The organism is Rhodoplanes sp. SY1, assembly GCF_046000175.1.
In the GTDB taxonomy this organism is placed as follows: Bacteria; Pseudomonadota; Alphaproteobacteria; order Rhizobiales; family Xanthobacteraceae; genus Rhodoplanes.
The window spans coordinates 1-85,370 of sequence record NZ_JBEOMB010000016.1 but is presented as its reverse complement, the minus strand read 5'-3'; the positions used below and the strand labels follow the sequence as shown (position 1 = coordinate 85,370).

The 85,370-nt window shown below is 71.2% G+C and carries 81 protein-coding genes, 1 tRNA gene and 1 pseudogene; 51 read left to right on the top strand and 32 right to left on the bottom strand.

Annotation, left to right across the window (positions count from 1 at the left end):
• Nucleotides 1–225: 225 nt before the first annotated feature.
• The 10 genes from urtB (at nt 226) to ureC (ending at nt 8,985) form a co-directional block, all read left to right on the top strand.
• On the top strand, nt 226–1,845 hold the full coding sequence (gene urtB / locus ABTU92_RS06285; RefSeq protein ID WP_408088731.1) for an urea ABC transporter permease subunit UrtB: 1,620 nt from the start codon (nt 226–228) through the stop codon (nt 1,843–1,845).
• A gap of 151 nt (nt 1,846–1,996) precedes the next feature.
• Nucleotides 1,997–3,157, top strand: a complete 1,161-nt coding sequence (gene urtC, locus ABTU92_RS06280; protein WP_408088729.1) for an urea ABC transporter permease subunit UrtC — start codon at nt 1,997–1,999, stop codon at nt 3,155–3,157.
• A 4-nt stretch (nt 3,158–3,161) separates the two neighbouring features.
• On the top strand, nt 3,162–3,914 hold the full coding sequence (gene urtD, locus ABTU92_RS06275; RefSeq protein ID WP_408088727.1) for an urea ABC transporter ATP-binding protein UrtD: 753 nt from the start codon (nt 3,162–3,164) through the stop codon (nt 3,912–3,914).
• 154 nt (nt 3,915–4,068) lie between these two features.
• A complete protein-coding gene (urtE, locus tag ABTU92_RS06270; RefSeq protein WP_408088725.1) occupies nt 4,069–4,764 on the top strand; it encodes an urea ABC transporter ATP-binding subunit UrtE in 696 nt (231 codons plus the stop codon).
• A 30-nt stretch (nt 4,765–4,794) separates the two neighbouring features.
• Nucleotides 4,795–5,676 (top strand): urease accessory protein UreD, encoded by an 882-nt coding sequence (locus ABTU92_RS06265; RefSeq protein WP_408088723.1) that lies wholly within the window; start codon nt 4,795–4,797, stop codon nt 5,674–5,676.
• A 19-nt stretch (nt 5,677–5,695) separates the two neighbouring features.
• Nucleotides 5,696–5,998, top strand: a complete 303-nt coding sequence (locus ABTU92_RS06260) for an urease subunit gamma (RefSeq protein ID WP_408088721.1) — start codon at nt 5,696–5,698, stop codon at nt 5,996–5,998.
• 8 nt (nt 5,999–6,006) lie between these two features.
• Nucleotides 6,007–6,594, top strand: coding sequence for a formylmethanofuran dehydrogenase subunit E family protein (locus tag ABTU92_RS06255; protein WP_408088719.1), 588 nt, complete (start codon nt 6,007–6,009; stop codon nt 6,592–6,594).
• 12 nt (nt 6,595–6,606) lie between these two features.
• Nucleotides 6,607–6,912 carry an urease subunit beta gene (locus ABTU92_RS06250; RefSeq protein ID WP_408088717.1) on the top strand — a complete coding sequence of 102 codons (306 nt, stop codon included), beginning with the start codon at nt 6,607–6,609 and terminating at the stop codon, nt 6,910–6,912.
• Nucleotides 6,912–7,247 (top strand): DUF6980 family protein, encoded by a 336-nt coding sequence (locus ABTU92_RS06245; protein WP_408088715.1) that lies wholly within the window; start codon nt 6,912–6,914, stop codon nt 7,245–7,247. The genes ABTU92_RS06250 and ABTU92_RS06245 overlap by 1 nt, the downstream gene beginning before the upstream one ends.
• A 28-nt stretch (nt 7,248–7,275) precedes the next feature.
• A complete protein-coding gene (gene ureC, locus ABTU92_RS06240) occupies nt 7,276–8,985 on the top strand; it encodes an urease subunit alpha (RefSeq protein WP_408088713.1) in 1,710 nt (569 codons plus the stop codon).
• 347 nt (nt 8,986–9,332) lie between these two features.
• On the opposite strand, the gene ABTU92_RS06235 is transcribed toward ureC, so the two are convergent.
• On the bottom strand, nt 9,333–10,292 hold the full coding sequence (locus tag ABTU92_RS06235) for a LysR family transcriptional regulator (RefSeq protein ID WP_408088711.1): 960 nt from the start codon (nt 10,290–10,292) through the stop codon (nt 9,333–9,335).
• Between the two features lie 285 nt (nt 10,293–10,577).
• On the opposite strand from ABTU92_RS06235, the gene ABTU92_RS06230 reads away from it, so the two are divergent.
• The 4 genes from ABTU92_RS06230 to ABTU92_RS06215 all read left to right on the top strand — a co-directional run bounded on the left by ABTU92_RS06230 (nt 10,578) and on the right by ABTU92_RS06215 (nt 14,516).
• Nucleotides 10,578–11,249 carry an RraA family protein gene (locus tag ABTU92_RS06230; protein ID WP_408088709.1) on the top strand — a complete coding sequence of 224 codons (672 nt, stop codon included), beginning with the start codon at nt 10,578–10,580 and terminating at the stop codon, nt 11,247–11,249.
• A complete protein-coding gene (locus ABTU92_RS06225; protein WP_408088707.1) occupies nt 11,246–12,352 on the top strand; it encodes an Ldh family oxidoreductase in 1,107 nt (368 codons plus the stop codon). Before ABTU92_RS06230 ends, ABTU92_RS06225 begins: the two co-directional genes overlap by 4 nt.
• A gap of 73 nt (nt 12,353–12,425) precedes the next feature.
• Nucleotides 12,426–13,403, top strand: coding sequence for a tripartite tricarboxylate transporter substrate binding protein (locus tag ABTU92_RS06220; protein WP_408088705.1), 978 nt, complete (start codon nt 12,426–12,428; stop codon nt 13,401–13,403).
• Nucleotides 13,404–13,622: 219 nt separating this feature from the next.
• Nucleotides 13,623–14,516, top strand: a complete 894-nt coding sequence (locus ABTU92_RS06215; RefSeq protein ID WP_408088703.1) for an NAD(P)-dependent oxidoreductase — start codon at nt 13,623–13,625, stop codon at nt 14,514–14,516.
• A 122-nt stretch (nt 14,517–14,638) separates the two neighbouring features.
• Here the strand turns inward: ABTU92_RS06215 and ABTU92_RS06210 are convergent, their stop codons facing one another.
• Complete coding sequence (locus ABTU92_RS06210) at nt 14,639–15,619, bottom strand: ABC transporter substrate-binding protein (RefSeq protein WP_408088701.1); 981 nt, start codon at nt 15,617–15,619, stop codon at nt 14,639–14,641.
• A gap of 257 nt (nt 15,620–15,876) precedes the next feature.
• Here ABTU92_RS06210 and ABTU92_RS06205 point away from each other — a divergent pair, with 257 nt between their 5' ends.
• Nucleotides 15,877–17,235, top strand: a complete 1,359-nt coding sequence (locus ABTU92_RS06205) for a UbiD family decarboxylase (RefSeq protein WP_408088699.1) — start codon at nt 15,877–15,879, stop codon at nt 17,233–17,235.
• Between the two features lie 101 nt (nt 17,236–17,336).
• On the opposite strand, the gene ABTU92_RS06200 is transcribed toward ABTU92_RS06205, so the two are convergent.
• The gene (locus ABTU92_RS06200; protein ID WP_408088697.1) at nt 17,337–18,347 is read right to left on the bottom strand and encodes a TRAP transporter substrate-binding protein; all 1,011 of its coding nucleotides are present in this window, start codon (nt 18,345–18,347) and stop codon (nt 17,337–17,339) included.
• On the opposite strand from ABTU92_RS06200, the gene ABTU92_RS06195 reads away from it, so the two are divergent.
• The 3 genes from ABTU92_RS06195 (at nt 18,346) to ureG (ending at nt 20,672) form a co-directional block, all read left to right on the top strand.
• The gene (locus tag ABTU92_RS06195) at nt 18,346–19,206 is read left to right on the top strand and encodes an urease accessory protein UreE (protein ID WP_408088695.1); all 861 of its coding nucleotides are present in this window, start codon (nt 18,346–18,348) and stop codon (nt 19,204–19,206) included. The two genes, ABTU92_RS06200 and ABTU92_RS06195, sit on opposite strands and share 2 nt — an antisense overlap.
• Nucleotides 19,199–19,900 (top strand): urease accessory protein UreF, encoded by a 702-nt coding sequence (locus tag ABTU92_RS06190; RefSeq protein ID WP_408088693.1) that lies wholly within the window; start codon nt 19,199–19,201, stop codon nt 19,898–19,900. Before ABTU92_RS06195 ends, ABTU92_RS06190 begins: the two co-directional genes overlap by 8 nt.
• A 157-nt stretch (nt 19,901–20,057) precedes the next feature.
• The gene (ureG, locus tag ABTU92_RS06185; RefSeq protein ID WP_408088691.1) at nt 20,058–20,672 is read left to right on the top strand and encodes an urease accessory protein UreG; all 615 of its coding nucleotides are present in this window, start codon (nt 20,058–20,060) and stop codon (nt 20,670–20,672) included.
• A gap of 150 nt (nt 20,673–20,822) precedes the next feature.
• Here the strand turns inward: ureG and hydA are convergent, their stop codons facing one another.
• Nucleotides 20,823–22,235 (bottom strand): dihydropyrimidinase, encoded by a 1,413-nt coding sequence (gene hydA, locus ABTU92_RS06180; protein ID WP_408088689.1) that lies wholly within the window; start codon nt 22,233–22,235, stop codon nt 20,823–20,825.
• Between the two features lie 413 nt (nt 22,236–22,648).
• Here hydA and xdhA point away from each other — a divergent pair, with 413 nt between their 5' ends.
• Genes xdhA through xdhC form a run of 3 tightly spaced genes read left to right on the top strand, consistent with a single transcriptional unit; the run spans nt 22,649 to nt 27,542 of the window.
• Nucleotides 22,649–24,190, top strand: a complete 1,542-nt coding sequence (xdhA, locus tag ABTU92_RS06175) for a xanthine dehydrogenase small subunit (RefSeq protein ID WP_408088687.1) — start codon at nt 22,649–22,651, stop codon at nt 24,188–24,190.
• 13 nt (nt 24,191–24,203) lie between these two features.
• Nucleotides 24,204–26,522 carry a xanthine dehydrogenase molybdopterin binding subunit gene (xdhB, locus tag ABTU92_RS06170; RefSeq protein ID WP_408088737.1) on the top strand — a complete coding sequence of 773 codons (2,319 nt, stop codon included), beginning with the start codon at nt 24,204–24,206 and terminating at the stop codon, nt 26,520–26,522.
• A gap of 18 nt (nt 26,523–26,540) precedes the next feature.
• Nucleotides 26,541–27,542, top strand: a complete 1,002-nt coding sequence (gene xdhC / locus ABTU92_RS06165; RefSeq protein WP_408088685.1) for a xanthine dehydrogenase accessory protein XdhC — start codon at nt 26,541–26,543, stop codon at nt 27,540–27,542.
• Here xdhC and ABTU92_RS06160 read toward each other — a convergent pair.
• The gene (locus ABTU92_RS06160) at nt 27,533–28,261 is read right to left on the bottom strand and encodes an RluA family pseudouridine synthase (protein ID WP_408088683.1); all 729 of its coding nucleotides are present in this window, start codon (nt 28,259–28,261) and stop codon (nt 27,533–27,535) included. The genes xdhC and ABTU92_RS06160 overlap by 10 nt on opposite strands.
• A gap of 27 nt (nt 28,262–28,288) precedes the next feature.
• On the opposite strand from ABTU92_RS06160, the gene ftsY reads away from it, so the two are divergent.
• Nucleotides 28,289–29,242: a signal recognition particle-docking protein FtsY gene (gene ftsY / locus ABTU92_RS06155; protein WP_408088681.1), complete on the top strand. Its 954-nt coding sequence runs from the start codon at nt 28,289–28,291 to the stop codon at nt 29,240–29,242.
• Between the two features lie 213 nt (nt 29,243–29,455).
• On the opposite strand, the gene gcvH is transcribed toward ftsY, so the two are convergent.
• Nucleotides 29,456–29,821: a glycine cleavage system protein GcvH gene (gene gcvH / locus ABTU92_RS06150; protein ID WP_408088679.1), complete on the bottom strand. Its 366-nt coding sequence runs from the start codon at nt 29,819–29,821 to the stop codon at nt 29,456–29,458.
• A gap of 16 nt (nt 29,822–29,837) precedes the next feature.
• Complete coding sequence (locus ABTU92_RS06145) at nt 29,838–30,446, bottom strand: septation protein A (RefSeq protein ID WP_408088677.1); 609 nt, start codon at nt 30,444–30,446, stop codon at nt 29,838–29,840.
• A gap of 263 nt (nt 30,447–30,709) precedes the next feature.
• Between ABTU92_RS06145 and ABTU92_RS06140 the strand changes: the two genes are divergently transcribed.
• Together ABTU92_RS06140 and ABTU92_RS06135 are read left to right on the top strand one after the other, a co-directional pair.
• Nucleotides 30,710–30,958, top strand: a complete 249-nt coding sequence (locus tag ABTU92_RS06140; protein ID WP_408088675.1) for a hypothetical protein — start codon at nt 30,710–30,712, stop codon at nt 30,956–30,958.
• A 231-nt stretch (nt 30,959–31,189) separates the two neighbouring features.
• A complete protein-coding gene (locus ABTU92_RS06135) occupies nt 31,190–32,146 on the top strand; it encodes a hypothetical protein (RefSeq protein WP_408088674.1) in 957 nt (318 codons plus the stop codon).
• A 162-nt stretch (nt 32,147–32,308) separates the two neighbouring features.
• On the opposite strand, the gene ABTU92_RS06130 is transcribed toward ABTU92_RS06135, so the two are convergent.
• Together ABTU92_RS06130 and ABTU92_RS06125 are read right to left on the bottom strand one after the other, a co-directional pair.
• The gene (locus ABTU92_RS06130; protein WP_408088672.1) at nt 32,309–33,994 is read right to left on the bottom strand and encodes a serpin family protein; all 1,686 of its coding nucleotides are present in this window, start codon (nt 33,992–33,994) and stop codon (nt 32,309–32,311) included.
• Nucleotides 33,995–34,337: 343 nt separating this feature from the next.
• A complete protein-coding gene (locus ABTU92_RS06125; RefSeq protein ID WP_272779918.1) occupies nt 34,338–34,469 on the bottom strand; it encodes a hypothetical protein in 132 nt (43 codons plus the stop codon).
• A gap of 200 nt (nt 34,470–34,669) precedes the next feature.
• On the opposite strand from ABTU92_RS06125, the gene ABTU92_RS06120 reads away from it, so the two are divergent.
• Nucleotides 34,670–35,191 carry a GIY-YIG nuclease family protein gene (locus tag ABTU92_RS06120; protein ID WP_408088670.1) on the top strand — a complete coding sequence of 174 codons (522 nt, stop codon included), beginning with the start codon at nt 34,670–34,672 and terminating at the stop codon, nt 35,189–35,191.
• A 13-nt stretch (nt 35,192–35,204) separates the two neighbouring features.
• On the opposite strand, the gene ABTU92_RS06115 is transcribed toward ABTU92_RS06120, so the two are convergent.
• From ABTU92_RS06115 to ABTU92_RS06085, 7 genes are all read right to left on the bottom strand, one after another.
• Nucleotides 35,205–37,154 carry a multicopper oxidase family protein gene (locus ABTU92_RS06115; RefSeq protein ID WP_408088668.1) on the bottom strand — a complete coding sequence of 650 codons (1,950 nt, stop codon included), beginning with the start codon at nt 37,152–37,154 and terminating at the stop codon, nt 35,205–35,207.
• Nucleotides 37,155–37,276: 122 nt separating this feature from the next.
• Complete coding sequence (locus ABTU92_RS06110) at nt 37,277–37,768, bottom strand: hypothetical protein (protein WP_408088666.1); 492 nt, start codon at nt 37,766–37,768, stop codon at nt 37,277–37,279.
• Nucleotides 37,769–37,793: 25 nt separating this feature from the next.
• Nucleotides 37,794–38,264, bottom strand: coding sequence for a DUF1924 domain-containing protein (locus ABTU92_RS06105; RefSeq protein WP_408088664.1), 471 nt, complete (start codon nt 38,262–38,264; stop codon nt 37,794–37,796).
• Nucleotides 38,265–38,306: 42 nt separating this feature from the next.
• Nucleotides 38,307–38,873 carry a cytochrome b gene (locus ABTU92_RS06100; RefSeq protein ID WP_408088662.1) on the bottom strand — a complete coding sequence of 189 codons (567 nt, stop codon included), beginning with the start codon at nt 38,871–38,873 and terminating at the stop codon, nt 38,307–38,309.
• An 89-nt stretch (nt 38,874–38,962) separates the two neighbouring features.
• Nucleotides 38,963–40,333 (bottom strand): sensor histidine kinase, encoded by a 1,371-nt coding sequence (locus tag ABTU92_RS06095; RefSeq protein WP_408088660.1) that lies wholly within the window; start codon nt 40,331–40,333, stop codon nt 38,963–38,965.
• Nucleotides 40,330–41,004, bottom strand: coding sequence for a response regulator transcription factor (locus ABTU92_RS06090; protein WP_408088658.1), 675 nt, complete (start codon nt 41,002–41,004; stop codon nt 40,330–40,332). The genes ABTU92_RS06095 and ABTU92_RS06090 overlap by 4 nt, the downstream gene beginning before the upstream one ends.
• 27 nt (nt 41,005–41,031) lie before the next feature.
• Nucleotides 41,032–41,430: a PepSY domain-containing protein gene (locus ABTU92_RS06085; protein WP_408088656.1), complete on the bottom strand. Its 399-nt coding sequence runs from the start codon at nt 41,428–41,430 to the stop codon at nt 41,032–41,034.
• A gap of 126 nt (nt 41,431–41,556) precedes the next feature.
• Here ABTU92_RS06085 and ABTU92_RS06080 point away from each other — a divergent pair, with 126 nt between their 5' ends.
• Entirely contained in the window at nt 41,557–41,907 is a 351-nt protein-coding gene (locus ABTU92_RS06080; RefSeq protein WP_408088654.1) for a hypothetical protein, read from the top strand.
• Nucleotides 41,908–42,008: 101 nt separating this feature from the next.
• Here the strand turns inward: ABTU92_RS06080 and ABTU92_RS06075 are convergent, their stop codons facing one another.
• Nucleotides 42,009–42,494 carry a hypothetical protein gene (locus ABTU92_RS06075; protein WP_408088652.1) on the bottom strand — a complete coding sequence of 162 codons (486 nt, stop codon included), beginning with the start codon at nt 42,492–42,494 and terminating at the stop codon, nt 42,009–42,011.
• 206 nt (nt 42,495–42,700) lie between these two features.
• Here ABTU92_RS06075 and ABTU92_RS06070 point away from each other — a divergent pair, with 206 nt between their 5' ends.
• A complete protein-coding gene (locus tag ABTU92_RS06070) occupies nt 42,701–45,292 on the top strand; it encodes an EAL domain-containing protein (RefSeq protein ID WP_408088650.1) in 2,592 nt (863 codons plus the stop codon).
• 146 nt (nt 45,293–45,438) lie between these two features.
• Nucleotides 45,439–46,053, top strand: a complete 615-nt coding sequence (locus ABTU92_RS06065; RefSeq protein WP_408088649.1) for an HdeD family acid-resistance protein — start codon at nt 45,439–45,441, stop codon at nt 46,051–46,053.
• A gap of 228 nt (nt 46,054–46,281) precedes the next feature.
• On the opposite strand, the gene ABTU92_RS06060 is transcribed toward ABTU92_RS06065, so the two are convergent.
• Genes ABTU92_RS06060 through dapF form a run of 5 tightly spaced genes read right to left on the bottom strand, consistent with a single transcriptional unit; the run spans nt 46,282 to nt 49,949 of the window.
• A complete protein-coding gene (locus ABTU92_RS06060) occupies nt 46,282–46,701 on the bottom strand; it encodes a MaoC family dehydratase (protein WP_408088647.1) in 420 nt (139 codons plus the stop codon).
• Nucleotides 46,702–46,716: 15 nt separating this feature from the next.
• Nucleotides 46,717–47,349: a pyridoxamine 5'-phosphate oxidase family protein gene (locus ABTU92_RS06055; protein WP_408088645.1), complete on the bottom strand. Its 633-nt coding sequence runs from the start codon at nt 47,347–47,349 to the stop codon at nt 46,717–46,719.
• 20 nt (nt 47,350–47,369) lie between these two features.
• Nucleotides 47,370–47,756 (bottom strand): lysozyme inhibitor LprI family protein, encoded by a 387-nt coding sequence (locus ABTU92_RS06050; RefSeq protein WP_408088643.1) that lies wholly within the window; start codon nt 47,754–47,756, stop codon nt 47,370–47,372.
• A 10-nt stretch (nt 47,757–47,766) separates the two neighbouring features.
• Nucleotides 47,767–49,029, bottom strand: a complete 1,263-nt coding sequence (mtaB, locus tag ABTU92_RS06045; protein ID WP_408088641.1) for a tRNA (N(6)-L-threonylcarbamoyladenosine(37)-C(2))-methylthiotransferase MtaB — start codon at nt 49,027–49,029, stop codon at nt 47,767–47,769.
• Complete coding sequence (dapF, locus tag ABTU92_RS06040) at nt 49,026–49,949, bottom strand: diaminopimelate epimerase (RefSeq protein WP_408088639.1); 924 nt, start codon at nt 49,947–49,949, stop codon at nt 49,026–49,028. The genes mtaB and dapF overlap by 4 nt, the downstream gene beginning before the upstream one ends.
• A gap of 197 nt (nt 49,950–50,146) precedes the next feature.
• Between dapF and ABTU92_RS06035 the strand changes: the two genes are divergently transcribed.
• A complete protein-coding gene (locus ABTU92_RS06035; RefSeq protein WP_408088637.1) occupies nt 50,147–50,848 on the top strand; it encodes a GyrI-like domain-containing protein in 702 nt (233 codons plus the stop codon).
• A 152-nt stretch (nt 50,849–51,000) separates the two neighbouring features.
• Here ABTU92_RS06035 and ABTU92_RS06030 read toward each other — a convergent pair whose 3' ends face one another.
• Complete coding sequence (locus ABTU92_RS06030) at nt 51,001–52,068, bottom strand: MBL fold metallo-hydrolase (protein WP_408088635.1); 1,068 nt, start codon at nt 52,066–52,068, stop codon at nt 51,001–51,003.
• Nucleotides 52,069–52,270: 202 nt separating this feature from the next.
• Here ABTU92_RS06030 and ABTU92_RS06025 point away from each other — a divergent pair, with 202 nt between their 5' ends.
• The 11 genes from ABTU92_RS06025 (at nt 52,271) to ABTU92_RS05975 (ending at nt 61,545) form a co-directional block, all read left to right on the top strand.
• Nucleotides 52,271–52,531 carry a hypothetical protein gene (locus ABTU92_RS06025; protein ID WP_408088633.1) on the top strand — a complete coding sequence of 87 codons (261 nt, stop codon included), beginning with the start codon at nt 52,271–52,273 and terminating at the stop codon, nt 52,529–52,531.
• Nucleotides 52,532–52,904: 373 nt separating this feature from the next.
• Nucleotides 52,905–54,560: a signal recognition particle protein gene (ffh, locus tag ABTU92_RS06020; RefSeq protein ID WP_408088631.1), complete on the top strand. Its 1,656-nt coding sequence runs from the start codon at nt 52,905–52,907 to the stop codon at nt 54,558–54,560.
• Nucleotides 54,561–54,789: 229 nt separating this feature from the next.
• On the top strand, nt 54,790–55,128 hold the full coding sequence (rpsP, locus tag ABTU92_RS06015) for a 30S ribosomal protein S16 (protein WP_111360319.1): 339 nt from the start codon (nt 54,790–54,792) through the stop codon (nt 55,126–55,128).
• Between the two features lie 227 nt (nt 55,129–55,355).
• Entirely contained in the window at nt 55,356–56,066 is a 711-nt protein-coding gene (locus ABTU92_RS06010) for an SIMPL domain-containing protein (RefSeq protein ID WP_408088628.1), read from the top strand.
• A 1-nt stretch (nt 56,067) separates the two neighbouring features.
• A complete protein-coding gene (rimM, locus tag ABTU92_RS06005; RefSeq protein ID WP_408088626.1) occupies nt 56,068–56,613 on the top strand; it encodes a ribosome maturation factor RimM in 546 nt (181 codons plus the stop codon).
• Between the two features lie 120 nt (nt 56,614–56,733).
• A complete protein-coding gene (gene trmD / locus ABTU92_RS06000; protein WP_408088624.1) occupies nt 56,734–57,477 on the top strand; it encodes a tRNA (guanosine(37)-N1)-methyltransferase TrmD in 744 nt (247 codons plus the stop codon).
• 97 nt (nt 57,478–57,574) lie between these two features.
• On the top strand, nt 57,575–57,970 hold the full coding sequence (gene rplS / locus ABTU92_RS05995) for a 50S ribosomal protein L19 (RefSeq protein ID WP_111359595.1): 396 nt from the start codon (nt 57,575–57,577) through the stop codon (nt 57,968–57,970).
• Nucleotides 57,971–58,065: 95 nt separating this feature from the next.
• Nucleotides 58,066–58,461 carry a SecDF P1 head subdomain-containing protein gene (locus ABTU92_RS05990; RefSeq protein ID WP_408088735.1) on the top strand — a complete coding sequence of 132 codons (396 nt, stop codon included), beginning with the start codon at nt 58,066–58,068 and terminating at the stop codon, nt 58,459–58,461.
• Between the two features lie 509 nt (nt 58,462–58,970).
• Nucleotides 58,971–60,374, top strand: coding sequence for a 3-isopropylmalate dehydratase large subunit (gene leuC / locus ABTU92_RS05985; protein ID WP_408088622.1), 1,404 nt, complete (start codon nt 58,971–58,973; stop codon nt 60,372–60,374).
• A 405-nt stretch (nt 60,375–60,779) separates the two neighbouring features.
• Nucleotides 60,780–61,094, top strand: a complete 315-nt coding sequence (locus ABTU92_RS05980) for a hypothetical protein (protein ID WP_408088620.1) — start codon at nt 60,780–60,782, stop codon at nt 61,092–61,094.
• 160 nt (nt 61,095–61,254) lie between these two features.
• Nucleotides 61,255–61,545, top strand: a complete 291-nt coding sequence (locus ABTU92_RS05975; protein WP_408088619.1) for a hypothetical protein — start codon at nt 61,255–61,257, stop codon at nt 61,543–61,545.
• Nucleotides 61,546–61,548: 3 nt separating this feature from the next.
• On the opposite strand, the gene ABTU92_RS05970 is transcribed toward ABTU92_RS05975, so the two are convergent.
• The gene (locus tag ABTU92_RS05970) at nt 61,549–63,090 is read right to left on the bottom strand and encodes an acetolactate synthase large subunit (RefSeq protein WP_408088617.1); all 1,542 of its coding nucleotides are present in this window, start codon (nt 63,088–63,090) and stop codon (nt 61,549–61,551) included.
• A 119-nt stretch (nt 63,091–63,209) separates the two neighbouring features.
• Nucleotides 63,210–64,634, bottom strand: coding sequence for an aldehyde dehydrogenase family protein (locus ABTU92_RS05965; RefSeq protein ID WP_408088615.1), 1,425 nt, complete (start codon nt 64,632–64,634; stop codon nt 63,210–63,212).
• A gap of 201 nt (nt 64,635–64,835) precedes the next feature.
• Here ABTU92_RS05965 and ABTU92_RS05960 point away from each other — a divergent pair, with 201 nt between their 5' ends.
• A complete protein-coding gene (locus tag ABTU92_RS05960; RefSeq protein ID WP_408088613.1) occupies nt 64,836–65,816 on the top strand; it encodes a Bug family tripartite tricarboxylate transporter substrate binding protein in 981 nt (326 codons plus the stop codon).
• Between the two features lie 72 nt (nt 65,817–65,888).
• The gene (locus ABTU92_RS05955; RefSeq protein ID WP_408088611.1) at nt 65,889–66,350 is read left to right on the top strand and encodes a MaoC family dehydratase; all 462 of its coding nucleotides are present in this window, start codon (nt 65,889–65,891) and stop codon (nt 66,348–66,350) included.
• Between the two features lie 84 nt (nt 66,351–66,434).
• Here the strand turns inward: ABTU92_RS05955 and ABTU92_RS05950 are convergent.
• Nucleotides 66,435–66,510: transfer RNA gene (locus ABTU92_RS05950), tRNA-Thr, on the bottom strand.
• 247 nt (nt 66,511–66,757) lie between these two features.
• On the opposite strand from ABTU92_RS05950, the pseudogene ABTU92_RS05945 reads away from it, so the two are divergent.
• The 5 genes and pseudogenes from ABTU92_RS05945 to ABTU92_RS05925 all read left to right on the top strand — a co-directional run.
• Nucleotides 66,758–67,234 (top strand): annotated as a pseudogene (locus ABTU92_RS05945) (Fur family transcriptional regulator); the annotation flags it as partial.
• Between the two features lie 173 nt (nt 67,235–67,407).
• Nucleotides 67,408–68,394, top strand: coding sequence for a DMT family transporter (locus ABTU92_RS05940; protein WP_408088609.1), 987 nt, complete (start codon nt 67,408–67,410; stop codon nt 68,392–68,394).
• 54 nt (nt 68,395–68,448) lie between these two features.
• A complete protein-coding gene (ispG, locus tag ABTU92_RS05935) occupies nt 68,449–69,729 on the top strand; it encodes a flavodoxin-dependent (E)-4-hydroxy-3-methylbut-2-enyl-diphosphate synthase (protein WP_408088607.1) in 1,281 nt (426 codons plus the stop codon).
• 532 nt (nt 69,730–70,261) lie between these two features.
• Nucleotides 70,262–70,468: a hypothetical protein gene (locus tag ABTU92_RS05930; protein WP_408088605.1), complete on the top strand. Its 207-nt coding sequence runs from the start codon at nt 70,262–70,264 to the stop codon at nt 70,466–70,468.
• Between the two features lie 260 nt (nt 70,469–70,728).
• Entirely contained in the window at nt 70,729–71,337 is a 609-nt protein-coding gene (locus tag ABTU92_RS05925) for an HXXEE domain-containing protein (RefSeq protein ID WP_408088603.1), read from the top strand.
• A gap of 42 nt (nt 71,338–71,379) precedes the next feature.
• Here the strand turns inward: ABTU92_RS05925 and ABTU92_RS05920 are convergent, their stop codons facing one another.
• The 5 genes from ABTU92_RS05920 to ABTU92_RS05900 form a co-directional block, all read right to left on the bottom strand.
• Entirely contained in the window at nt 71,380–71,976 is a 597-nt protein-coding gene (locus tag ABTU92_RS05920; protein WP_408088601.1) for a YidB family protein, read from the bottom strand.
• 139 nt (nt 71,977–72,115) lie between these two features.
• Nucleotides 72,116–72,382: a PilZ domain-containing protein gene (locus tag ABTU92_RS05915; protein WP_408088599.1), complete on the bottom strand. Its 267-nt coding sequence runs from the start codon at nt 72,380–72,382 to the stop codon at nt 72,116–72,118.
• Between the two features lie 379 nt (nt 72,383–72,761).
• Entirely contained in the window at nt 72,762–74,927 is a 2,166-nt protein-coding gene (locus ABTU92_RS05910; RefSeq protein ID WP_408088597.1) for a hypothetical protein, read from the bottom strand.
• 385 nt (nt 74,928–75,312) lie between these two features.
• Nucleotides 75,313–75,867 carry an inorganic diphosphatase gene (gene ppa, locus ABTU92_RS05905; RefSeq protein ID WP_408088595.1) on the bottom strand — a complete coding sequence of 185 codons (555 nt, stop codon included), beginning with the start codon at nt 75,865–75,867 and terminating at the stop codon, nt 75,313–75,315.
• A 200-nt stretch (nt 75,868–76,067) separates the two neighbouring features.
• Complete coding sequence (locus tag ABTU92_RS05900; protein ID WP_408088593.1) at nt 76,068–76,730, bottom strand: DUF1847 domain-containing protein; 663 nt, start codon at nt 76,728–76,730, stop codon at nt 76,068–76,070.
• 391 nt (nt 76,731–77,121) lie between these two features.
• On the opposite strand from ABTU92_RS05900, the gene cysE reads away from it, so the two are divergent.
• Complete coding sequence (gene cysE / locus ABTU92_RS05895; protein WP_408088733.1) at nt 77,122–77,967, top strand: serine O-acetyltransferase; 846 nt, start codon at nt 77,122–77,124, stop codon at nt 77,965–77,967.
• 360 nt (nt 77,968–78,327) lie between these two features.
• On the opposite strand, the gene ABTU92_RS05890 is transcribed toward cysE, so the two are convergent.
• Nucleotides 78,328–80,049: a hypothetical protein gene (locus tag ABTU92_RS05890; RefSeq protein ID WP_408088591.1), complete on the bottom strand. Its 1,722-nt coding sequence runs from the start codon at nt 80,047–80,049 to the stop codon at nt 78,328–78,330.
• Between the two features lie 420 nt (nt 80,050–80,469).
• Here ABTU92_RS05890 and ABTU92_RS05885 point away from each other — a divergent pair, with 420 nt between their 5' ends.
• From ABTU92_RS05885 to ABTU92_RS05875, 3 genes are all read left to right on the top strand, one after another.
• Nucleotides 80,470–80,874, top strand: a complete 405-nt coding sequence (locus tag ABTU92_RS05885) for a hypothetical protein (protein WP_408088590.1) — start codon at nt 80,470–80,472, stop codon at nt 80,872–80,874.
• Nucleotides 80,875–80,932: 58 nt separating this feature from the next.
• Entirely contained in the window at nt 80,933–82,615 is a 1,683-nt protein-coding gene (locus ABTU92_RS05880) for a methyl-accepting chemotaxis protein (protein ID WP_408088588.1), read from the top strand.
• Between the two features lie 70 nt (nt 82,616–82,685).
• A partial coding sequence (locus ABTU92_RS05875) for an EAL domain-containing protein (RefSeq protein WP_408088586.1) occupies nt 82,686–85,370 on the top strand: 2,685 nt, incomplete at its 3' end.

The window sequence follows — 85,370 nt, the reverse complement described above, 5'->3', positions numbered from 1 at the left end:
CACCCCCCTCCCTGTCCCTCCCCCACAAGGGGGGAGGGAACCCCGAAGGAAGGGCTCGTCTTCGTGACTCCGATCGGAATTGCCGCGAACAGACGCCGTCGTGACACAGGTGGCGCTGCCCCATCCTGTTCCCTCCCACCTTGTGGGGGAGGGCCAGGGAGGGGGGTAAGCCCCGAGCGAGAGCATTTGCGGATTCTCCTGTTCGCAATCCTTGCGGCTCTTCTCATGATCGTGCCGCCGACGTCGTCCCTTCGTGCCGACGCCTTCGACGATGCGCTGCAAAAGTTTCTCACCGACTCCTATGCCGACACCGAAGCGGGTGTCGCGGCGCTCGGCGCCGGCGGCGACGTCCGGGCGTTTGCAGTTGTAAAAGCGTTGCAGGACGGCAAGCTCCTGGCCGATCCGGCCGGACGCCGCGTGCTGATCGACGACGCCGGCGTCGTGAAGGACGCCGCGACCGGCGCGGCCGTGAGCCCGGCCCCTCCGGCCGGCGATCTCAAGCGCGTCCGCCTCAACAACCGGCTGCGCCGCGCCGTCGAAGCGGCGCTCGGCGCGCTGACGCTGCGGGCGCCCGATCCGGCCCGAAGGCTCGATGCCGCCCAGGCGGTGTTCAAGTCACGCGACGCGGGCGCGCTCGCCGCCGTCGAAGCCGCGCTTGCCGCGGAAGGGAACCCGCAGGTGAAGACGGCGCTCGCCGAGGCGCGCGCCGCGATCCTGATCGGCTCCGCCGAAGCGGCGGATCTGGCCCGCATCGAGGCGGTCGCCACGCTGCGCGAGCGCGGCGACCAGGCGGCGCTCGCCCTCCTCTCGGCGCTGCCGCCCGGCACGCCGGCGACCCTGCAGGGCGCCGCCGACGGCGCCGCGAGCGCCATCCGCGGCCGCCTGCAGATGTGGGAGACGGCGCAGAACGCCTGGTACGGCATCTCGCTCGGCTCGGTGCTGCTGCTCGCCGCCATCGGGCTCGCCATCACGTTCGGCGTGATGGGCGTCATCAACATGGCGCATGGCGAGATGGTGATGCTCGGCGCCTACACGACCTTCGTGGTGCAGGAGGCGATCCGCCAGAAGGCGATTGCCCTCGCCATCCCGGGCACGACGATCGGCGTGACGCTGCCATTGCCGGCGGCGCTGACGCTCGACTGGTCGCTCGCCGTCGCCGTGCCGCTCGCCTTCGTGGTCACGGGCCTGATCGGGATTCTCATCGAGAAGAGCGTCATCCGCTTCCTCTACGGCCGTCCGCTGGAGACGCTGCTCGCCACCTGGGGCCTGTCGCTGATCCTGCAGCAGGCGGTGCGCACCGCCTTCGGTCCGACCAACAAGGAGGTGAGCAACCCGTCGTGGATGAGCGGCGCCTTCGAGATCGGCCAGCTCGCCATCACCTGGAACCGGCTGTGGATCGTCTGCTTCAGCCTCGCCGTGTTCGCGCTGCTGCTCGCCATGCTGCGCTTCACCCGCCTGGGACTGGAGATGCGCGCCGTGACGCAGAACCGCGGCATGGCGGCCTGCGTCGGCATCCGAACGGCCCGCATCGACGCGCTCACCTTCGGGCTCGGCTCCGGCATCGCTGGCATCGCCGGCGTCGCGCTCTCTCAGATCGACAACGTCTCGCCCAATCTCGGCCAGAGCTACATCATCGATTCGTTCATGGTCGTGGTGTTCGGCGGCGTGGGGAACCTGTGGGGCACGCTGGTCGGCGCCTTCACGCTCGGCATCGCCAACAAGTTCCTGGAGCCCTTCGCCGGCGCCGTGCTCGGCAAGATCGCCATCCTGGTGCTGATCATCCTGTTCATCCAGCGCCGCCCGCGCGGCCTCTTCGCGCTGAAGGGAAGGGCGATCGAGGCATGAGCGTGCGTCTGTCTCGGCTTCGTGTCCCGGACGCGGTGCGGCACGCAGTGCCGCACCGTCGAGCCGGAACCCAGGGCGGCACCACGTCGCGCGGCCCCTGGGTCCCCGCTTTCGCGGGGACACGCGGAGGGTCGGATGGCGGAGCCGTGCCATGACTCCCCGCGCGCTCGACCGCGGCAGCATCGCGTTCCTGATCGTCGTCGCGGTCGTGGCGATCGCGATCCCCATCCTCAATCTCGCGCTGCCCGAGTCCTCGCCCCTGCACGTGCCGACCTATCTGGTCTCGCTGTTCGGCAAGTATGTCTGCTTCGCCCTGCTGGCGCTGTCGATCGATCTGATCTGGGGCTATTGCGGGATCCTGTCGCTCGGCCACGGCGCCTTCTTCGCGCTCGGCGGCTACGCCATGGGCATGTATCTGATGCGTCAGATCGGCGGGCGGGGCGTCTACGGCAATCCGCTGCTGCCCGACTTCATGGTGTTCCTCAACTGGAAGGAGCTGCCGCTCGCCTGGTGGGGATTTTCTCACTTTCCCTACGCGATGCTGATGGTGCTGCTCGTGCCCGGCCTGCTCGCGCTGGTGTTCGGGTGGTTCGCGTTCCGCAGCCGGGTGACCGGCGTCTACTTCTCGATCATCACCCAGGCGATGACCTTCGCCCTAATGCTCGCCTTCTTCCGCAACGACTTCGGCTTCGGCGGCAACAACGGCCTCACCGACTTCAAGGACATTCTCGGCTTCAACGTGCAGGCGGACGGGACGCGGGCGGCGCTGTTCGCCATCTCGTGCGTGGCACTCGCGCTCGGCTACGTCGTCTGCCGCGTGCTGGTGGCGTCCAAGTTCGGCATGGTGCTGGTCGCGATCCGCGACGCCGAGGCCCGCGCCCGCTTTCTCGGCTACCGGGTCGAGTCCTACAAGCTCGCCGTGTTCGTCGTCTCGGCCTGCATGGCGGGTGTCGCCGGTGCCCTTTACGTGCCGCAGGTCGGCATCATCAATCCGGGTGAGTTCTCGCCGGCGAACTCCATCGAGGCCGTGATCTGGGTCGCGGTCGGCGGCCGCGGCACGCTGGTCGGCGCCGTCGTCGGCGCCCTGCTGGTCAACTACGCCAAGACCACCTTCACCAGCGGGGCGCTCGCGCCCTACTGGCTGTTCCTGCTCGGCGGCCTGTTCGTCGGCGTGACGCTGTGGCTGCCGCGCGGCATCGTCGGCACGCTCTCGCACTGGCGGGCCCGCCGGCGGGCCGCGGCGGCGGAGGCCGCCGAGACGACCGCGACACCGGCCGACGGCCCGGCCCCGAAGCCCGCGGCGGCGGAGTGAGACGATGGAACTCCGCACCACATCGGCGCTTCTCTATCTCGACGCGGTCAGCGTGTCGTTCGACGGCTTCAAGGCGCTGAACAGCCTGTCGCTCACCATCGCGCCGGGCGAGATGCGCGCCATCATCGGCCCGAACGGCGCCGGCAAGACCACCATGATGGACGTGATCACGGGCAAGACCCGCCCCGACTCGGGCGAGGTGATGTTCGACGGCACCCACGATCTCACGACACTGGACGAGGCCTCGATCGCGGTGCTGGGCATCGGGCGCAAGTTTCAGAAGCCGACCGTGTTCGATTCGCACACCGTGGAGGACAATCTGCGCCTCGCGCTCGCCGGCGACCGCCGCGCCCGCACCGCCGTGACATGGCGCGAGACGGCGTCCGCGCGCGAGCGCATCTCGTCCATCCTGGACACCATCCGGCTGACGACAGCGCGCTCGCGCCTGGCGGGAAGCCTGTCGCATGGCCAAAAACAGTGGCTCGAGATCGGCATGCTGCTGGCGCAGGATCCAAAACTCCTGCTGGTCGACGAGCCGGTCGCCGGCATGACGGACGCCGAGACGCATCAGACCGCCGAGCTGTTGCGCGCCATCAACGTCGAGAAGACCGTCGTGGTCGTCGAGCACGACATGACCTTCGTGCGCGCGCTGGGCGTCAAGGTCACGGTGCTACACGAGGGCCGCGTGCTCGCCGAGGGCTCGATCGACCAGGTCTCCGAGAACGAACGGGTGGTCGAGGTGTATCTGGGACGGTAGCGAGTAGCGAGTAGCGAGTAGCGAGTAGCGAGTAGCGAGTAGCGAGTAGCGAGTAGCGAGTAGCGAGTAGCGAGTAGCGAGTGTCCCTCGCCGGCCCTCTTCCCCATTCGCTACTCGCTATTCGCTATTCGCCCCCTGACAAGGTCTGCCGCGGATGCTGAACGTCCAGTCCATCGATCTCTACTACGGCGCCGCGCAGGCGCTGCGGGGCGTGAGCCTCGCGGCCGCGCCCGGCCAGGTGACGTGCGTGCTGGGGCGCAACGGCGTGGGCAAGACGAGCCTCCTGCGCGCCATCGTCGGCCAGCACGCCGTCAAGGCCGGCGTGATCGCGTGGGAGGGCGCCGACATCGCCGGCCTCGCGCCCGACCGCCGGGCCCGCCGCGGCATCGCCTATGTGCCGCAGGGACGCGAGATCTTCCCGCTCCTCACCGTGAAGGAGAATCTGGAGACCGCCTTCGCGGCGCTGCCGCGACGCGACCGGGCGATCCCGCCCGACGTGTTCAACCTGTTCCCGGTGCTCGCCGACATGCTGGGCCGGCGCGGCGGCGACCTCTCGGGCGGCCAGCAGCAGCAGCTCGCCATCGGCCGCGCCATGGTGATGCGGCCGCGGCTCCTGCTGCTCGACGAGCCGACCGAGGGCATCCAGCCGTCGATCATCAAGGACATCGGCCGCGCCATCGCGTATCTCCGCGACCTCGGCGGCATCGCCATCGTGCTGGTCGAGCAGTATCTCGACTTCGCCCGCGAACTCGGCGATGCTTTCGCCGTCATGGATCGCGGCAGCGTCGTCTACGCGGCGGGCCGCGCCGATCTCGACGACGGAGCTCTGCGGCGCGCGCTCGCGCTCTGATCGTCGCGCGAGCTGGAGCCGGGGGACGTCTTGAGCGAGCAGGCGGCGGGCGGGCGGGAGGACCCGCAGGGCGCGATCTTCGCGGCCAACCGGGCGACCGGCACGGTCCGGCTCGGCGTCGGGCTGCGCCAGGGCGCGAGCCGCCGCACGCAAACCTGCCGCACGCAAACCTGCCGCACGCATGTGTTCGAGGAAGGCTCGCTGCGCGTGCGCTTCCCGAACCCGGCGCGGCCCTCGCCCGCGCTCGATGCCGTGCTCGTCAACACGGCCGGCGGCATCGCCGGCGGCGACCGCTCCGACATCGACATCGCCGTGGAGGAGGGAGCCTCGGTCCGGGTCACGACGTCGTCGGCCGAGAAGGTCTATCGCGCGCAGAGCGCGCCGGCCCGCATGCAGGTCCGGCTCACGGTCGGTCGCGGCGCGAGCCTCGCCTGGATGCCGCGCGAGATGATCCTGTTCGATCGCGCGCGCCTCGCCCGCACCATCGATGTCGACCTCGCCGACGACGCCCGGCTGCTGCTGGCCGAGGCCGTGGTGTTCGGCCGCACCGGCATGGACGAGGCGGTGGTCGAGGGCTGGTTCTCGGACCGCTGGCGGGTGCGCCGCGCCGGCCGGCTCGTCTACGCCGAGACGATGCGGCTCGACGGCGCGATCGCGCAGACCCTGCGCGAACCGGCCGTGGCGGCCGGCGGCGTCGCGGTCGCGATCATTCTTCTGATGCCGGCCGACGAGGCCTTCGTCGCGGCGCTTCGCGCGTGCGAGGGACTGCGCGGAGAGGTCGGCGCGTCGTCGTGGAACGGCATCACGGCGGCACGGTTCTGCGCGCCGGACGGCGAGAGCCTGCGCCACGATCTCGCGACGGCACTCTCTCTGGCGTCGGGTGGACCGCTGCCGCCTTTGTGGCTCAATTGATCAGATACGGGTTCCTGCGATGCATCTCACACCGCGTGAAAAGGACAAGCTCCTGATCGCCACGGCCGCCATGGTGGCGCGCCGGCGGCTGGAGCGCGGCGTCAAGCTCAACCACCCCGAAGCTGTGGCGCTGATCTCCGACTTCATCCTGGAGGGCGCCCGCGACGGCCGCAGCGTCGCCGAGCTGATGGCGGCCGGTGCCACGGTGCTGACGCGCGCCCAGGTGATGGACGGCATCCCGGAGATGATCCCCGAGATCCAGGTCGAGGCGACGTTTCCGGACGGCTCCAAGCTCGTCACCGTCCACGATCCGATCCGCTGAGCGTGTCCATGTCCTTCCTTCATCGTGTCTTCGCCGTCGCCTGCGCGCTCGTCGTTCTGCTCGCGATCCTCCCGGCCGGCGTCGGGCCGCTCGCCGCGCATGACGGGCCGATCGAGACGACACCGCCGGACGAGCGGGACCTGTGGATCTCGCTCGGCGCCCGCGTGCACGGCGGCTTCGGCTCGCTGATCGCCGCTGGTATCCGGATCGGCGACGACGCGCGCCAAAAGCTCGGGGCGGCGCCGCGCGAGCTCGACGTGACTTATCACACCAGCCCCGGTGCGCCGTGCCCGTGTATCGTCGACGGCGTGATGATCGCGACCCGCGCCTCGCCCGGTCAGGCGAGCCTGCGGGTCGCCGACACGCCGGCCGGTGACGGGCTGTTCGGCCGCGTCGTCATCCGCCACAAGCCGAGCGGCCGCACGCTGGACTACGCCGTGCCCGCGACGATCTGGCCGCGGCTGCGCGACATCAACAAGGAGCCGACCGGCATCGCGCGCTGGGACGCCGTGATGGCGATCCCGGCGGCCGACATGATGACGGTGCGCGAGCTGCCGCCGGCGCCGCCGGCCCCGCCGCCGGCGCCGCGACCCTGACAGGAGGACCTCATGATCCCGGGCGAGATCGTCACGGCCGAGGGCGACATCACGCTGAATGCCGGTCGCGAGACCGTGACGCTCACGGTGATGAACACGGGCGACCGGCCGATCCAGGTCGGCTCGCACTACCACTTCTTCGAGACCAATCCGGCGCTGCGCTTCGATCGTGACAAGGCGCGCGGCTTCCGGCTCGACATCGCCGCCGGAACGGCGGTGCGGTTCGAGCCCGGCCAGTCGCGACAGGTGACGCTGGTCGCGCTCGCCGGCACCCGCACCATTTACGGTTTCAGGCAGGATGTGATGGGCCCGCTCTGATGGTCGATGCGCCCGCCCGTGCCGCGCATTGCTGCGAGCAGATGCGCCATCAGCTCGATTTCAGATGCGCCGAGCATGCCGACCCGTTCGACTGCCCGGACGCGCTGATCGTCTACGCGGAGAAGTTCGACGAGTACGGGCTGATCGTCCACGACGGCGGGCCGTCCTACGTCGTCATCGCCTATTGCCCCTGGTGCGGCGCCAGGCTGCCGGAGAGCCAGCGCGACCGCTGGTTCGACGAGATCGAGGCGCTGGGCCTGGACCCGTCCGACACCGACACGCTTCCCGAGAAATACCGTTCGGCGGCATGGCGCATGCCCGCCGCGAGCCCATAGCAGGCACAGCGAGAGCAGGCACATCGACATGGCCGTGAAAATCGAGCGTTCCGCCTATGCCGGCATGTTCGGCCCCACCACGGGCGACCGGGTGCGGCTCGCCGATACCGAGCTGTTCATCGAGGTCGAGCGCGACCTCACCACCTATGGCGAGGAGGTGAAGTTCGGCGGCGGCAAGGTGATCCGCGACGGCATGGGCCAGAGTCAGATCACCAACCACGACGGCGCCGTCGACACGGTGATCACCAACGCGCTGATCGTCGACCACTGGGGCATCGTGAAGGCCGATGTCGGCATCAGGCAAGGCCGCATCGCCGCGATCGGCAAGGCCGGCAATCCCGACATTCAGCCGAACGTGACGATCGTGATCGGTCCCGGCACCGAGGTCATCGCCGGCGAAGGAAAGATCCTCACGGCCGGCGGCTTCGACACCCACATCCACTTCATCTGTCCGCAGCAGGTCGAGGACGCGCTGATGTCCGGTGTCACCTCGCTGCTCGGTGGCGGTACGGGACCGGCGGCGGGAACGAATGCGACGACCTGCACGCCGGGACCGTGGCACATCGCCCGCATGATCCAGGCGGCCGATGCGTTCCCGGTCAATCTCGGCTTCGCCGGCAAGGGCAACGCCTCGCGCCCCGCCGCGCTGGTCGAGATGATCGAGGCCGGCGCCTGTGCGCTCAAGCTGCACGAGGACTGGGGCACCACGCCGGCCGCGATCGACTGCTGCCTGTCGGTCGCCGACGAGCACGACGTGCAGGTGATGATCCACACCGACACGCTCAACGAGTCGGGCTTCGTCGAGGACACGATCGCGGCGTTCAAGGGCCGCACCATCCACGCCTTCCACACCGAGGGCGCCGGCGGCGGCCATGCGCCCGACATCATCAAGGTGGCGGGCCTGCCGAACGTGCTGCCGTCGTCGACCAACCCGACGCGGCCGTTCACCAAGAACACCATCGACGAGCATCTCGACATGCTGATGGTGTGCCACCATCTCGACCCGTCGATCGCCGAGGATCTCGCCTTCGCCGAGAGCCGCATCCGGAAAGAGACGATCGCGGCCGAGGACATCCTGCACGACCTCGGTGCGCTCTCGATGATGTCGTCGGACAGTCAGGCGATGGGCCGCATCGGCGAGGTGATCATCCGCACCTGGCAGACGGCCGACAAGATGAAGAAGCAGCGCGGCCGGCTGCCCGGCGAGACCGGCGACAACGACAATCTGCGGGTCCGGCGCTACGTCGCCAAGTACACCATCAACCCGGCGATCGCCCACGGCGTGGCGAACCACATCGGCTCGGTCGAGCCGGGCAAGCTCGCCGATCTCGTCCTGTGGTCGCCGGCCTTCTTCGGCGTCAAGCCGGACTGCATCATCAAGGGCGGCTCGATCGTCGCGGCACCGATGGGCGACCCCAACGCTTCCATTCCGACGCCGCAGCCCGTCCACTACCGGCCGATGTTCGCCGCCTTCGGCCGCTCGCTCACCGCATCGTCGCTGGTGTTCGTCTCGAAGGCGGCCGCGACCTCGGGACTGCGTGAAAAGCTCGGCACGGCGAAAGATCTCGTCGCCGTGGAGAGCACCCGCACCATCGGCAAGGCGAGCCTGATCCACAACGGCGCGACGCCGAGGATCGACGTCGACCCCGAGACCTACGAGGTGCGGGCCGACGGCGAGCTCCTCACCTGCGCGCCCGCCGAGGTCCTGCCCATGGCGCAGCGGTATTTCTTGTTCTGATCATTTCTGACGCCACACGCACGTTTGTTTCCGCTCGTCCCCGCGAAGGCGGGGACCCAGGGGCTGCACAGGATGACGCTCCTGGATGCCCACCTTCGCGGGCATGAGCGGAGCGTGGGCGAGTGCTGTCGGCACGTTGCCGGCTCCCTCATCCGCGGCCTCCCCCCACCCCCGACCCCTCCCCGCCACGCCCTGCGGGCGCGGGGGGAGGGGAGTCGCAGCGCCTCGGTATTCGTCATGCAGGGCGCCTAGACTCCCCTCCCCCCGCTCGCGAAGCGAGTGGCGGGGAGGGGTCGGGGGTGGAGGGCGGTTCTTGCTCGGACCTCGTTGTCGTCGACCCGCGCTGATCAAGGCGACACCGAGGATGTCGACTTCGCTCGGCCCCTCGACCTCGGGCGTGACTTGTCAGGCGAGCTTTCCTCCAACCCCGCCGCCGCCTCGTGCGCGGCGGCGAGGAACGGCGGCACCAGCAGCGGCATGCGTCCGTTCGGCCAGGCGACGCTGACGTCGGCGGGCTCGGGCGGGTCGACCAGATCGATCAGCACGGCGCCGGCGCGCGGCAGCCGCTCGGCCGAGGCCGGCACCAGCGCGAGCCCGATGCCGGCCGCGACCAGGCCCATGACGGTGTGAATCTGCGTCGCCTCCTGGACGATCACCGGCGTCACGGCGGCGCGCTCGCAGGCCGCCGTGATGCGGGCGTGGAACAGCGGGCTCGTCTCGCGCGGGAACAGCACCAGCGGCTCGCCGGAGAGGTCGCGCATCGCCACCGTCGCCCGGCGCGAGAAAGCGTGGTCGGGCGGCACGGCGAGCCGGAACGGCTCGCGCATCACGGTCTCGAAGGCGATGTCGGGGCAGTCCGGCAGCGAGCGCAACAGGCCGATGTCGATGTCGCCGGAGCGCAGCGCGCGAATCTGCTCCACCATGGTCATCTCGACGAGATCGAGCACGACCGCGGGACGCTTGGCCCGGAACGAGCGGATGATCGCCGGCAGCATGCCGTAGGTGGACGAGTGGATGAAGCCGATGCGCAGCCGGCCGGCCGCGCCGGTGCCGATCTGGCGCGCCTCCATCTTGGCGCGCTCGACCTCCTCCAGGATGCGGGTGGCGCGCAGCCGCAGCGTGATGCCGGCGGCGGTCGGCTCGACGCGCCGCTGCGTGCGGGTGAACAGCGACACGCCGATCTCGGCTTCGAGCTCGCGGATGCGCCGGCTGAGATGCGGCTGCGCGATGCCGAGCCGCGCCGCAGCCCGGCCGAAATGCAGGCATTCGGCCAGGACCAGGAAGCTCTTCAGGCGGAGGAGGTCCATTGGGCTTACCGCACTGTTCGATCGGAACGTCTCGCGCCGAACGTCCTCCCTCATGGTGAGGAGCGGCCGCAGGCCGCGTCTCGAACCATGGGGCCACGGGCGCCGCCGGTGGCCGCCCTCGCCCTTCGAGACGGCCGCTGCGCGGCCTCCTCAGGGGGAGGGCGGAGTGACGGCTCTACGTCGGTGGTCCAGACGAAATCCGTATCAATAACAAAGTACCAAGTTATTGGACGTCTCTTCAAGGGCCGCCTAGCGTTTGGGCACCAACGCTTTGGAACAGGTCCCATGCCCATTGGCTTCTGCATCGCTCCGCGTGCCCCCGCCATCGATCCCGCCCTGCTCGCGGCGTTCCGCGGCGTCCCGACCCCGATCGCCAGCGACAACATGGCCCGCCTGTTCGCGGGCGGCACCGGTCTCCGGCCGTATCACGACGGCACGCCGCTGCTCGGCACGGCGCTCACCGTGCGCACCCGGCCGGGCGACAACCTGATGGTCCACAAGGCGATCGACCTCGCGCAGCCGGGCGACGTCATCGTGGTCGATGCCGGCGGCGACCTCACCAACGCGATCATCGGCGAGATCATGACGACGCTCGCCGCCAAGAAGGGCATCGCCGGCTTCGTGATCGACGGCGCGGTGCGCGATACCGACAGCATGGCGACCCAGCCCTTCGCCGTCTACGCCCGCGGCGTCACGCATCGCGGGCCCTACAAGGATGGTCCCGGCGAGATCAACGGCCTCGTCTCGATCGGCGGCATGCCGGTGCGGCCGGGCGACATCGTGATCGGCGACGCCGACGGCGTGCTCGCGATTCCGCGCGACGGCGCCGCCGAGATCGCCACGCTCTGCCGCGCGCAGATGGAGCGCGAGACGGTGATCCTCGCCTCGATCGCCGACGGGACCGTCGACCGCAGCTGGGTCGACGCGACGCTCGCGGCGCGGGGATACAAGCCGTGAGCGGCCCGGTCCGGGCCGAGGATCTCGGCGCCTTCTGCGCCGCCGTCTTCGCGGCGGCTGGCGTGCCGGCGCGCGTCGCGGAGATCGTCGCCGACTCGCTCGTCTGCGCCGATCTGCGCGGCGTCGATTCGCACGGCGTGCTGCGCCTGCCGATCTACCTGAAGCGCGTCGCCGGCAGGATGATCGACGTCGCCGCCGAGCCGCGCATCGAGCGCGACGACGGACCGACGGTGCGGATCGACGGCGGCAACAATTTCGGCGCCTATGTGGGCCAGAAGGCGCTCGAGGTGGCGCTCGACCGCGCCGGCCGGCACGGCGTCGCCTGCGTCGGCGTGCGCGCCTCCAATCACTTCGGCACCGCCGCCTATTTCGCCGAGCAGGCGACCGCGATGGGCTACGCCGCGATCGTGATGTCGAACGCATCGCAGACCATGCCGCCGACCGGCGGCCTGAGACCCTTCATCGGCACCAACCCGCTGGCGATCGCCTTCCCGACCCGCGAGGGCGCGCCGTTCCTGCTCGACATGGCGACCAGCCACGTGGCGCGCGGAAAGATCCTTTCGGCGTCCAAGAAGGGCGAGACGATCCCGCTCGGCTGGGCGATCGACAAGGCCGGCCGTCCGACCACCGATGCGAGCGCGGCGCTCGACGGCGCCGTGCTTCCGGTCGGCGGCGCGAAGGGCTCGGGCCTGTCGATGGGGATCGACATCCTGTCCGGCGTGCTGACCGGGGCCGGTTACGGCCCGCACATCCGCAACATGTACGACGACTGGCACGCGCCCCAGAACGTCGGCCATTTCTTCTTCGTCCTCGATGTCCGACGCTTCCTGCCGCTCGCGATGTTCACCGAGCGGCTCGCCGACTACATCGCGCTGCTCAAGGCGGAGCCCAGGGCCGACGGCTTCTCCGAGATCCTCTACGCCGGCGAGCACGAGCACCGGCTCGCCACGACGCGCCGCGCCGAAGGGATCGCGTTGCCGCCCGCCCTCGTCGACGAGCTTTCGGCACTCGGCCGCGAGGCCGGCATCGCCTGGCCGGCGCCGGCCGTCGCGCGCGGCGGCCGACCAGCCGCGATCGCCGCCGGAGAGCGCGCCCGAGACTGAGACTGCCCGTGTCACCGGGCCGGACGGAGCCCCCGAAGCAACACAGAACACCGTCATCGTGGGAGAGAGAACAATGATCGACCGACGTCGCTTCCTCGCCGCCACCCTCGGGACGGCGGCGCTGCCGGGAGCGTTTTCGCACGGCGTCTCGTCGGCCGCGGCCCAGGCGGCCGCGCCGGCGTGGCAGCCCAATCGCATCGTCCAGATCTTCGTCGGCTTCCAGGCCGGCGGTGGCACCGACGTGATCGCCCGCCTCTACGCGGCGGCCGCCGACGAGATCGCGCCGGTGAAGTTCGTGGTCGTGAACCGGCCCGGCGGCGCCGGCGCCATCGCGGCCGACGTGGTCGCCCATCTCGAGCCGGACGGGTACACGCTGCTGCTCGGCGGCGGCAGCGAGAGCACGACGCTGCCGCACTACACCAAGCTCAACTACAAGCTCGCCGACTTCGCCGCGATCGGCCGCGTCAACCGCGAGCACATGGTGCTGGTGACCAGCCGCAAGGGTCCCTACGACACGCTCGACGCGCTGGTGAAGGCCGCGAAGGCCAATCCGGGCAAGATCTCCTACGGCTCGTCCGGCGTCGGCGGCATCCTGCATGCCGGCTTCGAGGCCTTCGAGAAGGCGGCCGGCGTCAAGCTCAACCACGTCCCGTATCGGGGCGGCGCCGACGCGTTCAAGGACGTGCTCAGCGGCAACATCGACATGACGCTCGTCATTCCGGCCGAGGCGAAGGCGCAGGCGGACGCCGGCAACGCGTACATCCTGGCGACCGTCTCGGACCGCAGCGCCATCGTCCCGGACGTCAAGGGCGTCGCCGAGCTCGGCTACGCGATGAGCATGGACAACATGAAGGGCCTGCTGATCTCGTCGCGCACGCCCGAGCCGATCATCCGCTGGCATCGCGAGACGTTCGACCGGGTGATGAAGAGCGACCGCATGGCCGAGCTCGCCAGGAAGATGAACGTGGAGCTCGGCTATCTCGATGCGGCCGCCTTCATGAAGGCGATGGCCGACACGTCGAGCCAGGTCCAGGCGTTGCGCAAGGAGTGAGCCGGCCGACCCGTGTCTGATCTGTTCCCGCCCTCACCCTGAGGAGCGGCCGCAGGCCGCGTCTAGAAGGGGCGAGGGCGGTCCGCCGAAGCCGCTGTCGCACGACCTTGGACGGCCTGGTGGCCTCATGGTTCGAGACGCGGACGACGTCCGCTCCTCACCATGAGGGCTGATGCGGTGCAGCGCCCACGGCTGCGCGCGCCAAGTAAGGGAATCGGAATGCCACAGAAGGTCGCCTTCGTCGGGCTCGGCGTGATGGGCGGCGGCATGGCCGCCAATCTGGCCCGCAAGGGCTTCGATCTCGCCGTGTTCAGCCGGACCGCCACCAAGGCGGCGCCCGTGACGGCGCTCGGAGCGCGGCTCGCCGGCTCGGCCGCCGAGGCGGCGCATGGCCGTGACGTCGTGGTCCTCTGCCTGCCGGCGACCGAGGACGTCGCCGCCGTGCTGTTTGGTGACGGGGGCGTCGCCGCCGCGCTTTCGCCCGGCTCGACCGTGATCGACACCTCGACCATCGACCCTGTCGCGAGTCGCGACTTCGCGCAAAAGCTCGCGGCGGACGGCATCGCCATGCTCGATTGCCCGGTGTCGGGCGGCCAGAAGGGCGCGGCCGACGGGACGCTGTCCTGCATGGTCGGCGGGCCCGCGGATGTGCTGGACCAGGTGCGGCCGTGCCTGGCGGCGATCGCCACGACGATCGTCCACATCGGCGACAATGGGGCCGGCCAGGTGGCGAAGGCGTGCAACCAGATCTGCGTCGCCGCCAACATGCTGGGCGCGAGCGAGGCGGTCGCTCTTGCGCTCAGCATGGGCGTCGACCCCGGACGCGTGCGCGAGGCGCTGCGCGGCGGCGCGGCGAACAGCACGGTGCTGGAACGGCACGCCGCGCGCCTGATCGCGCGCGATTTCACGCCCGGCTTCCGGGCTCGCCTGATGGAGAAGGATCTGCGCATCGCGGTCGCGGCGATGACCCGCACCGGCGTCTACGCGCCCGTCTCGGCCGGCATCCACCAGCTCCTGAAAGCCCTCGTGCAGACCGGCCGGGCCGACCTCGACTGGGGCGCCGTCGGCGCCCTGATCCAGGAGCTGTCGGGGATACGGCAGGTGCAGCCTTGAGTTTTGCATCGTCATGGCCGGGCTTGTCCCGGCCATCCACGCGATCTGTCGCGCTGATTCAGCGAAGACGTGGATGCCCGCGTCAAGCGCGGGCATGACGGCTTCGGGTTCTGTCGCGAACCTCACTCCAGATACGCGTTGGTGTAGTACGCGCCCGGATCCTTGCGCACCTTCACGGTGCCGGTCTCGGTCAGGAGGTCGAGGCACCGGGTCCAGGTCGTGTCGTCCTGCCAGCCGATCGGCTTGCCGGCCGGCGCATTGGTCGACTCCACCGTGGCCCGCACCTGGCGCTCCAGCACGCCGGGGTCTTCCTTGATGGTAAGGTACTTCTGGAAGATCTGCGCGGCAGCGACCGGATCCGCCATCGCGTCGGCGTACCCCTTGGCCGTGGCGCGCAGCACCTTCTTCACGAGCACCGGGTTCTTCTCGGCCCAGGCCGTGTTGACGATCAGGGCCGCGCCCGGCACGGACAGGCCGAAATCCGCGACCTTGATCACGTTGAACTTGGCCTTCGCGACGTGCTCCATCTTGGGCAGGTCGTTGGTGAGGAACACCGACATCAGGTCGACGCGACGCGCCATGAACTGGGAGGCGCGCGCCGAGTTGTCCATTTGGACGCGGTTGACCTTCTCGATGTCGACGCCGTTGACCTTGAGGAACGGCCGGATCATGTCCGAGAAGGTCTCGCCCGACGAGATGGCGATCGACTTGCCCTCCATGTCCTTCGGCGTCTTCAGCGGCATGTCGGGAAACGAGATGACGCCCATCGGGGTGGACGCCTGATAGAGCGCGACGAGCTTGACCGGCAGCTCCTGGCCGACCGCCTGCACGGCGTTGACGGCCGGCCCGTAGGCGAACGGCTCCTGGCCGCTCGCGACCACCTTCAGGACCGTCTGGGCGCCGGAGCCTTCGGCGAGCGTGACGTCGAGGCCTTCGGCCTTGTAGTAGCCCTTGTCGAGGGCGACGAAGAGCGGCGCGTACTCGCCCTTCAGCTTCCAGGTGAATCTGATCACGACCTTGTCGGGGCTGCCGTCGCCGCCGGCGCTCTGTGCCGCGGCGACGCCGAAGCTGCCGGCCAGCAGGGTCGCGCTCAGCGCGGCCACGACCCACGTCCGTCGATCCAACCGTGTCATCACGTCGTCCTCCTCGTGGCCGCGGGTCCACCCTCGCCGGCGTCGTCCGTCGTCCGGAGTTTAGCAAATGGCGGGCCAGAATCAGCCGTCGACCTCACACGGGCGGGGCGCTGCGCTACCGTTTCGGCTTGCGTGACGCGCCGCCGTGCGGGCGTTTGACGCCGCCGGTTCCGCCCGCCTAAGGTCCGGCCGCAATGCAGCGCAGCTCCTGCCGCTTTCGAGGACCGATGACGGGCCGCATCGACGATCTCCGCAGCTTCATGGCGGCACTCCGGCAGAAGGGCCTGTTGTGCGACATCACCGCGCCGGTCGATCCGGTGCACGACCTCGGTGCGGTGCTGCGCGCCTGCGAGCAGGACGGGAAGGCGGCCTACTTCCACCGGGTGAGCGGCTCGTCCGTGCCGGTGCTCGGCAGCGCGCTCGGCTCGCACGAGCGCATCGCGCTCGCGATCGGCTGCTCGCGCGAGGCTCTCGGCGACGTGATGGAGGCGGCGACGCAGGCGCCCATGCCGCCGAAGGAGATCGACGGGCCGGCGCCGTGCCAGGAGGTCGTCGAGACTGCGGTCGATCTCGGCACACTCCCGGTGCCGACCCACGCGCCGAAGGACGGCGGCCCCTACATCAACGCCGGCGTCGTCATCGCCCGCGCGCCGGGCGGCGGCCGCCACAACCTGTCCTATGTGCGCCTGCAGGTGAAGGGCAAGGATCGCATCGGCGTCAACCTCAACACCTGGCGGCATCTGCTCGAGTTCTTCGAGGCGGCGGAGAAGCGGGGCGAGAACCTGCCGTTCTGCGTGGCGCTCGGCGTCGACCCCGCCCTGATGATCGCCGCGGCCTATCGCTACGACGGCGACGAGTACGAGATCGCCGGATCCTTGCGCGGCGCCCCGACCGCGGTGGTGCGGGCGAAGACCTGCGACGTGCTGGTGCCGGCGACCGCCGAGATCGTGCTCGAATGCGAGATCCTCGCGGGCGAGCGCGAGGCCGAAGGCCCGATGGCCGAGTACACGGGGCATTACTCGGGCGTGCATCCGCAGCCGGTCGGTATCGTCAAGGCGATCACGCATCGGCGCGACCCGATTTTTCAGACGACGGCCGGCGCCTCGTTCGAGCACCTGCTGCTCGGCACCGCGGTGACGCGCGAGCCCAAGCTGAAGCGCCTGTGTCGGCAGGCCTCGCCGCGGGTGCGCGACGCCTGGCTGCCGCCCTTCGCGTCCGGATTTCTCGCGGTCGTCGCCATGGAGGAGCCGCGGCCCGGCGAGGCCCGGACGGTCGGCATCGCGGCGCTCAACGCCCACGTCAACATCAACACCGTGGTGGTGGTCGACACCGACGTCGACATCTTCGACCCGACCGAGCTGTTCTGGGCGCTGTCGACGCGGGTGCGCTGGGAGCGCGACCAGGTCGTCATTCCGGGCACGCTCGGCAACGAGCTGCACCCGGCCGCCGACCGCACCGGCGTGATCGCCAAGACCATCATCGACGCGACGCTGGCGCCCGAGCTGCGGGGCTCCTACAGCAAGATCGTCTACCCGAAGGTCGACCTCGCCGCGCTTCTGGCCGGGCAGCGCGGCGACGGGACGTGAGCCGACGTCTCCCCGTCCCGCCCGTGCGGGACGGGAGAGAGCGGTGCCGTGTCGCGGAATCCGGCTCGCGCGACGCGGCAGCTCAGGTCAGCTTGCCGAGCTCAGGTCAGCTTGCCGACATGCGCCTCGAGCAGCGACCACGCCTTGGTGCCGTAGACGCCCTTCCACTTGGCATAGAAGGTGCCGAGCGGCGTCTTGAAGCCGGAGACGTCGCACTGGTTGACGATCATTCCCTTGGCCTGAAGGATCCCGATCGCTTCGGCCGTCGCCTTTTCGACGTCTTGGCGCTGGGCGAGCGCGCTGATCCTCACGTTCCGCTCGACCACCGCCTTGAGGTCGTCGGGCAGCTTGCTCCAGGCGGCCGCGTTGGCCGTGAAGGTGAAGCCGGACCACCAGTGGTTGGTGAGGCTCAGATAGGTCTGCACCTCGTAGAGCCGCATCAGCACGATCAGGAACAGCGGGTCGGTCTGCGCGTCGCAGGTCTTGTCCTTCAGCACCTGGTAGAGCTGGCTGAGCGGGAACTTCTTCGGCACGGCGCCGAGCGCCTGGAAGAAGTCGACCGTCATCTCCTGCACCGGGGTGCGCATGGTCATGCCGGCGAGATCATCGACGGTGCGGATCGGCTTGGTGCTCGTGGTGAGGTGATGGAAGCCGTTGTCGCCGCCCCACCGGAACGCGTAGATGCCCTTGGCCAGGAGCTCGGCCCGGATGTAGTCGCCGAGATCGCCGTCGAGCGCCTTGAAGACCTCGGCGGGGCTCTTGAACGTGAACGGCAGGCCGGGCATCTCGGTGACCGGAACGATGGGCCCGAGCACGTTGCCGGCGTTGTACATCTCGAGTTCGCCGTTCTGCAGCATGGCGAGCATCTTGGTGTCGGACCCGAGCACGCCGCCGCCATGCATGGAGATGTCGAGCCGTCCGCCCGTCTCGGTGCGGACCCGGTCGGTCATCTCCTTCAGGCGGATGAAGTTGGGGCTGTTGACCGGCTGGCTGAGGCCGAGCCGCCACGTGTAGTCGGCGGCGCGAGCCCGCGAGCCGACGAAGACCGTGGCCGCGGTGCCGACCAGGACGGAGCGGCGGGACAGACCAGTGGCGTCGAGAAGGCTGTTCATGGCATTCCCCGATGGCTATGGGTGGCGCGGAAACAGGGAACGTCTGCCGGGGGCGTCGGACGAGAACTCACGGACGTCGCAAGAAAGGCTATCACGCTGCCCAATCGACGGGCGATCCGGCGAAAACGCGGATCTGGCCGGCGGCTTTGGTATGAAAAGTGGTACGAAAGCGGCCGAGCGCGAGATCGCGGAGCACGAGACCGCGGAACGTGAGGCCTCGGAACGCGAGGATGGAATGTTGAGAGCCACGAAAGTACTCCCGCACGGAACGGCGTCGTCGGAGGCGGTCGTCGATCGCGTCCTGCTCGACGCCGATGATCGCCATCGCCGCCGGTTGGCGATGACGGGCGAGGCCGGCACCGCCTTCCTGCTCGATCTGCCCGAGGCGACGCGGCTGCTCCACGGTGACGGCCTGCTGCTCGAGGACGGGCGCGTCGTGCTGGTCGCGGCGCGACCGGAGGCGCTGATCGAGGTGGCCGCGGCGAGCGCCGCCGCGCTGGCGCGGCTCGCCTGGCACATCGGCAACCGCCACACCGAGGTGCAGATCGTCGGCGATCGCCTGCGCATCCGCCGCGACCACGTCCTGGAGGACATGCTCCGCGGGCTCGGCGCGACGCTCACCCCGATCGACGCGGCGTTCGATCCGGAGTCGGGCGCCTACGCGCCCGGCGGGCATGGTCATTCTCATGGGCATGGGCATGGGCATGGGCATGCGCACGCGCACGCGCATGGGCACGCCCGCCACGATCACGATCATGATCATCATGATCTGGACCATGCGCACGGCCACGACCATCATGGTCATGATCACGACCACGCGCACCATCCCGGGCACGGCCATCCCCATCCGCATGACTGACGCTGCCGACACCGTGTCGGCGGGGGCGCTGTGGCGGCTGCTCGCCTGGATGTCGCCGTCCTTTCCGGTCGGCGCCTTCGCCTATTCGAGCGGGCTCGAATGGGCCATCGAGGCGGGCGACATCCGCGACGCCGACACGCTGCGGCGCTGGCTCGCCGTGTTGTTGCGCGACGGCGGCCTGTTCTGCGACGCCGCGCTGTTCGCCCATGCGCATCGCGCCGCCGCGTGCGATGACGCTACGGCGCTCGCCGAGACGGCCGCGCTGGCGCTGGCGCTCGTGCCGTCGCGCGAGCGCTATCTGGAGACGACGACGCAAGGGAAAGCCTTCGTCGAGGCGATCCGCTCGGCTTGGCATTGCGCGGCGTTCGACCGCCTGCCGCTCGGACCGCAGAACCACGTCGCCTATCCGGTGGCCGTCGCGGTCGCGACGGCCGGTCACGGAATTCCGCGCGAGCCGGCGCTGCACGCCTTCGTGCATGCCCTGGTGGCGAACCTGATCTCGGCCGGCGTTCGACTCGTGCCGCTCGGCCAGACCGACGGCCAGCGCGTGCTCGCCGCCCTGGAGCCGCTCGCCGTCGAGACCTGCGCGCGCGCCGCCGCGACGCCGCTCGATGCCATCGGCAGCGCCGCGTTCCGGGCCGACATCGCCTCGATGCGGCACGAGACCCAGTACACGCGGCTGTTCCGGTCGTGAGAGGGGCACTCCATTCGTCGTCATTCCGGGACGCTGCGAAGCAGCGGGCTCGGAATCCATACGCACGCACCAGGGTTATGGATTCCGGGCTCGCGGCCTGCCGCCGCGCCCCGGAATGACTGGTTGTTGATCACATCGAGCGAAGAAGGACACTCACATGCCCAGTCCCAACGGTCCCCTGCGGGTCGGCGTCGGCGGTCCGGTCGGATCCGGCAAGACCGCGCTGATGGACACGCTCTGCAAGCGGCTGCGTGAAAAGTTCGACATCGCGGCGATCACCAACGACATCTACACCAAGTGGGACGCCGAATATCTGGTGCGCTCGGGCGCGCTCGCGCCGGAGCGCATCGCCGGCGTCGAGACCGGCGGCTGCCCGCACACGGCGATCCGCGAGGATGCCTCGATGAACCTCGCCGCCATCGCCGAGATGCGCGGGAAATTCCCGAACCTCGATCTGGTGCTGGTCGAGTCCGGGGGCGACAACCTCGCCGCAACGTTTTCCCCCGAACTCGCCGATCTGACGATCTACGTGATCGACGTCGCGGCCGGCGAAAAAATCCCGTCGAAGGGCGGCCCCGGCATCACGCGCTCGGATCTTCTGGTGATCAACAAGATCGACCTCGCGCCGCATGTCGGCGCCTCGCTCGCCAACATGGAGCGCGACGCCCGGCGCATGCGCGGCGAGCGACCGTTCGTCTTCACCAACATGAAGACGGGCGAAGGCGTGGACACGGTCGAGGCGTTCGTGATCAGGGCGGGGGGGCTAGCTTAACCCGGAAAAACAGCGCCGTCATGGCCGGGCTCGTCCCGGCCATCCACGTCTTTCTGTCCCGACGCGAAGAGAAGGCGTGGATGCCCGGCACAAGGCCGGGCATGACGAGGCGGGAGGCAGGCTCGCCTCCACGCCCCGGAATGACGAGCATCACTTCGACGCGAACGGAGAGATCCCGCGCTTCAGGAACGCGCCGTCGCCGGGCTGCCCGAGGATCTTGCCGTCCTCGCACACCGGCTTGCCCTTGAGGATCGTCATCACGGGCCAGCCCGTCACCGCGAGTCCCTCGTAGGGCGTGTAGTCGCAGGCGCCGTGCATCAGCTCCTGGCGGATCGTCTCCTTGCGGTTCGGATCCCACAGCACGAGGTCGGCGTCGAAGCCGGGCGCGATCGAGCCCTTCTTGGGATAGAGCCCGTACATCTTGGCGTGGTTGGTCGAGGTCAGCGCGACGAACTCGTTCAGGCCGATGCGGCCCTTGTCGACGCCGAGGCCCCACAGCACCGCCATGCGGGTCTCGACGCCCGGGATGCCGTTCGGCACCCACTTGAACGAGGTCTTGGCCTTCGGGCTGCGCTTGCCGTCGACGCCGTCCATGAACGGGCAGTGGTCGGACGAGAAGGTCTGGAACACGCCGGCCTGCAGGCCCTGCCAGATCGCCTCCTGGCTGGCATGATCGCGCGGCGGCGGCGAGCAGACATACTTGCCGCCGCTCTCGTCCATGTTGAGGCCCTTCATGTCGTCGGCCGTCAGCGCGATGTATTGCGGGCAGGTCTCGCCGTAGACCTTCATGCCGCGGCTCTGGGCCCAGCGGATCTGCTCCATCGCCTCGCGGCCGGAGACGTGGACGATCATGATCGGCACGTCGGTCAGCTCGGCGTGGCTGATCGCGCGGTGCGCCGCCTCGCGCTCGACGATCTCGGGCCGCGACACGCCGTGATAATAGGGCGCCGTCTTGCCGGCCCGCTCCAGCCGCTCGGTCATGAACTTGATGGCGTCGTAGCCCTCGGCGTGCACCATCACCAGCGCCCGGCAGCCGCGCGCGCACTCGAACACCTCCAACAGCTCGCGGTCGTTCAGGACCATGTCGTCGTAGGTCATGAACACCTTGAACGAGGTGTAGCCGTCGCCGACCAGCGCCGGCAGCTCCTGGCCGAGCACGCTGGGGCTCGGATTGGTGATGATCAGGTGGAAGCCGTAGTCGCAATACGCCTTGCCGTCGGCCTCCTGGTGATACTCCTGGACGACGGCGCGCAGCCCCGCCCCGCGCGGCTGCATGGCGAAGGGCAGCACCGTGGTGGTGCCGCCGGCGATCGCGGCGCGGGTGCCGGTCAAGAAGTCGTCCGACATCTTCGGCCCGCCGAAGGTCGGCTGGGCGAGGTGGACGTGGCTGTCGATGCCGCCCGGCATGACGAGGAGGCCGGACGCGTCGATCTCGCGCGCCGCGCCCTCGATCCGCTCGGCGACCGCGACGATGCGGCCGCCGCGGATGCCGACATCGGCCCGCACCGTGTCGCTCGCCGTCACGACGGTGCCGCCGCGGATGGAAAGATCGTAGTCGGACATGGGACGCTCCGGATGCGGGAAAGGCCGCGGCCGGAGGGATCGGGCGGCCGCGCGGGACCGGTCGCGAGGCTTACCCCGATCCGGATCCCGGCGCAACGGCGGGACTGTCTTCGCGAGGCGCGTCCGACCTCTCCCCGCATGCGGGGAAAGGTCGGTGTCCGCGCGCAAAGCGCGGATACCGGGTGAGGGGCGTCGCCGCGAGTCCGAGCTTTGCGGAGGCGCCCCCTCACCCGACTCGCCTCTTCGAGGCAAGCCACCCTCTCCCCGCGCGGGGAGAGGGATCAACGCCCGCCTTTGCATGTTCACCTTTCTGGCCTCCGCATCCTGCCCGCAGGCTGGGCGGCGGCTGCGTAAACTCGCCGCTACCGAAGCGAGTTTCGATCTCGTATGATTCGTGGCTTCCCGGAGGAGTCATGTCGCGAGACTGTATCCAGATCATCCGCCGCGGGCGGGTTCTTCGGCTGCGCGGTTTCGCGCCGCGCACCACGGTGCTGGACTGGTTGCGTTTGGAAGAACGCTCGACCGGCACCAAGGAGGCCTGTGCCGAGGGCGACTGCGGCGCCTGCACGGTGGTGCTGGCGCGCCGGCGCGGCGACCGCGTCGTCTACGAGCCGGTCAACTCCTGCATCGCCTTTCTGGGCCAGATCGACGGCGCCGAGCTGATCACGGTGGAAGATCTGGCCGACTCCGGGCCGGACGGACCCGGCCCGGAAAAGAACGGCGCCCTGCATCCGGTGCAGGCGGCGCTGGCGCAGGGCCACGGCTCGCAATGCGGCTTCTGCACACCCGGGATCGTGATGAGCCTGTTCGCCCACTACCACCGCGTGTCCGAGACGGGGCCGCGCGACCGCGCGCCGTCGCGTGACGAGATCGACGAGGTCCTGGCCGGCAACCTGTGCCGCTGCACCGGCTACCGCCCGATCGTCGACGCCGCGACGGCGAGCCTCGCCGCTCCGGCCGCGGACCGCTTCGCCCGCACCGCGGCGGAGCGTCTCCGGGCGCTGCGCGAGCTGGAGGACGGTCAGGACGTCTTCGTCGGCAACGAGACCTCGTTCTTCGCCGCACCGGCAAACGAAGACTCCCTCGCGACGCTGCTGGAGCAGCATCCGGACGCGACCATCGTGGCGGGCGCCACCGATGTCGGCCTGTGGGTGACCAAGAAGCTCGCCGCGCTGCCCAAGATCGTCCATGTCGGCCGCGTCGCCGGCCTCGATGCTGTCGGCGACACGGCCGAGACCCTGACCCTCGGGGCGGCGCTGCCGCTCGGCCGCGCGAAGCCGCTGCTTGGCAGCCTCGATCCCGACGTCGACGAGCTGATGCGGCGCTTCGGCTCGACCCAGGTGCGCACCTCGGGCACGGTCGGCGGCAACATCGCCAACGGCTCGCCGATCGGCGATCTCGCGCCCGTGCTGATCGGGCTCGGCGCCACCGTGGAGCTGCGCAAGGGCGACCGTGTCCGCACGCTGCCGGTCGAGACGTTCTTCATCGCCTACGGCAAGCAGGATCGCGAGAAGGGCGAGTTCGTGCGTCGGCTGATGGTGCCGAAGCCCGCGGCCGAGACGCGGCTGCGCGTGTTCAAGATCACCAAGCGCATGGACGAGGACATCTCCGCCGTGATGGGCGCCTTCGCGATCACGATCGCAAGTGATCAGAACGAGCCTCCTCGCATCACCTCGGCCCGGATCGCCTTCGGCGGCATGGCCGGCGTGCCGAAGCGCGCGACCGCGGTCGAGCAGGCGCTCGCCGGTGCCCCGCTCACCGATCCCGCGACGTGGCGCGCCGCGGCGAACAAAATCGGCGAGGACTTCACCCCGCTCACCGACCAGCGCGGCAGCGCCGCCTACCGGCTGAAGGTCGCCGAGACTATCGTGATCAAGGCGCTCGCCGAGATCGCCGGCGTGCCGAGCGCGACGACGCGGGTGCGCCCGAGGGAGGTGGCTCGTGTCGCTTCGTGAAAAGCCCGAGGACATGCTGCGTCACGTCAGAAAACCGCTGCCGCACGACAGCGCGGTCAAGCAGGTGCAGGGCGCCGCGCCCTATATCGACGATCTGCCGGAGCCGGCCGGCACGCTTCACATCGCGGTCGGCGGCTCGACCAAGGCGCACGGCACGCTCGTGGCGCTCGATCTCGACCGTGTCCGTTCAGCGCCCGGCGTCGTCGCCGTGATCACGGCGGCCGACATCCCGGGCAAGAACTGCGTCGCGCCGCATATGGACGACGAGCCGATCTTCGCGACCGACAGGATCGAGTTTCACGGCCAGCCGCTGTTCGCCGTCGTCGCGACGACACGCGACGCCGCGCGGCGCGCCGTGCCGCTCGCGACGATCGAGATCGCGCCGGCGCCGCCGGCCGTGACGATCGACGAGGGGCTCGCGACCGGCGCGCGGGTGCTGCCCGACTATGCGTTCGTCGGCGGCGACGTCACCGCCGCCATCGAGGCGGCGCCCCACAAGGCGTCCGGCACGTTGCGCATGGGCGGCCAGGAGCACTTCTATCTGGAAGGCCAGATCGCGCTCGCCATCCCGGGCGAGGACGGCGCCATGCTGGTGCACTCCTCGACCCAGCACCCGACCGAGGTGCAGCACATCGTGGCGCGCACGCTCGGCGTGCCCGATGCCTTCGTCACCTGCGAGATCCGCCGGATGGGCGGCGGCTTCGGCGGCAAGGAGACCCAGGCCTGCCAGTGGGCCGCGATCGCCGCGCTCGCGGCGCGCGTCACCGGCCGGCCGTGCAAGCTGCGGCTCGACCGCGATGCCGACATGATGATGACGGGCAAGCGCCACGACTTCCGCGCCGACTGGGCGGTCGGCTTCGATCACGAAGGCCGCATCGCCGGGCTCGACATGCTGCTCGCGGCACGCTGCGGCATGTCGGCGGACTGCTCGGCCGGCGTCGTCGACCGCGCCATGTTCCACGCCGACAATACCTATCACCTGCCCGCCTTCCGCATCGACACGCGGCGAGTGAAGACCCACACGGTCTCCAACACGGCGTTCCGCGGCTTCGGCGGCCCGCAGGGCATGCTGGCGGCCGAGCGCGTGATCGAGGCCATCGCGTGGTCGCTCGGCCGCGATCCGCTCGACGTCCGGAAAGCGAATTTCTACGCGCCCGGCCGCGACCGTACGCCCTACGGGCAGACCATCGAGGATCACGACGTCGGCCTCGCGCTGATCGAGGAGCTGGAGCGGACCTCCGACTATCGGGCGCGCCGCGCCGCGATCGCCGCGTTCAATGCGACGTCGCCGATCCTCAAGCGCGGCCTCGCCCTGACGCCGCTGAAGTTCGGCATCTCGTTCACGCTCGCCGCGATGAACCAGGCAGGTGCGCTCGTGCATGTCTATCAGGACGGCTCGGTGCATCTGAACCATGGCGGCACCGAGATGGGGCAGGGCCTGTTCCAGAAGGTGGCGCAGGTCGCGGCGGAAGAGTTCGGCATCGGGCTCGAGCGCGTGCGCATCACGCCGACGAGCACCGAGAAGGTCCCCAACACGTCGCCGACGGCGGCCTCCTCGGGCAGCGACCTCAACGGCATGGCCGTGCAGGCGGCGTGCCGCACCATCAAGGCCCGCATGGTCGCCTTCGCGGCGGAGAACTGGTCGGTGCCGGAGGAGCAGATCCTGTTCGCCGACGATCACGTCCAGATCGGCAATCAGCGCATCGGCTTCGGCGAGCTCGCCCACGCGGCGCATTGCGGCCGCGTGTCGCTGTCGTCGACCGGCTTCTACAAGACGCCGAAGCTGCACTGGGACCGCGCCCGCGGCACCGGCCACCCGTTCTTCTATTACGCCTGGGGCGCCGCGGTCAGCGAGGTGCTGATCGACGCCGGCACGGGCGAGAACAAAGTCTTGCGCGTCGACATCCTTCACGACGTCGGCCGCTCGCTCAATCCGGCGATCGACATCGGCCAGATCGAGGGCGGCTTCGTCCAGGGCATGGGCTGGCTCACCACCGAGGAGCTGGTGTTCGACGCCGAGGGCCGGCTGCTCACCCACGCACCGTCGACCTACAAGATCCCGGTCGCGTCCGACGTGCCGGCTGATTTCCGCGTCGCGCTGTTCGACGGGGCCAATCGCGAGGAGACGATCTATCGCTCCAAGGCGGTGGGCGAGCCACCGTTCAATCTCGCCATCTCGGTGTTCTGCGCGCTCGCCGACGCGGTCGAGGCCGCCTCGCCCGGTGCCGGCGCACGGCTCGACGCCCCGGCGACCCCGGAGGCGATCGTCACGGCGATCGGCGACTTCGACGTGGCGGCGGCGCTCGGGGCGGCGCTGGCGCGGCCGAGCTGATCGGGTCGCGGAGCCTCGATGACGGTCTTCGCCCGCATCGCCGAGACGATCGCGCAGCACGGCCGTGCCGCGCTGGTCAGCGTCGTGCGCGTCGCCGGCTCGTCGCCACGCGAGGCCGGGGCGCGCCTGGTCGCGCGGCCGGACGGCGGGTTCTGGGGCACGATCGGCGGCGGCCGGCTCGAATACGAGGTCCTGGCCGAGACCACGGCGGCGCTGGCGAGGCCCGATGCGGCGCGGGCGCGATTCCGCACCTGGACGCTCGGTCCCGATCTCGCCCAGTGCTGCGGCGGGGTCGTGACCATGCTCACCGAGATCTTCGACCGACGTGATCAGGAGACGATCGCGGCTCTGGCGGCGGCGGAGCGCGGCGGGCCGTTCACGGCGATCGCCCGGCTCGGCGACGATGGACGCGTTAGACGCGAGATCGTGTCGGCGCCGACCTCGGCCGCCTCTGATCAGAAGCCGGGCCGTCCGGAATCCGGCGCTCCGTTCGTGGAAGAATTCGGCGACGAGCTCACGCCGGTGCTGTTGTTCGGCGCCGGCCATGTCGGCCGCGCCCTGGTGCTGGCGCTGGCGCCGCTGCCCTTCGCGGTGCGCTGGATCGACAGCCGGCCGGAGGCCTTTCCGAGTCACCTGCCGGCGAACGTCGTCGCGGTGCACAGCGAGACGCCCGACCGCGAGGTCGACGGCGCCCCCGCAGGCGCGCTCGTCCTGGTGATGACGCACGCCCACGCCCTCGACTACGCGGTCGCGGCCCGGGCGCTGTCGCTCGACAAGTTCGATCTGGTCGGCATGATCGGCTCGGCGACCAAGCGGGCCCGCTTCGCCTCCCAGGCCCGCGCCCTCGGCCTGAACGAAGCGGCGATCGCCCGCCTCGTCTGCCCGATCGGCCTGCCGGAGATCGGCGGCAAGACGCCGGCGGTCATCGCCGCCTCGGTCGCGGCGCAGCTTCTCGTCGCCCGCGAAAAGCTCGGCGCCGTGCCGCGACGTCCCGTCGGCCGCGCGGCCGCTCAGGGCTGAGCGTCGGGCGCCGCCGCTTCGCCGCGCCAGCCGCAGGCCGTCAGGGCCGCGGCGAGGTGGGGCGGCACCGGGGCGGTGACCCGCACGGGCGGCTTCGACTTGGACAGCGGCACCACGATCTCGCGGGCGTGCAGGTGCAGGCCGGGGCCGCCGAAGCGTGGGCCGCGGCCGTAGATGTTGTCGCCGAGGATCGGGAAGCCTCGCGCCGCGCAGTGCACGCGGAGCTGGTGGGTCCGGCCGGTCAGCGGCGACAGGGCGAGCCAGGTGAGCGGCGCCGCCGGCGCGCCCGGCGTGGCCCCGCGCCCCAGCACCCGCCAGGTCGAGACCGAAGGCAGGCCGTTCGGGTCCGGCTTCATCCACCAGCCGCGGGTCTCGTCGAGCCGGCCGAGCGGGAGGTCGATGGTGCCCTCGTCCTGCTCCGGGCCGCCCTCGACCACGGCCCAGTAGGTCTTCTTCACCTCGCCGTGCTTGAACAGGAGGCCCAGATGGGCGAGCGCCTTGCGGTGGCGGCCGAGCACCAGGCAGCCCGAGGTCTCGCGGTCGAGCCGGTGGGCGAGCGCGGGGGCGCGCGGCAGGCCGAAGCGCAGCGCGTCGAACGACGCCTCCAGGCACTCGCCGCCCTTCGGCCCCTTGTGGACGGGCAGGCCGGCCGGCTTGTCGATCACGATCATCAGCCCGTCCCGGTGGAGGACGCGCGCAAGCATCTCTTCCTGTGTCATGGCGAAAGCGCTATCACGGCTGCCGACATGACCGAAAGCACCGAAGACACCGAGAATACCGCCCCGGGACAGTGGTGGCGCCGCCTCTCCGGCGGCCTCAAGCGCACCTCGGCCTCGATCGGCGGGGCGATCGCCGATCTGGTCACCAAGCGCAAGCTCGACCACGCCGTGGTCGAGGAGCTGGAGGAGGCGCTGATCCGTGCCGATCTCGGCATGGAGACGGCGATCGCCATCGCCGGCAAGGTCGGCGAGGGGCGCTACGACAAGCAGGTCACGCCCGAGGAGGTGAAGGCGATCCTGGCCGCCGAGGTCGAGACGATCCTGGCGCCGGTCGCCAAGCCCTTGGTGATCGATCCGGCCAAGAAGCCGTTCGTCGTGCTGGTGGTCGGGGTCAACGGCTCGGGCAAGACGACGACGATCGGCAAGCTCGCGGCGCGGCTCACCGCGGAAGGCCGCAAGGTCGTGCTGGCGGCCGGCGACACGTTCCGGGCCGCCGCCATCGAGCAGATCAAGATCTGGGGCACCCGCACCAGGAGCCCGGTGATCGCCGGCACCCAGGGCGGCGACGCCGCGAGCCTCGCCTACGAGGCGCTGGAGACGGCCCGCAGCCAGGACGCCGACGTGCTGATCGTCGACACGGCCGGCCGCCTGCAGAACAAGTCGACGCTGATGGGCGAGCTCGAGAAGATCGTCCGGGTGATGCGCAAGGTCGACGCCACGGCGCCGCACGCCGTGCTGCTCGTCCTCGACGCGACGGTCGGGCAGAACGCGCTGTCGCAGGTCGACGTGTTCGCCCGCACGGCGGGCGTCACCGGCCTCGTGATGACCAAGCTCGACGGCACGGCGCGGGGCGGCATCCTGGTGGCGGTCGCGGCCAAGCACGCCCTGCCGATCCATTTCATCGGCGTCGGCGAGGGCGTCGACGACCTGTCGCCCTTCGAGGCGAAGGATTTTGCCAAGGCCGTGGCCGGGATCGAGTAGGTCGGCCTCGGCGCCGCAGCCTCGTGGTCCCGGACGCGGTGCAGCGCGAAGCGATGTGCCGCGAGCCGGGACCCAGGGCGTCGCATGCAGGGGCTCGCATTCCGGGGCTTCGCACGCCTGCGAGGCTCGTCGTGCCGCCCCTGGGCCCCGGCTCTGCGGCACATCAGGCCTGCGGCCTGCTGCGCCTTGTCCGGGGCACACGGCCGCTGCGAGTCACCCCGCGATCAGCGCCTGGTAGCCGGCTTCGTCCAAGAGCCCGTCGAGCTGGCCCTTGTCGGCGATCGTCATCTTGAACAGCCAGCCCTGACCGGCCGGGTCGGTGTTGACCAGGCCCGGCTCGGCGACCACGGCCTCGTTCACGGCGGTCACCTTGCCGGCGACTGGCGCGTAGATGTCCGAGGCCGCCTTCACCGACTCGACCACGGCCGCCGCGGCGCCCTGGTCGAAGCTGGCGCCGACGCCCGGCAGCTCGACGAAGACGAGGTCGCCGAGCTGCTCCTGGGCGTGGTCCGTGATACCGACGACGGCGACGTCGCCGTCGAGCCGCAGCCACTCGTGGTCCTTGGTGAATTTCAGCATCGCAGTCTCCGTGCGATCAGGGCGCGGGGCGGGTGTCGGTCGCCGGCGCGGTCGGCGCGGCGGGCTTGTCGGTGTCGCCAGCGGCGTGGCGGGCGAGGAGGCGCACCTGCGCCACGGCGAACAGGAAGGTCAGCGGCACGAAGCCGAACAGCTTGAAGTTCACCCAGAAGTCGGTGCTCTGCGTGCGCCAGACCAGCTCGTTGACGGCCGCCATGACGACGAAGAACACGGCCCAGCGCACCGTCAGCTTGCGCCAGCCCTCCTCGGTCAGGTCGAACACGCTGTCGAACACCATCGCGAGCAGCGGCCGGTCGCGCCACAGGCCGACCGCCAGCACGATCGCGAACAGCATGTAGATCAGGGTCGGCTTCAGCTTGATGAACGTCTCGTCGTGCAGCACCAGCGTCAGGCCGCCGAACACCGTCACGATGACGGCCGAGACGACCGGCATCACCGGCAGGTGCCGAGTCAGCGCATAGGACACGGCGAGCGCGGCCAGGACCGCGACCATGAAGGTGCCGGTCGCGGCGAAGATGCCGAATTTCGCATTTGCTGCGAAGAACAGCACCAGCGGGCCGACGTCGAGGGCGACCTTGAGGGCGGGGTTCAGGCGGGTCTCGGACATCAGGGGTTCCACGAGGGGTGGCGCAAAGCTGCACCTAGCACGAGGCTCGCCGGTCGCGCCACCGCCCTGGCTCACGAGTCGGCGGTTGCTGCGCGGCACGGCGAGTCGGGCCATGTACACAATCCCCGCCATCTGACACCGCGCGTGTGACGCCCTCGCCACAGCTCCCGGCTGTTCACGGTGAACACCGCGTCAAAACCGTGGTTGGAAATTGACCGGCCGGGAAAACGCCCCACACTGACGAATCAGGGGAGCGAGGTGCCATGTCGGACTTCAGGATCAAAGATTTTCTGGACCGGCTCGGCGAGCTCGGCCTCTTGTTCTCGGCCACCCGGCTGGCGGACGGCAGCATCCGTCTCAACCAGTGGCGCGGCATCAACTACTACGAAAACGAGCCGGAGATCCGCCGGATCTGGTCGGATGCCATGGACGGCCGCGACGGCCGCGCCCAGGACATCGCCCGCTATGTCGAGCTGACCCAGAGCCGGGCGCGCTCGCTCAAGGCGGCCTGAGGCCTCCACCGACTCTGCCTTCCGATTCTGCGCTGCGACGGCGCGCCAACGCCGTCGCAGGTGTGTCCGGGCGCCGGTTGTGACCGTTTCGCCACGCTGTGTCGCGCCCCGAACACGCCCAAGAATCGGCCCGTCCCGTCCCAGAATTTGCCCCGCCGGTCTGTTCGATAGGCGACCGGGGGAGTGCCGCGCCGCCATCGTCGATGGCGGAGCGGGGGAAGGGGACGAGACATGAGATCAGTGATCGCCGTCCTGCTGGCGAGCTTGCTCCTGCTGCCGCTGCCCGCGGCGGCCGGGGAACCGGCGCGGCGCGACGTCGTCGAGGCCGTCGATGCGTTCGCGTCGTCGGACGCCGTGCTGCACTTCATCCAGGGCTACCGGGCCCGGCCCGAGCCAGCCCGCGTGCCCGCGGCGGTCCGCGCGGCGAGCCGGACCGGGGCGCTGGCGCGGCCCGAGGCGGCCGGCCTCCATGTCGGCTTCCTGGCCGGCGTGATCGCCGCGCAGCCCACCCGCGCCGATGCGCTGATCGCCGCCATGGTGCCGTTCCCGCAGGAGGACTCCTGGGTGATCGTCCGCGCCATCGCCTATTCGGGACACCCGGACTGGAAGGGCCTGCTCGCTCGCAGTGCCGCCCGCTTCCCGCATCACGACGCGATGATCCAGGCCTATGTCAGCGACCGCATGCCCACCCTCGCCCGCCTCGCCATGGACGAGCCCGCCTCGGTGTGGACCCGCATGCGCGGCTGGTTCCGGTTCGGCGAGCCGGCCGACAAGACGCCGGCGCTCGCCGTCGGCCCGGACGTGCTCGACACCTTGTGGGGCATCTATTTCGCCACCGGCGACGCGGCGCCGCTCGCCCGCATCGTGGCGCTGCTGCCGTGGTCGGAGGAGCGCGCCGATGCCGGCCGGCTGACGGTCGGCTGCATGGCGAAGTTCACGCTCGCTGCCAACGCGGCGCGCGATCCCGTGCTGCTCGGGCTCTTGCGGAGTGAGCTGGCGGCCCAGCCGGCGGGAACCGCCGGCGTGCTGAAGGACACGATCGCGGCGGCCGAGTCGATCGATCTCGGCCGCATCCGCAAGGAATCGATCGACGCCATCCGGGCGCTGGAGAAGGGGGCGCCGGCGGCGACGCCGCAACGCGACTCGTCGCTGTGGCGTCGAACCGTCGCCGCCGTGCTGACGCGGTAGTCGGTCGCTAGACATCGCCCCACACTCGGCTCATTCCCGCGAAAGCGGGACTCCAGGGCGACACGGCATGTGGCCCCTGGGTCCCCGCCTTCGCGGGGACGAGCGGGAGGCCAATCTGAAGCCCAATCTTATCCCATGACAGGGGCGGCGTCGGCCGCAGGCTCAGCGCGTCTCGTCGGCGCGCGGCGCCGGCTCGGCCGGAGGGGCAGCCTCCGCGGGTGCCGGGGCCTGGATCGCCGGCGTCTCGATCGGCGGTGCCTGCGTCGGCGAAGGCGGGGCGGCGGCAGGCTGCTCGGGCGTCGGCTGGTCGACGGCCGGGGGCGGCGCCTCCGGCGGGGCCGCGGCCGGAGGCGCGGAGGGTTCGGTGGCCGGGGCGGCCGCGGCGGTCGCCACGGCGCGGGACGGGTCGCCGACATAGCCGGCCAGCAGCACCACCCCGGTGTCGCGGTCGCGCAGCGCGAACCAGAACGGCTTGTCGAAGACGACCCGCGGGTTCTGGTTGCGCAGCGCCGAGCGCACGGTGAGCACGGCGGTCGCGGCGGCCGCCTCGGTGCCGGTCTCGTCGATCCTCAGCACGGTCTTCTGGATCACGTCGGAGATGCGCTGGCCGGGGCCGAAGCCGTCGAGCGCCGTCGGGGACGAGCGTCCCTCCTTCAGCCCGAGCGCGTCGAGAGCGGGCAGGAGCCCGGCGCGCTGGTCGAGCGCGATGCGCGGCAGCGACACCTCGACGGTCGCGGCGGCGAAGTCGCGCCCGGACAGCCAGTCGGTCACGGGCGCGAAGCCCGAGGCCGGCAGCGGCTTCTCCTTCGAGGTGACGAGCACCAGGCCGAAGCGCGGCGACTGGTAGCCGAGCTCGACCGCGACGAAGGTGTCGTCGCTGCGCATCGGCGTGCCGTCGATCGTGCCGGCCATCATCGGCACCTCGACGGTCGCACCGTCGGCGCGGGTGAACGGCGCCGGCCTGGTGCGGCCCGGCGCGAAGGCGGTCTTCCAGCGGTCCTTGAAGTAGAGCGCGTTGACGGCGACGAGGCCGGGATCGGTCGGCGCGCGGTCGAGCAGCGCCGGGATCAGGCCGCGGGTCTTCTCGCCGACCCAGCCGTTGATCTTGGCGAGCGACTCCGGACTGCCGAGCGGATCGCGGAACACCTCGCCGCCCGCGGCCGTCACGGCGGCCAGCACCGACTCCTTCGGCGTCATCGCCGGATCGATCCAGATCGCGTCGGCGACCGACAGCACATCGGCGATGCTCTTGTCGGCCATGACGGCGGCCGTGATGGCGCGCACCGAGCCGAAGTCGACCGGCGGCGGCAGCGTCCGCGCGACCGAGGCCTTGCCGGATTTGCGCGCCTTGTCGCCTTTCCGTGGCTTCTCCGCCTTGCCGGCCGGCTTGTCCGCCGCGGCGGCGGGGGGCGCCGCGGCCGCCGCCGCGTCGGTGAAGCCGAGCATGCGGGCGAGCGCTGCCTCGAGCTTGGCGTCGGCGCCGAGCGCGATCAGGCCCGACACCATCGCGAGGCTGCCGGGCGACACCATCAGGTTGGCGGCCTCGGGCGTCTCCTTCTGCAGCGCCTCGACCAGCTTCACGGCGAGCCGTGTCTGGGCGGTCCGCATGGCGGCGACGTCGACCTTCACGGGCGTCGCGGCGGACGTCGCCTGACCGGGAACCGGTGCCCCTGGTGGCCGGTCGGCCGATTTCTTCTTCGGCTGCGTCTTCGGGGCCGTCGATGAGCCGCGTGAGGTCGCGGCCTTGCCGTCGCGGTCGGCCGGGGCCGACCAGGCCGGCCCCGATACGTCAACGGCCGCCAGCGCGAAAAGCGTGGCGGCGGCGACGGCGATCACCTTGCGGGACATCGCACCCTCCCTGGCACTCTCCCTGGTGTCGGCGGCGGCACGGGAGGTTCACGGCCGGTCGCGGCGAAGCTTACGCCCGGCACCGGGCGAACGCTACGCGCGTGGGCAGGGTTCACGCACGCAAGACGAAATGTCCGCCCGGGGGGCGGTGCGCATGCGACTCGGTTGTCGGGTATCGGGGCGGGGGCAATGCCGACGCGGTCGCTTCGGAACGGGCGTCGCTTCGGAACGGGCGTCGGATCGGAACGGCGTCGGGGCGGCTGGCGGAACGCTCGGGCGGCCTGTGTGCGGCCGTTGCGGTTCACACGGCCTCGATCACGCGGCTTCGGTCACGCGGCCTCGGTCACGCGGCCTGCTTGGGATCGACGGTGCGGAAGCTGGTGCGGATCACCTCGGTGCCGCACTGGTCGCAGGCGTAGGTGGTGTCCTGGATGCGGGGCTCGGCCTTGGTCGTGCTGACCGACCGGTACGACATGCGCTGGGCACAGCGCGGGCAGGGAATGATGAGGGATGGCAGCGAGCTAGCGGAGGCTACACCCAGACGGCGCATGCAAATTCCTCCTCGATTTTCCAGTCCGTGCAATTGCGCATGTCTAGTCCAGCGCGCCGAGGCGGTACGAGTCAATACAAATTTGTGCTATGCACAATTAATGGAAGGTATGCACAGACCGCAGCTTGCTGTGGCAAGATGCATACAAGCCGAACCTCGCCGGCCCGCTTGGCTCGATGGTCCCGCAGCGCACAACCACGACTCGCACTACGGCCGCAGCGCAAACCGCCGCCGCCGCGGCCGCGCTGCCGGCGGTTGCGGGTGCCTATGTATTACTCATCCGGTTGGATAAGCCTTTCGTCTTACGGCTCGCCGGCCGGCCGGCCGTGTCGCTGTCGGCGGGGCGTTATCTGTACTGCGGCTCGGCTCGTGGCCCCGGCGGGCTGCGCGCCCGCGTCGCCCGCCACCTGAGACAGCGAAAGACGCTGCGCTGGCATGTCGACCGGCTGACCACGCGAGGCCGGGTGATCGCCGTGTGGGCCGTGCCGGACGGCGACGAATGCGCGCTCGCCGCGCAACTGGGCGGCCTGCCCGTGCCGGTCCCGGGCTTCGGCTCGAGCGACTGTGCCGGCTGCCCGAGCCACCTTTTCGCCTGGCCGGAGGGTACGGTCCTGCCCTTCGGCGCACCGACCGTGTCCCGAGACTGAGCGGTCGGGCGACTCAGGTCTTCGGGGCGCCGTGGTCCTGCGGCTCGCCGGGCTGCTCGGGGCCGACCCGGAACGGCCGCATCATCTCGTTGTCCTCGTGCTCGACCATGTGGCAGTGCCAGACGAACTGGCCGGCCTTCGCGAACCGCATTCGCACCCGCGTCACCTCGCCGGGCCGGGCGATCACGGTGTCCTTCCAGCCGTCCTCCTCGGGTCGCGGCGGCCGTGCCGGACCCTCCGGGCGCCCGGTCTCGTCGTCGAGCGCGCGGCGGTCGACGACCTGGAACAGGACGTCGTGGACGTGCATCGGATGGGCGTCGCCGGTGAGATTGTGGAACGCCCAGACCTCGGTGTCGCCCGGCGCCGGGTTCTCGGTCACCGGGTCGGCCCAGTGGCGCAGCGTGACGCCGCGGTCGCGGCCGAGCGCGGGGTCGAAGGTGGCGAGCGCCGCCTCGTGCGGCACCTCCCCCTTGCGCGACGGCGTCATCTTCTCGACCAGCGCCAGCGCCCGCTCGCGCACCGGCTCCGGCAGCGCCGCGATCGGCGGCAGGGCGAGGCGCGCCGGGGGCGTGGTGATGTCGGGACCGGTCGCCGAAACGACGCGGAACTGCATCACCTGACCGGTGCTGCGGCGCTCGGCCGGATCCTCGTCCGGCTCGCCCTTGTAGGGCGCGTCCGGCCCGAGATTGCGCAGCGTGACGCGGCTGCCCGCCGCGAGGCGCGAGAAGTCGACGATCAGATCGGCGCGCTCGGCCGGTGCCAGCAGCACGTCGCGCAGCTTCACGGGCGCGCGCAGGAAGCCGCCCTCGGTGCCGATCTGCCAGACCTCCACCTTGGGGTCGGCGAAGCGCAGGATCAGGACCCGCGCATTGCAGGCGTTGAGGACGCGCAGCCGGTAGCGTCGCGGCTCGACCTCGCAGCGCGGCCAGGCGCGGCCGTTGACCACCATCACGTTGCCGAGGAACTCCGGCACCCAGATCGGCGCCACGTCGGAGGCCGGGATGAACGGCCCGGCATAGCCGTCGAACAGCCGCCGGCTGTCCGGGTAGTAGAGCGAGCCGTCGGCGTTGAACGAGCGGTCGGTGATGGCGAGCGGGATCTCGAGTGCGCCTGCCGGCAGCACCGCGGTCGTACCGTCCCCGGCGACGCGCGGATGGTCGGCCGGGTCGTCGCTGCGGATCAGATAGAGGCCGGCGAGGCCGGCATAGACGTTGAGCCGGGTCAGGCCGAGCGTGTGGTCGTGATACCAGAGCATCCCGGGGCGCTGGCTGTTGGGATAGCGGAAGGTGACGCGGCCCGCCCCCCAGTCGCTGCGGCCCGACTTCGCCCAGAAAAAATCGTACCAGGTGCCGACCGGCGCGAATCCGTCGGGCAGGTCGACGGCGTCGGGCAGCACCCAGGCCTCCGGATAGCCGTCGCTCCAGTCCTCCACGGCCTCCATGCCGTGCACGTGGGTGACCAGCGGCACCGGTCCCCGGTAGGGCCCTGGCGTCGTCTCGAAGGTCGGGCGGGTGTCGCGGCGGCCGCCCGGATTGGCCCAGTGCAGCGTCGGGTCGACCGGCAGGAGATGCGGCCGGAAGCGCCGTTCCGCCGTCATCAGGTCGTTGATCCAGGTGATCTCGATCGGGGTGCCGCGTGTCGCCTCGATGGTCGCGGCCGGCGTGGCGAAGCTGTCGTCCCGGCCCTCGGCGCCGTAGCACCAGAGGGTCGTCCGGCCGAAGGGCGGCGGCAGCATCTGCTGCCGGTGCTGGCGCGCCGCGATCCGGTAGGCGTTCGGCCCGGACCGCGGCATCGGCTTCGGCACGGCGAGCGGCAGCGCGAACCGCTCGACCCGGTCGATCCGCAGGGTGCCGCCCATCACCGGCCCGGCGATCGCGCGCGATCGGCCGAAAGGATCCTGGACGAACAGGCTGAGCGAGATCCCGGCCCCATAGGCGAGGAAGGCACGGCGATCGATCGGCATGGCATGCTCCGGCTGTCCGACGACCTGATCATATGCAGCTGACCGTATGCGATTGCGGCGCAGAGCGAAAGCCGGGTGCGGCGTTGCGGCGTGCGGTGTCGCAGGCCGGTCACCCGCCGTGCTCACTCCTCGTCGAACCAGCCCTGCTCGGCGTCCTCGTGGCAGGCCTTGCAGTCGCCGCGGAACTTGGCGCCCTTGCGGGCGAGCGTCGCCGGCGCGACCCGGTCCTTGCGTTCGTGCTTGCGGGTCCACCACGGCAGCTCGGTGATGCGGGCCGGCGTCACCTCGGGCGGCAGCTTGCGCATCATCTTGCTGTTGCGCCCGGCGGCGTCGGCCGCGTTGGCGGCGAGATACGCCGCGATGCGGTCGGTCGTCGCCTGGTCGAGCGCGGCGTTGTCGCCGAAGTGATTTGATAGGTTCGCCGTCATGGCGCGCCAGGAGCGGGCCGGCAGGAGCCCGGCCGGATAGACCAGATGGCAGGCGCCGCATTCCGCCTTCACGACCGGGTCGCGCACCGGGTCCAGCCGCAGCCCGTCGGCGACCAGCGGGCTCGCGAGCGTCACCAGCACCGCGGCGGGGGCGCCGACCAGCACCAGCGGGCGCAGGATCCACATCCATTTGTCCGACATCGAGGTCATCTCACTGGCCGATCAGGAAGGCGACGAGATCCGCCCGCTCGGCGGCCGTGCAGTCGCGGCCGAGCACGTCGGGACAGTTCCGGCGGAACCACTTGTCCACGGTGGCCGGATCCGACAGGCGGGTCGGCACCACCGAGGGGGCGAGCGGCTCGATCGTCTTGCCGGCGCGCGCCTGGCCGGCGCGGGCGAGGTTCGTCGTGTGGCACGACGTGCAGGACGGCGTGTCGGGCTTGCCGGCGGCCGGGCTGCTCATGAACAGCACGCGGCCGCGCTCGGGCGACGGCGCGAAGCCGGTCTCGGTGGTGCGCGCGGCGGTGACGGCTCGGTCCAGCACGGCGCGCTGGGCGGCGCCCGGCTGGGCGAGGCTCGGCGCGGCCAGGCCGGCGAGCAGCAAGGCCGCGGTCACCTGAAGCGCGGGCACGCGGCGGCTGGCGACCGGCGCGGTGCGCCGGCCGGACGAAGGTCCGGTCATGGGTCGTCTCCTGGATCGTCGGTCGGTCGACTGCGCGGCGGATCAGCCGTGGCGCGGCGTGCCGAACGGCAGCATGCGGGCGATGGCGCCGTCCTTCAGCATCGTGTGGTGGACGATCGCGGCGACAGCGTGCACGCCGGCCAGGACGACGATCAGGTTGGCGCCGATCTCGTGCATCTCGCCGAGCCGGTGGGCGAGGTCGCGGTCCGGCCCGATCAGCGGCGGCAGCGTGAACAGGCCGAAGAAGCCGACCGTGCGGCCCTTCGCCCACACCATCGCCATGCCGGCGATCGGCACGATGAACAGGAGGAGATAAAGGCTCAGATGCATGGCCTTGGCGGCCATCTGGACGAGCGGGGCGCCGGGGATCGGGGCGGGCTGCGGCGCGGCGATGCGGCGCGCGAGGCGCAGCACCGTGAAAGTCAACACCAGGAGGCCGACCGCGATGTGGGTGGAGATGAGCTGCGTCTTGGCGGCGCCGCGCGGCATGTCGTCCATCAGCTGGCCGCTGACGAACGCACCGGCGACGGCGATCAGGGTCAGCCAATGGAGGGCCTGGGTGAAGGTGTCGTAGCGAAATCTGTCGGCGGCGATGGGCGGCGTGGTCATGATGCGGCATCCCGATCTGCTTCAGGAACAATGCCGCCTTGTCGCACGCGCCGGCTGACGCGCTTCTGACCCGCGCCGTCAGGCTCCCGTCAGCGACCGTCTTGCGGGATCGCGGCCCGCGGCAGATGGACGGCGGCCGTCATGCGGCCGGGCTCGGTCGGGCCGAGCCGCAGCGCGCCGTTCCAGGCGTCGGCGATGTCGGCCGCGATGGCGAGGCCGAGCCCGGTGCCCGGGCCGGTGTCGATGCGGCCGCCACGGGTGAGCGCCTGCGGCACCAGGGCGGCCGGGATGCCGGGGCCGTCGTCGACCACCCGCACCACCACGTCGCCGTCCTCGGCGGCCGCCGTGACGGCGACGCGCTCGCGGGCGTGGCGGGCGGCGTTGTCGACGAGGTTGCCGAGGATCTCGGCGAGGTCGTCGGGCGCGATGCGGGCGGCGAGCTGCGGATCGATCGCCACCTCCCAGTCGAGCGCGTCGCCCGTCGGGGTGCGGCGGACGACGTCGACGACGCGCTGCGCCACCGCGCCGACTGGCGCCGCCGCGTCGGCGGCGACCGCGGTCCGCCGGGCGCGCGCGAGCTCGCGCTCGACGTGGCGCCGCATCGTCTCGCCGATCAGGTCGAGGTCGGCGGCGATCGCCGTCTCGCCCTTCTGCTTCAGGCGGTCGATGTCGCCGGCCAGCACCTGCAGCGGCGTCTTGAGCCCGTGAGCGAGGTCGGCGGCGCGCGCCCGCGCCGTCTCGAGCTGGCGGTCGCGCTGGTCGAGCAGCCCGTCGACCTCGGCGGCGAGCGGCCGCACCTCGTCCGGAAAAGCAATGCCGAGCCGCTCGGTGCGGCCGGAGCGGATCGCGGCGAGGCGCGCCTGCACGGCGGCGAGCGGGGCGAGACCGACCCGCACCTGAACGGCCGAGGCGATCACCAGGAGCAGCGCGACCAGCGCCAGGAACGGCAGCAATTCGCTGGTGAACTCGGCCCGGGCGGCGGCGAGGTCGGCGGCGTCGCGCCCGACCACCAGCCGCACCGTGGCGCCGCCGAGCCGCGCCGGAAGCACGACGCGGCGTTCGACCGCCATCAGCTGCGTGCCGCCCGGCCCGGCGATGCGATGGCGATGCACGGTGCCTTCCCCCGGCTCGTCCGCGGGCGGCGTCAGCTCGAAGTCCCACAGCGAGCGTGAGCGGTCGAGGAGGCCGCCGGGCTCCTGTGTCACCTGCCAGTAGAGGCCGGACAGCGGCTTCTCGAAGCGGGGATCGTCGGGCGGATCGGCGACGACGAGCTTGCCGTCGGCGTCGCGGTCGATGCCGGCGGCGAGCCGGTCGAGCAGCACGACGAGCTCGTCGGTCATGCCGCGCTCGGCATGGCGCTCGAACAGCACCGACAGGCCGAAGGCGGCGACGCCGAGCGCGACCAGGACCGACACGGCTCCGGCGACGAGCAGGCGGAGCCGGAGCGAGCCGGCGATCACGAGGTCGCCTCCTTGCCCTCGCCGATGCGGTAGCCGAAGCCGCGCCGCGTCTCGATGGCGTCGGCGCCGAGCTTGCGCCGCAACCGCATCACCAGCGCCTCGAGCGCGTTGGCGTCGCGGGCGTCGTCGGTGCCGTAGAGCTGGTCGATCAGCTCGTGCGGCGGCACGACGCGATCCTGGTGGAGCGCCAGGTAGGCGACCAGCCGATACTCCAGCGGCGAGAGAGTCACCGGGACGCCGCGGACCAGCACCCTCATGTCGCGCGGGTCGACGGTGAGCGGGCCGGCCGTGATGACGGCGGTGCCGATGCCGGCGGAGCGGCGGATCAGGGCGCGGGCGCGGGCGACCAGCTCCTCCATGCGGAACGGCTTCGGCAGGTAGTCGTCGGCGCCGGCGTCGATGCCCTCGACCCGCTCGGCCCAGGTGCCGCGGGCAGTGAGGATCAGCACCGGCGTCTGCCGGCGGTTGGCGCGCCAGCGCTTGAGCACGGCGAGGCCGTCGAGCCGCGGCAGGCCGAGATCGAGGACGACCAGGGCGTAGTCCTCGGTGTCGCCCTTGAACCACGCCTCCTCGCCGTCGGCGACCACCTCCACGACGCCGCCGGCGGCGGTCAGCGCCGCGGCGATGTCGCGGGCGATGCGGGGCTCGTCCTCCACCACCAGGATGCGCATCGCTCGTCGTCCTTTCGGTGCTCGTCCTCAGTCGTCGTCCGCGACCGGCTTGCCGGTCAGGGCGTCGACCTTCGCCTCGACCAGCTTGCCGTCGGGGCGAAGCGCCTTGACCTCGTAGACAATGCGACCGTGGCAGTGCTCGAGCTCGACGTCGATGGCCTGACCGCCGAGCTCCTTCTCGATCACGGGCAGCAGCTCGGCGAGCGGTTTCGCGCGGCCCTCGGACAGCGCCTTGAGGGCGCAGTCGTGGTCGCCGCGCTGGCGCCGCCGCCGGCCTTCTCCGCGCCCTTCGCCGCGCCCGCGGCCGGCCCAGGGCGGCGGGCCGCCGCCCCACGGCGGCCCGTCGCCACGCTGGGCGAGGGCGGGAGACGCACCGGTGAGAAGGGCGAGACCGGCGAGGACGAGGGATCGGCGGGGGAGGGTCATCGCGGCAGTCTCGTCGCGTCGTCCTGACGGGCGCCTGACGGGCCGCGTCAGACCCGGATCAGCCGCCCCGTGCGACACTCGCAGCCGATCGGGAGCTTTGTCCCGACCGGAACTCAGGAGGACGACATGATAACGGCTCGCACGATCGTCGTCGCGGTCGCGTTGCTCGCGGCCGGCACGCTCGCGGCCGATGCGCAGGGCTGGGGCCAGGGTCAGGGGTACGGACCGGGCTGGGGCCAGGGTCAGGGGTACGGACCGGGCTGGGGCCGAGGGTATGGTCAAGGCTACGGTCCCGGCTACGGCCGCGGTCCCGGCTGGCGGCAGGCCGCCGGTCCGTGCGCGGCCGGCCAGAACACCCCCGGCTGCTGGCGCGTGCAGAATCCCGACAAGCACGCCGCCTGCTTCAAGGAGGCGGACGCGAAGGGCCTGCGCGCCGGCCCGCGCCGCACCTTCATGGCCGAGTGCATGACCAAGTAGCCCGACACCCGTCCGGGACGGCGGCCGAACCGCCGCCCCGGGCGTGACGTCACGGCGCCCCGGGGCGCGACGTCACGAAGGGGCATCCGGCCGCCTCGGCGTCAGCGGACCCGGTAGGCGCCGTGGCAGCCGGCGCATTGCGTCGTGATGGCGGCGATGCCGGTCATCAGCGATTTCCAGCCGGCGGCGTCGGGCGGATCCGCCACGGTCTGGGTGACGCGGGCGAAATCGTCGGCGGCGCGGTGGAACGCGAAGCCCATCTCGCGGAACTCGGCCGGCATGTGGCGCCCGATCCCGAGCCCCTGGCCGATCGCCATCTCCTTGCGGGCGAGGGCGCCGGCCTCCTTGACGCGGCCGCTGCCGACCAGCTGCAGCACCTGGTCGAGCGTCGTCATGTGGGTCCGCATGTGCTCCAGGAAGGTCTGCCGCACGTCCGCCGGCAGATCGATCAGCAGGCGCGGGTCGTCGCTCTCCGGCGCGGCCCGGACCGCCGCCATCGTCGTCGCCAGCAGGGCGAGGCCCGCCAGGAGCCCTGCCGCGAGCGTCGCCGTCGTGCCGCCCCGTCGTGTCGTGCCGCTTCGTGTCATCGGTCGTCTCCGTCGTGATGGTCGCCACGCAGCCTGCACGCGCGCAGCTGACCGCGCCCTGACGGCGCCGCGTCGGCACGCTTCCTTAACCACGATCTCAGATGCGCGCTCGCACCCCACGGAACCTCAGGCGCCCTTAACGGCCGGCCCGCTAGACCACCAACTCGGACTAGCCTGAGCCGTCTCCGGTCGAGAGCTCGCCCACGATGTCGCCTGCCGCGATACCGCCGAACGAAACCGAACGACTCGCCGCCCTGCGCCGCTGCGCCGTGCTCGACACCGCGCCGGAGGAGAGCTTCGATCGCATCACTCGCCTGGTGACGCTGCTGACCGGCGTGCCGGTCGCCGTGATCAGCTTCGTCGACCGCGACCGCCAGTGGTTCAAGTCGCGCATCGGCCTGACCACGACCGAGACCTCGCGCGAGGTCGCGTTCTGCGCCCACGCGATCCTGGGCGACGAGCCGTTGATCGTCGAGGATGCGCGGCGCGATCCGCGCTTTCACGACAACCCGCTGGTGACGGCCGAGGACGGCATACGGTTCTACGCGGGCGCGCCGATCCGCACCGCCGAAGGCTTCAATGTCGGCGTGCTGTGCGCCATCGACCGGGTGCCGCGCCGGCTCGGCGCCAAGCGGATCGCGGCGCTGCGCGAGCTCGCCGCCATGGTGGCGACCGAGCTCGCGCTGCGCGTGGCCAACCAGCGTCTGGCCGGCGAGCTCGTCGCCCGCGTCAAGGTCGAGAGCGGGCGGGCGCTGGTGCGGCAACGCCTGCAGGACCTGCTCGAGACCGCCACCGACTGGCTGTGGGAGACCGACGCCGAGCACCGCTTCGTCTACGTCTCCCACCCGATGCCAGCCGGCGTCGCCGGCGGCGCCTTCCTGGGCCGCACCCGGCGCGAGCTCGCCGGCGGCCATCCCGCCGACCCGCTGTGGTCGCGCCACCTCGCCGACCTCGACGCCCACCGGCCGTTCCGGGCGTTCCGCTATGCGATGCCGCGGGCCGACGGCGCCACCAGCCATCTGGAGACCAGCGGCAAGCCGATGTTCGACCGGGCCGGCCGGTTCGTCGGCTATCGCGGCACCGGGCGCGACGTCACCGCGATGGTCGAGTCCGAGAGCGCGATGCGGGCCATGAGCGCCAAGCTGCACGCCCTGCAGGCGTCGGGCGTCATCGGCGTGATCACCTGCGAGGGCGACCGCATCGTCGACGCCAACGACGAGTTCCTCCGCATCGTCGGCCACGACCGCGCCGACGTCGACGCCGGCCGGCTGACGTGGTCGCGGGTCGCCCCGCCGAGCCTGCACATGGTCGAGGACGACGCCCCGTCCGGACCGGCCGGATCGTTCCATCGCCTCTGCCTGCACCGCAGCGGCGCCCGGGTGCCGGTCTCGATCAGCTCCTTTACGCTCGACGGCGCGGCCGGCCAGTGGATGGCGCTGGTGCAGGACGTGAGCGAGCAGAAGGCCCGCGAGGCCCAGATCCGCGACCTCGCCTATCGCGACACGCTGACCGGGCTCCTGAACCGGCGCTCCTTCAACGAGCAGCTCGCCCGCCACCTCGCCCCGGGCCGCGACGGCACACGACGTGGCGGCGCCCTCGTCGTCCTCGACCTCGACAACTTCAAGGACGTCAACGACGCGATCGGTCACGACGCCGGTGACGCCCTGCTGCAGACGATCGCCCACCGTCTGCTCCAGGCCACCGGGGACGAGGACGTCGTGGCGCGTCTCGGCGGCGACGAGTTCGCCGTCGTGCTGGTCGACGTCGACGCGCCGCAGGAGATCGAGCGGCGCGCCCGGCGCCTCCTGGAGGTGCTGAGCCAGCCGGTGCGCCACCGCGACGAGACCCTCCATCCGAGCGCCAGCGTCGGGGTGACGCGCTTCCCGCAGGACGGCGACGACGCCGCCGAGCTCCTGAAGAACGCCGACGTCGCGCTCTACCGCGCCAAGGCGGCCGGCCGGCGCTCGGTGTCGTTCTTCGATCCCGGCATGATGGACGGCGCGATCGCCCGGCTGAAGCTGCTCAACGAGGTGCGGCTGGCCATGGCGGAGAACCAGTTCCGCCTCGCCTATCAGCCGGTCGTCCGGATGGACGGGCGCGGGCATTCCGGCTTCGAGGTGCTGATCCGCTGGCTGCATCCGCGCCGCGGGCTGCTCGGCCCCGGCGAGTTCCTCGACGCCATGGAGGGCGCCGGCCTGCACGGCTGGATCGCCCGCTTCGTCATGGAGACGGCTGCCCGGCAGGCGCGCGGCTGGCTCGACCACGGGCGCGATCCCGGCACCATCGGGGTCAACATGTCGGGCAGCCAGATCCGGGCGGACGGCTTCGCCGACGACATGCTGGCCGTGCTGGCGACCTGGCGGGTCGCGCCGCGGCGGATTGTCCTCGAGGTCACCGAGCAGGTCGTCATCGCCGAGGACCCGCGCATCGCGGCGGCGCTCGCGCGATTGCACGACGCGGGCATGCGCATCGCGCTCGACGATTTCGGCACCGGCTACTCGTCGCTCGCGCATCTGCGGCGCTTCCCGGTCGACGTGCTGAAGATCGATCGCTCCTTCGTGACCGACATCGGCACCGACGCCGGCGACACCGCGATCACCCGCGCCATCGTCAACCTCGCCCACAGCCTCGATCTCGAGGTGGTGGCCGAGGGGATCGAGACCGAGGCGCAGTTCGCGCGGCTTGCGGCGCTCGGTTGCGATCTCGGTCAGGGCTTCCTGCTCGGCCGGCCGCTGTCGGCCGAGGCGGCGACCGAATGGCTCGGCGGCGTCCCCGGGCGGGCCACCGCGATCGGCTGAACGCCGACCACACCGCTTCGTCGTGCGGGGCCGCCGCAGCGGTGCCCCCGATCGACCGGACCGGCCGGACCGCCCGCGATTGCGGTAACATGGAACGGTTCCGGGCTTGCCGCGTTGAGCAGTCACCACTGGCCAGGAGAACCGTCATGCAAGCCATGCCCGATACCGCGCCGGGAGCGTCGCCGGAGACGTGCCCGACCCTGCAGGTGCTCGCCGCGCGCTGGTGGCTCGTGCTGCTGCGCGGCGTCGTCGCCATCCTGTTCGGCGTGCTGGCCTTCGCCTGGCCCGGCCTGACGATCCTCACGCTCGTGGTGTTCTACGGCGCCTTCGCGTTCGCCGACGGCATTCTGGCGATCGGCGGCGCCATCGCCGGCAAAGGGCCGACCTCGGCGCGCTGGTGGCTGGTGCTGTCGGGCGTGCTCGGCCTCGCGGTCGGCGCCATCGCGTTCGTCGCGCCCGGGGTCGTCGCCGTGGCGCTGCTGATCTTCATCGCCGCATGGTCGATCGCGCTCGGGGTGATGCAGATCGTCGCCGCGATCCAGCTCCGCAAGGAGATCGAGCACGAGTGGCTGTTGATCCTCTCCGGCATCGTCTCGGTGCTGTTCGGCGGCATCCTCTTGTTCCAGCCGGTCGCCGGCGCGCTCGCGGTCGTGTGGATGATCGCCGCCTATGCGATCGTCTCCGGCATCCTCTACATCGCCTGGTCGTTCCGCCTGCGCGCCTGGAACGCCAAGCGCACCGCCGCCGGCGCGACGGCGTGAGCAGGGCGCACGACGTCTCTAATCGCTGATCGTGGGCCACGGTCGCGTGCCCCGGACAAGGCGCATCGGGCCGCAGGTCCGATGCGCCGCAGAGCCGGGGCCCAGGGGCGCCACAGGTGGCGCCTCGTATTGATCGCCCTGGGTCCCGGTTCGCGTCGCGACGCGACGCGCCCGGGACACGAGGCCTCGTCCCGGGGCGTTCAGCCTCGGTCTCGACAGAACGAGTCCCTAAAAGCTCTCGCCGACCAGGATGCGCGCCTTGGCGCTGGTCGCCACCTTGCCGTCCGCCATCAGGATGCGGCCGCGCAGGACGACGACGTCGCTCTTGAGGTGCGGCGCCTCCGTGACGGTGTCGACGCTCCATTCGAGCGTGATCGTCTCGCCGGCCGGGATCGGGACGTGGAACCGGAACGAGATGTCGTGACCGATCACGGCGCCCTTGGCGGCGTAGTGGCTGGCGAGAAAGCCCATCAGCTGCGCCGCCATCTGCGGCCCCGACACGATCGGCACCTTGTAGCGGGTGCCGGCCGCGAACTCGGCATCGTGATGCAGCGGGTTGGCGTCACCCGCCATCTTGGCGAAGGCGCTCGCCTCGGCGAAGCTGACCGCGAAGGTGGTCGAGAAGGTCTCGGTCGGGTCGACGCGCATGCCGGCAGCGATCACTCAGTACAGGGTGGCGTTCACACGCGCCGGATAGGCGTCGTCGAAGGGCGCGGCGGCGATCCGGCCCTGCGAGCAGGCGGCGAGGATCTGGCCGGCGGTAGGCAGCGTGCCGCGCGCGACGCGCCGCTCCGGATCCCACAGGCGCGAGCGCACCAGCGCCTTCGAGCACTGGAAATACACCCGCTCGACCGTGACGACGATCACGGTGCGCGGCGCCTTGCCGTCCAGGCGGAAGCTCTCGGTCAGCGCCGGATCCGTGGAGATGACGGCGCGGCCGTTGACCCGCAGCGTCTCGTCGTAGCCCGGGATCATGAACAGGAGCGCGATGCGCGGATCCTCGATCAGGTTGCGCAGCGTGTCGATGCGGTTGTTGCCGCGCCGGTCGGGGATCAGCAGCGTCCTCTCGTCGGCGATGCGCACGAAGCCGGCCGGGTCGCCGCGCGGCGAGCAGTCGAGCCCGCCCGTGCCGCCGGTCGCGATCACCACGAAGGGCGCCGCCTCGATCAGGGCCCGGTAGGGCGCGACGAGGTGGTCGATCTCCTTGAGGATCGCGGCCTCGCCGGGAGCGTCGTAGAGCGCCTCGAGCACCGCGAGGCTGGTGACGGTGTGGTCGGCGCTCGCGGTGTCGGTCACGGTGCTCCCTTTCCGGCCGATCAGAACGGCCCGCGCGAGGCGATGCTGTCGATCACCGCGTTCAGCTCGCGGATGCGGGTCGCGTAGACGCGCGACAGGCAGCCGATGTCGGTGCCGCAGGCCTCGCGGGTCCTGATGAAGGCGCGCTGCGCGTCCTGCATGTCGCCGCGCTGGCCCATGGCGACGAGCCCGGTCGCGACCCCGTAGATCGCCGCCATGCGGGCCTCGTCCTGGCCGAGCGCGTAGTTGCTGCAGATCGTGCGGTCGGCCGGCGTCGTCGCCTTGGCGCAATCGATCGGCGAATAGTCGATCGCAGCGGCGGGCGACGCCGCGCCGATCAGCGCGACGATGCCCAATACGAGCAAACGAGGTGCGAGCAAGCGAGGTGCGAGCAAACGAGCCTTCAACGGAGCCTCCTCAGGCGGCGAGAAGCCGCCGCCCATCGTGGCCCGTGACGATCACGTCGACAATGCGTCCCGGCGCGCCGCCCGAGATTTTGACCGGCGTGAACTGCTCGGTGCGGCCCGTCGTGCCGGTCTCGATCAGCACGGCCCGCCGCTGGCCGATCTCGTTTTGCAGATGCTGGAGAAGAAGCGCGTCGCCCTTCTGGCGCAGCCGCATGGCGCGCTCCTTCACGACGCGGCCGTCGACCGGCGGCATGCGGGCGGCCGGCGTGCCGGGCCTGGCCGAGAACGGGAAGACGTGCAGATAGGTGAGGCCGCAGGCGTCGACGAGATCGAGCGAGTTCTCGAACATCGCCTCGGTCTCGGTCGGAAAGCCGGCGATGATGTCGGCGCCGAACACGACGTCGGGCCGCAGCCGCCGCACGTCGGCGCAGAAGTCGATGGCGTGCTGCCGCGCATGCCGGCGCTTCATGCGCTTGAGGATCATGTCGTCGCCGGCCTGCAGCGACAGATGCAGATGCGGCATCAGCCGCTTCTCCTCGGCGAGTGCGATCATCAGGTCGTCGTCGGCCTCGACCGAGTCGATCGAGGAGAGGCGCAGGCGCGGCAGCTCCGGCACGGCGGCGAGCACGCGGCGCACCAGCGTGCCGAGCCGCGGACGCTCGGGCAGGTCGGCCCCGTAGCTGGTGATGTCGACGCCGGTCAGCACCACTTCGGCGTGGCCGTTGAGGGCGAGGCGGCGCACCTGGGCGATCACGTCCTCGGTCGCGACCGAGCGCGAATTGCCGCGGCCGAACGGGATGATGCAGAAGGTGCAACGGTGGTCGCAGCCGTTCTGCACCTGGACGAAGCCGCGGGCGCGCCCCTCGATGCCGTCGATCGCCGGCGCCGCACCGCTGCTTACCGCCATGATGTCGTCGACGGCGGCCATGTCGGCCGTATCGACGGCGCCGCCCGCGAAGACCGCGCGGGTCTGCGCCCAGGCGTCGTCCGACAGCTTCTCGGTGTTGCCGAGGACGCGGTCGACCTCGGGCATGGCGACGAAGGTCGCCGTCTCGGTCTGGGCCGCGCAGCCGGTGACGACGACGCGGGCGTCCGGGTTCTCGCGCTTGAGTTTTCTGATGGCCTGACGGGTCTGGCGAACGGCTTCGCCCGTCACGGCGCAGCTGTTCACCACCACGGTGTCCGACAGCCCGGCCGCCTCGGCGCGGCGGCGGATCGCCTCCGACTCGAAGGCGTTGAGCCGGCAGCCGAACGTGACGACGTCGACGCTCATCGCCCGGCCGCTCCGCCGGCCGTCGCGGCGCCAGTGGTCGCGATACCGGTCACGTCCTTGGCGAACAGGGCCGGGTCGAAGCGGCCGTGCCGCTCGTACGCGACCGGGCCGGTCATCAGCACGTGGTCGTCGCGCTCGCGCCAGTCGATGATCAGGTCGCCGCCCGGCAGGGTGACGCGCACGCGCCGCCCGGTGCGACCGGTGCGGGCCGCCGAGACGGCCGTGGCGCAGGCGGCCGAGCCGCAGGCCTTGGTGAGGCCGGCGCCGCGCTCCCAGGTGCGCATCGTCAGATGGTCCGGGCCGGTCACGGCGGCGAGCGTGATGTTGGCGCGGTCCGGGAAGATCGGATGGTTCTCCAGCAGCGGGCCGATCTTGCCGAGATCGTAGGCCCACGGGTCGTCGACCCAGAACACCGCGTGCGGGTTGCCCATGCTGGCGACCGAGGGCGAGTGCAGGATCGGCGCGTCGATCGGCCCGATCTGCAGCTCGATCGCGCGGGTGTCGCGGAACTCCTCGGCGAGCGGGATGTCGCGCCAGCCGAACTTCGGGGCGCCCATGTCGACCGTGGAGACCAGCGGCGCCTCGCCCTTCCAGGCGTTGATGATCCCGGCCCGCGTCTCGAAGGTCAGCGTCGTCTTGCCGGTGTCGGCGAACACGATGTCGGCGACGCAGCGCATGCCGTTGCCGCAGGCGCCGGCCTCCGAGCCGTCGGTGTTGTAGATGCGCACGAACGCGTCGGTGCCGGGCGTGCGGGCCGGATAGAGCACCATGAGCTGGTCGAACGGCGCCCCCTCGGGGCTCGCCGCGGCGCGCGCCTCGGCGGCCGTGAGCGTCTCCGGCCGGTCGCGCAGGTCGACGACGACGATCTCGTTGCCGAGGCCGTTCATCTTCACATAGGGGTGGTCGGCGAGCGCGCTCATCGGGAGGTCGGATGTCGGGGGAGCTGTCGGTTGGTCTCGGTCCGGCGCCTTATATGGGATTTTCGCATGCCTTGACCAGCGGCGGGCTTCTTCGCGGGGGGCGCGGCGGGACCCGGCGGCCGGCCACAGCGTTGGGCTTCCGTTCATCCGGCCCGTGCTCTATCCGTTTCGGAACGCAGGATCGACAGGAGCATTCGATGCGACCTCGCCGTTTCGTCGCGACCCTCGCCGCGATCGCGGCGGCCGTGCTGTGGCAATCCAGCCTCGGCGTTGCGCAGGGGCAGGGCGGCACGCCCGCGAGCCCGCCGGCCGCGAGCCCGCCGGCCGTACCGGCTCCGACCGCACCAGCCCCCTCCACGTCGGCCCCGTCGACGCAAGCGCCTGCGGCGCCGGCTCAGGCGGCGCCCGGCACCCCGCCCGCCGCCGGCCAGGCTGGCGAGGTGTTCGGCGAGGACGTCACGATGCAGGCCCGGACGATCGTCCAGGTCAGCGGCAAAGCGAGCTGGGACCGCGCCTTCGAGGCGATCCAGGACGCGCTCAAGACCGTCTCGGCCTATCTGCAGAAGCAGAACCTGACGCCATCCGGCCCGGCCACGACCATCTACACCTCGACCGACGACAACGGCTTCACGTTCCGGGCCGGCTATCCGGTGGCGCAGGCGCCGAGCCCGGCGCCGACCGGCGACCTCGCGGTCGGCCAGACCCCGGCCGGCAAGGCGCTGAAATACGTCCACCGCGGCTCCTACGACTCGATGGACGCGACCTACGAGGCGATCACCAACCAGCTCGACGACAAGAACCTCGACGCCCAGGACCAGTTCGTCGAGGTCTACGTCACCGACCCGCTGACGACCCCCGAGGACAAGCTGGTGATCGAGGTCTTCGTGCCGCTGCGGTGACCTTCGTCCTCGTCCTGAGGCGCCCGCGAAGCGGGCGTCTCGAAGGACGTGGCCCCCTCAGTCCGCGTGGTTCGGAGGCCGCATGGTTCGAGACGCGGACCTACGGTCCCCTCCTCACCATGAGGGCAGGAGGGAGCCGGGGTGCGTCGTCCCTAAAGCTCCCACGCCTCGCCGGGCGCCAGCACCCTGAACCGCTCGTCCGGAATCTCCGCCGCCGCGCAGGCGGCGCGCAGATCCTTCACCGGGGCGTCGATCGCCTCGTCGGTCAGCTTGAAGGTGCCGTGGTGGTGGGCGAGCGCCAGCTCGGCGCCGCAGTCGGCCAGCGCCTGAACGGCCTCGTCCGGGTTCATGTGCTGGTCGCGCATGAACCAGCGCGGCTCGTAGGCGCCGATCGGCAGGATGGCGAGCCGGAACGGCCCGTAGCGGTCGCGCGCCTCGCGGAACCGGAAGCCGTCGCCATAGCCGGAATCGCTGACGTGGTAGAGGCGGCCCGCCGGCGTGTCGATGACGAAGCCGGCCCACAGGGTCTTGTTGCGGTCGAGGAGGCCGCGCGCCGACCAGTGCCGCAGCGGCACCAGCGTCACCGCCACGTCGGGCGACAGCTCGATCCGGTCGTGCCAGTCGTAGGCCTCGGCGACGATCGCCGGGTCGTGGTCGGCCATCACGGCGTCGTTGCCGAGCGGGGTGACGATGCGCGGCCGGTGGTCGGCCGCGAGCCGCGACAGGGTGTCGGCGTCGAGATGGTCGTAATGGCCGTGGGAGACCAGCACGGTATCGATTTTCGGCAGGTTCTCGAACGGGATGCCGGGATCGTTGACGCGCTTCGGCCCGGCGAAGCCGACCGGCGAGGCGCGCTCCGACCACACCGGGTCGATCAGGATGTTGTGGCCGCCGGTCTGCAGCAGGAAGCTCGCATGGCCGACATAGCCGATGCGCAGGCGCGGCCCGGTCACCCGGGCCGGCGGCGTGTCGACATGCGGGCTCGGCGCCCAGTCGGGCCAGTCGGCCGAGCCGCCGCGCGACCCCCACCAGCGCACCAGGTCGGTGACGCTCTTCGGCGCCGCCCCGTGCGGGTCGCGGAACACCGTGCCGTCGAAATGGTCGGAGACCGGGCCTTCGTAGAAGCGGGCGGCGCGGGCGCGCGCCCCGAACAGGACGGCGGCGGCCGCGGCCACCAAGCCGGTCGATCCGAACAGCAGGCCTCGACGGGTGGACGGCACGTTCCTATCTCTCTCTATACGGGGCCACCGCGATACTGCTCGCCGGCCCCTGGGACCGGGCGGCGGAGCGGCTGACGGTACTTAGGCGGTCCACCGGTCGGGACAAGGCGCGGCAGCCTGCCGCGTCGCTTTGGTTCGCATGATCTTGTCCGAAAACCGGGTTCCACTTTTCGGGATCATGCGCGCATCCGGGAGGTACCAAATGTCCGAGTTGACGCGCGACCAGGTGGTGTCGGCGGTTCATCCGGTCGACGACGCGATCGTCGCCGAGATCATCGCCACCGGGGCGAGCGAGGCCGATCTCGCCGCGGCCTGCGCCTTCGTGGCGCGCGAGTTCCGGTCGCACGAGGGCCGCGACGTGCCGCTCGGCACCATCGGCCAGGTGATCTCGATCCTGGAGCGGGTCGGCGCCCGTCCGCTGCGCGGCTCGCCGCTCGGCGAGGCCGGGTCGACCATGGAGTAGGGGCACGGAATCCGTGTCCCGGACGCGCGTAGCGCGAGCCGGGACCCAGGGTGACGCGGCAAAGCTCCCGCCGAGAGGCCCCTGGGTCCCGGCTCTGCGGCGCGCCGCGCCTGCGGCCCGGCGCGCCTTGTCCGGGACACGGGCCGTGCTCGAGGGCGAAAAGTGGAACGCCGTCGGACGTCTGCGGTCGATTTGACTTCGCTTCGCCCCGCGGAGTAGTGTCCCGCGCTCTCGACATCTGCCGAGAACGACATCAACCGACCGGTCCCGCGAGGCCGGAGGCCAACGCCCGACAGCGCGATGCGCCCTCGGGCGCCACACGTGTTTGGGTCTTGCCTCTCCGCGGGGGAGGTCCAACGGGACGGACGGACGCATGTTCGACGGTCTTTCCGACAAGCTCTCCGGCATCCTCGACCGGCTGACCCGGCGTGGCGCGCTGACTGCGTCCGACGTCGACGCGGCTGCGCGAGAAGTCCGCCGCGCCCTGCTCGAGGCGGACGTCGCCCTCGACGTGGTGCGCGGCTTCATCGAGAAGCTGAAGGAGCGCGCCGTCGGGGTCGAGGTGATCAAGTCGGTGACGCCCGGCCAGATGGTCGTGAAGATCGTCCACGACCAGCTCATCGAGACGCTCGGGGCGACGGCCGATCCGATCGACCTGAACGCGCCCGCGCCGGTGCCGATCATGATGGTCGGCCTGCAGGGCTCGGGCAAGACGACCACCTCGGCCAAGATCGCCCGGCGCCTGACCGACACGATGAAGCGCAAGGTCCTGATGGCCTCGCTCGACACCCGTCGGCCGGCCGCCCAGGAGCAGCTCGCGGTGTTGGGCACCCAGGTCGGCGTCGACACGCTGCCCATCGTCGCCGGCCAGACGCCGGTGCAGATCGCCCGCCGGGCGCTCGATGCGGGCCGGCTCGGCGGCTACGACGTGGTCATCCTCGACACCGCCGGCCGCACCACCCTCGACGAAGCCATGATGATCGAGGTCGCCGAGGTGAAGCAGGCGGCGACCCCGCACGAGGTGCTGCTGGTCGCCGACGCGCTCACCGGCCAGGACGCCGTCAATCTCGCCCGCGCGTTCGACGAGCGGGTCGGCCTCACCGGCATCGTGCTGACCCGCGTGGACGGCGACGGCCGCGGCGGCGCCGCGCTGTCGATGCGGGCCGTCACCGGCAAGCCGATCAAGCTGATCGGCGTCGGCGAGAAGCTCGACGCGCTGGAAGACTTCCATCCGAGCCGGATCGCCGACCGCATCCTCGGCATGGGCGACATCGTCTCGCTGGTCGAGAAGGCCGCCGCGACGATCGACGCCGAGAAGGCGCGGCGCACCGCCGAGCGGATGCGCAAGGGCCAGTTCGATCTCAACGACCTGCGCGAGCAGCTCGAGCAGATGCTCAAGATGGGCGGCCTCGGCGGCATGATGAGCATGCTGCCCGGCATCGCCCGCATGAAGAACCAGATCGCCGCCGCCAACATCGACGACACCATCGTCAAGCATCAGATCGCCATCATCCAGTCGATGACGCCGAAGGAGCGCCGCACCCCGGATCTCCTCAAGGCCAGCCGCAAGAAGCGCATCGCGGCCGGCTCCGGCACCAAGGTCGAGGAGATCAACCGGCTCCTCAAGATGCACCGGCAGATGGCCGACATGATGAAGCAGATGGGCTCGGGCAAGCGCGGACCGCTGGCCGGGCTCGCCAATGCGCTCGGCTTCGGCGGCGGCATGCCGAGCCCGGCCGATCTCGAGAAGCTCGCCGACCGGATGCCCGGCGTGCTCGGCAACATGCCGGGCGGGGCGCCGCCCGGCCTGCCGGGTTTCCCGGGCGCGCCCCCCGGGCTGCCCGGCGTGCCGCCCGGCATTCCGGAGGTGGCGCCTGCGAAGGGCGACGCCAAGCCGGAGGCCGGCAAGGACGCGCCGGCCGCGAAGCCACCGCTGCCGGGTCTTCCCGGCGGCATGCCGCGCTTCACCGGCCTGCCGGGGCTCGGCGGCAAGATGCAGAATTTCCCGGGCTTCGGGAAGAAGAAGTGAGGACCGTTACTTCACCGTCCGATTCTCGACGCCTCATGGTGAGGAGCGCTCCGCAGGAGCGCGTCTCGAACCATGTGGCCACCCCCGCCCTTCGAGACGGCTGCTTCGCAGCCTCCTCAGGACGAGGGTGGAGAGAGGCCGGTGTCGCCGCGACGCACGTGCAACTTCACCCCTGGCGCATCGGACCGACCGGGCGCTGAGAACAGACGAGAAGAGAAGGACTACGAGAATGTCTCTGCGAATCCGGATGGCCCGTGCCGGCACCAAGAAGCGCCCGTTCTATCACATCGTCGTCGCCGACTCACGCTCGCCGCGTGACGGCCGCTTCATCGAGCGCATCGGCTACTTCAACCCGCTGCTGCCGAAGGACCAGGCCGACCGTCTGAAGTTCGACCTCGACAAGGCGAAGGACTGGCTCGCCAAGGGCGCGACGCCGTCGGACCGCATCCTGCGCTTCCTCGACGAGGCCGGAATCCAGAAGCGCGAGCCGCGCAACAATCCCGAGAAGGCGATCCCGCGCAAGGAGCGCAAGGCGATGGCCGAGGCCAAGGCCAAGGCCGGCAAGTAAGCGGCGCGCCGCACCCGGCGCGTCAGAGCACGGCCGGTCGATCAGGGCATAGTCATTCCGGGGCGCGGCGAAGCCGCGAACCCGGAATCCAGCGGGAAACTCCAGGTCTGGGCTGGATTCCGGGTTCGGCGCAGTGCGCCGCCCCGGAATGACCTCGAACTGATCAGCCGGATCTCGTATCAGTCCGCGTCGCACGGGCCCGTCGAGGGCCGACCGGGGGAACTCAGATGCGCAAAGGTTCGCATCGCAGCGTGGTGGCGGGGCTCGTCTGCGCCGCCGCGTTCGCCGTCGCCGCCGTCTCGCCCGCCGTCGCCCAGGAGCGGCGCGGCGGTTCCGAGCCGACCGTCACGGTGCAGGGCCAGGGCCAGCACACGGCGAAGCCGAGCTTCGCCGCTCTCACGGTCGAGGTCGCGACCCCCGGCGACTCGCTCGACAAGGCGACGGCCGCTCACGAGGCCCGCGCCGCCCGCGCCGCCGAGACGCTGCAGAAGCTCGCGTCCGACGGCGTGACGGTGAAGCGGTCCGACTTCCGCCTCGCCCGCGACGTCGTGCGGCCGAAGCAGGAGCAGCCGGGCTACCGCGCCGTCACGGCGTTCGAGCTCGAGCTCAAGCCGGTCGATCGCGTCAACACGCTGGTCGGCCGCATCGCGTCGTCCGGCCTCTTCGAGGTCGGGCCGATCGGCTACCGGGCCGAGGACGCCCATGCGGGCCTCGACGAGGCGCGCCGCAAGGCGATCGCCGATGCGCAGGCCAAGGCCGAGGTGTTCGCGGCGGCGGCCGGCATGCGGCTCGTCGGGGTCGTCGCCATCGTGGAGGGCGGCGAGCCGGGCGCGCTGCGCGCCGAGATGGCGTCGGCGCGGTCGATGCAGATCACGCCGCCGGCGACGCTGACCTTCGATGCCTCCGCCACGGTGACGTGGCGGATCGGCCCGCGTTGAGATGCCGCCTCGTCCGGCACCCGGCGATCGCGTCTGCGTCGCCCGCATCGGGGCGCCGCACGGCGTGCGCGGCGAGGTGCGGCTGTGGTCGTTCACGGGCGACCCGTCGGCGGTCGCGGCCTACGGGCCGCTGACGGCGGCCGACGGGCGGGTGTTCGAGATCGCGTCGCTGCGGCCCGCCAAGGACTGCTTCGTGGCGCGGCTGAAGGGCGTCGCCGACCGCGACGCCGCGGAGGCGCTGCGCAACATCGACCTCTACGTGCCGCGTGAAAAGCTCGCGCCGGCCGGCGAGGACGAGTTCTATCACGCCGACCTGATCGGGCTTTCGGCCGTCGACACGGCGGGCGCCGAGATGGGCACCGTGATCGCGGTGCAGAACTTCGGCGCCGGCGACATTCTGGAGATCGCACCGAGGCGCGGCGAGACGCTGCTGGTGCCGTTCTCCAAGGCCGTCGTGCCGGTCGTCGACATCCCCGGCGGCCGGGTCGTCGTCGATCCGCCGCCCGGGCTGTTCGACGACGAGGAGGAGCCCGGCCCCGAAGCGTGACCCGCGTCGGGTGGCAGCGGCACCCGTGGCCTCGTGAGACGAGACGCGATCCTGACGGATCGCTCCTCGTCACGAGGGGAAACAAACTCAGCAAGACGCTGAAAGGAAGCCGAGCTCGTCATGTGGCGCGCCGACGTGATCACGATCTTTCCGGAGATGTTCCCGGGGCCCCTCGGCGCGAGCCTCGCCGGCAAGGCGCGCGCGAACGGCCTGTGGGATCTGGCCGCCACCGATCTGCGCGACTTCGCCACCGACCGCCATCGCAGCGTCGACGACACGCCGGCCGGCGGCGGTCCCGGCATGGTCCTGCGCGCCGACGTGCTCGCGCGGGCGATCGACGCGATCGCGCCCGAGCACGATGCGCGGCCCCGCCTCCTCACGAGCCCGCGCGGAAAACCGCTGACCCAGGCGAGGGTGCAGGAGCTCGCGGCCGGTCCCGGCGTCGTCATCGTCTGTGGCCGCTTCGAGGGCGTCGACGAGCGCGTCATCGCGGGTCGCAACCTGGAGGAGGTGTCGATCGGCGACTACGTTCTCTCGGGCGGCGAGCTCGCCGCCCTGGTGCTGATCGACGCCTGCGTCCGGCTCCTGCCCGGCGTGATGGGCAAGCAGGCGTCGGGCGCCGAGGAGAGCTTTTCGGACGGCCTCCTCGAATACCCGCACTACACGCGGCCTCAGCTCTTCGAGGGCCGCGACATTCCGTCCGTCCTGGTGTCGGGCGACCACGGCCGCGTCGCGGCGTGGCGCCGCGCCGAGGCCGAGCGGCTCACCCGCGAGCGACGGCCGGATCTGTGGGCCACATACATCACCCGAATGGCTGATGCCCAAGTCCCGGTCCTCCCGCCAAAAAAAGCGACCGATGGATGACAAAGCCGACGACATGGCGTATAGGCACCGCCAACCCGAAGCATACCGACCGACAGAACCGGCGCGCTTGCGCCAGACGCAGCGCTGGAGACCTCCCATGAACATCATTCAAGAGCTCGAGAAAGAGCAGATCGCCAAGCTGTCCGCCGGCAAGGACATTCCGGATTTCGGCCCGGGCGACACCCTGACCGTCAACGTCAAGGTGGTCGAGGGCGACCGCTCGCGCGTCCAGGCCTACGAGGGCGTCTGCATCGGCCGCTCCGGCGCCGGCCTTCACGAGAGCTTCACGGTCCGCAAGATCTCCTACGGCGAGGGCGTCGAGCGCGTCTTCCCGCTGTACTCGCCGCTGATCGACTCGATCAAGGTGGTGCGGCGCGGCAAGGTGCGGCGCGCGAAGCTGTATTACCTGCGCTCGCGGCGCGGCAAGTCGGCCCGCATCACCGAGCGGCAGGATCGCCCGGGCGAGCGCGAGGCGGCGACGGCCGCCGAGTAAGCGGATCGCAGACGCCGCGCCGTACGCACCGCATGGCATCGCCGAAGACACGCAGGGCCGGCTCGTCCGGCCCTTTGCGTCGGAGCCGCACCTTGGTGGGCCCCTTCGCCGGTGGCATGCGACGCTTCGCCTGTGTCGTGACGGTCGCGCTCGCGGCCGCGGGGCCGCTGGCGGCGCCGGTCGCGGCCGAGCCGGTGTGGCTCGAGGTGTCGCAGGCGATCTCCGGCACCGATCAGCGCAGCGGCCAGGCGGTCGTCAACTTCATCCTCACTACGGCGGGCCGCGAGGTTTTCGCACGGTTCACGGCGGCGCATGTCGGACGCCGGATCGACATCCGGGTCGACGGCAAGACCTGGCTGCGCCCGGTGATCCAGGAGCCCGTCAACGGCGGCGTCGGCCAGATCCCGGTGCCGACCGTCGAGGCCGGCCGTGTGCTCGCCCGCCGCCTCGCCACCGAAGGCGCCCGCCTCGAGGTCGAAGCGGTGGAGTGACGCCGGAGCACGGTCTCTGAACCTCTCCCCGCGCGCGGGGAGAGGTCGGATTGCGCGCCGCAGGCGCGAAATCCGGGTGAGGGCGCGTCGCCGCGAGTCCGAGCGCCCACCGATACGCCCCCTCATTCGACTCGCCGCTACGGCTGAACACGCGCCGACCAGCCCGCCCTTGCGCCCCCGAGCTGCGACCCCGACATTCGTTGTGGCGCCAGTTTGGATTTGCTACAGACCACGCATGTTTTCGCCCCGCGCTGATCTCCGAGCGGACGGGCCTGCCTCGCGGCCGGCGCGGGCGGCGTGTGCCCTGATCGCGCGTGTCCCGGTGGCGCGCGTCGTCCTCGACGACCACGCCCGGCTGCCCTGGCGGTTCTTCGGCCGGCTGACCGCGGCCGTGCTGGCCGGCCTTTCGGGACCGGCGGCCCGCCGCGCCTGAGCGCGGCCGCGCCGCGATCCTGCCGTCTACCGCACTTCTGATTTTCCACCTGACATAAGAACCGCGAGACGCTCCGATGAAGCCGCGCACTCTGTACGACAAGATCTGGGACGACCACGTCGTCGACGAGCAGCCCGACGGCACCTGCCTGATCTACATCGACCGCCATCTCGTCCACGAGGTGACGAGCCCGCAGGCCTTCGAGGGTCTTCGCATGGCCGGCCGCAAGGTGCGGGCGCCCGAGAAGACGCTGTGCGTCGTCGACCACAACGTCCCGACCACCGACCGCTCCAAGCCCAACGAGGATCCGGAGAGCGCCGCCCAGATCGCCGCGCTGGCCGACAACGCCGCGCATTTCGGCCTCGAATACTACAACGAGTTCGACAAGCGGCAGGGCATCGTCCACGTCATCGGCCCGGAGCAGGGTTTCACCCTTCCCGGCACGACCATCGTGTGCGGTGACAGTCATACCGCGACGCACGGCGCCTTCGGGGCGCTCGCCTACGGCATCGGCACCTCGGAGGTCGAGCACGTGCTCGCCACCCAGACGCTGATCCAGAAGAAGTCGAAGAACATGCTGGTGCAGGTGGACAACCGTCTGCCGGCCGGCGTCACCGCGAAGGACATCATCCTCGCCGTGATCGGCGAGATCGGCACGGCCGGCGGCACCGGCTACACGATCGAGTATGCGGGCGAGGCGATCCGCGACATCTCGGTCGAGGGCCGCATGACCATCTGCAACATGTCGATCGAGGGCGGTGCCCGCGCCGGCATGGTCGCCCCCGACGAGAAGACCTACGCTTGGCTCAAGGACCGCCCGAAGGCCCCGAAGGGCGCCGCCTGGGACCAGGCGCTGCGCTATTGGGAGACGCTGCGCTCCGACGACGGCGCGCATTTCGACGCGATCGTGAGGCTCGACGCCGCCAACCTGCCGCCGCTCGTCACCTGGGGCACCAGCCCCGAGCAGGTGGTGGCGATCACCGGCCGCGTGCCGGTGCCGGCCGAGATCGCCGACGAGCGCAAGCGCGCCGCGGCGGAAGCCGCGCTGCGCTACATGGGCCTCTCCGGCGGCGAGAAGCTCACCGACATCGCCATCGACCGGGTGTTCATCGGCTCCTGCACCAACTCGCGCATCGAGGACCTGCGGGCCGCCGCCGCGCTGGTGCAGGGCAAGACCGTCAACGCCGCCGTCAAGGCCATGGTGGTGCCGGGTTCGGGCCTCGTGAAGGAGCAGGCCGAGGCCGAAGGCCTCGACAAAATCTTCACGACCGCCGGCTTCGAGTGGCGCGAGCCGGGCTGCTCGATGTGCCTCGCCATGAACCCGGACAAGCTGGCGCCGGGCGAGCGCTGCGCCTCGACCTCGAACCGCAACTTCGAGGGCCGCCAGGGCTACAAGGGCCGCACCCATCTGGTGTCGCCGATCATGGCGGCCGCCGCCGCGCTGGCCGGCCGCTTCGTCGACGTGCGCGACGTGCGCTGACCACGACGGCCGCAGCGGCCGGACCTCGAAACGGCCAGGCGGCGAGATCGCGCACGCGATCACGCAACGAGACGACGGGGCGCCCGACCGTGGCGCCCCGTTTCGTTTCGGAGCGTGCGGGCTCGCCGAATCAGCGGACGGCGCGGCGTCGGCCGGCGCGTCCGAGCGTCCCGAACCTCGGCTGGCGGCATCTGGTGCATGCTGGCGGTATGCTGCGTCGCGCCACCTTGACGGGGTTCGTGTCGCCCGGTGCACGCAGGGGAGGTGTGGTATCACCGTGCCCTAGCCCGAAACCCGCAAGGTACTATGCTCCATCACGAAAATGTGCGCGACCCGACTTATGAGAAGGCTAGCCCTGTGCGCGCGGAGGGGTGAAACATCAGCCTCGTCAAGGGGAGACTGCACATGGGTCACCAGGAGGACGAGCTGCTCGCTCTCGCCGCCACGCTCCGGCACGCCTTGGCCGAGCTGGCCCGGCTGCCGCCGAACGCCACCGGCGGACCCGACAGCCTGGTGCGGATCGAGCGACTGACCCTGCGCTGGATCGACTCGGTCGAGACCCTGCTGTCCACGCGCGGCACCGGGCGCCAGGCCGAAGCGTTGCGTGCCGCCCTGGTCGAGCTGCGCTCCGCCTCGGAGCGGATCCGGCAGTCCGGCGTGGTCGTCGCCCCGATGCCCGATCCGGCGGCGCGCTTCGGCGCGCGTCCCTTCGAGCTCTGACCGGATCCCGCGCGGCACCGCTGCTCGTCGCGGTTTCGGATGGCGCCGAACTGCGCTCCGGCCGTGTCGCCATGTCGCGGGCAACCTTGGGGGTTGCACGAACTGGCGCGCGCCGCACTCTCGTGGATGATGCCGATACCAGCAAACCGGGAGGTCTTGCATGGAAGGTCGGTATTTCGAGCAGAAACGGATTGCCGAAATGCTGCGGGGCGCCTTGGCCGAGATGGCCGTGCTTTGCGCCGAGCAGTCGCCGTCGACCGAAGCGATCGAGCATATCGAGCGCTGGACCCTGCGCTGGATCGATCTCGTCGAGGCGATGATCTGGAACACTCCGACCGAGACGGACGTGGAGGAGCTCCACGCCGCGCTCGAGAAGCTCCGCGCCATGGCGCCGGAGATGCGGGCCCGTGCCGATATTTCCCGCATGCCCGCGGAGCTCGCGGGCGTCTGATCATTACACCACGGCTTCGATCAACCGTGGGCCGCGCGCCGCCAGGGCGGACACGACCGCGTCCTCGAACGCGTCCGTCGTATCGGCCCGCACCGCCTCGACGCCCATGCCCAGTGCGAGCCGCACCCAGTCGAGCGTCGGGTCGCCGAGGTCGAACATGGCCGCGGCCCGCGAGCCCGTGGTCGACGCGCCGACGATGCGCAGCTCGTCCATCAGCACCTTGTAGGCGCGGTTGGCGTAGATGATCGTCACCACGTCCAGCCTCTCGCGCGCCATCGTCCACAGCGCCTGCAGCGTGTACATGGCGCTGCCGTCCGCCTGCAGCACCACGACCTTGCGGTCCGGGCAGGCGACCGCCGCCCCGGTCGCGACCGGCAGGCCGTCGCCGATCGCACCGCCGGCGAGGCTGAGGAAGTCGTGCGGCGCCGCCGTGTCGAGCACGGCGTAGTGCTGGAAGCCGCCCGTGATGCTCTCGTCGCTGACGATCGCGTGCTCGGGCAGGTGGCGGGCGACGATGCGCATCAGCGTGCCGGGATCGAGGGCGCCCGCGAGCGGCCGCTCGGGCAGGCTCCTCGCGTTCAGCGGCCCCGGGCCGGTGGCGCCGAACGCCTCGGCGACGGCGATCAGCGCCGCGGCGCCGTCCTCGTGCGGATGGGCGAGCACCAGCGGCGCGCAGCCCGGCGGCGTCAGCTCGCTCGGCTGATCCGGATAACCGAAGAACGCCACCGGCGCCTGGGTGCCGACCAGGATCAGGGTCTGGGTGCCCGCGAGGAACGCGATCGCCGGCTCGGGCCGGTAGGGCAGGCGCTCGACCCGCACCCGGCCGGCGCCGCGCTCGAGACGCGGCGCGAACGTGTCGCAGACGAGCCGCGCCCCGGTCGCCGCGGCGATCCGACCGGCGGCGGCGAGCCCGCGGCCGCGCAGCGCTTCGCCGCGCAGCAGCAGCGCCGCCTTCCCCGCCCGCAAGGCGGCGACGGCCCGGGCCACCGCGTCGTCGGAGACCGGCGAGGGGCCGTGCACGGGCAGGCGTGGGGCGACGCCCTCGGCCGGCGACCAGGCGGCGTCGGCGCCGAGGATCAGGCTGGCGATGTGTCCGGGGGCGCCGGCGGCGGCCTGGACGGCGCGGGCCGCCTCGGCCGCGACGGTGCGGGCCTCGCGGCAGGTGCCGAGCCAGTGCGACACGGTGCGGGCGAGCGCGCCGACATCGGAGGTCAGCGGCGCGTCGTAGCGCAGATGCGTGGCCGCGTGGTCGCCGATCACGTTGACGATCGGCACCCGCGCCTTGCGGGCGTTGTGCAGGTTGGCGATGCCGTTGGCGAAGCCGGGCCCGAGATGCAGGAGCGTCGCGGCGGGCTTGCCGGTCATCCGGGCGAAACCGTCGGCCGCGCCGGTGGCGACGCCCTCGAACAGGCACAGCACCCCGCGCATCGCCGGCACCGCGTCCAGCGCGGCGACGAAATGCATCTCCGAGGTGCCCGGATTGGCGAAGCAGACCGTGACGTCGCTGTCGACCAGCGTGCGGATGAGGCTTTCGGCTCCGTTCATGGTTCCCGTCGTCGTAGAGCAGACACTGGGCCGCGAATGGCGCGGCGCCGGGCCTGTCTACGACGGTCGCGTCCGGGATCCAATGTCCGGGTGACCGTCACGGTCCACGGTCGGCGCCCTCATGCCGTGGCGCCGAGAATCGCCTTCACCTCGAGATACTCCTCGAAGCCGAACACGCCGAACTCGCGGCCGTTGCCGGACTGCTTGTAGCCGCCGAACGGCAGGCTGCGGTCGAAGGCGGCGCCGTTGATGTAGACGCGCCCGGCCCGGATGCGCTCGGCGACTCTTCGGGCGCGGGCCGGGTCCTTCGACTGCACGAAGCCGGCGAGGCCGAACGGCGTGGCGTTGGCGATGGCGATCGCCTCGTCCTCGCTGTCGTAGCTCATGATCGACAGCACGGGGCCGAAGATTTCCTCCCGGGCGATCCGCATGGCGGGCGTCACGTCGCCGAACACGGTCGGGCGCACGTAGAAGCCGCGGTTCAGATCCGCTGGCCGGCCGGGACCGCCGGCCACCAGCGTCGCGCCCTCGTCGAGGCCGGACTGAATCAGCTCCTGCACCTTGTCGAACTGGGCGCGGCTCACCAGCGGTCCCATGGTGGTCGCCTTGTCCTGCGGGTCGCCGAGCCGGATCGTCTCGATCGCGCGCCGCGCCGCCGCGAAGGCCGCCTCGCGGCTCGCGCGCGGGATCAGCATGCGGGTCGGGGACTGGCAGTTCTGCCCGCCATTGGTGTTGCAGGCATGGACGCCGGCCATCACGGCGGCGTCGAGATCGGCGTCGTCGAGGATGATGTTCGCCGACTTGCCGCCGAGCTCCTGGGCGACGCGCTTGACCGTGTCGGCGGCGAGCTTGGCGACCCTGATGCCGGCCGCGGTCGAGCCCGTGAACGACACCATGTCGATCTCGGGATGCGCCGCGATCGCCTCGCCGACCGTCGGTCCGTCGCCGTTGACCAGATTGAAGACGCCGGCCGGCACGCCCGCCGCGTCGACGATCTCGGCCAGCATCATGGCGCTGAGCGGCGCGATCTCGCTCGGCTTCAGCACCACGGTGCAGCCGGCGGCGAGCGCCGGGGCGAGCTTCGAGGCGACCTGATTGAGCGGCCAGTTCCACGGCGTGATCAGGCCGCAGACGCCGATCGGCTCGCGCCGCACGATCCCGGCGCCCATCGGCGCCTCGAAGCGGTACTGCGCGAGCACCCGCGCCGCCTCCTCGAAGTGATAGAGCGCGACGGTCGCCTGCCGCTCGGTCGCGAACGTGATGGGCGAGCCCATCTCGCGCGTCATCATCATGGCGAGATCCGGCAGACGTGATCTGAATCCCGCGATGATTTTTTCGAGCCAAGCGACGCGCTCGGCAACCGGGGTTTCAGAAGCGACCGCGAAGGCGCGCCGGGCGGCCGCCGCGGCGCGATCCACGTCCTCGCGCGTGCCGAGCCGGATCTCTGCAAAAATCTCCTCGTTCGCCGGGTCGACGATGCCGAGCCGCGCCGTGCCGGCCGGCTCCACCCAGCCGCCGTCGATGTAGAATTTCGAAGTGTCCATCGTTTCCGCCCGTCGCGCCGCCACGCGGCCGTTGTCGTTTCGCCGGCGACGCTAGCCGAAGCGCCGGGCCGGCCGACCGGCGAATTCCCGCATTCCGCGATGTGGAACGCCGGCACAAAGCCGCGGCGGGGCCGTGCCGCTTCGCTAAGCTTCCTCAAAACAACGCCGCCGCGGCATCGCCGCCCGGCCCGGGAGGACGCCATGAGCAGTCGCATCACACGCCGCAGCGTGCTCGCCGTCGCGGCGGCGGGCCTGATCGCCAAGCCCGCCATCCTGCGGGCCGAGACCTGGCCGTCGCGGCCCATCAGCCTCGTCATGCCGTTCGCGGCCGGCGGCGGCACCGATCTCCTGGCGCGCGCGCTCGCCCAGGATCTCGGCGAGCGGCTCGGCCAGCAGGTCGTCGTCGACAACCGCGCCGGCGCCGGCGGCAACATCGCCGCGACCTTCGTGGCCAAGGCGCCGCCCGACGGCTACACGATCATGTTCGGCACGCCGGGTCCGCTCGCCAACAACAAGCTGATGTACAAGAGCCTGGCGTTCGATCCGGAGCGCGCCTTCGCGCCGATCGTGCTGATCGCCAAGTCGCCCCTCATCGTCGCGGCGCGGCTCGGGCTGCCGGTGAAGGATCTGGCCGAGCTGAAGGCCTATGCGGGCGCCAATCCCGGCAAGCTGAATGTCGGCGTGCCGGGCAACGGGACGCTCGGCCACATCACCTCGGTGCTGCTGCAGCAGGCGCTCGGCGTGAAGATGGCGAGCGTGCCGTATCGCGGCACCGCGCCGGTGGTGAACGACCTGCTCGGCGATCAGGTCGATCTCGCCATGGACTTCATGCCGTCCTACGTGCCGCTGGTGCGCGACGGCCGCATCCGCGCCCTCGCCGTCACGACGTCGCAGCGCGCCCCCGACCTGCCGGACGTGAAGACCGTGCAGGAGGCCGGCGTGCCCGGCTTCGAGGCGACGGCGTGGTACGCGCTCGCGGCGCCGACCGGCACGCCGGCCGACGTCATCGACAAGCTCAACGCGGCGTCCAACGCCTTCCTGAAGAGCCCGAAGGGCAAGGAGGCGCTCGCCACGCTCAGCATGCAGGCGGTCGGCGGCACGCCGGCCGCGCTGAAGGCCTTCATCACGGCCGAGCTCGAGAAATGGGGCCCGGTGGTGAAGGAGGCGAATATCACGATGTAGCGGGCGCAGCCCGCACGCGGGGCACCGTCGGCCGGCCGCCGGTCGCGCGTCGATAGAGCCGGCGGAGGACCGATGCCGCGTTATCTCGAGGACTTTCACGAGGGCGAAATCTGGCGCAGCGCGCCGGTCGTGCTCTCCGAGGACGAGATCGTCGCCTATGCGAAGGCGAACGATCCGCAGCCGATTCATGTCGACCGGGAGGCCGCCGAGGCCGGGCCGTTCGGCGGGATCATCGCCAGCGGCTGGCAGATCGCCGCGCTGTCGATGCGGCTGTTCGTCGAGGCCGGCGGCCACGGCGACTCGCCGATCGTCGGCATCGGCATCGACGAGCTGCGCTGGAAGCAGGTGGTCCGCCCCGGCGACACGCTGCGCACCGTCCGCGAGATCGTGTCGGTGACCCGCTCCGCCTCCAAGCCGGACCGCGGCACGATAAAAACCCGGGTCACCGTCCTCAACCAGCGCGACGAGCAGGTGATGACCTACATCGCCCTCGGCCAGGTGCGGGCCCGGACGACGGTCGCGGCGCAGGCGTGACAGGCCGTCGGAGAGGCCGCAAGCGGCCCGGCGCGCACGCACGCACGCGAGCTGCCATCCGCTTGTTTCTGTTGGGAGAAGTTCTGGTGCCGCAAGAGGGATTCGAACCCCCGACCCCATCATTACGAATGATGTGCTCTACCAGCTGAGCTATTGCGGCGACGCGGCTCCCTGATAATGGGCCGCGGGCGTCTTGGCAAGGGAGGCCGGCCGGCGGGGTGGCGGCGTTCCACGGCGCAGAATGCGGACCGGCCGAGCGCGTGCCCGAAGGGCGCGGGGTGCGGGCCGGATGCGGCCGCCCGTTGGAGTTCCGCCCGGCGCCAGTCGGAGCGGCGCGCGGCCGGATCCTTTCCGGCGATCGGCGCGCCGCCTTTGAAAAGCGCCGCCGGAGCCGATAAATAGAGGGCATGTCCGCGGCCTTTCCGTCTCCCGACCACGACCATGCCGGCTGCACGGCCTCCGTGCTGGCGCATGCCGAGACCCTGTGCAAGGAGCGCCAGGAGCGCCTGACCCCGATGCGGCGGCAGGTGCTGGCGGTGCTGGCCTCCAGCCACAAGCCGCTCGGCGCCTATGAAATCCTGGAGCTGGTCGCGCCCGACGGGCCGCGCCCGGCGCCGATCACGGTCTACCGCGCCCTCGACTTCCTTATCGCCCAGGGGCTCGTCCACCGGATCGAGAGCCGCAACGCCTTTCTCGCCTGTTCGCACGGCCATGCGAGCGGGGCGCTGGTCGCCTTCCTGATCTGCGAGCACTGCGGCGCGGTCGGCGAGGCGCCCTCGACGGCGATCGCGGACGCCATCAAGGCCTCGGCCGAGGCGCAGGGCTTCACCCCCAAGATCTCGGTGATCGAGGTGACGGGCATCTGCAGCCACTGCGCTGCCGCCGACGCCCCCTCTGCCGACGCCCACGCTGCCGACGCCCGCGCTGCCGATCCCCGCGCTCCCGTCCCGCGCGCTGGCGGCGCCTGATCCCCGGGGCCGCCCGGCCGCCCACCGCTGCCTCCGCCGCCGGATTCGTCGCGCCGGCCAGAAAATCTCGCGCCAGCCAGGACCTCGCCGTGCCCGCCCGCCCGCTCGACGCGCTCGCGACCGTGACGATCGTCGCCCTCAGCGTGAGCTGGGGCCTCAACCAGGTCGCCATCAAGGCGGCACTGCCCGACATCCCGCCGCTGATCCAGGGCGTGATCCGCTCCTCGGGGGCGCTCGCGATGCTGCTCGCCTGGTGCGCGATGCGTCGCGTGCCGCTGCTCTCGCGCGACGGCAGCCTGCTGCCCGGCCTGGTCACCGGTCTCCTGTTCGGGGTCGAGTTCGTGATGATCTACCGCGGGCTCTTGATGACCTCGGCGAGCCGCGGCACCATCTTCCTCTACACGGCGCCGCTGTTCGTGGCACTCGGCGGCTCGTTCTTCCTGCCGGGCGAGCGGCTCGGGCGGCTGCAGTGGCTCGGCCTGGTGACGGCCTTCGTCGGCGTCGCGGTGGCGATCGGGGTGCCGCATCTCCTCGCCCCGGCGGCCGTCGCGGGTGCGCCGGCGCCCGCCGCAACCCTGGAGAGCACGCTGGCCGGGGACGCGCTGCTGCTCGTCGCGTCGGTGTTCTGGGCCGCCACCACCCTGGTGGTGAAGGGCTCGCGGCTCGTCCATGTCGCGCCGGAGAAGACGCTCGGCTACCAGCTCGCCGTGTCGATCCCCATCCTGGGGCTGGCCGCGCTGGTGTTCGGCGAGACCGTCGCGGGCGTGCCGCGGCCGGCCGCGACCGGATGGCTCGCCTATCAAACCATCTGGGTGGTCGGAATCACCTATGGGCTGTGGTTCACGCTGGTGAAGCACTATTCGGCCAGCCGTCTTTCGGCCTTCACGTTCCTCACCCCATTGTTCGGGGTGCTGGCCGGGCATGTCGTGCTCGGAGATGCTATAGACTGGCCGTTCGCCGTGGCGGCCGCCCTGGTGGTCGCCGGGCTGGTGCTGGTGAACCGCCCCCGTCGCACGGGTCCAGCGGCGGGGACGGCGATGCCGGCGAAGCCGGCGGGGACGAACGAGTCGCGTTGACGCAAGCATGCGGGTCTGGCACTCCGCAGCCGTTGCATTTTCGGGAGTTGCACGATGAGCGATCTGGCACCGAGCCAATCGGCAGTGATCGAACTGGCAGGTCCGGCGCCGCGCCGCGAGACGGTGGCCGTGAAGGTCGGCAACGTCACGGTCGGCGGCGGTGCTCCGATCGTCGTGCAGTCGATGACCAACACCGACACGGCCGACATCGCCGGCACGGTCGCCCAGGTGACGGCGCTGGCCCGCCAGGGCTCCGAGATCGTCCGCATCACGGTCGACCGCGACGAGGCGGCCGCCGCCGTCCCGCACATCAAGGAGCGCCTGCTGAAGGCCGGCATCGACGTGCCGCTGGTCGGCGACTTCCACTATATCGGCCACAAGCTCCTGGCCGACCATCCGGGCTGCGCCGAGGCGCTCGACAAGTACCGCATCAATCCCGGCAATGTCGGTTTCAAGGACAAGCGCGACAAGCAGTTCTCCTCGATCGTCGAGATGGCGATCCGGCACGGCAAGCCGGTGCGCATCGGCGCCAACTGGGGCTCGCTCGACCAGGAGCTGCTCACCCATCTGATGGACGAGAACGCCAAGCTCGCCGCGCCCAGGGACGTGCGCGCCGTCACCCGCGAGGCGATGGTGCAGTCGGCGCTGCTCTCGGCGGCGCGCGCCGAGGAGATCGGGCTGCCGCGCAACCGTATCATCCTGTCGGCCAAGGTGTCGGCGGTGCAGGACCTGATCGCCGTCTATCAGGACCTCGCGGCCCGCTCCAACTACGCCATTCATCTCGGCCTCACCGAGGCCGGCATGGGCTCGAAGGGCATCGTCGCCTCGTCGGCGGCGCTCGGCATCCTGCTGCAGCAGGGCATCGGCGACACCATCCGGGTGTCGCTGACGCCGGAGCCGGGGGGCGACCGCACCCTCGAGGTGAAGGTCGCGCAGGAGATCCTGCAGACCATGGGCTTCCGGGTGTTCGTGCCGCTGGTCGCCGCCTGTCCGGGCTGCGGCCGCACGACCTCGACGACGTTCCAGGAGCTCGCCAAGGACATTCAGAGCTTCATCCTCACCTCGATGCCGGAGTGGAAGACCCGTTATCCCGGTGTCGAGACCCTCAACGTCGCCGTGATGGGCTGCATCGTGAACGGCCCCGGCGAGTCCAAGCACGCCGACATCGGCATCTCGTTGCCCGGCACCGGCGAGCAGCCGACCGCCCCGGTCTTCGTCGACGGCAAGAAGGTCGCGACGCTGCGCGGCCCGACGCTCGCGGCCGACTTCCAGGCCATGGTGATCGACTACATCGAGCGCCGCTGGGGCGCCGGCGCCCGCACCGCCGCGGAGTAGGGCGGGCGGCTCCGCGCGGTCGCGCTGGAGCCGTAGCCCGCATGGAGCGAAGCGGAATGCGGGTGTTCGGGCGCTGAGCGGGGGCGTGCGTACGCCCTCCCGCCCCTGCATTCCGCTTCGCTCCATGCCGGCTACGGGCCGCTTAGCGCCCCGCCAGACGAGGCTCGTCATGGCCGCGCTTGTCGCGGCCATCCACGTCTTGCGGCGTGGCGGCGCGGACGGTCGTGGATGGCCGGGACGAAGCCCGGCCATGACGGCGAGTGCGCCCGAGGGGGGCGCCGTCCGACCCCCTCCCGCCCGCGGCCCCTGCCGCCCGCGATCCGCCGCCGTGCAGCGGCTGATGCATTCACGTATTCGCATCTTGATCCATCTCAAGCCGGTTTTCGCGGCGGCGCGGTATAGGCCGGATCGCCGGGTGGTCCGCCGCGATCGCGGTGCGGCCCCGCCGGCGCCGCGTCGCCCTTGCGCGAACGTCGCCTTGGCGCGGACGTCGCCTCGGCGCGAAACAAGAACACGGACGGAGATCGGACCCATGATGAAGATCGCGGTGCTCGTCTGGATGGTGCTCGGCATCACGCTCGCCGGGGCGCTGGTGGTCGCCGTCGTCAGCGTGCCGTCGCTCTACGACCAGGGCATGCGGCTGATCCCGATCGTGGCGGCGGCCGGCTTCGTGGTCGCCATCCCGTTCGCGTTCCTCATCGCCAAGAAGATCGATCAGCTCACCGCCAAGCGGGCCTGACGGGCGTCTTCCGCGACGAGCGCGCCTGAGCGCGCCTCCCGTGACGAGCGCGCCCGGCGCACGGGTCGGCCTCATGGTTCGAGACGCGCTCCTGCGGAGCGCTCCGCACCATGAGGATCGCGCGGCCCGGTCCGGGGCGCGTCCGGATTAGCAAGGATTTCACGACTCTCCGGTAGGGTGATCCGACCGGCCGCGCGGTGTGCGGGCGGGCGCCGTCCTGCGGCGCGGTCCCTCGTGCCCCCGAACCCGGAGACCTCGCCGTGCCGCTCCTGTCTCGCCTGGCCCATCTGGTCGCCCACTCCTGGCAGACTACCTTGCCGGTCCTCGCCGTCCTCTTCGCCGCGCTGTGGCTGGTGCTGTTCCGGAACAATCCGGCGAGCGAGCAGGCGATGTTCGCCGCACTGCTCGTCATCTACATGGTGCACCAGATCGAGGAGCATCTGTGGCCCGGTGGTTTTCGGCAATACGCCAACGCGCATGTGTTCAAGACCGGCCGCGACGACTGGCCCGTCGACGAGGCGGGCGTCGCGCTCGTCAACATCGCCTGGGTGTGGCTGCCGATCGGGCTCGCCGCGCTGTTTCCGGAAACGCTGCGCTGGGTCGGCCTCGGCTGGATGGCGCTGACCTTCGTCAACGCGCTCTCGCATATCGGCACGACGGTGCGGTTCCGCGGCTACAATCCCGGCCTCGTCACCTCGATCGCGATCTTCCTGCCGTTCACGGTGTGGGTCTTCGCCACCGAGCTCTTGCGCGGTGCTCTGAGCGGGGCCGAGATCGCCGGCCTTCTCGTCGCCGGTGTGCTGCTGCACGTGCCGGTCGCGGCCCTGTTCGTGATCCCGTATCGCCGCCGCACGCCCGCTCTGGTCTGACCGGCTCGCCGCCGGTGGCGGACGTCACAGCCAGCGGCGGACTTAGAGCCAGCGGCGGACTTGCGCCTCGCTCGGCAGCTTGCCGTCCGGCGTCACGTCGTCGACCGCCTCGGGAAGCCGCTGGCTGAGCTCGGCGAGCAGCTCGTCGCGCGACAGGCCGGTGCGTCGCGCGAGCTCGTCGATGCGCTCGCGGCCGAGCGTCTCCTCCAGCTCGCGCGGCGAGATGCTGCGGTTGGGTCCGCGCCCGACCCAGGAGTCCGCGACCTCGCCGCGCCCGCTGCGGTGGAACTGGTCCATCATGTCCTTGAGGCCGCCGCTGAGCGCCCCGCCGGCGGCGCCGCCGCCCAAGAGGCCGCCGAGGCCGCCCAGAAGGCCGCCGAGCCCGCCCGACGAGCCTTCTCCCTGCACGCGCCCGGGACCCCAGGGCGGCGCGTTGGTCTCCGCCTGCGGTACCGGCGAACTGCCCGAGCCGAAATGCTTGTAGGCCTTGTAGGCGAGCAGGCCGAGGATCGCCATCGTGATGGGCGACATGCCGCCCTTGTCGGCGTCCTTGCCGTCCTCGCGGCCGCCGGGCATCTCCGGCGTCGACGCGCCGCGCGGCCCGTTCATCATGCCGTTGATGACGTCGAGAAGTCCCATGGTCGCCTCCTGCGGCCCGCGCCCGGTGACCTGATCAGATCGCGTCGGGCGGGGGACGCCGCAAGGGCAGGCGCGGCGGGACGGCCGAGACCCTGTGCCGCGGGAACAAACGCCGCCGCACCGTATGTTACCGTCGGACTCAGCCTTTCAGGAACATCACGCCGATCTGGCGGTCGTCGCGGCGCACGATGCGGCAGCGGCGCTGGAACAGCAGCAGGAACTCGGGCGGCATGTCGATCGGGTTCGTCACGGTCAGCTTGGCGCCGCCCGACGAGATGTCGCAGATCATGCAGCTCTGCAGCGTCGAGCCGTCGCACGGATCGAAGAAGGCCGGATAGTGCACCTCGAACCGGGGGCTCCGGCGCAGCTCGCGCAGCTTGTTCTGCTGCTGACGGAAGAAAACCATTGCTCATACGCCTCGTGTCGCCGGCGCCGCGCGTCGCGTCGCCGTGGTCGAGGCCGATTGTCGGTCGGCCGCGCTAAGCGCCCGCAAAGCCCGCGCGTAAGATTTCGACGACTCTTTTTCAGACAATGCGAAGGAAATTTTCGGGTCGAGGGGGCGGATGTCCTCCGACGTCGCGTCGCGTGCTGCGTGCTCCCTCTCCCCAGCGGGGAGAGGGCCGGGGTGAGGGGGTGCCGACGTCGTTTGTCTCATCGAGGGGGCGGCACCCCCTCACCCGGACTTCGCGCCTTCGGCGCGAACTCGGACCTCTCCCCGTCGGGGAGAGGTGAAACGAAGGCGGCGCCCGCGTCGTGCGCGTTAGCTGATCAGATCCCGCTCCGCCTCACAGCTTCAATTGCCGCGCCGCTTCGATCGCGGCCTGGCGCTTCGCCGCCATCTCGGCGTCGAGCGTCTGCTCGGTGCGGGCGATCTCGGCGAGCCGGTCCTCCTGTGCCTTCAGGGTGTCGACGTAGCGGCGGCCGAGATCGGAGCTGGCGCCGACGGAGGAGAGGTTCCGCCGCAGCCGCTCCTGGTCCTCGCCAATGCGTTTTCGCTCGGCGTCGAGACGCGACCGCTCGGCCCGCCCCCGGTTGATCTCGCCGACCAGCGCGCCGAGCTTCAAGACCGTCTCCTTCACGGCCGGCGTCTCGTTCTCCAGGCCGCGGATGCGCGCCAGAATCTCCTCCGGGGCGTAGTCGGTCAGCACCACGGTCTGGCGGTCGGTGCGCTCCAGCACCAGCGACGCCTTGGTGGTCTGGCCCTTGGGCGCCTTGACGGCGAGGCGCAGGCGGGTGGGTGTCTCCTCGACGCCCCTGCTGCCCTCGGCCGGCGACCAGCCGTCGGCGCGCGCCTCCTCGATGACGATCTCGCGGTCCTCGTCGGCCGGCGGGGTGATCTCGTAGCCGACCGTGCGGCGCGAGCGCGTCGTCAGCGTCAGGGTGCCGTCGACCGCCTTGCCGAGCGTCGTGCGGCGGACGCCCAAATCCTCGCGGCGGATGTCGGTCTTGGCGTCGAGCGCGAAGGTCACGTACTTGAATGTGCCGCGGGCGAGCAGCGGAAGCTGCGCGTCGCCGACGAAGTTCGCCGCCCCGTCGGCGCCGCCGTCGAACGCCGTGACGATGCCGGCCGGCAGGCTCGTGTCGCCGTCGTTGCGCAGGCGCAGCGCGGCGAGCGGGCGGCGCGCCGAGACCTCGGGCTGGTAGAGCCAGGTCCGCGACGCCGTCACCTCGCGGTCGACGAACGGCACCATGACCGTGTGCCCGGTGGCGACCGTCACCTTGGCCGGGAAGCGGTAGATGAGCTGGGTCGCCGCCTCCTCGGCCTCGGCGGCCTGGGCGGCGCCGGCGATCGCGTCGGCCTCGACCGGCGGCGGCGCGGCGGCGGGGGCCGCCATGGCCGGGGCCATCAGCCGCTGCACCTGGCCGACCTGCGGGGCCGGCATCATCTCGCGGCGGGCGAGCGCCGTGCCGGCCGCCTTGGCCCGCGGGCCCGGACGGCTCTCGGCGGCGTCGGCGTCGTCGGTGCGCGGCAGCACACGGGCCGCGGTCGTCACCGGCACCTCGATGCGATCGGTGTAGAAGGCCGTGTAGAGCTGCTGCTTCAAGGCCACCGGATTGCCCGACACCAGCATCAGCTCGACGTCCTTCCAGTCGCCGCCGGTGAGGTTCTCGACCACGGCCCAGCCCTGCAGCCGGGCTTTCCCGCCTCCTTGGCCGCCGTCCTTCGGCAGCACGAGCCGGTACGACGTCTTCCACACCGGGGCCGCGACCACGTAGCCGAGCCCGACCTGGCGGTTGCCGTCACCGAGGAAACCGATCGACAGCGTGCGGCGATCCTTGGCGCGGTTCAGCGATTGTCCGGCCAGCGCCCGCTCGATCTGGACGCGGGTCTCCAGATCCGTGAAGCGCAGCGTGGTGAGATCCTCCAGCACGGCGGAGACGAGACCGCGCTCGGTCATCAGCGCGAGGCGGTGCCGCGTCACCGTGCCGCCGCCGTTCGGAAGCGCCGTCTCCTCCGGCTCGACCCGGAACACCCGGCCGGTGGCGTTGACCGGCCCGGCGATCTCCACCTCGGTGCCGACCAGCGCGTTGAGCAGCGCGGACGGCGAGGCGAGCGCCTCGGGCCCGAACGGCAGGTCGCGGAACAGCTCGGCGAGCGGCGCCTTGCCGGGCAGGCTGACGGCGCCGATGCCGCCGGCGCGGTCGAACACGGTGAGGCTCTTCAAGAGGTCGTCGACCTGATCGAGCCGCACCGGCAGCTCGACCGTGGCGCCGCCCGTCACGGCCCCGGCATGGATGAACTGGGCGAGGCCGGCCGAGGACAGCACGACGCGCTTGAGCGGCAGCTCGGCGGCGTCGGCCGGAGCCACGCTGGCGAGGGCCGGCGCGACCAGCAGCGCGGCGGCGGAGAGCAGGGCCCTGCGGAGCGGCAGGGCGGCGTGGACCGGCGACGTGGCGCGGCGCGCAGGCGCGTGTCGGCTGGCCGGTCGAGACGTGTGGGGCAGGGGCATCTGACGATCCCGTCGCTGACCGCCCCGTCGCCCCGGCGAATCCGGCGGGCGAAGGCGGTGTCACCGGCGGTACCGAAGACCCGAACCTGGGCGCCCGGAGGGCGGGCGCGTGATGCCGATGTGACGACGGCGCCGGCACGCTTTTGTGCGCGCGGCGGTGGCGGGGGTTCGATGGGGAAGCCGGCAGAGCCCAGCCGCGGGCCGTCGTGACGTGAGGGGCGAGGAAAGCTCCTTGGTCATCCCGGGGCGCGGACCGAAGGTCCGCGAGCCCGGGATCCATAACCTCGGTGCCGGTGGCTCACGAAAGACAGGGGTTATGGATCCCGGGCTCGGCGCTCACGCGCCGCCCCGGGATGACGAGGGCTGCGACGCCGTCGCGAAAACCCTACTTCGCGGTCTCGGCGGCGGCGAGCTTCTTCTGGTGGCGGTCGAGCGCCTTCATGATCAGATCCTCGGCCGCCGCGGCATCGAGCCACTTCGCGATCGTGACCCACTTGCCCTTCTCCAGATCCTTGTAGTGCTGGAAGAAGTGCGAGACCTGATCGCGCTGCACGGCGGGCAGGTCGGTGTAGTTGGCGATGTCGTTGTAGTACGGGTGCAGCTTGTCGACCGGCACCGCGATGATCTTCTCGTCGCCGCCCGACTCGTCCTCCATCAGCAGCGCGCCGATCGGCCGGCAGCGGATCACCGAGCCCGGGAACACCGGCACGCGGTTCATCACCATCACGTCGATCGGGTCGCCGTCGAACGACAGCGAGTGCGGGATGAAGCCGTAGTTGCCCGGATAGTACATCGCGGTGTGCAGGAAGCGGTCGACGAACAGGGCGCCCGACTTCTTGTCGATCTCGTACTTCACCGGCTCGCCGCCGAGCGGGATCTCGATGATGACGTGGATGTCCTTCGGCGGGTTCGGGCCGGGGGAGATTTCGTCGAGGTTCATGGCGGCTCCGGACAAAAGGACACGCGCGACGCCCCCACGGGACGTCGCGGCGTCGGTTCTCTGATGCGTCTGCTTACTGCGCCGGGCCGCCCCGCCACAACAGGTTTCGGAACCACCCATGGTCGCATAGTCGCCCCGACCATACGACTTTCGTCGCCGTTCGACGTGCTTCGCGGGCGCGCGCGGGTGCCCGCGAGGCCTCACAGCCCCTTCAGCCGCTCCTCGTCCATGATGCGCCGGCTGTAGCTCTTCGCCGTGTAGAGGGCAGCGACCGGATTGTGGCCGAGGACGCGGTCCTTGGTGATCAGCGTCGTCACCGGCGCGTCGGAATGCTTGCAGAACAGCGCGTCGTGGCCGACGCACAGGCCGACGATCACGTTGAGATCGGTCGCCTTGGCGTTCAGGGTCTGCGCCTGCAAAATGGGGTTGCAGCACGCCTCGTAGCCGCCGGGCGCGATCTTGAGCTCGTCCGGCAGGCCGATCTCGGTCTTGTCGGTGCCGCCGACCTTGCAGCACACCGTGAGGGGCGTGAAGCCGCCGCGGCGCAGGATGGTGGCGAACAGCCGCGTTTCCTCGATCAGGCCGACGCAGGTGGCGATGCCGATGCGCTGCGCCCCGATGCGGCGCGCGAAGGCGAGCGTCTCCTCCACCCGGGTCAGCTTGCCGTAATAGAGGCCCTCGACCTCGGCGGCGGCGCGCGCCAGCACGGCGTCGGGTCCGCCGTCTCGGTAGGCCGTGACGGTGCCGTCCAGCACGGCGGGCGGCGTCGCGTCGCCCAGGCAGAAGTCCGGCGCCGGGCGCTCGGGACGGTGGCAGGCGAGCTGGCCGCAGTCGGCGCAGGTCGGTTCGGTGGGCTTGCTCATGACGGGTCCGTAACGACGACCACGGCCGCGCTGGTGTCGACGATCCGCGGCCTCGATGATCCTGCTCCGGCAACCATGGCGGAGGATTTCGCGCCACGACGGCCGGTCCCGCAGCGCAGCATGAAGATGCCGGAGCCGCAATGACTTGGGTCAGGTCCGTAGGATAAACGTGCTGTCATGAACGATAAGAAGAGGACGCCGTTTCCTTGACATCGTCCGGGGTGGCGCAGACATCCTGAGGTCGAGAGGACGGACTCCGCGCGTGCCCGGGCGCCGGAATTTCTGGTCGGAAAGGACGCTCGTGAGCATCGCGACCCCCCTGCACGCCCCTTTGCACGCGCCGCTGCACGCCCCTTCGCACGCCCCGCTGTCCGCGGCCGCGTCGGTCGGCCTGCACGCCAGCGCCCGCGTGGCCCGCCGTCCGGTCACCACCGACGATCGGCTGTGGACGCGGCTGCGCGACGAGGCCGAGACCATGCTGGCGCGCGCGCCGGAGTTCGGCGCGCTGATCATGACCACCATCCTGGGCGCCGACGGCTTCGAGGACGCGGTGGCGCGGCGCATCGCGGCGCGGCTCGCCAATGCCGACGTGTCGGCTGCGATCCTGCGCGACGCCTTCCTGCGCGCCTATGCGGACGACCCGGCGATCGGCCGCGCGACGCGCGCCGACGTGCTCGCCGTGCTCGACCGCGATCCGGCGACCGCGCGCCTGATCGAGCCGGTGCTGTACTACAAGGGCTTTCACGCCATCCAAGGCCATCGCCTGGCGCACTGGGCGTGGACGCACGACCGCCGCGATCTGGCGCTGTGGCTGCAGAGCCGCTCCTCCGAGGTGTTCCAGACCGACATCCACCCGGCGGCGCCGTTCGGCGAGGGCATCTTCCTCGACCACGCCACGGGTCTCGTCGTCGGCGCCACCGCGGTGGTCGGGAACAACGTGTCGATACTCCAGGCCGTGACGCTCGGCGGCACCGGCAACGAGACCGGCGACCGCCATCCGAAGATCCGCAACGGCGTGCTGATCGGCGCCGGCGCGAAGATCCTCGGCAATATCGAGATCGGCCACTGCGCCCGCATCGCGGCCGGCTCCGTCGTCCTCAAGCCGGTGCCGCCGGCGACGACGGTCGCGGGCGTGCCGGCCAAGGTGGTCGGCACCGCCGGCTGCGCCGAGCCGGCCCGCAGCATGGACCAGATCCTCGGCGAGGACGCCTACGACTCCTTCGTCTACGTGATCTGATCAAACGTCTACGTGATCTGATCAAAAGATCCGATCAGGCGACCGACCACGCGGTCGGACGCCGGCGCTTGCCACGTCCTGCTCTCTCCCCCCTTGTGGGGGAGAGGTGGAGAGGGGGGTGAGCCACGCGCTCGGAGGCTGCGGCTCACCCCCCTCCCTGTCCCTCCCCCACAAGGGGGGAGGGAACGCAAGAGCCGCGGCGTTCTGTATTCTGGATCGACGGCCCGCTCCCCGCAGCACATCAGCAGGCTCACCCCGTCCTGCTCTCTCCCCCCTTGTGGGGAGCGGACGCAGGGGGCGCGGCCGCCGCGATTCATCTCTCCGCCGGAAAGGACGGGCCGCGGCGCATACGCCGGATCCTCACCGCAGCACCTGGCTGGTCGGTCCGTCCCCCGTGATCGCCTCGATCGCGGCGACGATGCGGTCGACGATCGCGGGCGAGGCGATCGAGCGGGCGAGCAGCTCGCGCGGCCGCTCGACGAAGGCCGAGCCGCGCTCCTCGAGCGGCGCCAGCGCGGTGCGGGCGCCCGCCATGTCGCCCTGGCGGGCGAGGAGCAGGGCGCGGGCCAGCCTGTCGAGGTCGGAGGCGCCGGGCATGCGGTCGGCCTCCACGGCCATCGCGGCGACGTCGTCCTTGAGGAACGCGGCCAGGAACGTCGACCAGGCGAGCGGCGCCGGGTTCGAGACCGCCAGGCGGCGCGCCCGCTGGAGCAGGGCGAGGCCGCGGTCGACCTCGCCGACGGTGACGAGCTGGCCGCCGACCTGCATCAGCACCCGCAGATCGTAGGGGTTCAGCGCCAGCGCGCGCTCGCCATGGGCGAGGCCCCGCTCCAGATGGCCGCGCGCCACCTGGATGTGCATCAGCGTGTAGTGGGCGCGCGCGCTGCTCGGCGCGAGCTCGACGGCGCGGCGCGCCAGCCCCAGCGCCGTCTCGAGGCTGCCCGGCCCGCCATTGCCGAACACGTGGTCGCGGTAGTGCAGCCGCGCGAGCAGCACGTGCCCGAGCGCGAAGGCCGGCTCGTCGCGGATCGCCGCCTCCAGGCAGTCGCGGGTGTGCTCGCGCCGCTGCGGGTCGAAATAGCGGGCGAGCTCGGCCGAGACGAGCGTGCATTGATAGGGCGAGGGAGCGACGGCGGGGTCGCGCTTGCGGCGCTCGGAAGCCGGGATGATGCCGAACGGCTGCAGCAGCGCGCTCGTGACGAACACGACGAGCGGCTCGACCGCCGACCCCTGTCCGCCGTCACCGACCTCGATCGCGATCTCGTCGTGCCAGACGACGCGGCGCTCGGGCATGGCGAGCAGCCGCACGCTGAGAAAGCTCTGGCCCGCGGCGGCGCGAACCAGCTTCGGCACCAGCAGATAGTCGAGGTCGGCGCTCGCCTGTGCCGGATCCGGGGTGCGGGCCGGCGCCGCCACCACGGCGATGTCCTCGAACCGCGCCAGCGCGTTGACGAGCCTGGCGTGCAGCGCATCCGGCGTCACAGCCAGGGCGCCTTCGGCGCCGACGACGGCGACGGGCTCGACCGCGAGCCACGGCTCGCCGGTGCGCCGCCGGGCCGGCCGGGGTGCGATGCTCGCCTCCTCCGCCGCGGTGATGATGCGGTGCAGGTTCCAGTGATCGATCAGCAGCACGTCGAACGCGGCGTAGGCGACGACCGCGAGAATGGCGAGCCAAGCGGGCGTCACCCGAAACCGGGACAGCCCCCGCGCGGGTTCCTGCGGCGCCGGCTGCGGCAGCGGCTCGGCCGCAGGGGTGACCTCGGGTGATGGCTCCGGGAGGGCGGTCGGTGCCTCCGCGACGACCGGCTCCGGCGCGGCCGGCGTGGTCGGTTCGGATGCCGCCGTGGCGACCTCGACGCGGGTGAACACCGGCACGTAGCGGCCGCGCGGCAGGGCGATGCGAACCGGCTCGTCGCGGCCCGCCTCGGCATAGTAGCGGTCGAGCTCCTGGCGAAGCCGCGCCGCCTCGGTGCGGACGATCGACTGGCTGTTCGGGTCGAAGCTCGCGTCACGGCCGAGCGCTTCGACCGCGATCGTATACCCTTTGATCCGGTCGGCGTTGCCGGCCAATGTCTGCGTCACCACCCAGCACAGAAAGGAGGTAATCTGGGGCGAATCCCGAAAGCGCGGCGCGTCCGCGATGCGCGCCAGCGCGGCGGAAATTTCGGCATCCGAGGGACGCGCCGAATGGTCTTGCCTCAGCAAGTTTAATACATCCGAGTTAGTCTGAGAAAGTCAGTCCGCGCATAAACGGCGCCGGATCGAATGTCACCTTACAGACTCGCCGATAAGCATCTTTGAGATAGCGCATGTGGCTCACGATTGAAATGCACTGTCGTTGCGTCTCAGGCGCGCCACTGCCCTCCTGACGTACCACCCTCTCGGTCCGCGGCTCTGCGTGTGACTGTCATCTGACAGACAGTCCGGCCCGAGAGTAAGAATCTGGCAACCACGCCGGCCGAACCCTCGCTCGATCAACGATCACACGATCGAGGGGGCGACGTGACTCACGACAGACGGAAGCGCGCGGAGGCGCGCGAGACGCGCACCCGGCGCGAAGGGACGGTGCTGTGCGTTCTGCGGGCGGACCTGCCGCGGCTGCGCGGCGTGCTCGACACCTACTCCCGCTGCATGGCCGAGATGGTGACCACCCTGTCGGGGCCGGACGTCTCGGCCGACCGGCTCGCCGTGGTCGACCGGCTTCGTCGCGACCACGACGCCGTGCTGGCCGATCTCGAGCGGCTGGTCGACCTCCTGGAGGCGTCGCCCTCCGAGGCGGGCGAGGAGGCGCCGGTGCCGGCCGGCCGGCTCGGCGCAGGGCTCGGCGAGCTCCGCGGCGGCGGCTGGCGAGACTACGCCAAGCGACCGGTCGGCGCCTGGCGCCGGCGATCCGGGGCACAGACCTGAACGTGCAATGTCCGAGCGCGCCGCGGCAAGGCCACGGCCGCGCCGGATGGAGGGTTCCATGTCGTTGTCGAATGTGAAGATTCTCTACAAGATCCTCGCCTGCTTCGGACTGCTGATGGCGGTCGTGGCCGGTGCCGTGTGGTTCACGGCGTCGCGGATGAACGAGATCGACAAGATCTACAGCGAGATGCTCGCGAAAGACGTCGCCGGGATGAAGACCGGGCTGCGGGCCAACCAGGAAATCTTCAATTTCGGCCGGCTGACCTGGCGGATCATCGCCGAGACCGATCCGGCCGACATGCGCAAGATCGTTCAGGAGATCGAGGCCAACCGCACGCGCTTCCGGGAGCTGGCCGCTTCGGCCGGCAAGGACCTGCCCGCCTTCAGCCGGGACTTCGACGCCGCCCGCGACACGTTCGATGCACTCCATGTCGAAGCGGCTGCTGTCACCAAGGCGGCGCTGGCGGGCGAGAACGCCAAGGCGCTGCCGCTCGCCCATGCCATGGCGGTGAAGACCGCCGCGCTCCGCGACACCATGCGCACCATCACGGCAAATCTCGAGCGCTCGCTCGACGAACGGTCCGACCGTGCCTCGGCCGAGGTGGCGGACACCATCAGGACCAGCGTCGTGGCGATCTCGATCGCGGCGCTGCTGGTGCTGGCGCTGGCCTTCGCGGTCGTCCAGTTCGGCGTGGCGAAGCCGCTCGGCGTGCTGTCGCGCACCATGGAGCGGCTCGCCGGCGGCGACTTCGCCGCCGAGGTGGCCGGTGCCGAGCGCAAGGACGAGGTCGGGCTGATGGCCCGCTCGGTCGCGGTGTTCAAGGAGAACGGCATCGAGGCGCAGCGCCTGCGGCGCGAGCAGCAAGAGGCCGAGGCCCGCACGGCGGCGACCCGCAAGGCCGACATGGCCCGGATGGCGGACCAGTTCGAGGCGGCGGTCGGCACCATCGTGGGCGCCGTCTCGTCGGCCGCGACCGAGCTCGAGGCGGCCGCCGGCACGCTGTCGCGCACCGCGGAGACGACGCAGGAGCGGGCCGGCGCAGTCGCCGCCGCGTCCGAGCAGGCCTCCGGCAACGTCCAGAGCGTCGCCTCGGCCACCAACGAGCTGTCGGCCTCGGTGAACGAGATCAGTCGGCAGGTGCAGGAGTCGACCCGTATCGCCTCGGAGGCGGTGCGGCAGGCCGAGAAGACCGATGCCCGGATCGGCGAGCTGTCGCAGGCCGCCGGCCGCATCGGCGACGTGGTCAAGCTGATCACGGCCATCGCCGAGCAGACCAACCTGCTCGCCCTCAACGCCACCATCGAGGCGGCGCGGGCCGGTGAGGCCGGCAAGGGCTTCGCCGTGGTCGCCCAGGAGGTGAAGGCGCTCGCCGCGCAGACCGGCAAGGCGACGGGCGACATCTCGTCCCAGATCGCCGGCATGCAGGCGGCGACCCACGACTCGGTCGCCGCCATCAAGGAGATCGGCGGCACCATCGGGCGGATCGCCGAGATCGCGTCGACCATCGCGGCGGCCGTCGAGGAGCAGGGGGCAGCGACCTCGGAAATCGCCCGCAACGTCCAGCAGGCCGCGGCCGGCACCGGCGAGGTCGCCCGCAACGTCACCGACGTCAACCACGGGGCCGAGGCGACAGGCGCGGCCTCCGCCCAGGTGCTGTCGTCGGCGCAATCGCTGTCGAAGGACAGCAACGCGCTGTCGCGCGAGCTGGCGACCTTCCTGGCGACCGTGCGGGCGGCCTGACCGGGCAGAATGGAATCGGCGCCGGCGCGGCCCGAGCGGCGACGCCGGCACGATCCTTGGAGGTCTCTCGATGACCGCGCCGGCCGCGCCGACGTCCCATCGCGCCGTCTTCGTGAGCGCGCTCCTGGTCTGCATGGTCGCCATCCTCGCGGTGGGCCTGTCGGTCTGGCAGAGCCGGTCCGACGCCATCGCCCAGGCGGTGCGGACCGACCGCAACACCGCGGTCTTCCTGGCCGGGCAGATCGAGCACGCCATCGAGGAGGTCGACACCGTCGTCCGCGACTACCGCGACCTCGCCGAGATCTTCGCCGTCACGTCGGACGACGGCCTCGGCGGACAGTTCAGCGCCGGCGCGCTGCAGGACTGGATGGCGGCGAAGATCCGGGCGATGCCGCACACCGTCTGCATGGCGATCGCCGATGCGAGCGGGCGGGTCGTGAGCGCCTCGCGGCCGCGCCCGACGGCCTTGCCGGGGATCGCCGACAACGGTTTCTTCGAGGCGCTCCGCACCGCCGGGCGGGACGCGCTGCAGGTGTCGCTGCCGACCCGGATGAACAGCACCGGCGAGTCGGTCGTCGTGCTGGCGCGCCGGATCGAGGGGCCGGACGGCGTCTTCCGCGGCGTCGTCATGGTGACGATCGCCACCGCCTGGTTCGATCGCCTGTATCTCACGGCCGGCTTTCTGAAGGAGCAGAGCTTCACACTGTCGCGGCGCGACGGCACGGTGCTGCTGCGCTATCCGGCCGACGCCAGGAGCGCCGGGGCGACGATCCCGGCCGGCTGGCCGTGGCACGATCAGGTCGCCGCCGGCGGCGGCAGCTTCCGCTCGCCCGGCCTGTTCGACGGCGTCACCCGCTGGGTGTCGGTGGCGCCGCTGCCGACCCTGCCGCTGGTGATCGCCGTGACGTCGCCGGAGGCCGGGGTGCTGGCGGCCTGGCGGTCGCGCTCGGCCTATGCGGCCGTCGGCGCGCTGACACTGCTCGGCTTCCTGCTCGCTCTTCTGATCGTGCTCGCCCGCGAGCTTCGGCAGCTCGCCGCCTCCCGCCGCGTCGCCGCGGCGCGGGCGGCGTCGCTCGTGCGCACCAATGCCCGGCTCGCGGACACCAACGCCCAGTTCACGGCGACGCTGCGGGCGATGTCGCAAGGGCTCTGCATGTTCGACGAGGACGGTCGGCTGCGAGTCTGCAACGACGCGTTCCGCCGCATCTGGCGACTGCCCGCCGAGATCGGCCCCGGCTGGAGTCGCGACGCCGTGCTGGCGGAGCGCAGCAGCCGGGCCAAGCGCCTCGTCGGGACCGTCGATCCGGCCGACGTGACGTCCGCGCCCGCCCCCGAGGGGACGCGGGCCGTGCTCTTCGAGCTCGAGGACGGGCGGGTGATCGCCGTCGCCGGGGCGCCGACCGACGACGGCGGCTGGCTGGAGACCCACGACGACGTCACCGACCGGCGTCGCCACGAGCAGCGCATCGCCTTCCTGGCGCGCTACGATTCGCTCACCGGCCTGCCCAATCGCGCGACCTTCCTGGACCGGCTGGAGACCGCCGCGCTGGCCCTGCGCAACGAGGGCATCGCCTTCGCGGTGCTGATGATCGACCTCGATCGCTTCAAGGAGATCAACGACTCGGTCGGCCACACGGTCGGCGACGTGGTGCTGCAGCAGACCGCGTTGCGGCTCGCCCAGGCGGCGCGCGGCGACGACACGCTGGCGCGGCTCGGCGGCGACGAGTTCGCCGTGATCCGTTCCGTCCGGGGGAGCGGCCGCACCGACGAGCCGGCGGATGCGGGGCTGCGCTCGGCGCGCGAGGAGGCGGAGGATCTGGCCCAGCGCATCGCCGCGCTGCTCGTGATCCCGCACCGGATCGACGGCGCCAGCCATGGGGTCGCCGCCAGCATCGGCATCGCGGTCGCCCCGCAGGACGGCAGCGATCCGGCCGATCTCCTGAAGAAGGCCGACCTCGCTCTCTACCGCGCCAAGGCGGTCGGCACCGGACGGTTCGTCCACTACGATCCGGGGATGTCGGAGGAGGTGGAGGCGCGCCGCAAGCTGGAGGTGGAGATCCGCCGCAGCCTGGAGGATGGCGACTTCCTGCTGCATTACCAGCCGGTCGTCGACGTGGCGACCGGCCGCGTCGCGGCCGTCGAGGCGCTGGTGCGCTGGCAGCATCCCGAACGCGGGCTCCTGTCGCCACAGGCGTTCATCCCGCTCGCCGAGCAGACGGGCCTGATCGGGCCGCTCGGCGATGTCGTGCTGCGCGCCGCCTGCGCCGAGGCGGCCGGCTGGCCCGCCGACCTCAAGGTCGCCGTCAATGTCTCGGCCGCGCAATTCGGCAATCCCGGGCTGTTCGACGACATCGCCGGAGTGCTCGCCGCGGCCGGCCTGCCGCCGCAGCGGCTGGAGATCGAGATCACCGAGACGGTGCTGCTGGAGAACGAGGAGCGCAACGTCGCGGTGCTGCGGGCGCTCGCGAGCCTCGGCGTCGGCGTCGCGCTCGACGACTTCGGCACCGGCTACGCCTCGCTCGCCTATCTGGCGACGTTCCCGTTCAGCAAGCTCAAGATCGACCGCCGCTTCACCGGCGACATCCTGGCGAAGCGCGAATGCGCCGCGATCGTCTGCTCGGCGGCGACGCTCGGCCTCAGCCTCGGCCTGACCGTCGTCGCCGAGGGCGTCGAGACGGCGGCGCAGCTCGAGGTGCTGCGGCTCACCGGCGTCACCCAGGCGCAGGGCTATCTGTTCGGCGCGCCGATGCCGGCC

Excerpts from the sequence above, each read along its gene's own strand:
- ABTU92_RS06075 (WP_408088652.1), bottom strand. The coding sequence starts at position 42,494 with ATGACACGAAGCGGCACGACACGACGGGGCGGCACGACGGCGACGCTC.
- ABTU92_RS06190 (WP_408088693.1), top strand. The coding sequence starts at position 19,199 with ATGACTGACGCTGCCGACACCGTGTCGGCGGGGGCGCTGTGGCGGCTG.
- ABTU92_RS06010 (WP_408088628.1), top strand. The coding sequence starts at position 55,356 with ATGCGCAAAGGTTCGCATCGCAGCGTGGTGGCGGGGCTCGTCTGCGCC.
- urtC (WP_408088729.1), top strand. The coding sequence starts at position 1,997 with ATGACTCCCCGCGCGCTCGACCGCGGCAGCATCGCGTTCCTGATCGTC.
- ABTU92_RS06105 (WP_408088664.1), bottom strand. The coding sequence starts at position 38,264 with ATGACCGGACCTTCGTCCGGCCGGCGCACCGCGCCGGTCGCCAGCCGC.
- ABTU92_RS06220 (WP_408088705.1), top strand. The coding sequence starts at position 12,426 with ATGATCGACCGACGTCGCTTCCTCGCCGCCACCCTCGGGACGGCGGCG.
- ABTU92_RS06065 (WP_408088649.1), top strand. The coding sequence starts at position 45,439 with ATGCAAGCCATGCCCGATACCGCGCCGGGAGCGTCGCCGGAGACGTGC.
- ppa (WP_408088595.1), bottom strand. The coding sequence starts at position 75,867 with ATGAACCTCGACGAAATCTCCCCCGGCCCGAACCCGCCGAAGGACATC.
- hydA (WP_408088689.1), bottom strand. The coding sequence starts at position 22,235 with ATGTCCGACTACGATCTTTCCATCCGCGGCGGCACCGTCGTGACGGCG.
- ABTU92_RS06035 (WP_408088637.1), top strand. The coding sequence starts at position 50,147 with ATGCGACCTCGCCGTTTCGTCGCGACCCTCGCCGCGATCGCGGCGGCC.
- ABTU92_RS06205 (WP_408088699.1), top strand. The coding sequence starts at position 15,877 with ATGACGGGCCGCATCGACGATCTCCGCAGCTTCATGGCGGCACTCCGG.
- ABTU92_RS06200 (WP_408088697.1), bottom strand. The coding sequence starts at position 18,347 with ATGAACAGCCTTCTCGACGCCACTGGTCTGTCCCGCCGCTCCGTCCTG.
- ABTU92_RS06140 (WP_408088675.1), top strand. The coding sequence starts at position 30,710 with ATGTCGGACTTCAGGATCAAAGATTTTCTGGACCGGCTCGGCGAGCTC.
- dapF (WP_408088639.1), bottom strand. The coding sequence starts at position 49,949 with ATGAGCGCGCTCGCCGACCACCCCTATGTGAAGATGAACGGCCTCGGC.
- ABTU92_RS06100 (WP_408088662.1), bottom strand. The coding sequence starts at position 38,873 with ATGACCACGCCGCCCATCGCCGCCGACAGATTTCGCTACGACACCTTC.
- ABTU92_RS06060 (WP_408088647.1), bottom strand. The coding sequence starts at position 46,701 with ATGCGCGTCGACCCGACCGAGACCTTCTCGACCACCTTCGCGGTCAGC.
- ABTU92_RS05915 (WP_408088599.1), bottom strand. The coding sequence starts at position 72,382 with ATGGTTTTCTTCCGTCAGCAGCAGAACAAGCTGCGCGAGCTGCGCCGG.
- ffh (WP_408088631.1), top strand. The coding sequence starts at position 52,905 with ATGTTCGACGGTCTTTCCGACAAGCTCTCCGGCATCCTCGACCGGCTG.
- ABTU92_RS06115 (WP_408088668.1), bottom strand. The coding sequence starts at position 37,154 with ATGCCGATCGATCGCCGTGCCTTCCTCGCCTATGGGGCCGGGATCTCG.
- ABTU92_RS06260 (WP_408088721.1), top strand. The coding sequence starts at position 5,696 with ATGCATCTCACACCGCGTGAAAAGGACAAGCTCCTGATCGCCACGGCC.
- ABTU92_RS06230 (WP_408088709.1), top strand. The coding sequence starts at position 10,578 with ATGCCCATTGGCTTCTGCATCGCTCCGCGTGCCCCCGCCATCGATCCC.
- ABTU92_RS05980 (WP_408088620.1), top strand. The coding sequence starts at position 60,780 with ATGGGTCACCAGGAGGACGAGCTGCTCGCTCTCGCCGCCACGCTCCGG.
- ABTU92_RS05910 (WP_408088597.1), bottom strand. The coding sequence starts at position 74,927 with ATGCCCCTGCCCCACACGTCTCGACCGGCCAGCCGACACGCGCCTGCG.
- ABTU92_RS06025 (WP_408088633.1), top strand. The coding sequence starts at position 52,271 with ATGTCCGAGTTGACGCGCGACCAGGTGGTGTCGGCGGTTCATCCGGTC.
- ABTU92_RS05975 (WP_408088619.1), top strand. The coding sequence starts at position 61,255 with ATGGAAGGTCGGTATTTCGAGCAGAAACGGATTGCCGAAATGCTGCGG.
- ABTU92_RS06070 (WP_408088650.1), top strand. The coding sequence starts at position 42,701 with ATGTCGCCTGCCGCGATACCGCCGAACGAAACCGAACGACTCGCCGCC.
- mtaB (WP_408088641.1), bottom strand. The coding sequence starts at position 49,029 with ATGAGCGTCGACGTCGTCACGTTCGGCTGCCGGCTCAACGCCTTCGAG.
- urtE (WP_408088725.1), top strand. The coding sequence starts at position 4,069 with ATGCTGAACGTCCAGTCCATCGATCTCTACTACGGCGCCGCGCAGGCG.
- ABTU92_RS06090 (WP_408088658.1), bottom strand. The coding sequence starts at position 41,004 with ATGCGCATCCTGGTGGTGGAGGACGAGCCCCGCATCGCCCGCGACATC.
- gcvH (WP_408088679.1), bottom strand. The coding sequence starts at position 29,821 with ATGCTGAAATTCACCAAGGACCACGAGTGGCTGCGGCTCGACGGCGAC.
- ABTU92_RS06085 (WP_408088656.1), bottom strand. The coding sequence starts at position 41,430 with ATGACCCTCCCCCGCCGATCCCTCGTCCTCGCCGGTCTCGCCCTTCTC.
- ABTU92_RS05970 (WP_408088617.1), bottom strand. The coding sequence starts at position 63,090 with ATGAACGGAGCCGAAAGCCTCATCCGCACGCTGGTCGACAGCGACGTC.
- rimM (WP_408088626.1), top strand. The coding sequence starts at position 56,068 with ATGCCGCCTCGTCCGGCACCCGGCGATCGCGTCTGCGTCGCCCGCATC.
- ABTU92_RS06135 (WP_408088674.1), top strand. The coding sequence starts at position 31,190 with ATGAGATCAGTGATCGCCGTCCTGCTGGCGAGCTTGCTCCTGCTGCCG.
- ABTU92_RS05930 (WP_408088605.1), top strand. The coding sequence starts at position 70,262 with ATGATGAAGATCGCGGTGCTCGTCTGGATGGTGCTCGGCATCACGCTC.
- ABTU92_RS06255 (WP_408088719.1), top strand. The coding sequence starts at position 6,007 with ATGTCCTTCCTTCATCGTGTCTTCGCCGTCGCCTGCGCGCTCGTCGTT.
- ABTU92_RS06080 (WP_408088654.1), top strand. The coding sequence starts at position 41,557 with ATGATAACGGCTCGCACGATCGTCGTCGCGGTCGCGTTGCTCGCGGCC.
- ABTU92_RS06250 (WP_408088717.1), top strand. The coding sequence starts at position 6,607 with ATGATCCCGGGCGAGATCGTCACGGCCGAGGGCGACATCACGCTGAAT.
- urtD (WP_408088727.1), top strand. The coding sequence starts at position 3,162 with ATGGAACTCCGCACCACATCGGCGCTTCTCTATCTCGACGCGGTCAGC.
- rpsP (WP_111360319.1), top strand. The coding sequence starts at position 54,790 with ATGTCTCTGCGAATCCGGATGGCCCGTGCCGGCACCAAGAAGCGCCCG.
- ABTU92_RS05880 (WP_408088588.1), top strand. The coding sequence starts at position 80,933 with ATGTCGTTGTCGAATGTGAAGATTCTCTACAAGATCCTCGCCTGCTTC.
- ABTU92_RS06145 (WP_408088677.1), bottom strand. The coding sequence starts at position 30,446 with ATGTCCGAGACCCGCCTGAACCCCGCCCTCAAGGTCGCCCTCGACGTC.
- ureC (WP_408088713.1), top strand. The coding sequence starts at position 7,276 with ATGGCCGTGAAAATCGAGCGTTCCGCCTATGCCGGCATGTTCGGCCCC.
- leuC (WP_408088622.1), top strand. The coding sequence starts at position 58,971 with ATGAAGCCGCGCACTCTGTACGACAAGATCTGGGACGACCACGTCGTC.
- ABTU92_RS06160 (WP_408088683.1), bottom strand. The coding sequence starts at position 28,261 with ATGACACAGGAAGAGATGCTTGCGCGCGTCCTCCACCGGGACGGGCTG.
- xdhB (WP_408088737.1), top strand. The coding sequence starts at position 24,204 with ATGCTGCGTCACGTCAGAAAACCGCTGCCGCACGACAGCGCGGTCAAG.
- ABTU92_RS06235 (WP_408088711.1), bottom strand. The coding sequence starts at position 10,292 with ATGGACCTCCTCCGCCTGAAGAGCTTCCTGGTCCTGGCCGAATGCCTG.
- ABTU92_RS05955 (WP_408088611.1), top strand. The coding sequence starts at position 65,889 with ATGCCGCGTTATCTCGAGGACTTTCACGAGGGCGAAATCTGGCGCAGC.
- ABTU92_RS06195 (WP_408088695.1), top strand. The coding sequence starts at position 18,346 with ATGGCATTCCCCGATGGCTATGGGTGGCGCGGAAACAGGGAACGTCTG.
- urtB (WP_408088731.1), top strand. The coding sequence starts at position 226 with ATGATCGTGCCGCCGACGTCGTCCCTTCGTGCCGACGCCTTCGACGAT.
- ftsY (WP_408088681.1), top strand. The coding sequence starts at position 28,289 with ATGACCGAAAGCACCGAAGACACCGAGAATACCGCCCCGGGACAGTGG.
- ABTU92_RS06125 (WP_272779918.1), bottom strand. The coding sequence starts at position 34,469 with ATGTCGTACCGGTCGGTCAGCACGACCAAGGCCGAGCCCCGCATCCAG.
- trmD (WP_408088624.1), top strand. The coding sequence starts at position 56,734 with ATGTGGCGCGCCGACGTGATCACGATCTTTCCGGAGATGTTCCCGGGG.
- ABTU92_RS05920 (WP_408088601.1), bottom strand. The coding sequence starts at position 71,976 with ATGGGACTTCTCGACGTCATCAACGGCATGATGAACGGGCCGCGCGGC.
- ispG (WP_408088607.1), top strand. The coding sequence starts at position 68,449 with ATGAGCGATCTGGCACCGAGCCAATCGGCAGTGATCGAACTGGCAGGT.
- rplS (WP_111359595.1), top strand. The coding sequence starts at position 57,575 with ATGAACATCATTCAAGAGCTCGAGAAAGAGCAGATCGCCAAGCTGTCC.
- ABTU92_RS06130 (WP_408088672.1), bottom strand. The coding sequence starts at position 33,994 with ATGTCCCGCAAGGTGATCGCCGTCGCCGCCGCCACGCTTTTCGCGCTG.
- ABTU92_RS05965 (WP_408088615.1), bottom strand. The coding sequence starts at position 64,634 with ATGGACACTTCGAAATTCTACATCGACGGCGGCTGGGTGGAGCCGGCC.
- ABTU92_RS05900 (WP_408088593.1), bottom strand. The coding sequence starts at position 76,730 with ATGAGCAAGCCCACCGAACCGACCTGCGCCGACTGCGGCCAGCTCGCC.
- ABTU92_RS06110 (WP_408088666.1), bottom strand. The coding sequence starts at position 37,768 with ATGTGGATCCTGCGCCCGCTGGTGCTGGTCGGCGCCCCCGCCGCGGTG.
- ABTU92_RS05960 (WP_408088613.1), top strand. The coding sequence starts at position 64,836 with ATGAGCAGTCGCATCACACGCCGCAGCGTGCTCGCCGTCGCGGCGGCG.
- xdhC (WP_408088685.1), top strand. The coding sequence starts at position 26,541 with ATGACGGTCTTCGCCCGCATCGCCGAGACGATCGCGCAGCACGGCCGT.
- xdhA (WP_408088687.1), top strand. The coding sequence starts at position 22,649 with ATGTCGCGAGACTGTATCCAGATCATCCGCCGCGGGCGGGTTCTTCGG.
- ureG (WP_408088691.1), top strand. The coding sequence starts at position 20,058 with ATGCCCAGTCCCAACGGTCCCCTGCGGGTCGGCGTCGGCGGTCCGGTC.
- ABTU92_RS06245 (WP_408088715.1), top strand. The coding sequence starts at position 6,912 with ATGGTCGATGCGCCCGCCCGTGCCGCGCATTGCTGCGAGCAGATGCGC.
- ABTU92_RS06215 (WP_408088703.1), top strand. The coding sequence starts at position 13,623 with ATGCCACAGAAGGTCGCCTTCGTCGGGCTCGGCGTGATGGGCGGCGGC.